Annotated in this window: 79 protein-coding genes, 1 tRNA gene and 3 pseudogenes; 38 read left to right on the plus strand and 45 right to left on the minus strand. The window is 72.4% G+C overall.

Annotated elements, in window-relative coordinates; all coding sequences use genetic code 11:
* Nucleotides 1-87 precede the first annotated feature (87 nt).
* Nucleotides 88-1122, plus strand: coding sequence for a zinc-dependent alcohol dehydrogenase family protein (locus tag HF526_RS15025; RefSeq protein WP_169382059.1), 1035 nt, complete (start codon nucleotides 88-90; stop codon nucleotides 1120-1122).
* Between the two features lie 28 nt (nucleotides 1123-1150).
* Here the strand turns inward: HF526_RS15025 and bsaP are convergent, their stop codons facing one another.
* The 12 genes from bsaP to HF526_RS15085 all read right to left on the minus strand — a co-directional run bounded on the left by bsaP (nucleotide 1151) and on the right by HF526_RS15085 (nucleotide 13979).
* Nucleotides 1151-1363, minus strand: a complete 213-nt coding sequence (bsaP, locus tag HF526_RS15030) for a biotin synthase auxiliary protein BsaP (protein ID WP_211177277.1) — start codon at nucleotides 1361-1363, stop codon at nucleotides 1151-1153.
* Entirely contained in the window at nucleotides 1360-2373 is a 1014-nt protein-coding gene (bioB, locus tag HF526_RS15035) for a biotin synthase BioB (protein ID WP_169382119.1), read from the minus strand. Before bioB ends, bsaP begins: the two co-directional genes overlap by 4 nt.
* Nucleotides 2374-2415: 42 nt before the next feature.
* Entirely contained in the window at nucleotides 2416-3147 is a 732-nt protein-coding gene (locus HF526_RS15040; RefSeq protein WP_169382060.1) for a tyrosine-protein phosphatase, read from the minus strand.
* Complete coding sequence (locus tag HF526_RS15045; protein WP_169382061.1) at nucleotides 3147-4334, minus strand: acetyl-CoA C-acyltransferase; 1188 nt, start codon at nucleotides 4332-4334, stop codon at nucleotides 3147-3149. Before HF526_RS15045 ends, HF526_RS15040 begins: the two co-directional genes overlap by 1 nt.
* Nucleotides 4331-6100 carry a pyruvate, phosphate dikinase gene (locus HF526_RS15050; RefSeq protein WP_169382062.1) on the minus strand — a complete coding sequence of 590 codons (1770 nt, stop codon included), beginning with the start codon at nucleotides 6098-6100 and terminating at the stop codon, nucleotides 4331-4333. Before HF526_RS15050 ends, HF526_RS15045 begins: the two co-directional genes overlap by 4 nt.
* A gap of 1 nt (nucleotide 6101) precedes the next feature.
* Nucleotides 6102-6704 (minus strand): hypothetical protein, encoded by a 603-nt coding sequence (locus HF526_RS15055; RefSeq protein ID WP_211177252.1) that lies wholly within the window; start codon nucleotides 6702-6704, stop codon nucleotides 6102-6104.
* 5 nt (nucleotides 6705-6709) lie between these two features.
* Complete coding sequence (locus tag HF526_RS15060) at nucleotides 6710-8200, minus strand: AMP-binding protein (RefSeq protein WP_169382064.1); 1491 nt, start codon at nucleotides 8198-8200, stop codon at nucleotides 6710-6712.
* A gap of 68 nt (nucleotides 8201-8268) precedes the next feature.
* Complete coding sequence (locus HF526_RS15065; protein WP_169382065.1) at nucleotides 8269-9819, minus strand: hypothetical protein; 1551 nt, start codon at nucleotides 9817-9819, stop codon at nucleotides 8269-8271.
* Nucleotides 9809-10531, minus strand: coding sequence for a PEP-utilizing enzyme (locus HF526_RS15070; RefSeq protein ID WP_211177253.1), 723 nt, complete (start codon nucleotides 10529-10531; stop codon nucleotides 9809-9811). Before HF526_RS15070 ends, HF526_RS15065 begins: the two co-directional genes overlap by 11 nt.
* Before the next feature lie 82 nt (nucleotides 10532-10613).
* Nucleotides 10614-12089, minus strand: coding sequence for a carboxyltransferase (locus HF526_RS15075; protein WP_169382066.1), 1476 nt, complete (start codon nucleotides 12087-12089; stop codon nucleotides 10614-10616).
* The gene (locus HF526_RS15080; RefSeq protein ID WP_169382067.1) at nucleotides 12086-13483 is read right to left on the minus strand and encodes an acetyl-CoA carboxylase biotin carboxylase subunit; all 1398 of its coding nucleotides are present in this window, start codon (nucleotides 13481-13483) and stop codon (nucleotides 12086-12088) included. Before HF526_RS15080 ends, HF526_RS15075 begins: the two co-directional genes overlap by 4 nt.
* Before the next feature lies 1 nt (nucleotide 13484).
* Nucleotides 13485-13979, minus strand: a complete 495-nt coding sequence (locus HF526_RS15085) for an acetyl-CoA carboxylase biotin carboxyl carrier protein (protein ID WP_169382068.1) — start codon at nucleotides 13977-13979, stop codon at nucleotides 13485-13487.
* 156 nt (nucleotides 13980-14135) lie between these two features.
* Here HF526_RS15085 and HF526_RS15090 point away from each other — a divergent pair, with 156 nt between their 5' ends.
* The 8 genes and pseudogenes from HF526_RS15090 (at nucleotide 14136) to HF526_RS35395 (ending at nucleotide 22476) form a co-directional block, all read left to right on the plus strand.
* Complete coding sequence (locus HF526_RS15090; RefSeq protein ID WP_169382069.1) at nucleotides 14136-14918, plus strand: glucose 1-dehydrogenase; 783 nt, start codon at nucleotides 14136-14138, stop codon at nucleotides 14916-14918.
* A 242-nt stretch (nucleotides 14919-15160) separates the two neighbouring features.
* Nucleotides 15161-15955, plus strand: a complete 795-nt coding sequence (locus HF526_RS15095) for an FCD domain-containing protein (RefSeq protein ID WP_169382070.1) — start codon at nucleotides 15161-15163, stop codon at nucleotides 15953-15955.
* A gap of 1097 nt (nucleotides 15956-17052) precedes the next feature.
* Nucleotides 17053-17829: pseudogene (locus HF526_RS15100) on the plus strand (8-oxoguanine DNA glycosylase OGG fold protein); the annotation flags it as partial.
* A 55-nt stretch (nucleotides 17830-17884) separates the two neighbouring features.
* Entirely contained in the window at nucleotides 17885-19165 is a 1281-nt protein-coding gene (locus HF526_RS15105; RefSeq protein WP_169382072.1) for an AAA family ATPase, read from the plus strand.
* The gene (locus tag HF526_RS15110; RefSeq protein WP_169382073.1) at nucleotides 19080-20321 is read left to right on the plus strand and encodes an AAA family ATPase; all 1242 of its coding nucleotides are present in this window, start codon (nucleotides 19080-19082) and stop codon (nucleotides 20319-20321) included. The genes HF526_RS15105 and HF526_RS15110 overlap by 86 nt, the downstream gene beginning before the upstream one ends.
* Nucleotides 20318-20701 carry a hypothetical protein gene (locus HF526_RS15115; RefSeq protein ID WP_169382074.1) on the plus strand — a complete coding sequence of 128 codons (384 nt, stop codon included), beginning with the start codon at nucleotides 20318-20320 and terminating at the stop codon, nucleotides 20699-20701. Before HF526_RS15110 ends, HF526_RS15115 begins: the two co-directional genes overlap by 4 nt.
* Nucleotides 20702-20802: 101 nt before the next feature.
* Nucleotides 20803-21396: pseudogene (locus tag HF526_RS35390) on the plus strand (DUF262 domain-containing protein); the annotation flags it as partial.
* A 513-nt stretch (nucleotides 21397-21909) separates the two neighbouring features.
* Entirely contained in the window at nucleotides 21910-22476 is a 567-nt protein-coding gene (locus tag HF526_RS35395) for an HNH endonuclease family protein (protein WP_239028712.1), read from the plus strand.
* Between the two features lie 455 nt (nucleotides 22477-22931).
* On the opposite strand, the gene HF526_RS15125 is transcribed toward HF526_RS35395, so the two are convergent.
* Nucleotides 22932-23004 (minus strand) — tRNA-Lys (locus tag HF526_RS15125).
* A gap of 173 nt (nucleotides 23005-23177) precedes the next feature.
* Here HF526_RS15125 and HF526_RS15130 point away from each other — a divergent pair.
* The 6 genes from HF526_RS15130 to HF526_RS15155 all read left to right on the plus strand — a co-directional run bounded on the left by HF526_RS15130 (nucleotide 23178) and on the right by HF526_RS15155 (nucleotide 29533).
* Complete coding sequence (locus HF526_RS15130; RefSeq protein WP_169382075.1) at nucleotides 23178-23759, plus strand: superoxide dismutase family protein; 582 nt, start codon at nucleotides 23178-23180, stop codon at nucleotides 23757-23759.
* Between the two features lie 77 nt (nucleotides 23760-23836).
* A complete protein-coding gene (dusB, locus tag HF526_RS15135; protein ID WP_169382121.1) occupies nucleotides 23837-24976 on the plus strand; it encodes a tRNA dihydrouridine synthase DusB in 1140 nt (379 codons plus the stop codon).
* Between the two features lie 149 nt (nucleotides 24977-25125).
* Nucleotides 25126-26019: a GGDEF domain-containing protein gene (locus HF526_RS15140; protein ID WP_338051488.1), complete on the plus strand. Its 894-nt coding sequence runs from the start codon at nucleotides 25126-25128 to the stop codon at nucleotides 26017-26019.
* 129 nt (nucleotides 26020-26148) lie between these two features.
* Complete coding sequence (locus HF526_RS36945) at nucleotides 26149-28497, plus strand: LCP family glycopolymer transferase (protein WP_169382076.1); 2349 nt, start codon at nucleotides 26149-26151, stop codon at nucleotides 28495-28497.
* A 92-nt stretch (nucleotides 28498-28589) separates the two neighbouring features.
* Entirely contained in the window at nucleotides 28590-29246 is a 657-nt protein-coding gene (gene phoU, locus HF526_RS15150; protein WP_169382077.1) for a phosphate signaling complex protein PhoU, read from the plus strand.
* 77 nt (nucleotides 29247-29323) lie between these two features.
* On the plus strand, nucleotides 29324-29533 hold the full coding sequence (locus tag HF526_RS15155) for a dodecin (RefSeq protein ID WP_169382078.1): 210 nt from the start codon (nucleotides 29324-29326) through the stop codon (nucleotides 29531-29533).
* Between the two features lie 92 nt (nucleotides 29534-29625).
* Here HF526_RS15155 and pstB read toward each other — a convergent pair whose 3' ends face one another.
* The 6 genes from pstB to HF526_RS15185 form a co-directional block, all read right to left on the minus strand.
* Nucleotides 29626-30402, minus strand: a complete 777-nt coding sequence (gene pstB / locus HF526_RS15160; RefSeq protein WP_169382079.1) for a phosphate ABC transporter ATP-binding protein PstB — start codon at nucleotides 30400-30402, stop codon at nucleotides 29626-29628.
* 7 nt (nucleotides 30403-30409) lie between these two features.
* Nucleotides 30410-31321 carry a phosphate ABC transporter permease PstA gene (pstA, locus tag HF526_RS15165; RefSeq protein WP_169382080.1) on the minus strand — a complete coding sequence of 304 codons (912 nt, stop codon included), beginning with the start codon at nucleotides 31319-31321 and terminating at the stop codon, nucleotides 30410-30412.
* A complete protein-coding gene (gene pstC, locus HF526_RS15170) occupies nucleotides 31318-32388 on the minus strand; it encodes a phosphate ABC transporter permease subunit PstC (RefSeq protein WP_169382081.1) in 1071 nt (356 codons plus the stop codon). Before pstC ends, pstA begins: the two co-directional genes overlap by 4 nt.
* Nucleotides 32389-32418: 30 nt before the next feature.
* Nucleotides 32419-33528, minus strand: a complete 1110-nt coding sequence (gene pstS, locus HF526_RS15175; RefSeq protein ID WP_169382082.1) for a phosphate ABC transporter substrate-binding protein PstS — start codon at nucleotides 33526-33528, stop codon at nucleotides 32419-32421.
* Between the two features lie 241 nt (nucleotides 33529-33769).
* Entirely contained in the window at nucleotides 33770-34672 is a 903-nt protein-coding gene (mshD, locus tag HF526_RS15180; RefSeq protein ID WP_169382083.1) for a mycothiol synthase, read from the minus strand.
* Nucleotides 34673-34706: 34 nt separating this feature from the next.
* The gene (locus HF526_RS15185; RefSeq protein ID WP_169382084.1) at nucleotides 34707-35495 is read right to left on the minus strand and encodes a winged helix-turn-helix domain-containing protein; all 789 of its coding nucleotides are present in this window, start codon (nucleotides 35493-35495) and stop codon (nucleotides 34707-34709) included.
* Nucleotides 35496-35635: 140 nt separating this feature from the next.
* On the opposite strand from HF526_RS15185, the gene HF526_RS35405 reads away from it, so the two are divergent.
* The 9 genes from HF526_RS35405 (at nucleotide 35636) to HF526_RS15225 (ending at nucleotide 40643) form a co-directional block, all read left to right on the plus strand.
* Nucleotides 35636-35806 (plus strand): hypothetical protein, encoded by a 171-nt coding sequence (locus tag HF526_RS35405; protein WP_239028710.1) that lies wholly within the window; start codon nucleotides 35636-35638, stop codon nucleotides 35804-35806.
* A complete protein-coding gene (locus HF526_RS15190) occupies nucleotides 35800-36519 on the plus strand; it encodes an alpha/beta hydrolase (protein WP_338051489.1) in 720 nt (239 codons plus the stop codon). The genes HF526_RS35405 and HF526_RS15190 overlap by 7 nt, the downstream gene beginning before the upstream one ends.
* Nucleotides 36516-37313: an LmeA family phospholipid-binding protein gene (locus HF526_RS15195; RefSeq protein WP_169382085.1), complete on the plus strand. Its 798-nt coding sequence runs from the start codon at nucleotides 36516-36518 to the stop codon at nucleotides 37311-37313. The genes HF526_RS15190 and HF526_RS15195 overlap by 4 nt, the downstream gene beginning before the upstream one ends.
* 75 nt (nucleotides 37314-37388) lie before the next feature.
* Complete coding sequence (locus HF526_RS15200; RefSeq protein WP_169382086.1) at nucleotides 37389-37823, plus strand: thioredoxin family protein; 435 nt, start codon at nucleotides 37389-37391, stop codon at nucleotides 37821-37823.
* A 259-nt stretch (nucleotides 37824-38082) separates the two neighbouring features.
* Nucleotides 38083-38595: a DUF4395 domain-containing protein gene (locus tag HF526_RS15205; RefSeq protein ID WP_169382087.1), complete on the plus strand. Its 513-nt coding sequence runs from the start codon at nucleotides 38083-38085 to the stop codon at nucleotides 38593-38595.
* Nucleotides 38592-39431: a sulfurtransferase gene (locus HF526_RS15210; protein WP_169382088.1), complete on the plus strand. Its 840-nt coding sequence runs from the start codon at nucleotides 38592-38594 to the stop codon at nucleotides 39429-39431. The genes HF526_RS15205 and HF526_RS15210 overlap by 4 nt, the downstream gene beginning before the upstream one ends.
* Entirely contained in the window at nucleotides 39431-39730 is a 300-nt protein-coding gene (locus HF526_RS15215; RefSeq protein WP_169382089.1) for a DUF1416 domain-containing protein, read from the plus strand. The genes HF526_RS15210 and HF526_RS15215 overlap by 1 nt, the downstream gene beginning before the upstream one ends.
* A gap of 137 nt (nucleotides 39731-39867) precedes the next feature.
* Nucleotides 39868-40008 (plus strand): hypothetical protein, encoded by a 141-nt coding sequence (locus tag HF526_RS15220; protein WP_169382090.1) that lies wholly within the window; start codon nucleotides 39868-39870, stop codon nucleotides 40006-40008.
* Nucleotides 40005-40643 (plus strand): heme-binding beta-barrel domain-containing protein, encoded by a 639-nt coding sequence (locus tag HF526_RS15225; RefSeq protein WP_169382091.1) that lies wholly within the window; start codon nucleotides 40005-40007, stop codon nucleotides 40641-40643. Before HF526_RS15220 ends, HF526_RS15225 begins: the two co-directional genes overlap by 4 nt.
* Before the next feature lie 35 nt (nucleotides 40644-40678).
* Here the strand turns inward: HF526_RS15225 and HF526_RS15230 are convergent, their stop codons facing one another.
* Together HF526_RS15230 and HF526_RS15235 are read right to left on the minus strand one after the other, a co-directional pair.
* Entirely contained in the window at nucleotides 40679-41665 is a 987-nt protein-coding gene (locus HF526_RS15230; protein WP_169382092.1) for a hypothetical protein, read from the minus strand.
* Nucleotides 41666-41710: 45 nt separating this feature from the next.
* The gene (locus tag HF526_RS15235; protein WP_169382093.1) at nucleotides 41711-43312 is read right to left on the minus strand and encodes a hypothetical protein; all 1602 of its coding nucleotides are present in this window, start codon (nucleotides 43310-43312) and stop codon (nucleotides 41711-41713) included.
* Between the two features lie 260 nt (nucleotides 43313-43572).
* Between HF526_RS15235 and HF526_RS15240 the strand changes: the two genes are divergently transcribed.
* From HF526_RS15240 to HF526_RS15250, 3 genes are all read left to right on the plus strand, one after another.
* Entirely contained in the window at nucleotides 43573-44016 is a 444-nt protein-coding gene (locus HF526_RS15240; protein WP_476705399.1) for a Fur family transcriptional regulator, read from the plus strand.
* On the plus strand, nucleotides 44013-45110 hold the full coding sequence (gene ygfZ / locus HF526_RS15245; protein ID WP_169382094.1) for a CAF17-like 4Fe-4S cluster assembly/insertion protein YgfZ: 1098 nt from the start codon (nucleotides 44013-44015) through the stop codon (nucleotides 45108-45110). The genes HF526_RS15240 and ygfZ overlap by 4 nt, the downstream gene beginning before the upstream one ends.
* 173 nt (nucleotides 45111-45283) lie before the next feature.
* Entirely contained in the window at nucleotides 45284-46519 is a 1236-nt protein-coding gene (locus HF526_RS15250; RefSeq protein ID WP_338051490.1) for an MFS transporter, read from the plus strand.
* Here the strand turns inward: HF526_RS15250 and HF526_RS15255 are convergent.
* Nucleotides 46462-47307 carry a DUF8083 family protein gene (locus tag HF526_RS15255; protein WP_169382095.1) on the minus strand — a complete coding sequence of 282 codons (846 nt, stop codon included), beginning with the start codon at nucleotides 47305-47307 and terminating at the stop codon, nucleotides 46462-46464. The two genes, HF526_RS15250 and HF526_RS15255, sit on opposite strands and share 58 nt — an antisense overlap.
* Before the next feature lie 175 nt (nucleotides 47308-47482).
* Here HF526_RS15255 and HF526_RS15260 point away from each other — a divergent pair, with 175 nt between their 5' ends.
* Nucleotides 47483-47680 (plus strand): DUF3073 domain-containing protein, encoded by a 198-nt coding sequence (locus HF526_RS15260; RefSeq protein WP_169382096.1) that lies wholly within the window; start codon nucleotides 47483-47485, stop codon nucleotides 47678-47680.
* Between the two features lie 43 nt (nucleotides 47681-47723).
* Here HF526_RS15260 and HF526_RS15265 read toward each other — a convergent pair whose 3' ends face one another.
* Nucleotides 47724-48485, minus strand: a complete 762-nt coding sequence (locus HF526_RS15265; RefSeq protein WP_169382097.1) for a sulfite exporter TauE/SafE family protein — start codon at nucleotides 48483-48485, stop codon at nucleotides 47724-47726.
* Nucleotides 48486-48665: 180 nt separating this feature from the next.
* Here HF526_RS15265 and HF526_RS15270 point away from each other — a divergent pair, with 180 nt between their 5' ends.
* On the plus strand, nucleotides 48666-49409 hold the full coding sequence (locus HF526_RS15270) for an NUDIX hydrolase (RefSeq protein WP_169382098.1): 744 nt from the start codon (nucleotides 48666-48668) through the stop codon (nucleotides 49407-49409).
* 5 nt (nucleotides 49410-49414) lie between these two features.
* Here HF526_RS15270 and purM read toward each other — a convergent pair whose 3' ends face one another.
* The 10 genes from purM to purS all read right to left on the minus strand — a co-directional run bounded on the left by purM (nucleotide 49415) and on the right by purS (nucleotide 61704).
* A complete protein-coding gene (gene purM, locus HF526_RS15275; protein ID WP_169382099.1) occupies nucleotides 49415-50530 on the minus strand; it encodes a phosphoribosylformylglycinamidine cyclo-ligase in 1116 nt (371 codons plus the stop codon).
* A gap of 96 nt (nucleotides 50531-50626) precedes the next feature.
* Nucleotides 50627-52204 carry an amidophosphoribosyltransferase gene (gene purF, locus HF526_RS15280; protein WP_420821623.1) on the minus strand — a complete coding sequence of 526 codons (1578 nt, stop codon included), beginning with the start codon at nucleotides 52202-52204 and terminating at the stop codon, nucleotides 50627-50629.
* Nucleotides 52205-52343: 139 nt separating this feature from the next.
* Complete coding sequence (locus HF526_RS15285) at nucleotides 52344-54518, minus strand: EAL domain-containing protein (protein WP_169382100.1); 2175 nt, start codon at nucleotides 54516-54518, stop codon at nucleotides 52344-52346.
* A 129-nt stretch (nucleotides 54519-54647) separates the two neighbouring features.
* The gene (locus tag HF526_RS15290) at nucleotides 54648-54992 is read right to left on the minus strand and encodes a sterol carrier family protein (protein WP_169382101.1); all 345 of its coding nucleotides are present in this window, start codon (nucleotides 54990-54992) and stop codon (nucleotides 54648-54650) included.
* A 43-nt stretch (nucleotides 54993-55035) separates the two neighbouring features.
* Complete coding sequence (gene purL / locus HF526_RS15295; protein WP_169382102.1) at nucleotides 55036-57321, minus strand: phosphoribosylformylglycinamidine synthase subunit PurL; 2286 nt, start codon at nucleotides 57319-57321, stop codon at nucleotides 55036-55038.
* Between the two features lie 82 nt (nucleotides 57322-57403).
* Nucleotides 57404-57856, minus strand: coding sequence for a response regulator (locus tag HF526_RS15300; protein WP_169382103.1), 453 nt, complete (start codon nucleotides 57854-57856; stop codon nucleotides 57404-57406).
* The gene (locus tag HF526_RS15305; protein ID WP_338051491.1) at nucleotides 57853-59517 is read right to left on the minus strand and encodes a sensor histidine kinase; all 1665 of its coding nucleotides are present in this window, start codon (nucleotides 59515-59517) and stop codon (nucleotides 57853-57855) included. Before HF526_RS15305 ends, HF526_RS15300 begins: the two co-directional genes overlap by 4 nt.
* Entirely contained in the window at nucleotides 59514-60707 is a 1194-nt protein-coding gene (locus HF526_RS15310) for a PP2C family protein-serine/threonine phosphatase (RefSeq protein ID WP_338051492.1), read from the minus strand. The genes HF526_RS15305 and HF526_RS15310 overlap by 4 nt, the downstream gene beginning before the upstream one ends.
* A gap of 95 nt (nucleotides 60708-60802) precedes the next feature.
* Nucleotides 60803-61474 carry a phosphoribosylformylglycinamidine synthase subunit PurQ gene (gene purQ / locus HF526_RS15315; protein ID WP_169382104.1) on the minus strand — a complete coding sequence of 224 codons (672 nt, stop codon included), beginning with the start codon at nucleotides 61472-61474 and terminating at the stop codon, nucleotides 60803-60805.
* On the minus strand, nucleotides 61471-61704 hold the full coding sequence (gene purS, locus HF526_RS15320) for a phosphoribosylformylglycinamidine synthase subunit PurS (protein ID WP_169382105.1): 234 nt from the start codon (nucleotides 61702-61704) through the stop codon (nucleotides 61471-61473). The genes purQ and purS overlap by 4 nt, the downstream gene beginning before the upstream one ends.
* A gap of 152 nt (nucleotides 61705-61856) precedes the next feature.
* Here purS and HF526_RS15325 point away from each other — a divergent pair, with 152 nt between their 5' ends.
* On the plus strand, nucleotides 61857-62489 hold the full coding sequence (locus HF526_RS15325; RefSeq protein WP_169382129.1) for an MBL fold metallo-hydrolase: 633 nt from the start codon (nucleotides 61857-61859) through the stop codon (nucleotides 62487-62489).
* Nucleotides 62490-62504: 15 nt separating this feature from the next.
* Here the strand turns inward: HF526_RS15325 and HF526_RS15330 are convergent, their stop codons facing one another.
* From HF526_RS15330 to purB, 3 genes are all read right to left on the minus strand, one after another.
* Nucleotides 62505-63275 (minus strand): DUF2334 domain-containing protein, encoded by a 771-nt coding sequence (locus HF526_RS15330; RefSeq protein WP_169382106.1) that lies wholly within the window; start codon nucleotides 63273-63275, stop codon nucleotides 62505-62507.
* 81 nt (nucleotides 63276-63356) lie between these two features.
* On the minus strand, nucleotides 63357-64196 hold the full coding sequence (locus tag HF526_RS15335; RefSeq protein WP_169382107.1) for a phosphoribosylaminoimidazolesuccinocarboxamide synthase: 840 nt from the start codon (nucleotides 64194-64196) through the stop codon (nucleotides 63357-63359).
* On the minus strand, nucleotides 64193-65611 hold the full coding sequence (gene purB / locus HF526_RS15340) for an adenylosuccinate lyase (RefSeq protein ID WP_338051493.1): 1419 nt from the start codon (nucleotides 65609-65611) through the stop codon (nucleotides 64193-64195). Before purB ends, HF526_RS15335 begins: the two co-directional genes overlap by 4 nt.
* 140 nt (nucleotides 65612-65751) lie before the next feature.
* Here purB and HF526_RS15345 point away from each other — a divergent pair, with 140 nt between their 5' ends.
* Entirely contained in the window at nucleotides 65752-66882 is a 1131-nt protein-coding gene (locus tag HF526_RS15345) for a GntG family PLP-dependent aldolase (protein ID WP_169382109.1), read from the plus strand.
* 15 nt (nucleotides 66883-66897) lie between these two features.
* On the opposite strand, the gene HF526_RS15350 is transcribed toward HF526_RS15345, so the two are convergent.
* Both HF526_RS15350 and purD read right to left on the minus strand, forming a co-directional pair.
* Nucleotides 66898-68007: a pyridoxal phosphate-dependent aminotransferase gene (locus tag HF526_RS15350; protein WP_211177272.1), complete on the minus strand. Its 1110-nt coding sequence runs from the start codon at nucleotides 68005-68007 to the stop codon at nucleotides 66898-66900.
* Nucleotides 68008-68141: 134 nt separating this feature from the next.
* A complete protein-coding gene (purD, locus tag HF526_RS15355) occupies nucleotides 68142-69407 on the minus strand; it encodes a phosphoribosylamine--glycine ligase (RefSeq protein WP_169382110.1) in 1266 nt (421 codons plus the stop codon).
* Between the two features lie 122 nt (nucleotides 69408-69529).
* Between purD and HF526_RS15360 the strand changes: the two genes are divergently transcribed.
* The gene (locus HF526_RS15360) at nucleotides 69530-70645 is read left to right on the plus strand and encodes a glycerophosphodiester phosphodiesterase (RefSeq protein WP_169382111.1); all 1116 of its coding nucleotides are present in this window, start codon (nucleotides 69530-69532) and stop codon (nucleotides 70643-70645) included.
* On the opposite strand, the gene HF526_RS15365 is transcribed toward HF526_RS15360, so the two are convergent.
* Nucleotides 70642-70818: a hypothetical protein gene (locus tag HF526_RS15365; protein WP_169382058.1), complete on the minus strand. Its 177-nt coding sequence runs from the start codon at nucleotides 70816-70818 to the stop codon at nucleotides 70642-70644. The genes HF526_RS15360 and HF526_RS15365 overlap by 4 nt on opposite strands.
* A 131-nt stretch (nucleotides 70819-70949) precedes the next feature.
* Here HF526_RS15365 and HF526_RS37435 point away from each other — a divergent pair.
* Nucleotides 70950-71303, plus strand: a pseudogene (locus tag HF526_RS37435) (cation:proton antiporter domain-containing protein); the annotation flags it as partial.
* A 125-nt stretch (nucleotides 71304-71428) separates the two neighbouring features.
* Here the strand turns inward: HF526_RS37435 and HF526_RS15370 are convergent.
* The 5 genes from HF526_RS15370 to acs all read right to left on the minus strand — a co-directional run bounded on the left by HF526_RS15370 (nucleotide 71429) and on the right by acs (nucleotide 76855).
* A complete protein-coding gene (locus HF526_RS15370) occupies nucleotides 71429-72295 on the minus strand; it encodes an alpha/beta fold hydrolase (RefSeq protein ID WP_338051494.1) in 867 nt (288 codons plus the stop codon).
* Between the two features lie 79 nt (nucleotides 72296-72374).
* Entirely contained in the window at nucleotides 72375-72884 is a 510-nt protein-coding gene (locus HF526_RS15375) for a phage holin family protein (RefSeq protein WP_338051495.1), read from the minus strand.
* A 92-nt stretch (nucleotides 72885-72976) separates the two neighbouring features.
* Nucleotides 72977-74224 (minus strand): Na+/H+ antiporter NhaA, encoded by a 1248-nt coding sequence (gene nhaA, locus HF526_RS15380; protein ID WP_211177275.1) that lies wholly within the window; start codon nucleotides 74222-74224, stop codon nucleotides 72977-72979.
* Nucleotides 74225-74412: 188 nt separating this feature from the next.
* The gene (gene arfB, locus HF526_RS15385) at nucleotides 74413-74850 is read right to left on the minus strand and encodes an alternative ribosome rescue aminoacyl-tRNA hydrolase ArfB (protein WP_420821622.1); all 438 of its coding nucleotides are present in this window, start codon (nucleotides 74848-74850) and stop codon (nucleotides 74413-74415) included.
* A gap of 28 nt (nucleotides 74851-74878) precedes the next feature.
* The gene (gene acs, locus HF526_RS15390; protein ID WP_169382114.1) at nucleotides 74879-76855 is read right to left on the minus strand and encodes an acetate--CoA ligase; all 1977 of its coding nucleotides are present in this window, start codon (nucleotides 76853-76855) and stop codon (nucleotides 74879-74881) included.
* 387 nt (nucleotides 76856-77242) lie between these two features.
* Here acs and HF526_RS15395 point away from each other — a divergent pair, with 387 nt between their 5' ends.
* Nucleotides 77243-77998 carry an oxidoreductase gene (locus HF526_RS15395; RefSeq protein WP_338051497.1) on the plus strand — a complete coding sequence of 252 codons (756 nt, stop codon included), beginning with the start codon at nucleotides 77243-77245 and terminating at the stop codon, nucleotides 77996-77998.
* A gap of 447 nt (nucleotides 77999-78445) precedes the next feature.
* Here HF526_RS15395 and HF526_RS15400 read toward each other — a convergent pair whose 3' ends face one another.
* The gene (locus HF526_RS15400) at nucleotides 78446-79261 is read right to left on the minus strand and encodes an HAD family hydrolase (RefSeq protein WP_338051498.1); all 816 of its coding nucleotides are present in this window, start codon (nucleotides 79259-79261) and stop codon (nucleotides 78446-78448) included.
* Between the two features lie 450 nt (nucleotides 79262-79711).
* On the opposite strand from HF526_RS15400, the gene ssd reads away from it, so the two are divergent.
* Genes ssd through HF526_RS34635 form a run of 4 tightly spaced genes read left to right on the plus strand, consistent with a single transcriptional unit; the run spans nucleotide 79712 to nucleotide 83512 of the window.
* Entirely contained in the window at nucleotides 79712-80812 is a 1101-nt protein-coding gene (ssd, locus tag HF526_RS15405; RefSeq protein ID WP_275404027.1) for a septum site-determining protein Ssd, read from the plus strand.
* Nucleotides 80809-81963 carry a TadA family conjugal transfer-associated ATPase gene (locus tag HF526_RS15410; RefSeq protein ID WP_169382115.1) on the plus strand — a complete coding sequence of 385 codons (1155 nt, stop codon included), beginning with the start codon at nucleotides 80809-80811 and terminating at the stop codon, nucleotides 81961-81963. The genes ssd and HF526_RS15410 overlap by 4 nt, the downstream gene beginning before the upstream one ends.
* Nucleotides 81957-82766, plus strand: a complete 810-nt coding sequence (locus HF526_RS15415; RefSeq protein ID WP_169382116.1) for a type II secretion system F family protein — start codon at nucleotides 81957-81959, stop codon at nucleotides 82764-82766. Before HF526_RS15410 ends, HF526_RS15415 begins: the two co-directional genes overlap by 7 nt.
* A 29-nt stretch (nucleotides 82767-82795) precedes the next feature.
* The gene (locus HF526_RS34635) at nucleotides 82796-83512 is read left to right on the plus strand and encodes a type II secretion system F family protein (protein ID WP_239028711.1); all 717 of its coding nucleotides are present in this window, start codon (nucleotides 82796-82798) and stop codon (nucleotides 83510-83512) included.
* Nucleotides 83513-83567 lie beyond the last annotated feature (55 nt).

Raw genomic sequence — 83567 nt, forward strand, 5'->3', positions numbered from 1 at the left:
GGTGACCGGGATCGGTTACCCACCCATGTCCGCACCCCGGGTGGGTAACCGATCCCGGTCACCCACCGTCTGCGACGAGGAGGCCCCATGCGCGCGACCGTCATGTACGGCGCCGGCGACGTGCGAGTCGAACAGGTGCCCGACCCGGTCCTGATCGAGCCGACCGATGCGATCGTGCGGATCACCCGCTCGTGCATCTGCGGCAGCGATCTGTGGCCGTACAAGCACATGAAGCCCGACCCGCACGGCCGGCGGATGGGCCACGAGTTCATCGGTGTGGTCGAGGAGACCGGCTCGGACGTGCACCGGGTGTCCCGCGGCGACGTCGTCGTCGCGCCGTTCATGTACTGCGACAACACGTGCGACTTCTGCAAGGAGGGCCTGCACACGTCCTGCCGGCGCGGCGGCGCCTGGGGGATGGACGGCGTCGACGGCGGGCAGGGCGAGGCCGTCCGCTCGCCGCTGGCCGACGGGACGCTGGTGACGCTGCCGGTCGCCGCCGACGACCCGCTGATGCCGTCCCTGCTGACCCTCTCCGACGTGCTGTGCACCGGGCACCACGCCGTGGTCACCTCCCGGGTGGAGAAGGGGTCGACCGTCGCGGTGATCGGCGACGGCGCCGTCGGCCTGTGCGGGGTGCTGGCCGCGCGCCGGGCCGGCGCCGAGCGGATCCTGCTGCTCGGCCACCACCGCGAGCGGACCGACCTGGGTCGCGCGTTCGGCGCGACCGACGTGGTGGTCGAGCGCGGTGACGAGGCCGTCGCGCACGTGCGGGAGCTCACCGGCGGCGACGGCGCGCACTCCGTGCTGGAGTGTGTCGGGCTCGTCGAGGCCTACCGGACCGCGCTCGGGATCACCCGGCCCGGCGGCGCCGTCGGGCGGGTCGGGGTGCCGCAGTACGAGACGGCCCCGCTCGGCCGGGACGTGTTCCGCAACAACATCACCGTCTCCGGCGGGGTCGCCCCGGCGCGGGCCTACATCGAGGAGCTCATGCCCGACATCCTGGAGGGCCGCATCGAGCCGGGCCGGGTGTTCGACATGACCGTCGACCTCGACGGCGTGCCGCAGGGCTACCGCGCGATGAACGAGCGCCGGGCGTTGAAGGTGCTGATCACGCCGTAACGGCCCCGCCGGCCGGCGGGTATGGCGGTCAGCGCGTCGGGGAATGCCGCTCGCCGTGCCGGCTGCAGCGCGCCGTCCACCCGACCGGTGTCACCTGCACGACCATCCGCCGCGCGCAGTCCGGGCAGTATCGCGGCGGTTCGAGCTCCCGGCGCGCGGCGCAGCGCGGGTGGCCCGGCTCGGCGGCCGGGAGCCCGCACTGGTCGCAGAAGGTGCCGGTCTCGGCCACGGGAGCGCTCACAGCGTCTCGTTGAGGGCCTTGATCGGCATCTGCAGCTCGCCGAGCAGGTCGATGTCGGACTCCGCCGGCCGCCCCAGCGTGGTCAGGTAGTTCCCCACGATCACCGCGTTGATCCCCCCCAGCAGCCCCCGGCGCGCCCCCAGATCCCCCAGCGTGAGCTCCCGGCCCCCGGCGAACCGCAGCACCGTGCGCGGCAACGCCAACCGGAACGCCGCCACCGTCCGCAACGCGTCCGGCCCCGACATCGGCTCCAACTCCCCGAACGGGGTCCCCGGCCGCGGGTTCAGGAAGTTCAGCGGCACCTCATCCGGGGTCAACGCCGCCAGCTGCCCGGCGAACTCCGCGCGCTGCTCCGGCGACTCGCCCATCCCGACGATCCCGCCGCAGCACACCTCCATCCCGGCCTCGCGCACCAGCCGCAGGGTCTCCCAGCGCTCCTCCCAGGTGTGCGTGGTGACCGCGTTGGGGAAGTGCGACCGGGCGGTCTCCAGGTTGTGGTTGTAGCGGTGCACGCCCATCGCGGCCAGCTCGCCGACCTGGTCGGGGGTGAGCATGCCCAGCGAGCAGGCGATGTTGATGTCGATCTCGTCCTTGATCGCCGCGATGCCCGCCGCGACCTGGCTCATCAGCCGCTCGTCCGGGCCGCGGACGGCCGCGACGATGCAGAACTCCGTCGCCCCGGTCTTCGCGGTCTGGCGGGCCGCCTCCACCAGCATCGGCACATCCAGCCAGGCCGAACGCACCGGCGAGGCGAACAGCCCCGATTGCGAGCAGAAGTGGCAGTCCTCCGGGCACCCGCCGGTCTTCAGCGAGACGATGCCCTCGACCTCCACCTCCGGGCCGCACCAGCGCATCCGCACCGCGTGCGCCAGCCCCAGCAGCTCGTCCAGCGCATTGTCGGGCAGGCGCAGCACCTCGAGCACCTGGGACTCGGACAGCCCGACACCCTGAGCCAGGACCTGCGAACACGCCGCCCGCAATTCGTCCGACCACGCCGCTCCGCTCGGCACCCGAACCGGCTCTGTCACACGAGTCGTCAACTCTCGATCCCCTCAGCCCTCGACCAGTCGATCTCGAAGCAGTGCGACGGACTGCCGCGGCACGCCCTTGGCCTGTGCCCACGACTCGGCCGTGCCGTAGTTCTGCTCCAACGCTTCGATCAGGCCGTCGACCGAGTGCTCCTCACACTGGTAGATCTCCGCACTGAGCGTGGCCATGTTGTGCGCGTACCGCGGCCAGCCGCGCAGCCGAGTCCTGATCGCGTCCATGTTCACGCTCGTGACGAGGAAGTCGGCCTTCGCCTCCACCGGGGTCACGCCGCACAGCAGTTCGACCAGCAGCATGGTCATCCCGGTCCGGTCCTTGCCCGCCGCGCAGTGCACGAGCGTCGGACAGCGGACGGCGTTGGCCACCGCCTCGACCGCAATCGGCAGGTTCGGGTCGTTGTGGAGGTGGTCGATGTAGAAGTCGAGCAGTACCCGCCCGGGCGGTCCCTTCGGCCCGTCGACGTCTACCAGCGGGATGTTCAGGTAGTTGACCGGCCGGAACGCCAGCGGCCCGCGGCCCTGCTGGACGGCCTCGGGACCGGTGCGTAGATCGACGACGTAGCGCAGGCCGAGCTTGTCCACGAGCAGGTCGGCCTCGGACTCGGAGATGTCCTGGACGCTGTCCGAGCGGAACAACAGGCCCGAGCGCAGCTGCCCGCCGTCTGCCGTCCGCAGGCCTCCGACGTCACGGAAGTTCCGGAACGTCGGCAGATCGGTACGGATCCCGTTCGAGATCATCAGGGAGTCTCCAGGAGGGTGGCATTCGCCATTCCGCCGCTCTCGCACATCGTCATCACGGCGCGGCGAGCTCCCAGGCGCATCAAGTTGTCCACGATCCCGGCGAGCAGCCGGCCCCCCGACGCACCCACCGGGTGGCCGTAGGCGATCGCGCCGCCGTCAACGTTGACCCGGTCGAGGGGAACCTCGAGCTCGCTCGCCCACCCGAGCACGACGCTCGCGAAGGCCTCGTTGACTTCGTAGAGGTCGATGTCGTCGGGCTTCAGGTCGTGGCGATCCAGCAGTTTGCGCGTCGCAGGGATGATCCCGGCGAGCATCAGGACGGGATCGTCGCCGACGACGGTGTAGCCGGTGACAGCCGCGAGCGGGGTCAGCCCCAGCGCGGCCGCCGTGTCCTCGTTCATGACCAGGGTCGCCGCTGCGCCGTCGGAGATCGGCGAGGAGTTGCCCGCCGTCACCCGCCAGCCGATCTCCGGGAAGCGCTGGGCCATCGCCTCGTCGTGGAACGACGGCCGCAGGCCCGCCAGCGCCTCGGCGGTGGTCGCCGGCCGGATCCCCTCGTCATCGGTGACCCGGCGGCCGTCTTCCCGGTCAACCGCGACGATGCGCCCGGCCAGCCTGCCCTCCTCCCGGGCCCGCGCGGCGAGCCGGTGTGAGCGCAGGGCGAGCTCGTCCAGCGACTCCCGGTCGAGCCGCCACTTCGCGGCCAGCAGCTCGGCGGAGATCCCCTGTCCGACCAGGCCGTCGCCGAACCGGGCCCGGAACCGTGGTCCCTCGTCGTCGCGCCCCATCCGGTTGGTCTTCATGGGGACGATGCTCATCATCTCGACGCCGCAGGCGATGGCCACGTCGTAGGCCCCGGCGACCACGCCTTGCGCGGCGAAGTGCAGGGCTTGCTGGAACGACCCGCATTTGCGGTCGATCGACACGCCCGGGACCTCGACCGGCATCCCCGCGGCCAGCAACGCGTGCCGCGCGATGTTGCCGGCCTGCTCGGCCACCGGCATCGTGCACCCGGCGATCACGTCGTCGACCCGCGCCGGGTCGAGATCGCTGCGGCGCAGGAGAGCCTCCAGGACGAGCGCGAGCATGTCGACGGGGTGTTCGCCGGCGAGCGCCCCGCCGGCCCGCCCCTTCCCGAACGGAGTGCGGACCACGTCGACGACGACGGTGCGGCGCGCGCTCACCCCGCGCTCCGCGCGCCGAGTTCGGCCAGCGGGCTCCGGGCATCCGCGGCGCGCTGCTGCGCGGCTGCCGCCAGCAGCACCGGCAGTGGCCGGTCGGTGACGATCCGGCGTACCCCGCCGCGGATCGCGGCGGCCACCCCGGCGTCGGTCTCCACCACGCCGCCGCGGACCGCCGTCGCACCGGCCACGGCGTGCTCGACGCCGGCCACCTCGACCACACCGAGCTCGTCGAGATCGCGAATGTCGCCGTCGGCGGTGCTGGTGACCACGTCGACGTGGGTGGCGGCAGCCGCCCAGGCGGTGAGCCGACGGAGCCGGTCGTCGCCTTCGGGATCGACCGAGCGAAGCGGGAGCAGACCGTCGAACACGCTCCCGAGCGCCCCGTCCACGGTGACCTCCCGACCGGAGAGCCCATCGACCACCCCCGGCCCGCAGCCGACGACCGCGGGCCGGCCGAGGCCACGGCAGACGACGGCGGCGTGGCTGGTCGAGCCCCCGGTCTCGGTGCAGACCGCGGCGGCCGCGATCATCGCGTGCACGTCCTCGGGGCTGGTCGTACGTGCCAGGAACACCACGGACTCGCCGCGGGCGGCCCGCTCCACCACCTCATCGGCGTCGGACAGGGCGAGTCCCGCGCCGGCTCCCGGCGAGGCAGCCTCCCCGGTGGCGACCGCAATCGCATCGCACCGGTCCCCCGGATCGAGCCGGGGCCGCAGGAGCTGGCGTACCTGCTCCGCCGAGACCCGGGCGACGGCCTCGTCCTCGTTGATCAGCCCCTCGTCAACAAGATCCACCGCCAGCCGCACGGCCGCTTCGGGGCTGCGCTTCGCCGCCCGCGTCTGCAACAGGTACAGCGTGCCACCCTGCACCGTGAACTCGATGTCCTGGATGTCGCGTTCCTCGGCCTCGAGCCGGCGCGCGGCCGCCAGGAGCTCCCGGTGCACATCGGGCAGTTGCTCGGCCAGGTGGGCCAGGGGCAGCGGCGTGCGCTCCCCCGAGACCACATCCTCGCCCTGCCCTCGGGGCAGGTACTCGCCGTACGGCTCGGCCGCACCGGTCATCGGGTCACGGCTGAACAGCACTCCGGTACCGGAGTCTTCGCCCATGTTGCCGAAGACCATGGCCTGGACGGTGACGGCCGTGCCGAGGTCGTCGGGGATGCCGGTGTGCAGCCGGTAGGCCTTGGCCCGCCGCGACTGCCAGGAGCCGAGGACGGCGCGGACGGCCTCCCGCAGCTGCTCCCACGGGTCGTCCGGAACGGGCCTGCCGGTCTCCGCCAGCACTGTTTGCCGCAGCTCCTGTGGGGACCGGGTGTCGTCCTCGACGTCGGCCTTGAGCACGATGCGCCCGAAGCTCGCGACGAACCGGCTGTGGGTGTCGCTCGCGTACGCCGGGTCGCCGGCCTCGGCGGCGAGCGCCCGCTCGACGCGGTCGTCGAACCCGAGGTTGAGGACCGTGTCCATCATCCCCGGCATGCTGACGGGAGCACCGGAGCGCACCGAGAGCAGCAGTGGTTGCTCACCGCCGCCGAATCGGCGGCCGGTCTCCGCTTCCAGGTAGGCGACACCGGCGCGCAGGGCGTCCTCGACGTGCGGGGGTAGCTCGGTCCCGGCGTCGTACTCGCGGCACACCCGGGTCGGGAGCACGAACGCCGGCGGGCACGGCAGCCCCAGACGGCGCATCCGCGCCAGGCTCCACGCCTTCCCGCCAATCTCTTCACGGCTGGGCAGCTCGCTGCCGTCCAGCACGACGCACCACGAACTCATCTCACTCCTGCCTCGTGCGGCCCAGGATGCGCAGCAGGTCCTCGTGCAGCTCGTGCCACACGGTGTGGTAGCTGTCGACCCGTACGCCACTGACGAAGTCGGTCTCGCCGGCGAGCGCGCGGTCGTAGGCGGCGGCCAGCCGTCCGGCATAGGCCTTCATCCGCGGTACCGCGTCGGCGAAGGCGTCGAGGATCGGTTCGGCACGCTCGTGGAGGTCACCGAGCTCGTCGAGGATCGCGTTGTCGTAGGCCGGGTCGCTGTGGTCGTTGGGCACCGTGGTCCCGGCCTGCGGCACCGACTGCCAGCGCGTGAGCAGCGCGAGCAACTTGCGGTTCACGACCTCGAACCGGTCGGCCGCACCGGTGAACGCCTCGTCCTTACGGACCGCGGCGTAGGCCTCCGGATAGGCGGCGTCCAATCGCGCACGACCCACCGGCGTGGGCATGAAGGTGCCCTTGGCGCCCGCCACGTCGCCGCTCGCCACGGCGGCCTCGAGCTCGGCGCGCACCTGCGCCTCGTCGGCCCCGAGGATCGCCGCGATCTGCTCGGCGGTACCCGCCTTCTTCACCACGAGCCCGTGCAGGACCAGCACATTCGTTTCCACTGGGGTCAGCCCTTCTTCTCTGCGCGGTCGCCACCGTCGCCGGCGGCCGGTAGCTGTTCGCGCACCGCGCGCCGCAGGATCTTGCCCGCCGAGCTCTTCGGCAGGTCGTCACGGAAGATCACCGCCCGCGGGCGCTTGTAGCCGGCGAGCCGGTCGCGCGCCCACCCCATGAGCTCCTCGGCCTCGACCGGCTCCCGGGTCGACACCACCGCCTGCACGACCTCACCCCAACGCTCGTCGGGAACGCCCACGACGGCGGCCTCTCGGACCGCGGGATGGCCGAGGAGACAGTCCTCCACCTCTCGCGGGTAGACGTTGAAGCCGCCGCTGATGATCACGTCGTTCTTCCGGTCGAGCAGGTAGAGGAAACCGTCGGCGTCGAACTGCCCGACGTCGCCGGTGTGCAGCCAGCCGTTGCGCAGCGTGTGAGCCGTCTCCTCCGGGCGCTGCCAGTACCCGCTCATGAGGATCTGTCCGCGCACCACGACCTCGCCGCTGACGCCGGCCGGGACCTCCCGGTCGTGCTCGTCGACCACCCGAACCTCCACCATGCTGTACGGCCGGCCCGCCGACCCGACCCGGTCGTGCTCGCCGGGCTTGAGCAGCGTGATCGTCATCGGCGCCTCGGACTGGCCGTAGGTCTGGGTGAGCACCTTCCCGAAGACGCCCTGGGCGCGGTCGACGAGCGAGGGCGCGATCGGTGAGGCCCCGTAGCAGAGGTTGCGCAACTGCGGGATCCGCACGTCGCCGATCGACGGGTCGTCGAGCACCATCGCGAGCATCGTCGGCACCAGGAAGGTCGTCGCGGGCTCGCGGCGCTCGAGTTCCTCCAGGTAGGCGCCCGGGGTGAAAGACGGGATCACGACGTTGTGCGCGCCCCGGACCAGGTGCGGCAGGAAGAACGACCCGCTGGCGTGCGTGACCGGGGCCGCATGCAGCATCACGTCGCCCTGCCCGATGTCGGGCACGAGGTCCAATAGGTAGTTGGTGATCTCCGAGTGCTCGGAGCGCGAGGACAACACCACGGCCTTGGCGGGTCCGGTCGTCCCGCCGGTGTACCCGAGCCGGTAGGGCGCCTCCGCGTCCCGGGGGACGTCGCACGGGGTCGCCGACCCGTCGGCGATCATCTGCTCGAGATCGCCGAGATCGATGTTCAGCTCGACGGCGGCAGACGTCGACCGGTCACTGATCAGCGCCCGGCTACCGGAGTCGCGGATGCGGAACTCGTGGTCCTCTGCGGTGTCCCGGACGTTCATCGAGACACGGACGAGACCGGACTTGGCCAAGGCGTAGTAGGCCACCAGCCCGTCGATACCGTTGGGTAGCAGCACCGCAACCCGATCCCCGGGCCGCAATCCGCGCGCCAACATGGCGTTGCCCAGCCGGTCGGTCGCCTCGTCGAACTCGACGAAGCTCATCGTCCGGGTACCGCAGGTGATCGCCGGGGAGGCTCCGTACCGAGCCGCCGCACGCCGAATCAGATCACCGATCTCCACTCACACTCTCCTTGATGGGTCGAACCGGGCCCGCGGCGCCCGCATCGGGCGCCACGGGCCCTGCACGATCAGGACCGCAGGGCTTCGACGTCGGCGTTGGTCAGGCCCGCGCCCTTGCCCGCGAGCAGCCGCGACCGCTGCTGGGTGTGGCGGTAGAGCTCGTCGGCCCGCAGGTCGCCGACGTGGTCCTTGAGCCAGCGGTCGTCGAGGAACCGGTAGCGGTCCTGCGAGGCCAGCGGGTTCAGTTCCCGGGCACGTCGGTTGACCTCGTCGAGCGGAAGCCGCCCCTGGGTGGTGGTCCAGGTCGAGGTCTTGGCCGGCAGCGAGGTGCTCCCGCTGCGGATGGGACCGACCGTGGAGCTGAACTCGTCGTCAGCGAGGACCGAGTACGGGATCGTCGACCACATGTCCCCAGGGGCGCCGGAGAACTTGCTCATCGTGTAGCCGTTGCCCTGCTGGGAGCTCAGCGAGATGTACCCGACCAACTCGGCGATGAGGTCGCGGCCGTACTCGTCGTTCATCAGCGGCTTGAACCGCTGCGCCCGCTCCTCGACCAGCATCCAGTCGTCCTGGTCGTAGACACCCGCGATGTGGGCGAGGTCCTTGGCCACCCCGTAGTAGACCAGCAGACCGGAGTCGACGAGCTGCTCACGAGTCCAGCCGGCCATCACGGCCCACAGCTCCGAGGTGGCCCGCGCGATCACATCGCGCTCGTGCTCCAGGAAGTCGGCCAGCGTCGCCGGATTGTCCATCGCGACCGGGATGTAGCCATCGGACAGGTAGTCCGATGTGTACAGGCCGATCGAGGTCACGTTGTTGTGGTCGTAGGCCGGCGTCGCCTCGAAGCTGGCCCAGTCGTCGACGATGTTGAAGTGGGTGTCTTTCAGCACCACCGGCATCGTGTAGTTGTTGTAGGAGATCTCCGAGGCCACCCCGTCGAGCCACGGGTAGTCGCCCTCGGCGAGGTCGACGAAGTCGCGCACGAGCATCTCGCTCGACTCGCCGATCCGGTACGGGCCGCTGTTGTTGATGCCCAGTCGGCACTCGCAGTGCGACAGGAACTCGTACTGCGACAGCTGGGCGAGGAAGCGCCCGGCCGCGGTGTGCAGGCGGTCGCCCGGCTTGACGGTGAACGAGTCGGCCTGGAAGACCTGGACGACGCGCTCCGGCAGGACCTGGGCACGGTGGTTCGCGTCGCTGGGCAGGATGTGCGCGTGGTTACGGTGGTAGGACTGGTTGAGCCGCTTGGTGAAGTCCAGGACGTAGGCCACGTCGTCGAGGGCGTCGGTGGGCTTCAACATCCCCATGTCGATCAGGATCTGCCGGCCACCCAGGTAGAACTGCGAGATGATGCCGTTCTGGATGATCCCCGAGGCCGAGGAGACCTCACGGGCCCGGTCACCGAGCTCCTCGGCGGTCATCGTCTGCTCGATCTTGCGGAACAGCGAGGGGTAGCGGTACCACGCGTTGAGGTAGGACATCGCAATGTACGGGTTGACCGGGAACAGCTTCGACTCCTGCACGGTGCGCGCGGTGCACTGCCAGTGGAAGGCGTCGCTGTTCTTGCGAATCCAGGCGTTCAGGTCCAGCAGGTCCGCGTAGGAGTGCTCACTGGGCAACGGACTCTCCCTCCAGCTTGACGATGCGTGCTCGGGAACCGGGGTCGTTCTCGGCGTAGACGTCCGCCGGCGGCTTGGTGTACTCGACGCGGATCCGGTCGCCGTCGCGCAGGCCGTCGAGCTGGGCGTCCATCAGACACGGGACGCTGTACTCGCGGGTGAGGATCCCCAGGTGCGACCGCACCGTCCCGCCCATGCAGACGACGCCGGTGAAGTGCTCGAGGATGGGCGCCGTGAGAGTTCCCCCGGAGTCGTCGATGATGGCGATGGTGCCGGGCGGAACACCATTGGTCAGCATGTCCACCACGATGTCGACCGTGCTCACGAGCCGTGCGGTACCGACCACGTCGGCATCCACCCGGAAAACGTTGGCCCCGGTTCCGATCACCCGGTTGCCGTCCTCGTCCTTCTCGAACCCGCCGGTGTCCTTGATGCCTTCGACGGCCCGGTACTTCTCCGGGGCCTCGACCAGCGAGATCTGCGCGGACATCTCGTAGCGGTAACCGGTGTCGAGCAGTTCCTTCTCGACCGCGGCGAAGTCCGCGGTGGTCAGCTCGAGCGACGGATCCGCGACGGCGTCCTCCCAGCTCTTCCCGGAGGCGGCGAGTCGCTCCGCGACCAGCTTCCGGATCCGCGAGTGGAAGGCCTCTACCGTGGGGGTCATGGCCTCTTTTGCCCATTTTTCCGTCGGGGCGTTCGCGACGTTGCTCATCGGCCCTCCTCAGGGATTCGAGAACTGACTGGGAAAACGCTGCATCGCCCGGCCCGGCCCCCGATGCCGGCGGCGTGGGCCCTCAACCGGTCTGGTGCCGGCGCAGGGTGAGATCGACGTCGCCGCGGCGGACGCGGACGTAGCTGGGCCTGCGCATCTGCAGTGCCTGCTCGACGAGCTGCATCGACGCGGCCGAGTCCCGGAAGGCGTAGGTGGGCTTCACCCTCCCGGCGGCCTGGGTGGCCTCGAAGTCCTCTGCCGGCACCAGGTAGCGCGAGAGCAGTTCCTCGTCGCTCATCCGCTCGTCGCCGAACTGCACCCGCAGTTCCTTCAGCGAGGGCTGCGGGGGCTGCCAGTTCAGGTACTCCTGCGCACGGGACGAAGACAGCACCCGGTCCCGGACGTCGGGATCGATCGGCGCGGGCGGCTCGCCGAGATGGCCCAGGGTGTAGATGATCACTTCGTCCGGGACCATCGAGTAGCGGTCGCCGGTCACGATGTTGAGCACCGACTGGATCCCCATCAGCTGCGAGAACGGGGTCGCCGAGATCGGATGCCCCAATTCCTCGCGGACCCGCACGACCTCCTCCAGCACCTCGGTGAGCCGGTCCTCCATCCCGTACTGCGCCAGCTGGGCCTTCAGCGTCCCGGTCATCCCACCGGGAAGTTGGTGCTTGTAGGCGAAGGTGGAGAACTCGTTCGGAGTCCCGGTCGCCCAGCCCTCCTGGGCGGCGACCCGGGCGAAGTGCGTGGCGACCGGGTCGAGCCGGGAGGTGTCCAGGCCGTGGTCGTGGCCCAGCCAGCGTAGGTTCTCCACCATGGCCTCGGTGGAGGGCAGCGACGGCCCGTTCGCCAGCGGCCGCGACGCCGTGTGCAGAATCTTGACCCCGCTGCGCAACCCGGTGAGGTAGTTGAGCGGTGCGACGCCGATCGTGTTGTGGCAATGCAGTTCGAGAGGGACGTCGCCGGCCGCCTCGACCAGCGCGGGGATCAGTGTCGCGCCCCGCTCCGGCGACAGGATCCCGGGAGCGTCCTCGACGTAGATCGACGAGGCGATGCCCCACGACACCATCTCGCGCACCCTCGCGGCGAACCACTCGTCGGTGTGCACCGGGCTGATCCCGAACATGATCGCCGGCACGACCTCGGCCCCGGCGTCATGGACGGTCTGGCACAGCCGCCGCATCTGCTCCATGTTGTACAGACAGTCGTAGATCCAGAACGACTGGATACCGTGCCGCACCAGAGTCTGCACCCACAGATCCATCAGCGAGTCCGGGGTCAGGCCGAACTTCGCGATGCAGTTGTCGCGGCTGCCGGCGCGCAACCGAGCGTTCGGCATCCACCGGCGCCACATGTCGAGGCCCTCCCAGGGGTCCTCGCGGGAGTAGCGCATCATGCACTCGAACATCGAACTGCCGGTGACGTCGACGGTCCGGAACCCGGTGCGGTCGATGTCCTCGGCGACGGCAGCGGCCATCCCGGCCCTGATCCGCATGCCCCACAGGCTCTGCTGACCGTCCCGGAGGGTCTGGTCGACGAACTCGACGTGCGTCATCCGGTCATGACCTTTCCTGCCCGGTCCTCGCGGGCATGCTCTCTGGTCCAGGTGTCGAGAAAGGCGTCCTCGATCCATCGGGTCGTGACCCGATGGCCCCGCACCTCCGGATGGCGCACGAGTGCCCGGTGCAGCGGCAGGGTGGTCTCGATCCCGGCGACGTCGAACGCATCGAGGGCTCGCGCTGCCAGGGCAAGCGCGTCGTCCCGGGTGGCCCCGCGACAGATCAACTTGGCCAGCAGGGAGTCGTAGTTCGGCGGGATCCGGTAACCGGGGAAGCAATGGCTGTCGACGCGGACCCCCGCGCCGGCCGGCGGGTTCCACACCTGCAACGTCCCCGGCGAGGGCGCGAAACCGCGGGTCGGCGACTCGGCGTTGATGCGGAACTCGAACGCGTGCCCTGTGATGTGCACGTCGTCCTGAGTGAACGACAGAGGCTCTCCGGCAGCGATCCGGAGCTGCTCACGGACGATGTCGATGCCGGTGACCATCTCGGTCACCGGGTGTTCCACCTGGACGCGGGTGTTCACCTCCAGGAAGGAGAAGATGTTCTGCTCGACGTCGACCAGGAACTCCACGGTTCCCGCGCCGACGTAGTCCAGCGCACTCATCAAAGCCACGGCCGCCTCCCCGATCCGGCGGCGCAGTTCGGCGGGCACGGCGCTGGCGGGCGCCTCCTCCACGAGCTTCTGGTAGCGGCGCTGGAACGAGCAGTCGCGGTCCCCGAGGTGCACGGTCGTGCCGAACCGGTCGGCCAGCACCTGCACCTCGACGTGCCGGGCATGCGCGACGTAGTGCTCCACATACAGCCGGCCGTCGCCGAAAGCCGCCTCGGCCTCGGAACCTGCCGCCTGCACCGCGTCGGCCAGCTCCGCAGGGGAGTCCACCCGGCGCATGCCCCGGCCGCCGCCGCCGGCTGCGGCCTTGAGCAGCACCGGGTAGCCGACCTCTGTCGCGACGACCTCCGCCTCGGCGACGGTGGACACGCTGCCCGAGCCCGCACCGACGGGGATCCCGAGGCTCCGCGCCAGCTCCCGGGCGGCGATCTTGTCGCCGCCGCGCCGGATCGCCGACGCCGAGGGGCCGACGAAGGTGATGCCGTAGCGGTCGCACAGCTCGACGAGCTCCGGGCGTTCGGACAGGAACCCGTATCCGGGGTGGATCGCATCGCAGCCAGTGAGCAGGGCCGCCGAGATCACCGCGCCCACGTTGAGATAGCTCGCCGACGCGTTCGCGGGTCCGATGCCGACGACGACGTCTGCGGCCCGGGCCGGCAAGCTGTCGGCGTCGGCCTCCGAGGTTGCCAGCACGCTCGTCACGCCCTCGTCGAAGCACGCCCGGATGACCCGCATGGCGATCTCGCCACGGTTGGCTACGAGGACCCTTTCGAGCACGTCACTGCCCTTCGGGACGGATGCGGAACAGCGGCCGACCGGTCTCGACTTGCTCGCCGTTCTGCGCGTAGACCTCGACCACCGTGCCGGAAACTGGCGCGGGCAGGGTGTTCATCAGCTTCATGACCTCGACGATGCACAGCGCCGTCCCGGGCTCCACCCACATGCCCACGTCGGTGAAGGGCGGCGCACCGGGGCTGGGCGCCCGCCAGAAGATGCCGGGGGACGGCGCCACGACCAGCTCGGTGCCGGCCTCGGGCTCCGCTGCCGCCGGGGAGATGGACGGAACGTCGGCGGCGTCCACCGCCGACGCGGGCGAGAGTGCCGCGACGTCGCGGGGCTTGATCAAGACATGGGATGTGTCGGGCACCGATGGCGACGAGCCTCGGGCGACGAGATGAACCTCGACCTCGCCGGTCACGAGGTGGATCTCATCCCATTCTCCCTCTTCAAAGGCATCGAGAACCTGCCTCAGACCATCGTGGTCGATCGGCATCCAGCGACCCTCCGTCTCGCGGGGCGAACATTGGCCGTGACTGTAGACACAGCAGAGATCCCATGTCTAGGTTAGATCTCCGTCACACCCGGCGAGCGCGGCTCAGTGTCACCGGCCGGCTCACCGCTCTTTCATCCGACCCCTGAGGAGTCCTAGGTGCGCAGACTTGAAGGCAAAGTGGCCGTCGTGACCGGCGCCAGTTCGGGTATCGGACGGGCGGTGACCGAGCTGTTCCTCGCAGAAGGAGCGCGCGTGGTGGGCGTCGGCCGCAACACCGGCAAGCTCGATGTCCTGAGCAAGGAGCTCGACGCGGGACCCGACTTCATGACCCACGCCGCCGACCTCGCCGAGGACGACCAGGCCCGCGGTGTGATCCGGGCCGCCCAGGAGGCGTTCGGCGGCCTCGACGTCCTCGTGAACAACGCCGGTGTCGGATACTCCTACAAGGACGTCCGGCCCGGCAGCATGAACACCCTCGCCGAGACCCCCGCGGCGGACTGGGACCACGTCATGGGGATCAACCTCGGCTCCGTCGTGAACTGCTCGCGGCACGCGCTACCCGCGATGCTCGAGCGCGGGGGCGGCTCCATCGTGAACGTCGCCAGCATCCTGGGGCTCGTCGGGAACCCCGACGCCCACGCCTACACCGCGGCGAAGGGCGCGATCGTCAACCTGACGCGCTCGCTGTCGACGGCGTACGCCAAGCACAACATCCGGGCCAACACCGTCTGCCCCGGCTACATCGAGACGCCCATGGTTGCCGACTTCGTGGACTACCTGAACAGCGACGAGTACCGCTACCAGTGGAACCCCACGGGCCGGATGGGCAAACCGATCGAGATCGCCAACGGCGTCCTGTTCCTGGCTTCGGACGAGGCGTCATACTGCAACGGCTCGGTCTTGACCATCGACGGGGGCGTCCTCGCCGCCGCCCCTTGACATCGGCATTCGGCCCGGCGGCGTGATCCTGCGTGGACCGCGCCGCCCGGCCGCGACGCCGATCTGGGCCCCGTCGAACCCGCTGTCACGGCGGGTCTCCTCTGGCCGTCCGCCGGGATCTGACGGCACCGCGACGGGCAGGAACAGGAAGCTCGAGCCATTAGCATCTGCCGTCAGGTACCGGATGAAAGCCGCCCGGCTACAGACCGGGGCGAGGCGCCGTTCAGCATCAGGAGGCAACCGTGTCCGCCGCCGATCGCGCCATCCAGAAGATCCGCGACCTGATCGTCGAGGGTGATCTCGGGCCAGGTCATCGTCTGCCGGCCGAAGCCGAGTTGGCCTCCCGCCTGCAGGTCTCCCGGAACTCGCTGCGCGAGGCCGTCCGCGCGCTGTGCGAGGCGCGGGTCCTCGAGATCCGCCGCGGCGACGGCACCTTCGTCTCCAACCTGCAGCCCCAAACCCTGCTCGGCGGGCTGGGCTTCGCGCTTGACCTGATGCGCGGCGGCACCCTGCTGGAAATCTTCGAGGTGCGTCGGCTCCTGGAGCCGGCCGCGACCGGGCTCGCCGCACTCCGAGCCACCGAGCAGGACGTCGCGGACCTGACCGAGAGCCTCTACCGCCTGAACGAGGCCCGCAACGACGAGGAGTTGATCAGCTTCGATCTCGAGTTCCACCGCCGGGTCGTCGTGATCACAGGAAATGCGACTCTCTGCACCCTGATGGACGCGCTCGGCACCCGCGCGATCGGGGCCCGGGTGTGGCGGGGAGTAGTACAGGAAGGGACCCGCAACTTCACCTTCGAGCAGCACAGCCGGATCGTGGAGGCCATCGCTGCCGGCGATCCCACCTTGGCGAGCGCCGCCTCGACGGTTCACGTGAGCGCCTCGGAAGCCTGGTTGCGCCAGGCTCTCACGGCGGCGGAGGACGCCGGGGACAGCGGGGGGCCTGTCGAGCTGTTCAATCGGCAACGCCGATCAGTGCTGCAGGACACCCAGGCAGTCATCCATGGTCACGAGTCACGAGCTCATCCGAGCTGATCGGATCGTGCTGGCACCGCGCCGCTGCGTTCTGTTAACCCTGGTGATTCTCAGCCGTGGCGAGTCGATCCTCACGGAATGCTGCTGACGTTCTTGGCGGGCGGACTTCGGTCCTGAACACGACGGGGAACCGGCCTGCCGGCTGGCGTGGCTGCAGTGGTGCGCGGTGTGCGCGAGTGGTGTTTTCGCCATCCTCCACGCACCGGGATGGCCAGCCGACCCAACTGCCAGCGACAGCCTCGCGGCGAGCGTCTTCGGCGAGCTGCGGTGTCGTTGATCGCCGACCTACATACCCGTCGATCGAGCGCCGGGCCAACGTCACTCTTTGCTACCAGCGTGAGCCTCCGGCTTCGATCCATCGGGCCGTGACACGATGCGTGACGCGAAATGCTGTCAATCAGCGAGGCGAGAGTGACAACGGCCTCCCGACCGAACGGCATCTCTGCAGGTCAAACGTGGGCCCCCGGGGGGATCGAACCCCGAACCCGCGGATTAAAAGGCCGCAGCTAGACCTCTCCTACGTCATCTACCAGCGACAACAGCAACGGCGTCGACTCTTCTGAGCACCCTGGCAACGCTGATCAACACGGTTTCGTGTCACGACTCGCGTCACGCCACGAGCTCGAGCAGACGCATCAGTGTCGGAGTCGCGGTGGCGGTCGCGCTCTGAGGATGGTCGGCCGGTGCGGTCGTCGTCCGAATGGTAGTCGGCCGTGCCGTCGGTGCCCTGCCTCCGGGGCACACGCGATCGCGAGTACGACGAGAAGGATGAGGAGAACGACCAGGCAACGAGCATCCGGGCGGCGGTGCCTACGGAGAAGCCCCGGATCCCCTGTGGAGCATTCGGTACCTGCCGCGCGGGATCGCCGCACGCTCCGTTCCGGCTAAACTGAACCCTCCTTGGGGCTACCGGTCGACCGCCACACCAACGAGTGAAATGCCCTGGCGCCCTGACAGTCAGTCAGCGAATCGGATTACCGTGCAGGCCGGGGGATCGAATGGTCGAACTTCAGGAAGCGGAACGCATTCCTGCTGTCCCGCGCCCACTGCACGTCGCATTCAAGCAGTGAGAGGCGGAGGAACGGCCACCGCAGCCGCCTGTGAAATGGCGAAAGCGGACCTGGGAGAGGCATCTCGACTCGCTGCTTCTTCCAACCATTCCCGAGATCGGGCGGTCGCAAGCCACCGCTGCGGCGGCTCACGCGGCCGACGGCGACGACCAGGCCGTGCGCGCTTTCGTGACCGCGATGATCTGGGGCTACGGGCCGGTCGGGTACGGCGCGTGGCGGACGCGCCGGATCCTCGATCTCAGCGGAGCCGTGGCGGGGCACCGGCTGCGAGAGGTGGCCCTTGCGGCCGCGGACGGCCCGATCGAAGCGTTCTCCGCGATGGCGAGGGCGCCGCTGCCCTACCTCGGTCCGGCCTTCGGCACCAAGTACATCTACTTCTGCACCGCGGCTGTTCGAGATCGCCATGGCGGTCGGACCGCGCCCGTTCTCGACGAGGTCGTCCGGCGCTGGTTCGCACGCCACACCGGCTCCCGCCTCTCCGGCACGTGGTCGGTTCCGCAGTACCGCTGGTACCTCTCGTGCCTGGAGTCCTGGGGCAGCACCCTCGGCATCCCCAGTGATCATGTCGAAGAGCTGATCTTCCGCTCGCGGGTCACCACCGAGGAGAACCGACTCTGGGCCGAAAGGCTCCTGGTCGGCACGGACTCACAGGGCGAGGCACTCGCCGCGCTCGACGACCTGCGGGCGGCCATCGATGTCCTCGGCGACTCGGCCGCTGAAGCATCCGATCCCCTCTTGGAGCAGCTCAGGACGGTCATCGGCACCGACCCGGACGAAGAGTTACCCGATCGTGAACCCTCGTGAGCAGCGCGTGACTGATCATCACTAACGTGACCGCACCGCGATCCCGGGGGGATGAATGGACGAGGCGGAGCAAGGCCTTCACGACCTGCTGCTGGAGCGCCTGCTCGCCGACGAGTCCGCCGACGACGACGTGTCCGCTCTCGTCCTGGCCGCGTGGGAAGGCGACGACGAACTCGCCGAGGCAGCGACCGGCATGTCGGCCGGAGGACCTGACCCGGCCAGCGGCCGGTCTCGGTCTGCCCACCCGGATGTCTACCTCGCCGCTGTGCACGTCGAGGGCTTCCGCGGCATCGGCGAGGCCGCGACACTGCCGCTGCGCCCGGGGCCGGGCCTCACCCTCGTCACCGGCCGCAACGGCTCTGGCAAGTCGAGCTTCGCCGAGGCGGCCGAGTTCGTCCTTACCGGGAGCAGCGGCCGCTGGTCGGGCCGCACCACCGTCTGGCGCGAGGGCTGGCGCAACCTCCACTGCCAGAGCTCAACGTCGATCGCCGTGGACCTCACCACCGCGGGCACGAGCGGAACCACCAGGATCCAGCGACGCTGGGAACCGGAAGACACCCTCGACGGAGGCCTCTGGACTCGCCAGCCGAGCAAGGCCAAGCGCGAAGCCTTCGACGGGTCCGCGTGGGACGAGGACATGCAGACCTACCGTCCCTTCCTGTCCTACAGCGAGCTCGGTGCGCTGATCGACGGCAAACCGAGCGAGCTCTACGACGCCCTGCACAGCCTGCTCGGCCTCGGCGCGCTCACCGCGACACAGGACAGGCTGAAGACCGCCCGCAAGGGCCTCGCCGACCACGCGAAGGCCGTTGCCGCGCAGCGCAAGTCGCTCCGAACGGAGCTGGACGGCAGCGACGACCCGCGGATCGTCAGGGCCGTCGCGCTGCTGAAACCGGCCGCACCCGACCTGGCCGCCATCGCCGAGTTGATCTCGGGCGCTGAGGAGCCGGACGACACCTCGGCCGCCCTTCGCGCCATCGTCGCGCTCCAGCTGCCAGAGCTCGCCGCGATGCGGGAGTGCACCGCGACAATCCGTGCCCGGGCGGACGAGCTCGGCGCGCTCGCCGGCGACGAGCTCCGCCGCGCCGACCGCGTGGCTGTGCTCCTGCGCCAGGCCCTCCACGAGCACGCCGAGTCGGGTGCCACGACGTGCCCGGTCTGCGAGGAAGGCACCCTGGACGACACCTGGCGCGCGTCCGCGACGACCCGGGCCGAAGAGCTGGAACGGACCGCCTCGGTCATGCAAGGCCGTGGAGGACCTCAACCGCGCGGTAGCCGACGGCCGGGCCCTGACCCGGGCCGTCCCGCCCGTCCTCGCCGGCGCTCTCCCACTTGACGCGGACGCCGCCCGTCTTGCCTGGCAGAGCTGGGCCGACGCTGGCCGGATCGACGGAGCAGCCGCGCTCGCCCAAGCTCTGGAGTCCACATACCCCGCCGTCACCTCAGCACTGATCGACCTGCGGGAACGCGCCGCAGAGATGCTCGCCCAGCGGGATGAGATCTGGGCGCCGATCGCGCGCCGGCTCGCCGCCTGGCTCGTCGAAGCAGAGCAGGCCGCCGCGCAGGCAGGGCGACTGTCCGCCTTGGACAAGGCCGTGAAGTGGCTCGCGGACATCGCAGGAGACCTGCGGCACCAGCGACTCGCCCCCTTCGCCGAGCAGTCGCAGCACGTATGGCAGACGCTGCGTCAGCAGAGCAATGTCGATCTGGGCCCGGTCCGGCTCGACGGGACGGCCACCCGCCGGCGCGTCGCGATGGACGTCCGGGTTGACGGCGTCGACGGCGGCACCGCGCTCGGCGTGATGAGCCAGGGCGAGCTGCACGCCCTCGGCCTGTCCCTGTTCCTCCCGCGCGCCACCGTCGACCAGAGCCCCTTCCGGTTCGTCCTGATCGACGACCCGGTCCAGGCCATGGACCCCGCCAAGGTCGACGGCCTCGCCCGCGTCCTCGACGAGGTCGCCGCCACCCGCCAGGTCGTCGTCTTCACCCACGACGACCGCCTCGCCGACGCCGTCCGCCGCCTCGACCTGCCGGCGACGATCTGGGAGGTCACCCGCGGCGAGCGCTCCGTCGTCGAGATGCGCCGCTGCGACGACCCGATCACCCGCTACCTCGACGACGCCCGCGCCATGGCGCTGACCGCCGACCTGCCGGCGGACATCCGCAGCGAGCTGGTCGCCTCGTGCTGCCGCAGCGCCGTCGAGGCCGCCTGCCACGCGAAGATCCGATCAGTGCGGCTGGGCAACGGCCACACCCACGCCGAGGTAGAGGCCGCCCTCGCCGATGCGGAAACCACGAACAAGAAGGCAACTCTTGCCGTCTTCGACGACCCGAAACGCGGCAGCGATCTCCTCGGCCGCATGAAAACCGCAGGTCCCGGCGTGGTCGACGCCTTCCAGAAGTGCAAGAAGGGCGCTCACAAGGGCCTGACAGGGGACCTCCGCCCGTTCGTCCGCGACGTCGAGAAGCTCGTCGGGTGGATCCAGCGGTGAGCCACGACGCCTACCGCCGGCTCGCCGTCGCCGACCGGATCCTGAAACAGCCGGAGCTCGTCGAGGACGGCGTCTGGCCGCGAACCTGCACCTGGCTCATCCGCCTCGCCCTCGAACACGGCCTCGACGACTTCTGGGCCACTCACAACCCTGACGTCGGCGCCGTCACGAGCCGCCGCGCTCAGCTCCTCGCGCTGAGCCGCACCGTCGACGCCGACGTCGGCCGCCGCGGGACCGAACTCTGGCACGCGCTCAGCCGGGCCGCCCACCACCACGCCTACGAACTGGCTCCGACCGGCGCCGAACTGAGGACCTGGCATTCCGAGGTCCTCGCCCTCACCGACGCGCTCCACCCGCACGCAAGGACGTCCGCACCGTGATCAAGTCCGCCAACCAGTACCCCGTCCACGCGCTGTTCAGCAGCGACAGCAACATCGTGTACCGGATCCCGCCCTACCAGCGGGAGTAGTCCTGGCAAAAAGCGCAGTGGGAGGACCTCTTCCAGGACCTCGTGGAGGCCGAGGGCGCGCATTTCCTCGGCACGATCATCACCCTGAACCAGACCACCGACGCCGTCGACCGCACGGTCCTGGAACTCGTCGACGGCCAGCAGCGGGCCACCACCCTCACGCTGCTCCTCGCCGCCATCTACTCCGTGCTCAAGGAGCACGCCGGCGAGCTCGACGAGGACACGATCGTCGACATGGTGAACCTCGGCCGCAGGCTGGTCAGGAAAGGCGGCGAGCTGCGAGTCTCACCCCAGACCCAGGGCAACAACCTGGACGACTACAAGGTCGTGCTCTCGTCCTCGGGCCTCCAGGTGGGGACGGTCGACAAGAGGCCGTATTTCCCGATGCGCCGGGTCGCCAAGTGCTGGCAGTACTTCCGCGCCGCGATCGCCAAGCTGGCCGAGTCGGAGGGGATCACGCCCGTCGACGCGGCGCGGCGTGTGCTCGGCTCGGTGCAGCAGGCGATCCTGGTAAAGATCGAGGTCGAGAGTCATGCGGACGCCTTCGTCCTGTTCGAGTCCCTCAACAACCGGGGCATGCCGCTCACACCGGTGGACCTGATCAAGAATCATCTCCTGGCTGTGTCCGGGCGCGAGGGCGGGCTCGACGTCGACGACGCGTTCAAGATGTGGAACGAGATGCTCACCAATCTCGGTGACAACTACGCGATCCAGGAGCGCTTCCTCCGCCACTACTACAACGCGTTCAAGGCGGAACTGCCCGAGGTGCCCAACGCACCGGTGGCCACCCGCACCAAGCTGATCCGCATCTACGAGAAGCTGCTCGGCGACGACGTCAGGAACGGGGTGGAGGCGCTCGTCGCGGCCAGCACGCTCTACGGGCGGGTGACCTGCGTCGCCGAAGTCGACGCACCGACTCCGCTCGACAAAGCCTTCCGGGAGCTGATGCGAGCGCAGGGCGCACCCTCCTACATCCTCGTGATGTGGTTGCTCTCGAAGCAGCCCGATCTCGCCCTCACCGAGCACGACCTGATCGAGATCGTCCGTCGCCTCACCAGCTTCTTCGTCCGCCGAAATCTGACCGGCTTCCCCCAGACGTACGCGTTGCCGAAGCTCTTCATGACGATCATCGAGAAGCTCGACGGGCTGACCGGGCGCCCGGTGGTCGACAGGGTGACCCAGGAGCTCATCGACGTCTCGTCGAGCGACGCCGACTTCCGCCAGCGCCTGGAAGGGCCGATCTACGACGAGAACACCGACGTCGCCCGCTTCATCCTCGCCACCCTCTCCGAGGACGCAATGACCAAGGAGACCCGGACGGACCTCTGGGTCCAGGAGAAGGGCCACTTCGTCTGGACGATCGAGCACATCCTCCCCCAGGGGACGAACCTGCCGAAGGACTGGCTGGACATGCTCGGCGGACGCGACGCCGCGGCAGCCGCCCAGGAGGAGCACGTTCACCGGCTCGGGAATCTCACGATCACCGCCTACAACAGCACCCTGAGCAACAAGTCGTTCCCCGAGAAGCGCGACCGCACCGACCCCCAAGGCCGGTCCATCGGCTACCGGAACGGACTCTCGCTCAACGCCGACCTCGCCACCAAGAACTCCTGGACCGTGGATGACATCGAGGAGCGCACGACGCGACTGGCGAGCCAGGTGATCGCCCGCTTTCCGTTGCCGTAGGACGGACCGGTCGGCCACCGCTGAAACCGGGTGCGGGCGCCAGCGTGCCGTCGGTGTCCTCCAGTAAGGTCTCCCACGGGCGCCGTCAGCTCACCTGGTCCCGTGCTCGACGGGACTGGGCCGGACTGCACCGGGAGAAGTCGGACGAGGAGATCGCGTCCGAGGACCGGCATGGGGAAGATGCCGTGGTCCTCCCCCGGGAGACCTGGGCCGCCGTGCGGCACGAAGTCGCCGATCTGTTGGACGCTGTAGAGCTGGAGGCATCCGGCCGCCGAGAGGTGGCTGACGTCCCGAGGGTTGGCGTATTCCCTGGCCTCTAGCTCAATCGCCAGAGCAGCCCCGGCGAGGACCGGCGGAGCCGACCGCAGCGGGTGTGGAGCGTCAGCGGAGCAGACGCAGAATCCGCGGGTGTAGCTTGCTATCCGCACCGAGGTCCTGGGTATCGTCGCTGGTAGTGGGCCCCCGGGGGATCGAACCCCGAACCCGCGGATTAAAAGTCCGCTGCTCTGCCGATTGAGCTAGAGGCCCTGCTGTGGCGCATGTTGGCATACGTCGCTGCTCTGACAGGGTACGACGCACGCGTCACACCCGATCGGACCCACCTGCCCATGCGGCGCCGGACACCTCCCTGACACCCGATTCGACCGGGATCACCCGGGTCCTCCCGAAGTCACCCAGTGTCACCAGAGATCCTGCACTGCATGCGTGACTACCGGCTGTGCGCCCCACTGTTGCTGTCCGCCCTCGTGCTCACCGGCTGTTCGGCGCAGGCGGACCAGGCCTCCGCCGAGACGGCGAACAGCACGATCCGAGCCACGCAGGTCCAGGCCACGTTCGCGACCGGCAGCGGAACCGCGATCACCTACGCGCCGGACCTGGTCCCCGTCGGCGCGACCGCCGAAGTCACCTCCACCTCGGGTGACGGCAAGGCGACGGTCACCCTCGAGCTCAGCGGCCTGCTGCCCGACCGGCGCTACGGCGCGCACGCCCACACCAACCGGTGCGGGGCGGCCCCCGCCGACGCCGGAGCACACTTCCAGCACGTGAAGGACCCGGCCGCCCCCAGCGTCGACCCGGCCTACGCAAACCCGCAGAACGAGATCTGGCTGGACTTCCAGACCGACGCCGAGGGCAAGGCCACCGCGACCTCCACAGTGGCCTGGGAGTTCACCGACCAGGCGCACCCGCGATCGGTGGTCGTGCACGCTGAGCGCACCGCGACCGAGCCGGGCAAGGCCGGGACTGCGGGCGACCGAGCGGCCTGCGTCAGCGTGGACTTCTGAAGCGAGGACAATGTCGTCCTGTGAGCGTGCAGGACCTCGTCGGTAAAGAAACCGGACACAGCGATGCCGCCACACCGGTGACCAGCCGGGTGGCGGCACCGCTGCGTATCGGGCCCTATCAGGTCGACACCCCGGTGGTGCTCGCCCCGATGGCCGGCATCACCAACGCCGGCTTCCGGCGGCTGTGCCGCGAGCAGGGGGCCGGCTTCTACGTCTGCGAGATGATCACGTCCCGCGGCCTGGTCGAGCGCAACCCGCTGACCTTTCGCATGATCGCGATGGATCCCGATGAGCATCCGCGGTCGATGCAGCTCTACGGCGTCGACCCGGCGACGGTCGGCGCCGCGGTGCGCATGGTCGCCGAGCTCGACCTGGCCGACCATCTCGACCTCAACTTCGGCTGCCCGGTCCCCAAGGTCACCCGGCGCGGCGGCGGTGCGGCGCTGCCGTACAAGCGGCGGCTCTTCGAGGCCATCGTCAAGGCGGCCGTGGACAACGCGGCGGACGCGGGTATCCCGGTGACCGTGAAGATGCGGATCGGCATCGACGACGAGCACCACACGTACCTCGACGCGGGCCGCATCGCAGCCGACGCCGGGGTCGCGGCCGTCGCACTGCACGCGCGCACCGCGGCCCAGCGCTACTCCGGCACCGCCGACTGGTCGGCCATCGCCCGGCTCCGTGACCACCTGCCCGCCGAACTGCCCGTCCTCGGCAACGGTGACATCTTCAGCGCCGCCGACGCGCTCGCGATGGTCGCCGCGACCGGCTGCGACGGCGTCGTCGTCGGCCGTGGGTGCCTGGGCAGGCCATGGCTGTTCGGCGACCTCGAGGCCGCTTTCGCCGGCCGGCCGCTACCGGCCCCGCCGACGCTGGGTGAGGTCGCCGCCACGCTGCGCCGGCACGCCGTCCTGCTCTGCGAGCACATGGGCGACCACAAGGGCATCCGTGACGTCCGCAAGCACATCGCCTGGTACCTCAAGGGCTTTCCGGTCGGGCCGGAGGTCCGGCAGCGCCTCGGCCTCGTCAGCAGCATCGACGAGCTCGACGAACTGCTCGCGATGCTCGACCCCGGCCAGGAGTTCCCCGCCGATGCCGAGGGCCCGCGCGGCCGGCAGGGCTCACCCGGCCGCGTGGTGCTGCCCGAGCACTGGCTCGACGACCCGGAAGACGCGTCGGTCCCCCTCGGCGCCGAGCTGGACCACTCCGGCGGGTGACCGTGGCCGCCGAGCCGCCCTCGACGAACCGTGCAGACCCGCTCGCCCGGTCGGGTGGCAGCGCGCGCAAACGGGTGCCGCCGTCCCAGAGGTCTCAAGAGTCACACCAGTCACGTCGACATCACCAGCAGTGGGGAGGTGATCCGGTGGTGGACGGGGCTCGATCGGTCGGCACGCTGGCGCACGGCACGAACAGCACCCTGCCGTCCGACGACGTGCACGCGGCGCTCGGCATCGGCGCCTCCATCCCGCGCACCGGATCCGCCGGCGCGCAGGCCGCCCAGCACACCGCCGCCGCCGAGAAGCTCGCCGAGCAGGGCCTGTGGGAGCAGGCCTACCGTCACCTGCACGCGGCCGTCCGGCTCCTGCACGGGCAGCGTGATGCCGCGGAGACGTCCTACGCCCCCGACGAGCTCGACCGGCTGCGCCGCGAGCACGCCGAGGCCCGCGAGCAGAGCCGCCGCGACAGCCTCACCGCCAGCTACAACCGGCGCTACCTCGACGAGCGGCTGGCCGCGCTGCTCGACGACCTCGACGACCTCGACGACCCCGCCGTCCGAACCACCGGGATCTGCGTGGCGTTGGTCGACATCGACCACTTCAAGCAGGTCAACGACACGTACGGGCACCTGTTCGGCGACCGGGTGCTGCAGCGGATGGTGGCCGAACTCGACGCCGGGCTGCCGGAGGGCGCCTTCTGCGCCCGCTACGGCGGCGAGGAGTTCGCGCTGGTCCTGCCCGGCCGCGATCTCACCGAGGCGGTCGAGATCTGCGAGGAGGCGCGGCACCGCATCGACCGGTACCCGTGGCTGGAGATGCACAGCGCCCTGCGGGTCACGGTCAGCATCGGCGTCGCCCACTCGGCGGGCCGCCTCGCCGAGGTCGAGCGGCTCATCGGCGAGGCCGACGAGCTGCTCTACACGGCCAAGCAGGCGGGCCGCAACGCCGTGGCGTTCCGCGCCGAGCGCTCCGGGCGCGTGTGCCTGGCCGGGCCGGCCGCCGGACGCCGGGCCATCCCGCAGCCGGCACGCACGACCGGCTGACCCCGCCGACCCGGGAGCGCCACTGTCCGCCGCGCTACGTAAGCTCGGTTTCCGACAAGAGGAGGGCGGATTTGTGGGCCGGCGACGGGCCTGGTCCGCCCTCCTCCGTGTGCGGGCCGGGGAGGTGGCGTGCAGAGCGGCTCCGACCGTGCTCGACGCGCTTCCGGCCGATCGCCCGGCCGCCCGTCCCTCGACGAGGACATAGCGGCCGACGCTGACACCCGGACGGCCGGTGCCCACGGCCGGCACCGCGCACCGGCCGACGAGCCGGTCGACGACGTGCTCGAGCGGTACGGCCTGCGCACCCCGCCGCCAGGGATCGTGGAGCAACGGCGGCCGGTCCCACCCACCGTCGACACGCGCGACGGCGCCGCGCACCGGTTCACCTCGCCGCCTGCCCCCCGGGCGGGCGGCACGCCGCCGCCCGGGCGACTCGGGCCACCTGTCCCCGGCCCGGGTACCGCCCCGCCCGCTTCCGGCTCACCGGCGGGCAACGGCGGCGCGCCCCGGCACGCTTCCCCCACCCGCCCGGACAGCACGCCACCGCCCGGACGGCTCGGACCGTCCGTCGCAGGCGCCGACAGCGCCGCGCCGCCGCCCTCCGGGCGGCGCGCGGCCAGGCAGGCCGACGCCGAGGTCGGCCCGGGCACGGCACCTCCCCGGCCGCCCCGCGGCACAGCGGCCGCGCCGGGGCGACGCCGCCGGGCCGACACCGGCGACCCGCCGCCGGCGCGGCACACCGCGGGCCCCGAGGCCACCGCGGTCGGCCGGCTGGACCTGCCCGGCTCCGTTCCGGAACCGGCCCCAGGCGCCGCGACGACCACCCGGGGCCCCGCCGCCCCGGCGACCGCCGACGTTCCGGAACCCGAGGACGACGCCGACAGCGCCGCCGAGGACCGCCGGCGCCGTATCGACGAGAGCCTCACCCGGCTGACCGCGGCGCACGCCGGCCTGCTGCTGGCCCGCGACGACGAACCCGACGACGAGGACGGCGCCGACGACGGCGGAGACGACGACGGAGACGACGACGGAGACGACGACGGAGACGACGGCCCACCCGGCAAGCGCCCTGCCGGGTCTCGCACACCGGACAGCCCCGGGCGGCGACGCGCCAGGCTGGGGGTGCGGCTGCTGACCGCCGCGGTTGCCCTGCTCGTGTTCGCGACGACCGCGCTGGGCTGGGCGGCGAAGACCTGGTTGGACTCCACGATCCGCTCGGTCGCCGCGCTCGACCCGGGGTCGGGTTCGATCGTCGACGCGAAGTCGCAGGTCGGCGACGAGAACGTGCTGCTGCTCGGCCTGGACGACGGCCCGAGCGGGACGACGTTCGTCCCGGGCGCCGGGTCCGACACGATCATGCTGGCGCACGTGCCGGCAGGCGGCACCGGGATCGTGACCGTGGCCTTCCCACGCGATCTGGAGATCAACCGCCCGCCCTGCCAGCGCTGGGACCCGGCCGCCGCGACCTATACCGACCAGACCGTGCCCGCCGAAACCCTCACCAAGCTCGACACGGCGTTCGAGGTCGGCGGGCCGCGTTGCGCGGTGAAGGTGATCCAGCAGCTGACCGGCATGGCGATCACCCGGTTCGTCGCACTGGACGTCACCGGGGTCGGCGCGATGGTCGACGCGGTGCACGGGGTGTCGGTCTGCCTCGAGCGGCCGGTGGTCGACAGCGTGCTCGGTCCGGTCGTCCCCACCGCCGGGACCAGCACGCTGGACGGCGGACACGCGCTGGACCTGGTCCGGGCCCGGCACGTGCAGGGTGACCCGCCATCGGACCAGGGCCTCATCCAGCGCCAGCAGCGGGTTCTCGCCGCGTTGCTGCGCAAGGCGCTGTCCAACCAGGTGCTGCTCAACCCGGGCACGCTGCGCGCGTTCGCCGGGGCGTTCGGGCGCAACACGCTGTCGGACGGCGCCGGGCTCGACGAGCTGGTGGCCCTCGCCCGCTCGCTGCAGCATCTCGACGGCAGCGGGGTCACCTTCGTGACCGTTCCGACGACCGGTACGGCCAACACCCGTGGCAACTCGGTGCTGCGCGACCGCGACGCCTCGGCCCTGTTCGCCGCGCTGCGCAAGAACACCCCACTGCCCGCCGGGGCCACCACGGCGCCGGCGACCACCGCCGCGGCCCCGGCACCGTCGACGATCACCCTCGACGTGCTCAACGCGTCCGGCCGGACCGGCCTCGCCGGGCAGATCGGCGGCACGCTGCGCGAACTCGGCTTCACCGTCGGCACCGTGGGTAACGCCCCGCAGGCGGCGGCCGAGACGGTGATCCGATTCTCCCCGGACCGGTCGGCTGCCGCGCAGGTGCTGGCCGGCACGGTGCCGTCGGCCCGCCCGGTCCCCGACACCGGTTCGAGCGGGCGCCTGGAGCTGGTCCTGGGCACGTCGTTCGACGGCACGGTGCGGGCGCCCTCGCAGGCCGGTACCGTGGCCGCCGCACCCGCTCCGGCCCAGGTGACCTGCAGCTGACCGGGGAATCTTCTGCGGCTCGACCACGACCGTTCACCGGTGGTTCATCCGGTGGGGCTGCCCGATGCAGAGGCGCCCCTTAGGCTGCCCCCATGCGCGACCACTACCAGGAAGAGCTCGACGGACTCGCCGACGGGCTGGCCGACATGTGCGGCGAGGTGGCGGCCGCACTGGAGAAGGCCACCCGCGCGCTGCTCGAGTGCGATCTGCAACTGGCCGAGGAGGTCATCTCCGAGGACATCAAGGTCGACGAGATCCGGGCCGCCGCCGAGGAGAAGGCGTTCGCGCTGCTCGCCCTGCAGGCCCCGGTGGCCACTGATCTGCGGATCGTGGTGTCCGCCATCCACGGCGCGGGCGACATCGAGCGCATGGGCGACCTGGCGCTGCACGTCGCCCAGGCGGCCCGGCGCCGGCACCCGCAGCCGGTGCTGCCCGAGGAGATCAAGCCGTACTTCGCCGAGATGGGCCGGGTCGGTGTAGCCCTCGCACTGAAGGCGGCCGACGTCATCCGCAGCCGCGATCTGAGCGCGGCCGCCGAGCTCGAGGCCGACGACGACGCGATGGACGACCTGCACCGGCACATGTTCACCGTGCTGATGGATCGCAACTGGACGCACGGCGTCGCCGCCGCCGTGGACGTCACGCTGCTCGCCCGGTTCTACGAGCGCTACGCCGACCACGCCGTGGCCGTCGCCCGGCGGATCGTGTACGTGGTGACCGGACAGATGCCGGGCCCGCTGACCGTCTGAGCGCCACCGGCGGGCCCGTCGGGGAAATCTCGCGCACGGAGGTTTGGCCCGGCACCGTGATCGGGGACATACCGATCATGTCGAGCAACGTGTACCGCGTCACGGAGATCGTCGGCACCTCGCCCGAAGGGGTCGAGCAGGCCATCAAGAACGGCGTCGCCCGGGCCGCCAGCACCCTGCGCGAACTGGACTGGTTCGAGGTGACCGAGATCCGCGGACACCTGGTCGACGGCGATGTGGAGTACTTCCAGGTCGGCCTCAAGGTCGGCTTCAAGTTGGAGAACTGACCCGGGGCGGCGCGACGACGACGGCCCGGGCCTGCTCGGCCGCTCGGCGGCGAACGGGCCCGGGCCGGCGTTCCGCCCGGGAACGGGACCGATCAGCCGAAGCGACCGGAGATGTAGTCCTCAGTGGCCTGCTGGGTCGGGTTGGAAAACATCTTCGGGGTGTCGTCGATCTCCACCAGCCGGCCCGGCTCACCGGTCGCGCGGAGGTTGAAGAACGCCGTCTGGTCGCTCACCCGCGCCGCCTGCTGCATGTTGTGGGTGACGATGACGATCGTGTAGTCCTTCTTCAGCTCCGAGATCAGATCCTCGATCGCGAGCGTGGAGATCGGGTCCAGCGCCGAACACGGCTCGTCCATCAACAGCACGTCGGGCTGCACCGCGACCGCACGGGCGATGCACAACCGCTGCTGCTGCCCACCGGACAACCCGCCACCCGGCTTGTTCAACCGGTCCTTGACCTCGGTCCACAGGTTCGCCGCCCGCAGCGCTCGCTCCGCGGTCTCGTCGAGTTCCTTCTTGCCCTTGCGGCCCTGCAGCTTCAGCCCGGCCACCACGTTGTCCCGAATGGACATCGTCGGGAACGGGTTGGGCCGCTGGAACACCATGCCGATCGTGCGGCGCACCCCGACCGGGTCGACCGAGGGACCGTAGATGTCCTCGCCGTCGAGCAGCACCTCGCCCTCGACCCGGGCCCCGGGGATCACCTCGTGCATCCGGTTGAGCGTGCGCAGCACCGTCGACTTGCCACAGCCGGACGGGCCGATGAACGCCGTCACGCTGCGCGGCGGCACCGACAGGCTCACGCTGTCCACGGCGTGGAACTTGCCGTAGAAGATGTCGACATCCTTCATGTCGAGACGCTTGGCCACCAGGCCCTCACTTCGTCTTCGGGGCGGTCAGCTTCGACAGGAAGGCCGCCAGCAACTGGAAGATCGTGATGATCAGGATCAGGGTGATGGCTGCGCCCCAGATGCGGTCCACGCCGGCATCGGTGGGGTTGCTGCGCTCAACCGTCATCATCAGCGGCAGCGAGGCCATGTTGCCGCTGAAGATGTTGAAGTTGATGTACGGCGCATAGGCCACCAGGATCAGCACCGGGGCGGTCTCGCCCATCACCCGGGCGAGCGCGAGCATGACGCCGGTGAGCATGCCCGACAGCGCGGTCGGGATGACGATACGGGTGATCGTCTTCCACTTCGGCACGCCGAGCGCGTACGAGGCCTCCCGCAGGTCGTCGGGGACGATCCGCAGCATCTCCTCCGTCGAGCGGACGACGACCGGCACCATCAGCAGCACGAGGGCCAGCGACACCGCGAACGCGCTGCGCGGCAGGCCGAAGATCGAGATCCAGACCGCGTAGATGAACAGCGCGGCGACGATCGACGGCACGCCCGTCAGGATGTCGACCATGAAGGTGGTGGTCCGGGCCAGCCGGGACCGGGCCCCGTACTCCACCAGGTAGATCGCGACCATCACGCCGATCGGGGTGGCGACCACGGCGCACACCAAACCTTGGAACAAGGTTCCGATGATCGCGTGATAGGCACCGCCGCCCCGCTGCCGGGCGAGCAGGCCGTTGAGCGACTCGCTCCACCAGTTCGAGTGGAGCACCACACCGAGGCCCTTGGACATCACGGTGTAGACGACCCAGATCAGCGGGATCAGGGCGATCAGGAACGCGAGCCCGAACAGGGTGGTGGCGACCATGTTGCGGGCGCGACGGCCCGCGCTGATCCCGACGAACGTCGGCCCCTTGGCCGGAGCGTGCAGGTCGACCGGCGTACTCATGCCTTGGCCCCCGATCGTGCGATGACCGCGCGGGCCGCCGCGTTGACCACGAAGGTCAGCACGAACAGCACCAGGCCGGCGGCGATGAAGGCGCCGGCGGAGAGCTTGTTGTTCAGCTCGGCGAAGGACAGCGCGATCTTCGAGGCGAACGTCGCGCCGCCGTCGAACAGGCTGCCGGTGAAGGCGAACGGCGTGCCCGCAAGGATGATCGTCAGCGCGATGGTCTCGCCGAGTGCGCGGCCGAGGCCGAGCATCGACGCGCTGATGTAACCCGCCTTGCCGAAGGGCAGTACGGTCATGCGCACGACCTCCCACTTGGTCGCGCCCAGTGCCAGCGCCGCCTCGATCTGCGCGCGGGGGGTCCGCTCGAACACCTCGCGGGAGATCGCCGTGATGATCGGCAGCAGCATCGCCGCAAGCACGATCCCCGCGGTGAACAGGGTGGCCCCTGGGATCTGCACGTTGCCCGGGCTGAACAGGAAGACGAACCCGAGGTGGTTCTCCAGCCACGAGGCCAGCGGCTGCAGGACCGGCGCCAGCACCAGCAGGCCCCACAGGCCGAAGATGATCGACGGCACCGCCGCCAGCAGGTCGACCAGGTAGGCGAACGGCCGGGCGACCCGCCGCGGCGCGTACTGCGTGAGGAACAACGCGATCCCCAGTCCGACCGGCATCGCGAGGATCAGCGCGAACAGCGAGACCTCGACGGTGACCAGCAGCAGGTCGAGGATGCCGAAGCTGAGGTTGCTCGGGTCGCTGACGTCGAACTGCCTGCTGGTCAGGAAGTTCGCCTGGTTGTCCAGCAGCGGCGGAACCGCCTGGATCAGCAGGAACAGGCCGATGGCACCGATGAGGGCGACGATGAACGCCCCCGAACCGGTTGCCAGACCGCGGAAGATCCGGTCGCCCCGCTGGACGAACGTGCCGCCACTGCCCGCGTCCTTGGGCGGTTCGGGTTCGCGGGGAGTCATTCCGGCCTCCGGGACGACGGCGGGGACGGGAGCGCCCCGCCAGCCACCGGAGTCACCGGTGGTGGCGGGGCTACCCGTCACGGTCTGTTCGCTCATCGAGCCTCCGTGATTGTGCCAGCGCTGTGATCAGGCGATGGCCTGGACGGCGGTGAGCAGCTTCTGCTGGAACTCCGCCGGCAGCGGGGCGTACCCGTACTGGGACAGGTTGGCCTGGCCGTCGGTGGCGGCCGTCGTCAGGAACGCCTTGACCGCCTTGGCGGTGTCGGCGTCGTAGCCCTTCGAGCAGACGATCTCGTAGGTGGCCAGGATCAGCGGGTAGGCGCCGGCCTCGGTGGTGCCGTAGACCGAGTTGAGGTCGAGCGCGAGGTCGTTGCCCTGGCCCTTGACCTTCGCGGCCTCGATGGCCTTGCCGACGGTCTGGTCGTTGAGCTCGACCGCACCCGAACCATTGTCGATCTTCGCCATGCTCAGCTTGTTGTCCTGGGCGAAGGACAGCTCGACGTACCCGATCGACCCTTCGGTCGCACCGATGGCCTGGCCGACGCCGGCCGAGCCCTGCGCGCCGGAGCCCACGCCGCCGACGAACTTCTTGCCCGCGCCCTTGGTCCACGCACCCTTGGAGGCCGCGGTCAGGTACTGCTGGAAGTTGTCGGTGGTGCCGGAGTCGTCGGAGCGGAACACCACGTTGATCGGGGTCGCCGGCAGCGTCTTGCCGGGGTTCAATGCAGCGACCGCCGGGTCGTTCCAGGACTTGATCTGGCCGCTGAAGATCTTCGCGGTGGTCTCGCCGTTCAGCGTCAGGTCGGTGATGCCGTTGAGCTTGTAGCCGACGGCGATCGGGCCGAAGACCATCGGCAGGTTCCATGCCGGGTTGTTCTGGCAACGAGCCGCCGCGGCGGCGGTCTCGCTCTCCTTGAGCGCGGAGTCCGAGCCCCCGAAGTCCACGAGGCCGGCGGTGAACTGCTTCACGCCCGCGCCGGAACCGGTCGGGTTGTAGGCGATGTTGCTGCCCGCGCACTTCGCCTGGTAGGCCTGCGCGAACACGTCCATGGCGTTCTTCTGCGCCGACGAACCCTCGGCGTTCAGGTTCTTCTTGCCACTGCAGTCGACCGCGGGGGAGTTCGCGGACGACGCCCCGGCACTGCCGGCCGTGGTCGGATCGCTGCCACAGGCCGACAGCAGGAGCGCGCCTGCGGCCGCGATGGCCAACACGACACCGTGCCGCTGGAGTTTCACGAAGTTCCTCCGCTGAGTCGCTACACATCAGGTTCGACGGCTCGGGGCGGCCGTTCGTGGAGGACGGTAGGCAGGCCCGGTGGACGGACACCCCCGACGAGGTAAACGAAAGATGAACTCATTACCTGGAGTGAGCCAAGACACCCCTAAGAGTCAATTGTGATCATCTCGTGACCTGCGAACGAGTGATCGCACCATGGAGGGTGGCGGTTACTCCGGGGTTAACGACTCCGGGACGAGATCAGCGACGGTATGCGACGTCCGTGTTCCGAAGGGTGAATCCAAGGTTCCGGTAGACCCGCACAGCGGCGTCGTTGTCGGCCTCGACGTACAGCATGACCTGCTGCAATCCGCGATCACGCAGATGGTGCAAACCGGCCAGGGTGAGCCCCGAGCCGAGCCTGCGGCCGCGCGCGGCGGGGTCGACGCCGAGCACGTAGACCTCGCCCATCGGAGCCTCGGAGCCCGCCCCCGGGTGCACCTTCGTCCAGTGGAAGCCGAGCAGCCGGCCGTCCGGGCCGACCGCGAGCAGGAACCCCGCGGGGTCGAACCAGGACTCGGCCTCGCGCCGGGCGACCTGGTCCGTGTCCCAGCCGCCCTGCTCCGGGTGCCAGTCGAACGCGGCGTTGTTGACCCGCAGGAACTCCGCCTCGTCCTGGCCGGGTACGAACGCGCGCAGCCGCACGCCGTCGGGCAGTTCGACGGGCGGCAGCGGCTCGGTCAGGCTGCGGTGCAGCTGCCACAGCACCCGGGCCCGGGAGAACCCGAACCGCTCGGCGAGCCGGGTCGCGCCGGGGTGCTCGCCGTGTGCCCACAGCCACAGCGGCCGGCCCCCGGCACGCTGCAGCAGCGCCTCGACGAGGGCGGCCCCGATCCCACTCCGCCGGTGCGCCGGGTGCACGGCGAGCTCGGCGACCGCGCCGTCGGAGCCGGAGAGGTCCAGCTGGGCGTAACCGGTGGGCGCGGCCGCGGAGCCGGCCAGCACGTGCAACACGCTGCCGTCGACGGTGCCGTGGCGCAGGTTGAGCAGGATCTGCTCGGACAGCGGGGCGGTGCCGTCCTCCTCGGTGGCCGCATCGGCCAGCGCTGTCACGGCGGTGGTCTCGGCCTGGTCGAGCCCGGTGCGGAAGGACAGCTGGGTCATGTCACGGACCCTACGCGCGGACGATCACCCGGCGTCAGGACAGCTCGGCGTGCATCGCTTTCGGACGCTCGCCGATGCGGTCGTCGTCCCGATCCGGGTCGTCGTCCTCGTCGGCCTGGTCGTCGGCGACACCGCCCGCCGGCACCCCCAGCCCGGCGCGGCTGGGCCGGACGAACTTGTAGCCGACGTTGCGCACCGTGCCGATCATCTGCTCGTGCTCGGTGCCGAGCTTCGCGCGCAGTCGCCGCACGTGCACGTCGACGGTGCGGGTGCCGCCGAAGAAGTCGTAGCCCCAGACCTCCTGTAGCAGCTGGGCCCGGGTGAACACCCGCCCGGCGTGTTGTGCGAGGTACTTGAGCAGCTCGAACTCCTTGTAGGTGAGCTCGAGCAGCCGGCCGCGCAGGCGCGCCGCGTAGGTCGCCTCGTCGATCACCAGTTCGCCGAGCACCAACGCGCCCCCGGTCGACGCGGCATCGGCACCGGGGCGGGACGTGAGCAGCCGCAACCGGGCGTCGACCTCGGCCGGGCCTGCGGTGGGCAGCAGGATCTCGTCGACCACCCATTCCCCGGACACCGCGACCAGCCCACCCTCGGTGAGAATGGCGATCACGGGCACGTCGGTACCGGTGCTGCCCAGCAGCCGGCACAGGCTGCGGGCCGCGACCAGGTCGGAGCGGGCGTCGACCAGCACGGCGTCGTGCGGCCCGGCGTCGAGCAGCGCGGCCACCTCGGGGGCGGCGGTGCGCACACCGTGCGGCAGCAGGGTCAGAGCCGGCAACACGGATCCAGGGTCCGGATCCGCGGTCAGCAGTAGGAGTTCCACCGCTTCCTCCTCTCCCACCGGGGATCGGACGGAGCGCCACGTCCGGCGCGCACTGGTCCGACCACGGCGGGCGACGCTGGCGCACCGTTCCCGCGCGACCCGGTCGGAGTTCCCACGCGGATCGGTCAAGAATAACGGGGGTGACGACCGATCACACGTCCGGCGCGGCACAGCTCACGCCGATGACCAGCCGAGACGGCGTCCCGCTGGCCGCCGTCCAGCTGCGCCACGACCCCGGCGGACCGCCGACCGGGCTGGTGTTCACGGCTTCACCCACCACACCGGACGCCGGGACACCCGGCGGGTGCTGAGCCTGCTCGCCCGGCACGCCGACGTCGTCGCCGTCGACCTGCGCGGCCACGGCCGCTCCGGTGGACGGTCCACAGTGGGCGATGCCGAGGTGCTGGACCTGGCGGCCGCGGTCGAGTGGGCCCGCCGGCAGGGGTACCGGGAGGTCGTCACGATCGGCTTCTCGCTGAGCGCGGCCGTCGCCGTCTGCCACGCCGCCGGCGTGCGCGGTACCGGGGACACCGCGCCCGATGCGGTGATCGCGGTGAGCGGGCCGGCCCGGTGGTTCTCCCGGGAGACCGCGCCGATGCGTCGGGTGCACTGGCTGCTCGAGCAGCCCCACGGCCGGCTCACGGCCCGGCTGCTCGGGGTGCGCCTGGACGGGCCCTGGGGCAGGGTGCCGCTCTCACCGGTCGAAGTCGTCGGCACGGTCGCCCCGATCCCCCTGCTGCTCGTGCACGGCGACGCCGACCCCTACTTCGCCCCCGCACACGCGCACGCCCTGCACCGGGCCACCGGCGGACACGCGGAGCTGTGGCTCGAAGCCGGGATGGGGCACGGTGAGTCCGGTACCGGCGCCGACCTCACCGACCGGCTGGCACGCTGGGCGATCGGTACCGTCGGCGGTGGCCCGCGGACCGGCGCGGCGGACCCCCACACGGTCCCGCCCGCAGGTGCCCCCGGCGGCGCCTCTACGGTCGTGTCCTCCCGTTCGCCAGGCTCGGAGGTTGCGTGAAGCGTCTGGTCATCGCACTGCTCGTGCTCGTCGGCGTGCTGCTGGCCGTCGACTACGGCGCCGCCGCGGCCGCGGAATCCGCCGTCTCCAAGCAGATGCGCCAGCAACTCGGCCTGGCCGACGATCCGTCGGTACGGATCAACGGGTTCCCGTTCCTCACCCAGGCGATCTCCGGCGACTACAGCAGCGTGGACATCACCGCCGACCGGATCCGGATCGGTCAGCTGCAGGACGTCCAGGTGCGCAGCCAGCTGCGCGACGTGCAGGCCCCGCTCAGCGAGCTGCTCGGCTCCGGGCCGCGGACGCTGCGCGTCCAGAACGCCGAGGGCACGCTCCGGATCAGCGCCGACGACCTGGCGCGGCTGTCCGGGGTGGACAAGCTGCAGATCCAGAACATCGACGAGCAGGCCCTGCAGCAGGCCGTCAAGGACGGCGGCGACACGTCGCTGGCCTCGATCGACCCCGACTCCGCGGCCCGGCTGGTCGGCACCACGCGGGTGCTCGGCCAGGACATGCAGGTCTCGGTCATCGCCGTGCTGCAGCTGTCCGGCCGGCAGATCCAGGTGGTGCCGCGCGACATCCGGGTCGGGCAACCCGGCAGCGCCACCCCGCAGGCATTGCCCCCGCCGGTGCAGACCGCGCTGCGCGCCATGTTCACCGTGCAGCTCGACCCGGGGAAGCTCCCGCTGAACGTGACCGCGACCCGGCTGCGTGCCCGCGACGGCACGCTGGAGATAAGCGGCTTCGCCACCGGCCTCGTGCTCGGGACGGACGCCACGACCCCCGCCCGGTGAACCCCGTGGGACCACCGGGACTAATCGGCCGGGCACGGAGGTTGGCGACGGCGTGATGATTCAGGTACCCGCTCGATGAGCACGACCGGACTTCTCGTGGTCGTCGGCACGCTGCTCGCGGCCACCGTGGTCGGCCTCGTCCTGAAGGCTCGCAACGGCCGGGTGCGTGCAGCCCGTTCCGGTCCCGGCGGCGCCGGCGGCTGGGCGCTGGCCGGGCGCTCCCCCGCCGAGCAGGACCGGGTGCTGCTGCTGCAGGTCTCCTCGCCGGTCTGCGCACCCTGCCGGCAGACCGCGACGCTGCTCACCGAGCTGGCTGCCGGCATCCCCGAGCTGGTGCACGTGGAGGTGGACGCCGCCGAGCGCCCGGAGGTGGCCGGCGACCTCGGGATCATGCGCACGCCCACGGTCGTCGCGTTCGACCGGTCCGGCGCCGAACTGCTCCGGGTGTCGGGCGTGCCCCGGCTGCGTGACCTCGAAACCGCTCTGGCCCCCGCCCTCGGCAGGGCCTGACCAGCGGTCCGCGGCCGCGATGATCACTCGAACGGGTGTCCGGTGGCTGGGAGCACGTTCCCGTCGGCCGAGCTCCTCGGTTACCCTTGCGTCCGTGTTCTGGCCGCTGACCCGACGACGCGCCGTGGATCTGTGCCGCGTCGGCAGCTGCCTGTGTCGGGATCGCTGACTCCGGCACCGCCCGTTCTCCCGGTCGACATCCGGGCCCCGGCCGCTGTCGGAGCCGGGCCACGTTCGTACCTCTTCCAGGAGATCACCCATGTCCGCACAGGACATCACACCGGCACCGCGACGCGGGCCGGCCGGCCGGGCGAGCGAACCGCCCGTGGACCCGCGCGGCGTCCGCTTCAACGCCACCGTGACCACGGTCGTCCTCGCGCTGGTCCTGATCAGTGGCAGCGGCTGGCTGGCCGCCGCACAGGCCGCGGTGTTCGCGCTCGGCGCGTTCGCCGGGCTGCGGTTCTCGCCCTACGGCGTGCTGTTCCGAACGCTTGTGGCGCCGCGGCTGGGCCCGCCGACCGAGAAGGAGGAGGCCGCCCCGGTGCGGTTCTCCCAGACCGTCGGCTTCGTGTTCGCGACGGTCGCCGCGGTCGGTTACCTGACCGGCCTCACCACGCTCGGCCTGATCGCCACGGCGTTCGCGTTGGCCGCCGCGTTCCTCAACGCCGCCTTCGGCTTCTGCCTGGGCTGCGAGATGTACGCGCTGATCGCTCGATTCCGGGCTCGCTTCGGGCCCGGCCACCCGCACAACGAACAGGGAGCCACCGCATGAGCCGCCAGGACGTCCTGGTCTCGGTCGACTGGGCCGAGAAGAACCTCGGCACCGATGGGATCGTCTTCGTCGAGGTCGACGAGGACACCGCTGCCTACGACGGCGGCCACCTTGCCGGCGCAGTCAAGATGAACTGGACCACCGAGCTGCGCGACCCGGTCCGCCGCGACATCCTCACGAAGGAGGGTTTCGAGGCGCTGCTGTCGGCCAAGGGCATCAGCAACGACGACACCGTCGTGCTCTACGGCGGCAACAACAACTGGTTCGCCGCCTACGCGTACTGGCAGTTCAAGCTCTACGGCCACGAGAACCTGCGACTGCTCGACGGTGGTCGCAAGAAGTGGGAGCTCGACGGCCGCCCGCTGACCACCGATGTCGTCGAGCGCCCGGCCGCGACCTACACCGCCAAGGACGCCGACCTCTCGATCCGCGCCCACCGCGACGAGGTCGTCGAGGCGATCAACACCAAGAACCTGGTCGACGTGCGCTCCCCCGACGAGTTCTCCGGCAAGATCCTCGCGCCGGCGCACCTGCCGCAGGAGCAGTCGCAGCGGCCCGGCCACGTGCCGTCGGCGATCAACATCCCGTGGAGCAAGGCGGCCAACGAGGACGGCACGTTCAAGTCCGACGAGGAGCTCGAGGCGCTCTACGGCGAGGCGGGGCTCAACGACTCGAAGGCCACGATCGCGTACTGCCGCATCGGCGAGCGCAGCTCGCACACCTGGGTGGTGCTGCGCGAGCTGCTGGGCCACAGCGACGTCAAGAACTACGACGGCAGCTGGGTCGAGTACGGCTCGCTCGTCGGCGTGCCGATCGAGCTGGGGGACGGTCGCTGATGTGCGGTGCACCTGACCAGGCCACCCTGCTGCCGGCCGGCACCGACCTGACCAAGGAGACGGTGCTCACCGGCAAGGTGCTGGCCGGCGGCCTGCCCGTCGGCGGCGCGTTCGTCCGGCTGCTCGACAGCTCCGGCGAGTTCACCGCGGAGGTCGTCTCGTCGGCCTCGGGTGACTTCCGGTTCTTCGCCCGCCCGGGCAGCTGGACGGTGCGTGCGCTGTCCCGCGCCGGCAACGGCGAGGCCGTGCTGACCGCCGACGGACCGGGCCTGCACGAGGCCGAGGTCACCGTCGGCTGACGCCTGCCCGATCCACGATCGCCGCTCCGGCACCGCCGGGGCGGCGATCGTCGTCCTGGCGGGTCGAACACGACGACCGAGCCCGCGCCCCGCAGTACATCGGCGGGGAGCAGGCCACACCGCTATGCTGCGCGGCCGTGCACTGGTTGTTCACCGGATTGTTGATCGCCGCCAGCGGGGCCGTTGTGGCCTTCACCGGCCACTTGCTCCATCGGCTCTTCACAACCGAGCCCGCCGCCCTCGCGCCCGCCGACATCCCCGCGGAGCAGGCCCGATGAGCGGGCCCGACCACGGCGGCGAGCCGACGCCGCACGGCACCGTCACCGGCCCCACGAACGCGGCCCCGGACTCGCCGCGGCGCAACCGGCCCCGTTGGGACGACCTGCCGATCCCCGACGACACCGCGAACCTGCGCGAGGGCCCCGAGCTGCACGAGGACCTCCTCGGGCTGTTGCCGCTCGTCGGCGTCTGGCGCGGCACCGGCGTGGTCGACTATCCGACCATCGACGGCCCCTACGAGTTCGGCCAGCAGATCGTGTTCGCCCACGACGGCCGCCCGTTCCTGTCCTACGAGTCCCGCGCCTGGCTGCTCGGCCCGGACGGTGAGGTGCTGCGCCCGGCGGCCCGGGAGACCGGTTTCTGGCGGCCGCAGCCGGGCGGCGAACTCGAGGTGCTCATCACGCACGCGACCGGCATCGTCGACGTCTTCTACGGCCGGGCCCGGAACCTGACCTCCTGGGAGATCGAGACCGACGCCGTCGTGCGTACCGCGTCGGCCAAGGAGGTCACCCGGTCCAAGCGGCTCTACGGCCTGGTCGAGGGCGGGGACCTCGCCTACGCCGACGACCGGGAGATGATGGGCCAGCCCCTGCAGCCGCACATGTCGGCGAGGCTGCAGCGCATCGCGGGCTGATTCCGCCGGGACCGGCGCGGCAACGGTGCGGATTCTCAGTTCCGGCGCGTCGACGGGCCCAGCAGCGCGCGCACCTCGTCGACGGGAAGGTCCGCCAGCCGGGCGATCTGCTCGATCTGCAGGCCCGCCTCGGCGAGTCGGTGCAGCACCCCGGCCAGCACACCCCGCTCGTGGCGTACCGCGTCGGTGAGCCGCTCCAGCTGGTCGCGACAGCGATCCAGGTCCGCCGCGGCGCTGACCGCGCGCACCGGGTCGTCGAGCAGCACGGCGAGCAGCCGGTCGCGGGCGTCGACCCGGGGCGGGACGGGCTTCGCCCGGTCGCCGGGCAACGCGGCGGCGGCCTCGGCCCGTTCGGCCGCGGCCGCGCGGGCCGCGAGGGCCTGCGCCACCGCTTCCGCCACCGTCTGGCTCGACCCCGCGGACAGCGGGCGCACGACGGGTGGCGCGGCCCAGTTCGCCGGCTCGGGTTCGGCGGGTTCGACCGCAGGGGGCTCCTCGACGGCCCCTGGCTCGTCGGCGGGCGCCGGGTGCCCGGCAGGCACTTCGGCGGCGACCGACGGCGCGGACTGCTCCGTGGGGGCGGCGGGCTCGGCCGCGGTGGGCGCGGCAGGGGTGTCGGCCCCCGCGTCGCCGTCCGGTGCGCCCTCGGCTGTGCTCTGGCGCGTGTGGCGGCCGAACCGGATCGGCAGCGGCGCGGTATCGGCTTCGCCGGCGGTGCGCGCGAGGTGAGCCTCGCGCGCACCGCCGGCCTCGCGCGCCGCGACGGCGTCGGCCACCGTGGCCGGCTGCGCGGTCGTCAGGGGCGCCGCGGCCGCCTGCCGGGCCCGCGGCGGGTCCGAGGGGCCGCTGGCCGCCTCACCTGTCCAGTCGGCGGCCGTGGGTTCGGCCACTGCCGCGGCCGGGGCGTCGTCCGCCGGCCGTTTCCGCCGGCGACGGCTGAGCACGACGAACAGCGCGATGATCAACGCCACCGCCCCCGCACCCAGCAGGACCAGGACGTCCGGCGAGATGGCCCACTGCATGGCTGCGCACCGTACGCCGATCTACGTCACAGTGCGCAGTCGACCTCAACCGGAGCGTGATCCCGAAGCAGACCGGTTCGAGCGGGCCCTCGAGCCGCCGGAGTTCGCCTTCGCGTCCAGATCCCTGTCGTCGTCCTCCGCGCCGCCGGCGCCCTTCGGCGTGTGGTCGCTCTTCTCCGGCCCCCCACCCGACGTGCTGTTCTTCGACGTCGGAGGGGTCTTCGGACCGGGCGAACCGGGGCGGGCGGGGCCGGCCTTGAGGGCGTGGTCGGCGCTCGCGGCGGTGGATCCGCCCGCCGGACGCACGTCCGCAGAATCCTTCTCGTCGGCGCCCGAGGACGTTGTGTCCTTCTTGTCGGACTCCCCGGATTCACCGGATCCGGTGGTGGCGCCACCATGCCGGACGGCCTGCACCGCGACGGTCTTCTCCACGTCGGCCGACGCCGGGCCGGCATCGCCGGCGAGCCCGGGCTCGGCAGTGGACGGGGTGGACCCGGATCCCGGCAAGGACACCGGGGACTGCATCGGGACCGCGGTCGTCACCGGCTCATCCGGCTCCTCCGCGTCGGTCCCGGCCCCGCGCTCCTCCGAGACGGGCCGGAACAGGTCACCGGGCAGGGGCGCCGGCTCGCTGCGCGGACGCATCGAGGTCGTCGCCTCGACGTCGGCCAGGTCCTCTGCGGCGGGCTTCGCGGGCCGGTTGCCCGGCGGCGGGGTCGCACCGCGGGCACCGGCCGGGGCCGGAGGTGCAGGGGAGGTCGTGCCGGGTAGCGGCTGACCGGCGGACGCCGCTGCCGACGACGGGGCGGCGCTCGCCTCGCGCCCTCGGCCGGCCGCGGGCTGAACCGGAACGGCCTGCGTCGCCGTGTCGGGCTCCGCCGGGCCGCTCTGCGCCGGGTCACTCGGATTCGATCCGCTCGGCGCCGGACCGCTCGGGGCCGATCCACTCTGCGCCGGGCCGCTCTGTCCGGCGCCGGGCGCGGCCGGGCTGTCAGGACCCGGTGCCGGCTGGCCCGTACCGGGCGGGGTGGAGCCGCCCCGAGCCGGGCCGGCCTGCGGGGCACCCGCTTGCGCAGGGGCCGCCGGAAAGCCGCCCCGGGCCGGACCGACCGCAGCCGCGTCGCGCGGTGGGACGGCGATGCGCGCCGTCGGCCCGGACAGCAGCCCTTCGAGCTGGCCGCGCAGCCGGGTCAGATCGGCGAGCACGGCGTCGCGCTGACGGGTCAGCTCGGCCAGCTCCGCACGGGCCGCCTCCTGGTCCGCCTTGACCGCGGACCGGGCCTGGTTGCGGATCTCCTCGGCCTCCTCCTCGGCGGCCTGCAGGATGCTCTGCATGCGGTCGGTGAAGGAGCCGATCATGTCCGGCGATTCGGCGGGCGGGGGCGCCATCCCGGGCCGGGGCCGCGGGGTCGGGCGGGGCCGGGCGCCACCGGGCGGCGTCGGCTGCCCGGCGACCGGGAACCCACCCGACGGCGGCGGCACCACCGGGAACGGCTGGCTCCGCGCCACGTCGAGGTCGGCACGCATCCGCGCCAGCACCCGCTGCAGCCGAGCCACGTGTTCGTCGACCTGTCGCCGGTCGTATCCCCGAAGCACGACGTCGAAGCGCGGGGCCCCGAGCGACCGATCGCCTCCGTCAGTCGTCATCGAAGACCCCTCCAGCGCATACCCACCCCGACCATTTCGCCGAGGGTAGGGAGATCGTTGGTCCCAACCAGCCTCGTTCACTCTAACGGAGCAGATTGGTCAAGGACCAACCCACCGTGCGCAGCATGTGGTTCGCCTGCTCGTTCCGTGGCGGAGCAGCGGACGGCGGTATCGTCCGCCGGCGGGCGGCTCGGGCCGCGCTCGAGCGCCGTGACCTGGGGACCGGACGCCGGGCAGCGGACCGGCCTACCATCGGCGCCGTGGACACCTCGCTGCGACACACGCTGCACCAGCGCGGCCTCCGGATGACGCCGCAGCGGCAACTCGTGATCGACGCGGTCCGCGATCTGGGCCACGCGACGCCCGAACAGATCTGCGCCCGGGTCCAGCGTGCCGCACCGGCCGTCAACATCACGACCGTCTACCGGACGCTCGACCTGCTCGAACGGCTCGGCATGGTGCGGCACACCCACCTCGGCCACGGCGCCCCGACCTACTCCGAGCAGGAACACCAGCACGTCCACCTGGTGTGCCACTCCTGCGGTTCGGTGTCCGAGGCCCCCACCGACCTGATGGACGACCTTGCGGAGCGGCTCCTGCGGGAATCGAGCTTCGAGCTGGACGTCACCCACGTCGCGCTGTCCGGCCGCTGCGCCGACTGCCCTGACGATCACCGCACCGCTGACGACGAGGAGATCCGGTGAGCACGCCCGAGTCCGCAACGGAGCTCCCGGAGCCCCCCGACCCCGACGGCGGCGTCCCGGCCCACCGCGGTGACCCGCTCGCCGAACAGCGGGCGATGGCCCGGTCCGCCGCCGTGGTCGACCGCAGCCACCGCGGTGTCATCGCGGTCCCCGGCGAGGACCGGTTGAGCTGGCTGCACCTGCTGCTCACCCAGCACGTCAGCGAGCTGCCGGCCGACTCCGGCACCGAGGCGCTGGTGCTGGACGCCAACGGCCGGGTGCTGCACCACATGGTGGTCTCGCACACCGACGACACGGTCTGGCTGGACACCGAGCCCGGCGAGGTGCCGCCGCTGCTCGACTACCTGCAGAAGATGACGTTCTGGTCCAAGGTCCAGCCGCGCGACGCGACCGATGAGCTGGCCGTACTCAGCGTCGTCGGGCCGCAGACGCCCGCGGTGCTGCAGGCCGCCGGGGTCATCCCGCCGGAGGGGCCCTACGCGTCCGCGGCGCTGCCCGGCGGCGGCGTGGTCCGGCGGATGCCGTGGCCGGGGGTGGACGCCGCCGACCTGCTTGTCCCGCGCGGCGAGCGCGACGCCTGGTGGCAGCGGCTGACCGCGGCCGGGGCGCGCGGCGCCGGCACGATGGCGTTCGAGGCGCTGCGGGTGGAGTCCGTGCGGCCGCGGCTGGCCCTCGACACCGACGACCGGACCATCCCGCACGAGGTGGGCTGGATCGGGTCGGCGGTGCATCTGACGAAGGGCTGCTACCGCGGCCAGGAGACGGTCGCACGAGTCGCGAACCTCGGCCGCCCGCCGCGCCGACTGGTGCTGCTGCACCTCGACGCGGGCGACGAGGAGCTCCCCCGTCCCGGGGATCCGGTGCTGCGCGACGGCCGCGCGGTCGGCCGCGTCGGCACGGTGACGCTGCACCACGAGCTGGGCCCGGTGGCGCTCGCTCTGCTGAAGCGCTCGGTGCCGGTCGACGCGGAGCTGGTGGCCGGCACCGGGGACCGGGCCGCGCCGGCCGCGATCGATCCCGACTCCGTCCCGGCCGAGGACACCGCGCCGCCGCCCGGGCGCGCCGCCCAGATGCGCGGGGGTCTGCGGGGCTGACCGGGCCGTACCGCCGTCCGCGCGGTCGCCTCCACGCCCCGCGGTGATCGCTGTTTCGCCGTGAGGAACCGCGCCGTGCACGGCAGCATCCTCCCGAGCAGCGACGACGCGCCGCCGTCTTGCATGGTGAGACAAATTGCCCGAATACCGGGAACTCGGCCTACCCTCGGGGCGTGGTCGAGACGAGCCGGTACCGATGGGTGGTGCTGGCGGTGGGCACGCTGGCCCAGGCCGCGACCGCGGCGTACTTCCTCGGACTCGCCGCCGTCACCCCGGCCCTGCGCGAGCACTTCGGACTGAGCCTGGCCCAGGTCGGCGTGCTCCTCGGGGTCATCTCGGCGGGGATCGTCACCACCTTGTTCGCCTGGGGCAGCGCGGCGGACCGGTTCGGCGAGCGCGGCGTGATGGCGATCGGCCTGATCGGGGCCGCGGCCGCGCTCGGGACCACCGCACTCGTCGCCAGCCCGGTCGCGGCCGGTGCGCTCCTGATCGTGGCCGGCGCGTTCGGCGCGAGCGTGAACGCCGCCAGCGGCCGCGCGGTCCTCACCTGGTTCCCGGCCCGCCGCCGCGGACTCGCCATGGCGGTGCGGCAGACCTCGGTGCCCGTCGGCGCGGCCGTCGCGGCCGTGGCGCTGCCGGCGATCGCCGACGGGGAGGGCGGCGTTCCCGGGGTGTTCGCCGCGCTGGCCGCGGGCTGTCTGCTCGCCGCCGTCGCCGTCGCGGTGTGGGTGCGCGAGCCCCCGAACGCCCCGGACCGAGGCTCCCGGCCCGCCGCGAAGGCGCGGACCGTGCTGGCCGACCGCCGGCTGCAGCGGCTCAGCCTGGGCGGGGCGCTGCTCGTCGTCCCGCAGTTCCTCGGCTCGGTGTTCCTGGTCGAGGTGCTGCACACCGGGCACGGGATGTCGACGGCCGCCGCAGGCGCTCTGCTCGCCGCCATGCAGGTGCTGAGCGCCATGGGCCGACTCGGCAGCGGCGTGTGGTCGGACCGGGTGGACAGCAGACTGGGCCCGCTGCGGATCGTCGCGGTCGCGGTGACGATCGGGTTCGCGCTGTCGGCCGCCGCGTACGCCGGCCCGACCGGGCTCCTCGCGGCCGTGCTCGTGCCCGCGGCCGCGCTGGCCGTCAGCTGGAACGGGCTGGTGTTCACCGCGGCCGGGGAGCTCGCCCCGCCCGGGCGCGCCGCCACCGCCATGGCGGTGTCGAACACTGCCAACTACGTGGGTGCCGCGGTCACCCCGGCCCTGGGTGGCGTGATCGCCGACGCCGCGGGCTGGCCGGCGATGCTCGCCACCGGGGCCGTCGCCGCCGCGCTGGCCGTCCTGACCCTGCGAGGACTGCGCGACGGGGCGGATCAGCCTGCGCGCTGCTTGCCCGCGACCGCGCCCCAGAACACCCGCAACCGGTCGTAGCAGGCCCCGGCCGTCTTCTCGTCGCCGTCGCGCAATGCCCGCAGGGCCCGCTGCACCTCGGCCGCCGAGGTGTCGGCACGCAGCGCGTCGTCGTCGAGCAGGTCGACCAGGCCGCCGTAGTCGAGCTCGACCACCGAGTCCCGATCGAAGCGGTCGAGCCAGCGGGCGGTCTCGGCGAGCACCTCGGTGGGACCGACGTCGCCCAGCGCCTCACGCACGATCCGCTCGGCGGCCGCAGCCCGGCTCCGGGCCACCCTCATCGGCACCCGCCACGAGACCCGGCGGGGACGGCCGAGGTGCAACTGCCGCCCCTCGGGGTCGACGAGGGCGAACCACGGCAACGGAACCGTCCAGCTCGCCGTGACGACGTGTGCGGCGGCGTCGCCCAGCTCCACCATCGCCGCCTCGGCCCGCCGCCGCGCCGCAGCCTCCGGGACCGGCAGGGCACTCGAGCGCAGCAGCGGTTCCTCCTCGGCCAGGAAACCCAGAACCGCCGCCGCCGCGCGCGGGCGGGTGTCGAGCGGACAGATCAGCGGCTCGCCGTCCACCCCGTCCAGGACGAGCACGTCGACGGGCGGTGCGCCGGCCGGTCCACCGTCCGCCGGGTCACCCGGCAGCAACCGCTCGGCGATGTGTGCGCGCAGACACAGCTCGCGTTCCAGGCGGCCCGCCCGCTCCGGCGGGACCGCGCCGCGGGCGAGTCCGGCCCGGACGGGCCCACCGGACGGCCCGGCGAAGACCCGCGACGGCTCGTACACCCGCAGGTAGGACAGGAACGGGGCCGGCATGGACAGGAATGATTCCAGCCCACAGGGCCGGCGTGACCGAATGAACGTCACACCATCGATGCCACGTCGCACGCCTGGTGGTTCGCAAGGTACGGTGGACACCAGGACATTGATGAGATGAATGGGGCCGCCGAATCATCCGGCCGCCCCTTCCCTGTTGTAAGGGGGACCAGCCATGGGGCGCGGACGAGCCAAGGCCAAGCAGACCAAGGTGGCCCGAGAGCTCAAGTACAGCTCCCCCACGATGGATCTCGACGCGCTGCAGCGCGAGATCGGGAGTGGGAAGGCTGCTTCCGACGACGAGCAGGAGTACGACGACTACGCGGACTCGTACTCCTCCTACACCGACGACGAGGACGCGCGCCGGCGGTGAACCGGTAGCGGGTCCTCCGGTCGGCCGATGGCGTTCCGCCGGGTCACCGCAGCAGCAGGTTGGCCATCGCAGCCACCCCTACCGCGGCGATCAACAGGCGGAACGCCATCGGCGGCAGCCGACGACTCAGCGCGGCGCCCACCCGTCCACCGACGGTCGCGCCCGCTGCGATGAGCAACGCCGCCGTCCAGGCGATCTGGTCGGCGAGCAGCGCGAAGACGATCCCGGCGGCGAGGTTGACGGTCAGCGCCATCGCGTTCTTCAGCGCGTTGATCCGCTGCAGGTCCTCGGGTAATGCCACTCCCATGAGGCCCAGCAGGATGACGCCCTGCGCTGCGCCGAAGTAGCCGCCGTAGACACCGGACGCGGTGACCCCGGCGGTGAGCCACGGGCTGTCGCCGCCGCGTGGGGTCTCGGCCCGGCGGGCGGCCAGTCGGCGGGCGAGCAGCGGTTGCACCAGTACCAGCAGCACGGCGACGCCGATCAGCACCGGCACCACCGCGGCGAAGGTCTGCGCGGGCAGCAGCAGGAGCACGCCCGCCCCCACCAGGCCGCCGACCGCCGAAGCAGCGCACAGCCGCAGCACCCGTGCGCGTTGGCCGCGCAGTTCACGGCGGTAGCCGAACACCCCGGCGACCGAACCGGGTACCAGACCGATGTTGTTGGACACGTTGGCCAGCAGCGGCGGGTAGCCCACCGCGAGCAGCACCGGGAACGTGATCAACGTGCCCGAGCCGACCGCGGCGTTGACGGCGCCGGCCGCCATCCCCGCCAGCGCCACCAGTAGCGCCTGCCACGGCGTCATTGCCGTCCTCCTGCCACGTTCGCCGACGCTAGCCGCCGAGGGCGCCGCGGTGGCGCCGGAGACGCCGACGTCACGTTCCCGCCCGCGCCCGGCCGACCCGCCCCGGTGATCAACAACGGCGGAGGTTGGGTATCGTCAAGCTGACGAAAACATGCTCCCGACCTCGTCAGGATGATCTTCATGCGCGGGAACCTGTTCGCCGTGGCCGTCGACCTCGTGATCCTCACGGTCCGCCGGGCGGAGTTGTGCGTCCTCCTGGGACAGCGCAACGTGACCCCACACGCGGGGAGCTGGGCGCTGCCCGGCGGCTTCGTGCTCCCCCACGAGGACCTCGTGGACACCGCCGCCCGCCTGCTCACCGAACAGACCGGCGCCGAGGGCGGCACCGACCCCACAACGGCGGACGACGGGCACCTCGAGCAGCTCGCAAGCTACGCCGCCCCCGACCGGGACCCGCGCGGCCGGGTGCTCAGCGTCGGCTACCTCGCGCTGCTGCCCGACCTCCCGGAGCCGGCCGCCGGGCCCGACGCCGAACGCCGGGCGTGGCACCCGGTGCAGCCACTGCTGCACCCCGGCTCGGGAGACCCGGCCCTTGCCTTCGACCACAACCGGATCCTCGCCGACGGCGTCGACCGGGCCCGCGCGAAGCTCGAGTACTCGACGCTGGCGGCGTCGTTCTGCCCGCCGCAGTTCACCGTGACCGACCTGCGACGGGTCTACGAGGCGGTGTGGCGCACCGAGATCGACCCGCGGAACTTCCAGCGCAAGGTGACCTCGGTCGACGGGTTCCTGCTGCCCACCGCCACGATGGTCACCGGCGGCCGGGGACGGCCGGCGCAACTGTTCCGGCGCGGGCCGGCCACGACCCTGCATCCGCCGATGCTCCGCGAGACCAGCGGCTCGACCAGAGCTGCGGACAGGTAGCGAGGTCAGAAGCGGGGGTGCTCGCCGCGCAGCTGCACCCGCGACCCGGCCTCGTCGCCCTCGCCGCCGGTCGCGCGCCGAACCTCACCGAGTACCCAGGACGGCACGTGCCGTGCGGTGAGCACGGCGAGCGCGCGGTCGACGTCGTCGGGTGGCAGCACCGCGACCATCCCGACGCCCATGTTGAACGTCTTCTCCATCTCGGCGCGATCGACCCGGCCGCGGGAGGCGATCAGCTTGAACACCGGCTCCGGGGTCCAGGTGCCGCGTTCGGCCACCGCGACCAGCCCGTCGGGCAGCACCCGCTCCAGGTTGCGGGCCAGCCCGCCGCCGGTGATGTGCGCGAACGTGCGGACCCCGGTCTCCGCGGCCAGCGCCAGGCAGTCCCGGGCGTAGATGCGGGTCGGGGCGAGCAGTTCCTCGCCGAGGGTGCGGCCGAACTCCTCGACGTGGCCCTCCAGCGGCATCCGGGCGATGTCCAGCAGCACGTGCCGGGCCAGCGAATAGCCGTTGGAGTGCAGCCCGGAGGCGCCCATGGCCACCAGCACGTCGCCGGGGCGGACCCGCTCCGGGCGCAGCATGGCCTCGGCGTCGACGATCCCGACGCCGGTGGCCGACAGGTCGTACCCGCCGGCGTCCATCAGCCCGGGGTGCTCCGCGGTCTCCCCGCCCAGCAGCGCGCAGCCGGCCTGCTGGCAACCCTCCGCGATGCCCTTGACGATGGTCGCGACCTGCTCGGGGATCAGCCGGCCGACAGCGATGTAGTCCTGCAGGAACAGCGGCTCGGCGCCGCAGACCACGAGGTCGTCGACGACCATCGCGACCAGGTCCAGGCCGATCGTGTCGTGCTTGTCCATGGCCTGCGCGATGGCCACCTTGGTGCCGACCCCGTCGGTGGACGCCGCGAGCACCGGCTCGGTGTAGCGGCCCAGCTTCGGGGCGAAGAGCCCGGCGAACCCGCCGATGCCGCCGAGGACCTCGGGGCGGCTCGCCTTCTCCGCGTACGGCCGCAACGCCTCGACAGCCTGCTCACCCGCCTCGATGTCCACGCCCGCGGACGCGTAGCTCGCCCGCGGACTGTCAAGGCTGTTCGCCGTGCTGTTCTCGGTGGTCGGCGGCATGGTGGGTCTCGCTCCCAGCTGGACGACGCGTCGCGGTGCGACGCCGGGCAGGTACTCGGGGGTCACGGGGCCTGGCACGCCCCACAGGAGGGCGGCTCAGGGACGACGCAGGGCGTCCGCGGCACCGTAGCCGACCGAGAGCGGCCCGGCATCGCCGGAAGCCGCGCCCGATACGTCCGGCACCGGCTCCTCGGCAGCGGGCCGCGCGGGAAGGGCGTCGCCGGACAGCTCCTCGAGCAGGTGCTTGCCCAGCCGCGCCTCCTCCGGCAACGGGATGGGGTACTCGCCGTCGAAGCACGCCGCGCACAACCGGCTGCGCGGCTGCTCGCTGGCGGCGACGAGCCCGCCGAGGGACACGTATCCCAGCGAGTCGGCGCCGATCGAACGGCGCACCCCCTCGCTGTCCAGCGAACCGGCGACGAGCTCGGCACGGGTGGCGAAGTCGATCCCGTAGAAGCAGGGCCAGCGCACCGGCGGCGAGGCGATCCGCACGTGCACCTCGAGGGCGCCCGCCTCGCGCAGCATGCGGACCAGGGCGCGCTGGGTGTTGCCGCGGACGATCGAGTCGTCGACGACCACCAGCCGCTTGCCGCGGATGACGTCGCGCAGCGGGTTCAGCTTGAGCCGGATACCGAGCTGGCGGATGGTCTGGGACGGCTGGATGAAGGTCCGCCCGACGTAGGCGTTCTTGACCAGACCCTGGCCGTAGGGGATCCCGGAGCCCTGCGCGTAACCGATCGCGGCCGGGGTGCCGGACTCGGGAACCGGGATGACCAGGTCGGCCTCGACCGGGTGCTCCTGCGCCAGCCGGCGGCCGATCTCCACCCGCGTGGCATGCACCGAGCGGCCGGAGATCGTGGTGTCGGGCCGGGCCAGGTAGACGTACTCGAACACGCAGCCCTTGGGATCGGGGGCCGCGAACCGGGAGCTGCGCAGCCCGTCGGCGTCGATGGCCAGCAGCTCGCCGGGCTCGACCTCGCGGACGACCGACGCGCCGACGATGTCCAGCGCCGCGGTCTCGCTGGCGACGACCCAGCCGCGATCCAGCCGGCCCAGCACCAGCGGCCGGACGCCCTTCGGGTCGCGCGCGGCGTACAGCGTCTCCTCGTCGGCGAAGACGAGCGAGAACGCGCCGCGCACCCGGGGCAGCAGCCGCATCGCGGCCTCCTCGACCCCGGTGTCGGCGGCGTTGGCCGCGAGCAGCTCGCAGATCAGGTCGGAGTCGGTGGTGGCCTGGGCGCGGGCGCCGGCCCGGGTGCCGTTGCCGTTGCCGTTGCCGTTCGCGGCCCGGGCGTTGACCTCGTCGCGCAGCTCGGCGGTGTTCACCAGGTTGCCGTTGTGGCCGAGCGCGATGCCGCTGCCGGTGGCCGTGGTCCGGAACGTCGGCTGGGCGTTCTCCCAGGTCGTCGAGCCGGTGGTGGAGTATCGGGTGTGCCCGACGGCCAGGTGCCCACGCAGCGACGACAGCGTCTGCTCGTCGAAGACCTGGCTGACGAGTCCGAGGTCCTTGAACACGACCATGCGGCGGCCGTCGGACACCGCGATCCCGGCGGCCTCCTGGCCCCGATGCTGCAGGGCGTACAGGCCGTAGTAGGTCAGCTTGGCGACGTCCTCACCGGGCGCCCAGACACCGAAGACGCCACACTCCTCGCGCGGGGCCTCCTCCAGCGGAATCGGCTGGACGGACGGCGGTACGACGGGTGGTGCAGCGGGTTCGGTGAAGCCGCTCGATGCGGGGGTGCGGTCGGTCGGGTGCTCGTTCCGGGCGGAACTCAACGCACACACGCTCCTCAACAGACGGCGGCGCTTTTCGTTACTCGATGGTACGCCGCCAGAGCTCCGGGACCCACTCAGCGGGACCGGCATCACCGAACCACCGGCCCTGTCCGAGGTCGCAGCCGAGCCGGGCGAGCCGGTCCGCCTGGACGACGGTCTCCACCCATTCGGCCGTCACCTCCAGGCCGAGAGCGTGTGCCATCTCGACGAGGGCACGCACGATGCTCTCGTCCATCGGATCGGCGGCCGGATGCCGTAGCCCGTCGATGAACGAGCCGTCGATCTTCAGCGCGTGCACCGGCAGCCGGCGCAGCCAGGCCAGGCTGGAGTAGCCGGTGCCGAAGTCGTCGAGGGCGAGCCGCACCCCGGCGGCGCGCAGCGCGCTCAGCGCGTCGAGCGCGGCCGGCTCGTCGCGGAGCACGGCCTGCTCGGTGATCTCCAGCTGCAGCCGGTCCGGGGGGAGCCCGGTCTCCCCGAGAACCCCGATCACCCGGCGCACCCACCCCGGCTCGATGAGCTGCACCGGGGAGACGTTGACGCTCACGTACGGCGTGTCCGAGCCGAGCTCGGACCACCAGGCCGCGGCGTACCGGCAGGCCTCGGCGAGCACCCAGTGCCCGAGCTGGACGATCGCCCCGCTGTGTTCGGCGAGCTCGATGAACCGTCCCGGGCCCAGCAGCCCCTGCTGCGGGTGCTGCCAGCGGACCAGCGCCTCCACCCCACGGATGCGCCCGTCGCAGAGCCCGACCAGCGGCTGGAACGCGAGCCGGAACTCCCCACGGTCGACACCGCCGCGCATGCCCGCGAGCAGCGCGAATCGGGCCGCCTCCCCGGCGTCGCGCTCGGGATCGAACACCACCCGGCGCCCACCGCCGTGCGCCTTGGCCCAGGACAGCGCGACGTCGGCGGCCCGCATCAGCTCCTCGGGGCAGGCCCCGTCGATCGCGGTCTCGGTGACACCGATGCTGGCCGACACGCTCAGCCCGTGCCCGGCGACGAGGAACGGCGAGGCGAGGGCGGCGAGCAGCCGGTCGGCCAGCCGGCACATCTCGTCGAGCCCCTCGGGATCGACGACGAGCACCGCGAACTCGTCGCCGCCGGTCCGGGTGACCAGGTGCGGGCCGGCGGCCATCTGCAGCCGGCCCGCCACCGCGAGCAGCAGCTGGTCGCCGACCTGGTGGCCGAGACTGTCGTTGATGGCCTTGAAGCCGTCCACGTCGAGCGCGCAGAGCCCGACCCGCTCAGCCATGTCCGGGGCGAACGCCTGGCGCAGCCGCTGCTCGGTGAGCACCCGGTTCGGCAGCTTGGTGAGCCGGTCCTGGGAGGAGGCCTGTTCGAGCCGGGAGCGCAGCCGGTGGCGCTCGGAGACGTCCTGCACCACGGCGATGATGTGGCTGGGCCTGCCGTCGTCGTCGCGGACGAGCGAGCCGGTGACGTGCGTCCACACGACCAGTTCGTCGGGCCGGACGAGGCGCACGTCGACGCTGAGGGTGTCCGGGTCGCCCGCGCGCAGCCGGTGGTAGCTGTCGATGAACGCGGCGGCGTCGTCCGGGTGCACGAAGTCGGTGATCGGCCGTGGCAGGTCGGGGCGCTCGAGCAGGCCGAACAGCCGGCACAGCGCCGGGTTGAGGTCGAGCACCTCACCCTCGAGGCCGCCGATGGCGATGCCGACCGGCCCCTGCATGTAGAGCGTCCGGTAGTGGATCTCGCCGTTGGCCAGGGCGCGCGAGACGTGCTCCTCCGGGCAGGGTCCGGCGCGGAGCAGATCCTGCTGCTCACGGTGCGCCCGCTCGCGGACCGCGCCGGCGAAGCCGGCGGCGAGCTCGTCGAGCGCGGCGGTGAGCCGGCGGATGCCCTCCGACCCGGCCGGACCGCCGAGGGCCACCGGCCCCTCCCGGCGCAACAGGCCCAGGGTGGCCGGCAGCACGTCCTCGGGCGTCGGCCCCGGGCCACCGAGCACGTCGCCGTTGTACCCGGAACCGAGCAGCGCCGCCCCGATCGGACGCGCCGCGATGGGCCAGAACGGTTCCGCCCGCAGCGCGGCCGACAACCGCCGCAGCAGCGGCCGAAGCCGCGCCCGCACGGCCGGGTCGTCCGGCCAGAGCTGGTCCGCCCACCGCCCGGCCAGCACGTCGATCGGATCGCCGCCGGCGGCTGCGTGCGGTGCGGTCATCGAGCCCAGCGGGTCCGGGAGGCTGCGTGCTGCGACCACGCTGCCACCTCCCATCGCCCGTTCGGTCCGCCCGGTTCCCGATCGGCGTAATTTTCGACCCCCTGTTGCCATTACGCCACTACCAGGTGCCCCGGATCATCCGATCGGTGACCACAGGAAAGCTGATTGTCAACGCAATGGCAGGAATGGGGCGATATCCGCAGCGCGCGTTCCCGACGCCGCGAGCACCCCGTCGCGGACCGCATCATCCCAGGTCAAGGTGCCCATGGCGAGGCCGAGCCAGGTGCGCGGATCGGCCTCGACGACATTCGGCGGCGTGCCCCGGCCGTGCCGCGGGCCCTCGATGCACTGAATCGCCCCGTATGGCGGAACTCGCACCTCGACGCTGCGGCCGGGCGCGGCGGTCGCCAGCGCCGTCAGACTCTCCTTCACCGCGGCACGCAGCAGCGCCCGGTCCGGTTCGGGGCCGCCGGCCAGCCAGGCGGCCACCGCGGCCACCGGGTCCTCGGTCATGCCGGCGACGGTAGCCGGGACAGCCGGGGCGATGGCGGCGGGCTCAGGCACCGGCCCCGAACAGCGCCGGCAGCGTGCCCTCCCACGCCGCGCGCAGCTCGTCGAGCGGCATCGTGGGCAGCCCGGCGATGTCGAGCGCGCCCCCGCCGACCGTCCCGAGCCGCGTGCCCGCCACCCCGGCCTCGGCGGCCCGGGCGAGGAACGCGTCGGCGTCGGCCGCGGCCACGCTGACCAGGACACGCCCGGACGACTCGGAGAACAGCGCGACGAACGGGTCGAGGTCCGCGGGCAGCTCCAGAGCGGCACCGTGCCCGCCGACGAGCGACGCCTCGACGAGCGCCTGCGCCAAGCCGCCGTCGGACAGGTCGTGGGCGCCGCTCAGCAGGCCGTCGCCGGCGGCCGCCGCCAGCAGCGTGGCGAGGCGCTGCTCGGCGGCCAGGTCGACGACCGGCGGGCGGCCACCGAGGTGGCCGTGCACCACGTTCGCCCACTCACTGCCGCCGAGCTCGTCGGCCGTCGTGCCGAGCAGCACCACGACGTCTCCGTCGCGGGTGAACCCCGAGCGCACCCGCTTCGCCACGTCCTCGATCACGCCGAGGACACCGATGACCGGGGTGGGCAGGATCGCGCGGTCGCCGGTCTGGTTGTAGAAGCTGACGTTGCCGCCGGTCACCGGGATGCCCAGAGCCGCGCAGCCGTCGGCCAGCCCACGCACCGCCTCGGAGAACTGCCACATCACGTGCGGGTCCTCCGGCGAGCCGAAGTTCAGGCAGTTCGTCACCGCGGCCGGCACAGCGCCGGCGACGGCCACGTTGCGGTAGGCCTCGGCGAGCGCGAGCTGGGCGCCGGTGTACGGGTCGAGCGCGACGAACCGGGCGTTGCAGTCGGTGGCCACCGCGACGCCACGGCCGGTGCTCTCGTCGATGCGGACCACGCCGGAGTCGGCGGGCTGGGCGGCCGCGGTGTTACCACGCACGTAGCGGTCGTACTGGTCGGTGACCCAGGCCCGGCTGCACAGGTTCGGCGAGGCGGCCATCCGCAGGATCTCGTCCCTCAGCTCGGACGGCGCGGCGGGCCGCGGCAGCCGGTGGGCCGAGTCGGCGATCAGCGCGTCCTGCGTGGCCGAGCGCTCGACGGGGCGGTGGTAGACCGGTCCGTCGTGGGCGACGGTGCGCGGCGGCACGTCGACGACGGTCTCGCCGTGCCAGGTGATCACCAGCCGGTCGCCGTCGGTGACCTCGCCGATCACGGTGGCCAGGACGTCCCACTTGCGGCACACGGCCATGAACGCGTCGACATCCGCGGGGCGCACCACCGCACACATGCGCTCCTGGGACTCGCTCGACAGGATCTCCGCGGGGGTCATCCCGGTGGCGCGCAGCGGCACCGCGTCGAGGTCGATGTGCATGCCGCCGTCACCGGCACTGGCCAGCTCGGAGGTCGCGCAGGACAGGCCGGCGCCGCCGAGGTCCTGGATGCCGACGACGAGCCCGGCGTGGAACAGCTCGAGGCAGCACTCGATGAGGACCTTCTCGGTGAACGGGTCGCCCACCTGCACGCTGGGCAGCTTCTTCTGCCCGGTCCCCGAACCGTCGAAGGTCTCCGAGGCCAGCACCGACACGCCGCCGATGCCGTCGAGCCCGGTCCGCGCCCCGAACAGAACGATCTTGTTGCCGGTCCCGGACGCGAACGCCAGGTGCAGGTCCTCGACCCGCATGGAGCCCACGCACAGCGCGTTGACCAGCGGGTTGCCGGCATAGCCCTCGTCGAAGACGACCTCGCCCCCGACGTTGGGCAGGCCCAGGCAGTTGCCGTAGCCGCCCACCCCCGCGACGACGCCGGGCAGCACCCGCGCGGTGTCGGGGGCGTCGGCCGGGCCGAAGCGCAGCGGGTCGGCCACCGCGATCGGGCGGGCCCCCATGGCCATGATGTCGCGGACGATGCCGCCGACACCGGTCGCCGCACCCTGGTACGGCTCCACATAGGACGGGTGGTTGTGCGACTCGACCTTGAACGTGACCGCCCAGCCGTCACCGACGTCGACGACACCGGCGTTCTCGCCGATCCCGGCGAGCATCTTCTCCCGCATCGCGTCGGTGGTGGTCTCGCCGAAGTACTTCAGGTGCACCTTGGAGGACTTGTAGGAGCAGTGCTCGCTCCACATGACCGAGTACATGGCCAGCTCCGCGTCGGTGGGCCGGCGGCCGAGGATCTCCCGGATGCGCTCGTACTCGTCGTCCTTGAGACCCAGCTCACGGTAGGGCTGGGGCTGGTCGGGGGTGGTGAATGCCTGGTCGACGCTGTCCACATGCGGGGCGATACCGGTCACGATGACCAGCCTAAACGGGCCGAGCCGGCCGGGGCCGGGGCCCGAGACCCGGGTCACCGGATGGACTGGTCACCCCGGCGTCTCAGCTGATCGCGGATCCGCCCGGCAACTGCACGACGCTGACGAAGAAGTGGTCGATCTGCTTGATCGCCTCGATGAACCCCTCGAAGTCGACCGGCTTGGTGACGTAGGCGTTAGCGTGCAACTGGTAGCTGCGCAGTACGTCCTCCTCGGCCTGCGAGGTGGTCAGCACGATCACCGGGATGTACGCGAGGTCCGGGTCGGCCTTGACCTCGGCGAGCACCTCGCGGCCGTCGCGGCGCGGCAGGTTCAGGTCGAGCAGGATGAGGTCGGGACGCGGCGCGTCGGCGTACGGCGGCTCGTTGCGCAGGTAGGAGAGCGCGGCGGCGCCGTCGGTCACCACGTCGAGCCGGTTGTGCAGGTACTCGTCGAAGGCCTCCCGGGTCATCAGCACGTCGCCCGGGTCGTCCTCGACGAGCAACACGTTGATCACCCGTACCTGGTCGTCTGTCACGAGACACTCTCCTTGTCGGAAGCGACGTCGGCGGCAGCCGGGGAACCGTCCGCCGACGGGGGCCCGGCCGGCGCGGCAGCGGGCAGGGTGAACGTGATGGTGGTGCCGGGCTCCGGGCGCGGATCGGTGTCCACCCAGATCCGGCCGCCGTGGAACTCGACGATCTTCTTGGCCAGCGCGAGGCCGATCCCGGTCCCGGCGTAGACGTCCCGGGCGTGCAGTCGCTGGAAGATCACGAAGACCTTCTCGGCGTACTCGGGTTCGATGCCGATCCCGTTGTCGCGCACGGTGATCTCCCAGCCGGGCTCCGGGGCATCCACCGGGCGGGCCGTCACGTGGACCTGCGGGGACACCCCCTCCCGGTGGAACTTCAACGCGTTGCCGATGAGATTGGCGAACAACTGGCGCAGCAGCCCGGGGTCGCCGGAGACCTCCGGCAACTCACCGACGACGACCTCGCCGTCGATCTCGGACCGCAGGGTCTCCTGCTGACCGGCCGCGGCATCGGCCAGCGGGCCCAGCGCCACCGGGACGAACCCCGACGTCGTGCGGCCGACCCGGGAGAACGCCAGCAGATCGTTGATCAGCCGCTGCATGCGCTGCGCGCCGTCGACGGCGAAATCGATGTACTGGTCGGCACGCTCGTCGAGCTTGTCGCCGTAGCGGCGTTGCAGCAACTGGCAGAAGCTGGAGACCTTGCGCAGCGGCTCCTGCAGGTCGTGGCTGGCCACGTAGGCGAACTGCTCCAGATCGTGGTTCGACCGCTCCAGATCCCGGGTCTGCTCGTCGAGGCGCCGGTTGGTCTCCTGCAGCAGGTCCAGCTCACGCAGGATGTGCATCCGCATCGCGTCGACGTCCCCGCCGAGCTCGACGATCTCGCGGGGGCCGCTGCCCTCGACCGTCTGCTGGACGTCGCCGGAGACCACCCCGCGGACCTGGCCGGCCAACCGGGAGATCGGTCGCAGCACCGCGGACCGCAGCCCGATGCTCGCCGCGATCAGGAAGGCGGCCATCACCACCGCGACCGCGATGCCCACGCCGGTCACGAACGCGGCCGCCCGGTCCAGCCGAGCACGCGCGGCGACGCGCTGCTGCTCGAGGTCGGTCGACAGTTTCACACTGGCGGCTCGCACGTCGTCGAACAGCGTCTTGCCGTTGTCCGCCGCCGCGACGGGCGTACCGGCGCCGCCCCGGGTGGCTGCGATCGCCGGCTCGGCGTATCCGGTGCGCCAGGCGGCCGCGGCCGCCTCGACGGCGTCCACATCGGAGGCCAGACCGGGGATCCCGCCCTGCGCCTCCAGCCTGCGCAGGGCGGCGACGGTCTGCTCCTCGGCGGCGCGACCGCTGGTGTACGGGGTGAGGAACTCCTCGCTGCCGGTCAGGCTGAACCCGCGCACCCCGGTCTCCTGGTCGAGGAGTGCGGCCGACAACTGCTGGCTGGTCCGGACCGCGGGCCCGATCTGGTCCAGCAGATTCGTCCGCGCCTGACCCAGCCTGGTCAGCGCGAGCGTGCCGAGCAGCACCGCGACCAGCCCGAACAGCGCCGCCGCCCCGGCGACGATGCCGAACACCCGGCGTATCGGCCAGTGCCGGCCGGTGTCCCCGGAGCCGTCGCCGCGCAGCCGCACCAGCCGCCGGCCGCCGGCCTCGGATTCGCTCACGGCGTTCCGCCCGGCCGGGTCCGGGCCGCGGAGAGCAGCAGGATCGCCACGTCATCCACCAACGGGCCGCCGTTGATCTCCTGCACGCGTTCGACCAGCCGCCCGGGAAGGTCCTCGAGAGCCGTGTCGCGCTCCTCGCCCAGCAGGGTCAACAGCCCTTCCTCCCACAGCGGTTCCTCGGGGTCGGTGCCGCGGCCCTCGATCAGGCCGTCGGTGTAGAGCAGCAGCGCCCAGTCGGGGTCGAGCCGCAGCCGGGTCGGCTCCCACTCGGCCTGCGCCGCGATACCCAGCGGCAGCCCGACCTGCGGGCGCCGGGTGCACGGTTGCGGGCGCAGCGACACCGGCGCCGGATGCCCGGCCAGCCGGACCAGCGCCTCATCAGGGCCGTCGGGGCCCGGCCCGATCGCGACCGTGCAGACCGTGGTGAACAGCATGCGGTCGTGCCGCTCGCTGACGAAGACCTCCTGCAGCTTGGGCAGCAGCTGGGGCTCGTCCACCCCGGCGAGCACCAGCGCTCGCCACGACACCCGCAGCAGCGCGCCCAGCGCGGCCTCGTCCGGGCCGTGCCCGCAGACGTCGCCGACGATCGCGTGCACCGTGCCCGACGGACCGAGCACCGCGTCGAAGAAGTCGCCGCCGATCACCGAGCGGGTCCGCCCCGACCGATAGAAGGACCGGGCCGCGACACCGCTGCCGGCCAGCAGCGGCGAGGGCAGCAGCCCGCGTTCCAGGCGCACCGACTCGGCGGCGGCCAACTGCTCCTCACGCAGCCGGACCAGGCTGGCCTCGGCGCGACGGCGCTCGACGGCGTAGCGGATGGCCCGGATCAGCACCGCGCCGTCGGCCTTGCCCTTGACCAGGTAGTCCTGCGCGCCGACGGCGACCGCGGCGATCCCGAGGTGCTCGTCGTCGAGGCCGGTGAGCACGCAGACCGCGGCGACCGGGTCGACGTGCAGGATGTCGCGCAGCCCGTCCAGTCCGCTGCTGCCGGGGACGTTCAGGTCCAGCAGGACGCAGTCGGCCTGGGGCAGCAGGCCCTGCTCGAGGACCTCCGCGACGGAACCGGCGACGGTCAGCCGGATCTCCGGATCCACCTCGGCGAGCAGTTCCTGCACCAGGAAGACGTCACCTGGATCGTCCTCGACCAGCAGCACCCGATGGCTCGCCTCTGCGGGCAGGGGTCGAGTCACGGTCGGCCGTCCTCCTCCCGGGCAGCGGCATGCGGACGCGTCAGCCTAGAGCGACTGATACACCGATTGCCGGATGAGGCCGGGGCCGGGATGAGTCAGACCTTCGCGACGGCCGTCAGCACCGAGCGGAAGAGACCGAGACCGTCGGCGGACGGGCCGGTCAGCGGGTCGATGGCGTGCTCGGGGTGCGGCATCAGGCCGACGACGCGGCCGTCGGCCGAGGCGATCCCGGCGATGTCGGACATCGCGCCGTTCGGGTTGGCGCCGGCGTAGCGGAACACCACCCGGCCCTGCGCCTCCAGCTCGGCCAGCGTCGCCGCGTCGGCGACGTAGCGGCCCTCACCGGACTTCAGCGGCACCACGATCTCGTCGCCCGCGGTGTAGCCGCTGGTCCATGCGGTGGCCGCGGACTCCACCCGCAGCCGCTGGTCACGACACACGAAGTGCAGCCCGGCGTTGCGGACCAGCGCGCCCGGCAGCAGCCCGGCCTCGCAGAGGATCTGGAAGCCGTTGCAGATGCCCAGCACAGGCATCCCGCGCCGGGCCGCGTCGACGACCTCGGTCATGATCGGCGCAAGGCTCGCGATGGCCCCGGCGCGCAGATAGTCGCCGTAGGAGAACCCTCCGGGCACGACCACCGCGTCGACTTCACGCAGGTCGTGGTCGGCGTGCCAGAGCGCGACCGGGTCGGCACCGGCGTGGCGGACCGCGCGGGCCGCGTCGACGTCGTCGAGGGTGCCGGGGAAAGTGATGACCCCGATCTTCATACCCGGGTCACCGTCCAGTCCTCGATCACCGGGTTCGCCAGCAGGCTGCCGGCGATGCGGTGCAGGGTCTCGTCGTCGACGGAGTCGTCGACGACGAGTTCGAAGTGCTTGCCCTGCCGGACGTCGGCCACCCCGGCCACACCGATCCGGGAGAGCGCGCGGGAAACCGCCTGACCCTGCGGGTCCAGGATCTCCGGCTTGGGCATCACGTCCACCACGACTCTGGCCACGCCTTGCAGCCTACGGTGAACCCGGGTGCCGCCGCGGCGACCGGGCCGTGAGGCTCCTGACAACCCGACCACCCCCGCGAGTCGCCCTTTTCGGGAGGGCGAGTCGACACATCCGGGTGACGCGGGCGCCGCAGCGGAGGACAGTATGCGTGGTGCAGATCACACACTACGGCCACTCCTGCGTGCTGCTCGACACCGGCTCGACGCGGCTGTTGCTCGACCCGGGGACCTTGTCCGAGGGGTTCGAGGGCGTGACCGGGCTGGACGCCGTCCTGATCACCCATCAGCACTTCGACCACCTCGACACCGAGCGGCTTCCCGCGCTGATGCGCGGCAACCCGGGCGCGCGGCTGATCGTCGACTCCGGCAGCGCGGCGCAGCTGGGCGGCCTCGACCACGAGGTGGCCACCCCCGGGCAGACGCTGGACGTGGCCGGGACGCGCGTCGAGGTGCTGGGCGGGGACCACGCGGTGCTGCACCCGGACATCCCGATGATCCCGAACAACGCCTACCTGGTCGACGGCACGCACCTGCACCCCGGCGACGCGTTCACCCCGGCGTCCGGGCCGGTGGAGGTGCTGTTCGTACCGGCCGGGGCACCGTGGCTCAAGGTCGGCGAGGCCATCGACTACCTCCGCGCGGTCGCCCCGCGCACCGCGGTGCCGATCCATCAGGCGGTGCTGTCCGCACCGGGGCAGCAGTTCCACTTCCAGCTGTTGGAGAACCTGGGTCCGAAGCAGACGACGATGCGGGTGCTGACCCCCGGTGAGGCCACCACGCTCTGACCCCGCCGAAGAGCCTCAGGCGGCGCGGGTCGCGCCAGCGGGCGCGTAGGTGGCCGGGACGGCGCCCAGCGCGAGCACCGCGTCGACCGCGGCCAGCGCGGCGCGCACCCGGGCCGGCCGCTTCAGGTCCTTCGCGCGCAGCGCGATGCGGACCAGCCCGCCGCGGCGCGCCGTGCGCAGCGCCTCGCCCCCCAGCACCCGGCACCGCCACGCCTCGGCGGCCCGCTGGTCCTCCGCGACCGGCCGCTTCTCCCCCGACGCCCGGAAACCGAGCACCCGGGCGCGCACCGCCGTGCCGGCCTGCGGGCCGTGCAGCAGCCGGACGGCCGATTCGTCGGCGCACACCACGAACCCCTGCTCGCGCAGCGCCTCCAGCGTGCCGGGTGAGGCGAGCCAGCGCGGCGGCACGAACAGATCGGTGACCAGCCCGGCGCCGGTCAGCGCGCGCCGGGCCGCCATGAGGCGCAACGCGGCCTCGTGCCGGGGCAGCGCGGCGAACTCCGCACGCCGGCCGAGCTGCGGCACCGACCGCCAGGAGCCGATCGGCGCGGCGGTGTGGTCGTAGCCGTGCAGCACGATCGCGTCCCCAGCCGCGCGGCGCTCGTGCAACCAGCGCACCAGCGGGGAGCCGGGACCCACCACACCGTCCCGGCCCCGGGGCCGGAACAGCTGCGAGAGCGGGACCCCGCGGGCGTCCAGCTCAGCGGTCAGCTCGCTCCCCCGGGCGAGCGCTTCGGGGGCTTCGTCGGACAGACCGGACAATGAGACGACCAGTCGTGCAGCCATGTCCCCATGGAGCCACAGTCGGGTGAACTCCCGCACCCTCATGGGGTGGTCCACGGCGAACGGGCGCCGAAACTCCGAGGATCAGCCCCAGGTCCGGCCGGTGATCCGCTCGTAGACCTCGATGTAGCGGTCCCGAGTGGCGGCCACGATGTCGTCGGGCACCTCGGGACCGGGCGCGGTGCGGTCCCAGTCGAGGGTGGCCGACCAGTCACGGACGAACTGCTTGTCGAAGGAGAACTGCGGACGCCCGGGTTCCCACCGGTCCGCCGGCCAGAACCGTGACGAGTCCGGGGTGAGCACCTCGTCGGCCAGCACGAGCTCACCCTTCGCATCGCGGCCGAACTCCAGCTTGGTGTCCGCGACGATGATCCCGTTGGCCGCGGCGGTCTCGGCGCCACGCCGGTAGACGTCCAGGGTCAGCGACCGCAGCCGCTCTGCGGTGTCCGCGCCGACCGCGGCCACCACCTCGTCGAAGGTCATGAACTCGTCGTGCTGGCCGACCGGCGCCTTGGTCGTCGGCGTGAAGATCGGCTCGGGCAGTTCGGAGCCCTCGACCAGCCCCTCCGGCAGCGCGACCCCGGAGACGGTGCCGTGCTTCTGGTACTCCTTCAGCCCCAGCCCGGTCAGGTAGCCACGCGCGATGGCCTCGACCGGCAGCATGTCCAACCGCCGGCACCGGATCGCCCGACCGGCGAACTCGGCGGGCACGTCGGTCGCGGAGATCACGTGGTGGGGCACCAGATCGGCGAGCCGGTCGAACCACCACAGCGACAGCGCCGTGAGGATCGCGCCCTTGTCCGGGACCGGGGTCGGCAGCACCACGTCGTAGACCGAGAGCCGGTCGGAGGCGACGAGCAGCAGGTCGTCCCCGTCGAGGTAGATGTCACGGACCTTGCCCGAGTGCAGCAGCTTCGGTGTCACAGGATCGCTCCGGGGGTGTAGGCGGCGGCCTCGGGATGGGCGTCGACGATCTCCTGGACCCGCGCCACGACGGCCGCGACCTGCGCGGTGGCCGCGCCGGTGAACGACAGCGGATCGGCGAGCAGGCCGTCGAGCACGCCCTCGCCGAGCCCGAGCCGTTCGTCGCCGGTGAGGCGGGCGATCAGATCGTTGTCGGTCTGGCCCTTCTCCCGCATGGCCAGCGCGACGCCGACGGCGTGCTCCTTGATGACCTCGTGCGCGGTCTCCCGGCCGACGCCCGCGCGCACCGCGGCCATCAGCACAGCGGTGGTGGCGAGGAACGGCAGGTAGCGGTCGAGCTCGCGGGCGATCACCGCGGGGTAGGCACCGAACTCGTCGAGCACGGTCAGCGTGGTCTCGAACAGCCCGTCGAGGGCGAAGAACGCATCCGGCAGCGCGACCCGGCGCACCACCGAGCAGAACACGTCGCCCTCGTTCCACTGCGCGCCGGCCAGCTCCGACGCCATCCCGGCGTAGCCGCGCAGCAGCACCATCATGCCGTTGATCCGCTCGGCGGAGCGGGTGTTCATCTTGTGCGGCATCGCCGACGAGCCGACCTGCCCGGGCTTGAAGCCCTCGGTGGCGAGCTCGGCGCCGGCCATCAGCCGGATCGTGGTCGCCAGCGACGACGGGGCGGCGGCGAGCTGCAGCAGCGCCGAGAGCACGTCGTGGTCGAGCGAGCGCGGGTAGACCTGCCCGACGCTGGTCAGCACGCCCGAGAAGCCCAGGTGCTCGGCGACCCGGCCCTCCAGGTCCGCGAGCTTGGCCGCGTCCCCGCCCAGCAGGTCGAGCATGTCCTGCGCGGTGCCGACCGGGCCCTTGATCCCGCGCAGCGGGTAGCGGGCGCGCAGCTCCTCCAGCCGCTGGTAGGCGACGAGCAGCTCGTCGGCGGCGCTGGCGAACCGCTTGCCCAGGGTGGTGGCCTGCGCGGCGACGTTGTGGCTGCGCCCGGCCATCACCAGCTCGGCGTGCTCGGCCGCCCGGCGGGCCAGCCGGGCGAGGATCGCGACGGTGCGGTCGCGGACGTGTTCGAGGGAGAGCCGGATCTGCAGCTGCTCGACATTCTCGGTGAGGTCGCGGCTGGTCAGGCCCTTGTGCACGTGCTCGTGGCCGGCGAGGGCGTTGAACTCCTCGATCCGGGCCTTGACGTCGTGGCGGGTGACGCGTTCGCGGGCGGCGATGGAGTCCAGGTCGACCTGCTCGACGACCCGCTCGTAGTCGGCGATGGCCTGCTCGGGGACGTCGACGCCGAGGGCACGCTGCGCGCGGAGCACCGCGATCCAGAGCCGGCGTTCCAGGACGATCTTGTACTCGGGCGACCAGAGCCGGACCAGCTCCGGGCTCGCGTAGCGGGCGGCCAGCACATTGGGGATCACGTGCATAAAGCCTACGGGCCGTGCGCGGTGAGTGGTGCTCCAGCACCACTCACCGCGCACCGTGCTGCGCAGCAGCCCCGTCGTGACCTTTCCGTGACCCAGGCGCGACCTCCCCGTCGCCGGCTGATTGAATCCGCAGCGTGAGGCCCACCACGCGAACGCGCCGCGCCAAGGCCGGTGCCGGTCCGATCGACCTTCGGTCGGACACCGTCACCGTCCCGACCAAGCAGATGCGCGCGGCGATGGCCGCCGCCGAGGTGGGCGACGACGTCCTCGACCGCGATCCCACGATGCGCGAGCTCGAGGTCCGGGTGGCCGGGCTGCTCGGCGCGGCCGACGCGATGTGGACGCCCAGCGGTTCGATGGGCAACCTGATCGCGCTGATGGCGCACCTGTCCCGCGGGGACACCTTCCTCGCCCCGGCCGGCGCGCACGTCCTCGAGGCCGAGCTCGGCACCGCCGCGTGGCTCGCCGGCGGGATGCCGCGGGCGCTGGAGCACGACGCCGGGCCCGGGAAGGTCTCCCCCGACGCGGTGCGCCGCGCCGCCGGCACGACCGGCCCGTACTACACACTGCGCACCACGCTGCTGTGCCTGGAGAACACACACAATGCGGCGGGCGGCACCGTCACCGCGCCCGAGGAGCACGCCGCCGTCGCGGCCGCGGCCCGGGCCGCAGGGCTCGCCGTGCACCTCGACGGCGCCCGGCTCTGGCACGCCGCGGTGGCCCTCGGGGTGCCGCCCGCGGCGCTGACCGTGGGGGCCGACACCGTCCAGGTGTGCCTGAGCAAGGGCCTCGGCGCGCCCGTGGGGTCGGTCGTGGCGGGCTCCGCGGAGTTCACCGAGCAGGCCCGGCGGCTGCGCAAGATGCTCGGCGGCGGCGTCCGCCAGGGCGGGGTGCTGGCCGCGGCCGGGCTCGTCGCACTGGACCGGATCGACCGGCTCGCCGAGGACCACGAGCGGGCCACCCGGCTCGCCGACGGGTTGCGCGAGCGCGGCTGGCAACTGCAGGCCCCGCAGACCAACATCGTGCTCGTCGAGGTGGCCGACCTCGCCGGCACGCTGCGTCAGTTCGAGGAGTCCGGGGTCCGCGCCTCGGCGATGGCCGGCAAGGTGCGGCTGATGACCCACGCCGACCTGACCGACGCCGACATCACCGCGGCGCTTGACCGGATCGGCCCGGTCGAGCCGGCCCGCAGCACCCCGCCGGCCGGGCCGCGGGCCATCAGGAGGGGCGCCGGTCGCGCCCCGGCGCGCCCCGGCGGGCGGTGACCCCCGCCGGCGCCCTCAGAGCCAGGCCTCCAGGCGCTTGAGGGCCTCCGCGATGTCCTCCGTCGCCCCGGCGCAGGAGAACCGGATGAACCGGCCACCGTCGACGGGGTCGAAGTCGATCCCGGGGGCCACCGCGATACCGGTCTCGGCGAGCAGCCGGTAGGTCAGCTCCATCGAGTCGCCGGTCAGGTGCGAGACGTCGGCGTAGACGTAGAACGCGCCGTCGGCGGGGGCGAGCCGGTCGATGCCCAGTCGCGGCAGCCCGTCCAGCAGCAGCGCCCGGTTGACGCCGTAGCGGACGACGTGGCCATCGGCCTCGGTGTAGCTGTCCGGGGTGAACGCCCCGAGCGCGGCGTGCTGGGGCAGCGCGGGCGGGCACACGGTGAAGTTGCCGGCCAGGCGGTCGACCGCGCGCAGCAGCCGCGGCGGCACCAGCAGCCAGCCCAGCCGCCAGCCGGTCATCGAGAAGTACTTGGAGAACGAGTTGACGACGATCGCCTCCCGGGAGGTCTCCCACGCGCACGAGGTCGCGGGCGAACCCGGGTAGGAGATCCCGTGGTAGATCTCGTCACTGATCAGCTGGATGCCGCCCTGCTCGCAGTAGGTCGCGAGCGCGGCCAGCTCGGCGGCGTCGAGCACGGTGCCGGTCGGGTTGGCCGGACTGGCCACGACCAGGCCCTTCACCGGCTCGTCGAGGGCCTCCAGCATCGCCACCGTGGGCTGGAACCGGGTCTCCGGGCCGCACGGCAGCTCCACCACCTCGCAGCCCAGCGCGGACAGGATGTTGCGGTAGCAGGGGTAGCCGGGCCGGGCCATCGCCACCCGGTCGCCGGCGTCGAAGGAGGCGAGGAACGCGAGCAGGAACCCGCCGGAGGAGCCGGTGGTGACCACGACCTCGTCGGGGCTGGCCTCGACCCCGTAGGTGCGCGCGTAGTGCTCGGCGATCCCGGCGCGCAGCGGCGGGATGCCCATCGCGACGGTGTAGCCCAGCACCTCACCCTCGAGCGCAGCAGCGGCCGCGGCGCGGACGCCGGCCGGCGCCGGGGTGGACGGCTGCCCGGCGGACAGGTTGATCAGGTCGCCGTGGGTGCGCTGGCGCTCCCCCGCGGCCGCCCAGACATCCATCACATGGAAGGGAGGGATGGCCGCGCGCCGGGCGACGCCCAGCCGCGCGGTCGGCAGTGCAGGTCCGGTCACGGGGTCGAGACTAAGCACTCGCTCGGGAGAGGCGGTGGGAGCGGGTCCGGCCGGCTCCCGGCTCAGTGCCGTTCCGGCACCGCCACCTCGCCCCGGGAGGCCTTCAGCGCGATGTCGGTGCGGTGGTGCGAGCCCGCCAGGCGCACCCCGGCCAGCCGCCGGTACGCGTCCACCCGGGCCGCCTCGAGGTCGGGCCCGGTGCCCACCACGGACAGCACCCGCCCGCCCGCCGACACCACGGCCCCGTCGTCGCGGCGCCGGGTGCCCGCGTGCAGCACACCCTCGGCCTCCGCGCCGGTGATCACGTCACCGAGCCGGGGCGTGCCCGGGTACCCCTCGGCCGCCACGACGACGGTCACCGCGGCGCCGTCCGCCCACTCCAGCGGGGGCACGTCGCCGAGGGTGCCGGTGGCGGCCGCATGCAGCAGCCCGGCCAGCGGGGTGCGCAGCAACGCCAGCACCGCCTGGGTCTCGGGGTCACCGAACCGGCAGTTGAACTCGATCACCGCCGGGCCGCTCGACGTCAGCGCGAGCCCGGCGTAGAGCAGCCCGGAGAACGGGGTGCCGCGGCGGGCCATCTCGTCCACCACCGGCTGCACGACGTCCGCCACGAGCTCGTCGACCAGGCCCGGGTCGGCCCACGGCAGCGGCGCGTAGGCGCCCATCCCGCCGGTGTTGGGCCCGGAGTCGTCGTCACCGACGCGCTTGAAGTCCTGCGCGGGCAGCAGCGGAACCACGTTGTGGCCGTCGACCAGGCAGAACAGCGACGCCTCCGGGCCGTCCAGGAACGACTCCAGCAGCACCGGGTGCCCGCCGTCGAGCAGGGTGAGCGCGTGCGCCCTGGCCACCTCGAGGTCCGGGCTGACGACGACGCCCTTGCCGGCGGCCAGCCCGTCGTCCTTCACCACGTAGGGCGGGGTGAACCGGTCCAGCGCGGCGTCCAGGTGCGCCGGGTTGTCGACGACCTCGGCGGTGGCCGTGCGCACCCCGGCGGCGGCCATCACGTCCTTGGCGAAGCTCTTGGAGCCCTCGATCCGGGCCGCCTGCGCGCTCGGGCCGAAGCAGGCGATCCCGGCGGCCCGCACCGCGTCGGCGACACCGGCGACGAGCGGTACCTCCGGGCCGATCACCACGAGATCGGCCTTCCACTCGGTGGCCCGGGCCGCCACCGCCTTCGGGTCCCGCATGTCGAGGCCGCGTTGTTCCGCGACCGCGGCGGTTCCCGCGTTTCCGGGCGCGCACGACAGCGCGGTCACCCCGGGGTCCTGCGCCAGGGCGAGGACGATGGCGTGCTCACGAGCACCGGATCCGACGACCAGGACGCGCACGGTCGGCCAGCGTAGATCCTCGCCCCGCGGCCCTCTCCACCGCATCATGCGTTCACCCGGATGACACCGGTCGGCCGCCCCCCGGTGGAGCCCCCGACGAGATCGCCCGTCAGAGTGACGGCATGCCGTCTCCGCTGAAGGGACTATTCGTCGGCGCCCTGACCACGATGGCCCAGACCGCCGTGACGGCGTACCCCGAGTCGGACGCCGCGCCGACGTCCCGGGTCGCGCAGCCGGTCGTGATCGGGCACCGCGGGGCCTCCGGTTACCGGCCCGAGCACACCCTCGCCTCCTACGAGCTGGCCGCCCGGATGGGCGCCGACTTCATCGAACCCGACCTGGTGAGCACCGCCGACGGGGTCCTCGTGGCGCGGCACGAGCCGGAGATCGGGGGCACCACGGACGTGGCCGAGCACCCGGAGTTCGCCGACCGCCGGACCACGAAGACCATCGACGGCATCGTCTGCGAGGGCTGGTTCACCGAGGACTTCACCCTCGCCGAGCTGCGCACACTGCGCGCACGGGAGCGGATCGCGGACGTCCGGCAGGAGAACACGATCTACGACGGCCGGTACGCCGTCCCGACCTTCGACGAGATCCTCGCGCTGCGCGCGGCGCTGTCCGCCGAGCTGGGCCGTGAGATCGGGGTCTACCCGGAGACCAAGCACCCCGGCTACTTCACCTCGATCGGCCGGCCGCTGGAGCCCGGGCTCGTGGCGGCGCTCGACCGGGCCGGGCTGAACGAGCCCGGCGCGCCGGTGTTCGTGCAGTCGTTCGAGACGGCCAACCTGCGCGCGCTGCGCGGACAGCTGCACGTGGGACTGATCCAGCTGCTCGACGCGGTCTGCGGGCCGGCCGACCTGGCCTCCGCCGGGGACCCGCGCCGGGGTGTCGACCTCATCACACCGGAGGGCCTCGCCGACATCGCGACGTACGCCGACGGCATCGGGCCGGACAAGGACATGGTCATCACCCGCGACACGGACGGCGTGCTGAGCGCCCCCACCGCGCTGGTGGCCGACGCACACGCGGCGGGCCTTCTCGTGCACCCCTATACGTTCCGCAACGAGAACCGCTTCCTGCCCGCCCAGTTCCGCTCCGCCGGTGGGGACGCCGAGTACGGCGACGCGTTCGCCGAGTACGAGGCCTTCCTGCGGGCCGGGATCGACGGCTTGTTCGCGGACAACCCGGACACCGCGGTCGCGGCGCGCGCCGCGCTGTTCGAACCCGTGCGCTAGACGATCCGCTCGTCGACGTAGCACCACCGCCAGGACTCCCCGGGCTCGTCGGACCGGATCACCGGGTGCTCGGTGCGGTGGAAGTGCGCGGTGGCGCGGCGGTACGGGCTGCAGTCGCAGCGGCTGGTGCCGGTGGTCGTCGGCCTGGCGGCGTCGTTCCTGCCCGGCGTCACGCAGATCGAGAACAACCCCGGGCGGCCCCGCTGCTGGGGCTCACGCCGCTGCTGTACTCGGCCGCGCTGCAGCCGTCCTGCCTCGGCATCGGCGGCAACATCCGGCCGATCGCGCTGCTCGCTGTGGGCTGGTGGCCTCCACAGCGGTGGCGGTCGGTCTCGTCGCCTGGTGGGTGATCCCCGGGTTGTCGTTGCCGGCGCCGCTCGTGCTCGGCGCGGTGGTCGCGTCACCGGACGCGGTCTCCGCGCTCGGGATCGGCCGCCGGCCGGGGCTGCCCGAGCGGATCATGACGATCCTCGGCGGTGAGAGCCTGCTCGACGACGCGACCGCGCTGACCCTGTTCCGGGTGTTCGTCGCGGGCGCCGGCAGCGCCGGGGTGACCGTGTTCGGCGCGCTCGGGATGCTGCTGTGGTCCACGGTCGGCGGTGTCGCGATCGTCCTGGCCATCGGCCGGCTGGTGTACAGGCTCCGGCTGCGGTTGAACGATCCGCGGCTGGCGAGCGCGGCCGTGCGGGCCGGATCGACGACGAGATGCTCCGCCGGGTGTTGCGCCGGCTGGACTTCGAGGAGGCGACGCTGCTCGCGGGCGAGGACGGGTGCCCCTGGGCCTCAGCCGGCCAGGAAGTCGGCGATCAGCCCCGTGACCGTCGCCGGGCACTCCTGGTGCGGGAAGTGCCCGATCCCGGGCAGTACCCGCATGTCCGGATCGTCGCCGACCCAGCGGGTCGATGCGCGCGCCGTGCGCTCGAGTAGGCACGGATCCGCCGAGCCGTGCACCTGCAGCACCGGCATGGCGGTGGGCCGGGCCACCGCGGCGGCGAACCGGCGCCCTTCGGCCCGCAGTTGCGAGCGCAGCGCCCACCGGTAGTACTCCATCGCGCAGTGCGCCACGGCCGGGATCTGAATGGCCTGCCGGTTGCGCGCCGCGGCCTCGGCGAAGTCGTCCGACGCGGACCATGCCGGACCCGCCCAGCTGCGCATGATCCGCTCCACCCTGGCGCCGTCGTCGGCTCGCAGCGAGCGCTCCGGCCACCGTGGCAACTGGAAGCCCAGGGCGTAGCCCAGGGTGGCGCGGCCCTGTCCACCCGGATCGCGCACCACCGCGTTGCGCACGGCCAGGGGGTGCGGTGCGGCGACAACGGCCAGCGAGTGCACCAGCCGCGGATGCAGCGCCGCGGCCGTCCAGCCGATGAGCCCACCCCAGTCGTGCCCGATGATGCGGGCCTCGGACTCGCCGAGCGCCCGGATCAGCCCGGCGACGTCACCGGCGAGCGTCCACAGGTCGTAGCCGCGGGGTGGCTTGTCGGAGTCGCCGTAACCGCGCAGGTCGACCGCGACGGCCCGGTACCCGGCCTCGGCCAGACCGGCCAGCTGGTGGCGCCAGGACCACCAGAACTCGGGGAACCCGTGGAGCATGACGACCAGCGGGCCCTGGCCGCTCTCCACGACGTGCAGCCGGATGCCGTTGGCCGACACCTCACGGTGCGTCCACGGACCCGGCAGCCGGACCGATGACGGGTCGGGTCCGCCCCGTTTCGCCACCTCCCGGCCCGGCTCAGCCGGTGGTGCTGGCGCGACGCCCGTTCAGCTCGGCGGGCTCCTGGCCGTCGTGGCGACCGCGGCTGCTCAGGACCTCCGCCGTCTCCTTCAGGCTGCTGATCGTGCGCTCCGGCTTCTGGATCTTGCGCACCCGCCGGTAGCCGAGGAGACCGAACACCGCGGCGACGACCACCATCAGACCGAACACGATGCCGAAGGCGGCGGCCCGGTTCAGCCACAGCGACAACAGCTCCCCGATCGCGAAGAACAGGAAGAACAGGCTGAACAGCAGGACCGTCAGCGCGACGACGAAGAAGATGCTGCCCTGCAGCCCCTTCTTCACCTCCGAGGTGACCTCGGCCTTCGCCAGCTCGACCTCGGAACGGACGAGCGAGGAGACGTGCGTGGTCACGTCCTTGACGAGCGCGCCGATCGACTGGTCGGCAGGTGCCGGTTCGGGTGAGAGCGGGATCGAGGGCAGCACGGGTGGAACATCCGTGCCGCTGGAGCTGGTCGGGCTGGCCACCGCGGTCCCTCCTGTGTGCCATCGAGCTCTGGACATGATCGGGGCGCCATCGTGCCACGCCACCCGGACCGGTGCCCGGTCAGGAGCGAGCGTCATCCGGACGTGGGCGTGTCCGGGACGGTCTCGGCACGGGCGGCGTGCACCCGGCCGCGCCGGACCAGCATGGCCGCGGCGATGAGGGCCGCCGCCGCCGAGGCCAGCAGCACCGCCGCCTTGGCCGTCTGCACCAGTTGCGGGCTCTGGTCGGCGAGCGCGAGCTCGGCGATGAGCAGGCTGACCGTGAACCCGACGCCACCCAGCATGGACACCGCGGCCATGTCGCGCCAGCCCAGCCCGCGCGGACGGCACGCCGGGGTGATGCGAATGGCCAGCCAGGACGCGCCCAGGATGCCGAGTAGTTTGCCCAGCAGCAGGCCGACGACGACCCCCAGCGACAGCGGCTCGGTGACGACCTCACGCAGCGCCTCGGCGCCCACCGGCACCCCGGCCGCGAACAGCGCGAACACCGGCACGCAGAGCCCGGCCGACCACGGCTGCAGCCGGTGCTCCAGCCGCACGGCAGGGGCCTCGTCCTCGTCCGGGTCGGGCTTCACCCGGGTCAGCAGGCCGAGCAGCACCCCGGCGATGGTGGCGTGCACCCCGGCCTCGTGGATCGCGGTCCAGGTGACCAGCGCGATCGGGACGTACAGCCACCACGCGCGGACCCGGCGGCGCTGCAGCCACCAGTAGAGCCCGGCCGCGGCGGCGGCCACCGCGAGCGCGCCGACCTGCAAGCCCGAGCTGAACAGCACGGCGATGACGACGATCGCGCCGAGGTCGTCGGCGACGGCGAGCCCGAGCAGGAACACCCGGGCGGCCGCGGGCAGCGCGGAACCGGCCAGCGCGAGCACCCCGAGGGCGAACGCGATGTCGGTGGCCACCGGGATCGCCCACGCCTGGTCCATCCCCGGCGCGCCGCGCCCGACCAGCAGCGCGAGTCCGGCCGGGACGATCATCCCGCCGAGTGCCGCGGCCACCGGCAGCAGCGCCTGGCGCACCGTCGACAGCTCACCGACCACCAGCTCGCGCTTGAGCTCCAGCCCCACGACGAAGAAGAAGATCGCCAGCAACCCGTCGGCGGCCCACTGGGCGAGGGTGAGGTCGAGATGCAGCGCGGCGGGCCCGACCCGGATCTCCCGCATCGCCTCGTACACGCCGGCCCACGGCGAGTTCGCCCAGATCAGGGCGACCGCGGTGGCGATGAGGAGGACGACGCCACCCACGGTCTCGGTGCGCAGGTAGCGGGCGAACTCGGAAGCAGGGGCGACGAGGCGGCGTGCAGAGATCACGGGCGACTCCAGGGTCGGCGACGAAGCTGCCGACCAGACTTCCCGGCTCACCTTGACGCGATCTTAACGGCCCTGGAGGGACGGCGTAACCGGAACGTGACCCCCCACACCCCGCGAGTCGTCACATTTCGGCGCGCGAGTCGGCGTTCTTCGGCGCGCGAGTCGGCGTTCTTCGGCGCGCGAGTCGCGGTGTCTGCGCGCTAATCCTCCGGCCGCCCGCGCAGCCTCTTGATCGCCCCCCGGCGGTTCTTGGCGTCCAGCCGCCGCCGCTGCGACCCCGCCGTCGGCCGGGTCGGGCACCGCTTCGGTGGATCCGGCGCCATCGCGGACCGCAGGGTCGTCGCCAGCCGATCACGCGCGGCGTCGCGGTTGCGCAACTGGCTGCGGTGCTCCGAGGCGACGACCGTCAGCACGCCGTCGACGAGCCGATTCGCCAGCCGTCCGAGCGCTCGCTCGCGCAACGCTTCCGGCACCGACGGCGAGCCGGCGAGGTCGAACGAGAGCTCGACCCGCGAGTCGGTGGTGTTGACCCCCTGGCCGCCCGGGCCCGAGGCACGCGAAAACCGCCAGTGCAGCTCCCGTTCGGGCAGCACCAGCGATCCGCGTACGGGCAGTCCCTCCTCGGGCATCGCAGCCATGTGGCCAGGATGCCCGAGGGGGCATGCCTCAGTCCTCCGACCTACCCTCCTGCAGCCCCGACGAGATCATGTCCATGACCGTCGAGTCGGCCAGCGTCGTGACGTCGCCGATCTCGCGGTTCTCCGCGACATCGCGCAGCAGCCGGCGCATGATCTTCCCGGAGCGGGTCTTGGGCAGCTCGTCGACGACCATGATCTGGCGCGGCTTGGCGATCGGCCCGATCTCCTTGGACACGTGGTCGCGCAGCGCCTTGATCGCCTCTTCGCCCTTGGCCTCGTCCTGGGCCACGTTGCCGCGCAGGATGACGAACGCGACGATGCCCTGCCCGGTGGTCGGGTCCGAGGCGCCGACGACCGCCGCCTCGGCCACCGTCGGGTGGCTGACCAGCGCCGACTCGACCTCGGTCGTCGAGATCCGGTGCCCGGAGACGTTCATGACGTCGTCGACGCGGCCGAGCAGCCAGACCGCGCCGTCGTCGTCGTACTTGGCGCCGTCACCGGCGAAGTAGTAGCCCTGGTCGGCGAACCGGGACCAGTAGGTGTCGCGGTAGCGCTCCTCGTCACCCCAGATGCCGCGCAGCATCGCCGGCCACGGCTGGTCGAGCACCAGGTATCCGCCCTCGCCGTTGCCGACCGGGGTGCCGGACTCGTCGACCACAGTCGCCGCGATGCCCGGCAGTGGCCGCATCGCCGATCCGGGCTTGGTCGCCGTCACGCCGGGCAACGGGGAGATCATGATCGCGCCGGTCTCGGTTTGCCACCAGGTGTCGACGATCGGGCAGTTGTCGTGGCCGACGTGTTCCCGATACCACATCCAGGCCTCGGGGTTGATCGGCTCACCCACCGTGCCCAGCACCCGTAGCGAGGAAAGGTCGTACTTGTCGGGGATCTCCTTGCCCCACTTCATGAACGTGCGGATCAGTGTGGGAGCGGTGTAGTAGATCGAGACGCCGTACTTCTGGATGATCTCCCAGTGCCGGCCCTCGTGCGGGGTGTTCGGGGTGCCCTCGTACATCACCGACGTGGCGCGGTTGGCCAGCGGCCCGTACACGATGTAGCTGTGCCCGGTGACCCAGCCGATGTCGGCCGTGCACCAGAAGACGCTCTCCCCCGGCTTGTGGTCGAACACCACGTTGTGCGTGTACGCGGCCTGGGTGAGGTAGCCGCCGGAGGTGTGCAGGATGCCCTTCGGCTTACCCGTGGTGCCCGAGGTGTAGAGGATGTAGAGCGGGTGCTCGGAGTCGAACGCCTCGGGGGTGTGCTGGTCGGACTGGCGGTCGACCAGGTCGTGCCACCAGATGTCACGACCCTCGGTCCACGGCACGTCGGTCTCGGTCCGCTTGACCACGAGCACGTGCTCGATGGACGGGGTGTGCTTGACCGCCTCGTCGGTGTTCTCCTTCATCGGCGCCGGCTTGCCGCGCCGGTACTGCCCGTCGGAGGTGATCAGCAGCTTGGCCTCGGCGTCCTCGATGCGGGAGCGCAGCGCGCCCGGGGAGAACCCGCCGAACACGACGCTGTGCAGCGCACCCAGCCGGGCGCAGGCCAGCATCGAGAACACGGCCTCGGGGATCATCGGCAGCTGGATGGCGACCCGGTCGCCCTTGCCCACCCCGAGCTCGATGAGCGCGTTGGCGGTTTTGGAGACCTCGCGCTGCAGGTCGGCGTAGGTGATGGTGCGGGTGTCGCCCGGCTCGCCCTCCCAGTGGTACGCGACCTGATCGCCGTGCCCGGCCTCGACGTGCCGGTCGACGCAGTTGTAGGCGACGTTGAGCTTGCCGCCGACGAACCACTTGGCGAACGGGGCGTCCCACTCCAGGACCTCGTCCCACTTCTGGGCCCAGCTCAGCCGGTCTGCCTGCTCCGCCCAGAACGCCTCACGGTCGTCGTCGGCGCGGGCGTACCAGCCCTCCGTGGCATTGGCCTGCGCCGCGAACTCCTCGGCGGGTGGGAAGCTCCGGCTCTCGGTGGACAGGTTGCTCAGCGTGGCTCCGGACTCGGCCATTTCCTCGTGCCCTCCTCGTCCTGCGCGGGTGAGCCGGACAGCGGTGGCCGGGCTCACGCTCATCGGGGTCAGACGCTAGTGTTCCTAAACCGCGCGCGCACCGTCAGTACGGACAGGCGCGACGGCCCATCAGGCCATCGAACACCCTGCGTAAAGCTGTGAATGCTCAGGTCGGCAGTTATCGGACACCGAGAGCGAAGGTCGGCAGGATCGTCCGTCGTCACGTCGCGTTGAGCACCCCGGCCAAGGGGCATACCCGGCCAGTACGGCGGTGATGCTCATTTCGTGACGTTCCGGGCTTTCCTCCGAAACCGGGTCGCCCCGGATCGCCCTGACTCACCGATGGTCGCCGCACGGCAGCGGCCGCGCCAGTGACAGCATGGCGTCGTGCCTGCGTCACGCGTGTCCGATCCGCTCGCCCCCCTCGTCGACCTTCCGGGCGTGGCGGACGCCGTCGCGCGCGCCCGCGACGCGGTGGTCGCCGTGCACAACCACCCCGTCAACCGGCGCGGCTGGCCGGCGAGCGCTGCCGAGGCGGGCCTGCGCGCGGCCCGCGCGTCCGCGGCCCTCGACGGGGCCCCACTCACCCCGACCAACGAGGAACTGGTGACCGACCCGGTGCTGGCCGGGGCCGTACGCGCCGCCGACGAAGCGAGCCGGCTGCTCGGCGTGTGGCGCGCGGCTCCGCTGCAGGCACTGGCCCGGCTGCACATGGTGGCCGCCGCCGACCTCGTGCCTGCCGACCGGCACGGCGAGGAGCTCGGCCGGCCGCGGACCGACGAGGGCGTTGCCGCCCGGCTGTCCCTGCTGGCCGATCTGGCCACCGGGGGGACGTCCGTGCCCGCCCCGGTGCTGGTCGCGGTCGTCCACGGGGAGCTGCTGACGCTGGCGCCGTTCCCGACCGCGAACGGCGTCGTGGCGCGAGCCGCCGCACGGCTCGCCGCGGTCGCCTCCGGACTGGACCCGAAGGGCCTCGCCGTGCCCGAGGTCGGGCACCTGCGCCGGGCGGGCGAGTACCGCGCGGCCGCTGAGGGCTTCGCCGGTGGCAGCGTCGAGGGCATCACGGCATGGCTGCTGCACTGCTGCGCGCAATGGGAGACCGGGGCCCGGGAAGGGACGTCCATCGCGGAGGCGCGGACCTGAGCTTCGGGGCGCCACATGAGACGGGCGGAACCCCTCATCGAGGGGTGCCGCCCGTCTGCGTGTGAACTCCGGGATCCAGGCGTGCACTACGTGTCGTGCTCCGGCCTCGGCGTCCGGCGTCCCGGTACGCAGGCCCACGACGACATGCCTCCCGCGGCGTGCTGTGCGTGGAGGGCCCGGCGGCCACACACGGAGCCCTCATCGGGGGAGACGGGCACTTCTCTGCCGTACCGCCCCTGGCCGACCAGGAGTCCGCAACCCCATTTCTAGTAGGTGACCGGCGCCACAGCAAGAGTTTGACGCGGGTGCACCGGTTCAGTCACCGCGGGTAGCCGTCGATGCCCCACAGTCGACCCGACCGGCCGCTGTTCCGACGGTGAGGTCATCCCGTAGAAGGGACGGGCGCCGACGCGAAAGCCCTGCTCAGGGAACCAGCGCCGGAATGGGTCAGCCTCGTTGCCGGCGCTGTCGGAAACGGTGTCCGCACCAACCCGCCCCGGCCAGCGCGACAGCTCCCAGACCGGCCGCCGCGAGCATCGCCGCGGGCGGCGTGCGGAACCGCGACCGCAACGCGACCGGGTCCGCGAACGTGAGGATCGGCCACCCGCGCTGCTCGGCCTCGCGGCGCAGGGCGCGGTCCGGATTCACCGCCGTCGGATGGCCGACGGCCTCCAGCAGCGGCAGGTCCGTGATCGAGTCCGAGTAGGCCCGGCAGTCCGCCAGCCGGTAGCCGCGCTCGGCGGCGATCTCCCGGGCGGCCTGCGCCTTGTGCTCGCCGTAGCAGTAGAAGTCGATGTCTCCGGTGTACCGCCCGGCCCGGACGGCCATCCGGGTCGCCAGGCAGCGGTCGGCACCGACCAGCGCCGCGATCGGCTCCACGACCTCAAGGCCGGAGGCCGACAGCACCACGACCTCCTCGCCGGCCGCCTGGTGCGCGGCGATGAGCGCGGTGGCCTCGGCGTAGACGAGCGGCTCCACGACCTCATGCAGCGTCTCGGCGACGATCGCGTGGATCTGCGCCACCTCCCACCCCGTGCACAGCGCGGTGATGCGGCGGCGCAGCAGGTCCATCATGTCGGCGTCCGCACCCGACAGCATGAGCAGCAACTGCGCGTAGCCGCTACGCAGCGCGGCCCGCCGGCTGATCAGCCCCTGCCGGCGGAACGGACGGCTGAAGGCCAGCGCGCTCGACCCGGCGATGATGGTCTTGTCGAGATCGAAGAAGGCCGCCGCCGTGGGCAGCTGCAGGGACGGACCGGACACGCCGCGGGAGCTTGCCAGATGTGGCGCCGGCAGTGCCTCGGGTGGGTCGTCGAGCCGGCTGCCGGACGGCCTGAACGGGCCGGTCGGCGCAGGAGAAACATGCGTCGGCGCAGGGACGGGCGTTGAGGCCCGGTTCCGGCTACAGTTGAGTCGGCCCGGATGCGTCCGGGCATGGTTCAGCTCGACCCCCCGGGGCTGAACCGACGACGACCCCCGCCAATCCCCCCTGGCGGGGGTCGTCCACTTCTCCAGGCCCACAGGGCCCCCGCCCAGCATGCCGGGTGACCCCGACAAGCCGGTTCAGCCCACCGCTGCTGCGATGCGAATCGTCCACATCGGCGGTCGGCCATCCACAGCCACGGACCGATTTCCGCCGCCTCGGCCCGACCCACCCCACGCTGGAACCCGGTGAGTCCGCACCGGGCGGACCGGCGAGGAGGGCTCCGGGTGATGGACGAGCGGCGCGCACTGGTGATGGTCGAGGACCCGGAACTGTTGGACGCCGTGCTGCGGCTCGCGGCCGCGGCCGGCTGCGAGGTACACCGCGCACTGGATTCGGCCGACGCCCGCCGGCACTGGGCGGGAGCTCCGCTGGTACTGCTGGACCCGCCGGCAGCGCTGCGTTGTGCCCGCAGCCGGCTACCCCGCCGCGACGCGGTCGTCGTCGCGGTGCCGGGTGAGCCACCGCCTCCGGTCTGGGAACAGGCGGTGGCGGTGGGTGCCGAGCACGTCGTCTCGCTCCCCGACGCCGAGCCCTGGCTCGTCGCGGCGTTGGCCGAGGCGGCGGAGGGCAGCCGCGGCAACGGTCCGGTCCTGGCCGTCGTCGGCGGCCGTGGCGGAGCCGGGGCGTCCGTGCTGGCGGCCGCGGTGGCGGTCGGCGCCGTGCAGGACGGCCGCCGGGCGCTCCTGGTCGACTGCGACCCGCTGGGCGGTGGGCTCGACCTGGTACTCGGCGCCGAGGATGTCCAGGGCCTGCGCTGGCCCGATCTCACCGTCGCCGGCGGCCGGGTACCGGCCACGGCCCTGCACGCGGCGCTGCCCGCGCCGGGTGTCGGGCAGCGGACCGGTGGCGAGCTGGGCGTGCTCTCGTGCGACCGGTCGGAGCAGGGGCCGTCCCCGGCCGCGGTGGAGGCCGTCATCGAGGCGGGTCGCCGGGCCGGGGAGACCGTCGTGTGCGACCTGCCCCGTTACCCGACCGACACCGCGCTCGTCGCCCTTGCCGCGGCCGACCTCGCGGTGCTGGTGGTACCGGCCGACGTGCGGTCCTGCGCGGCGGCCGCCCGGGTGGCGGCGGTGCTCGCCGAGCAGGCCGGGCCGGTGCAGGTCGTGGTGCGCGGCCCGGCGCCGGGCGGGGTCTCCGCGGAGGACGTCGCCCGGGCGCTCGGGCTGCCGCTGCTCGTCGGGATGCGCCCCGAGCCCGGGCTGGCCCGCGCCCTGGAGCGCGGGGTGCCCCCGGGCCGGGGCCGGGGACCGCTGGCCGGAGCGGCCCGCGCGGTGCTCGATGAACTCGACGCAGCGATCGGCCTCGCGCGCTCCGGGAGCCAGGCATGACGGCGCTGGTCGACCGGGTGCGGTCCCGGCTGGCCGAGTCCGGCGGTGAGCCCACCCCGGCCGCGGTCGCCGCGGCCGTGCGCGCCGAAGCCGGTGGGGTGGCCTCGGACCTCGACGTGCTGGCCGCGCTACGCACGCTGCGTCAGGAGTTCGTCGGCGCCGGCCCGCTCGACGAACTGCTGCGCGACCCCCGCACCACCGACGTCCTCGTCAGCGGGCCGGACGCGGTGTGGGTCGACCGGGGCGCCGGCCTGCAGCCCGCCGACGTCCGCTTCCCCGACGAGGCGTCGGTGCGCCGGCTGGCGCAGCGGCTCGCCCTCGCCGCCGGCCGCCGGCTCGACGACGCCAGCCCCTACGTCGACGGCTGGCTGTCGGAGTCCGGAGTCCGGTTGCACGCGGTGCTCCCCCCGGTCGCGGCCGACGGAACGTGCCTGTCCCTGCGGGTGTTGCGCCCGGCCGCGCACGACCTGACCACGCTGCGTCGGCTCGGCACCGTCGACGCCGTCGGGGAGGCGCTGCTGCGGGCCGTCGTCGCCGCCCGGCTGGCCCTGCTGGTCTGCGGTGGAACCGGGACCGGCAAGACGACCATCCTCAACGCCCTGCTGAGCAGCGTCGATCCGCGGGAACGGATCGTCTGCGTCGAGGACGCCGAGGAGTTGCGGCCGCGGCACCCGCACGTCGTCCGGCTGGTGTCCCGGCCGGCCAACATCGAGGGCGCCGGCGCTGTCGCGCTGCGCGACCTCGTCCGGCAGGCGCTGCGCATGCGCCCCGACCGGCTCGTGGTCGGCGAGGTTCGCGGCGCCGAGGTCTGCGACCTGCTGGCCGCCCTCAACACCGGGCACGACGGCGGGGCGGGCACGGTGCACGCCAACTCGGCCCGCGAGGTCCCGGCCCGGTTGGAGGCGCTGGCCGGCGCCGGCGGGATGAGCCGGGCCGCGCTGCACAGCCAACTCGCGGCGGCCGTGCAGGTGGTGCTGCACATGCGGCGGCGCCGTTCCGGTGGCCGGGTGCTCGACGGCGTCGGTGTACTGATCCGTGACGGTGCCGACGTCGCCGTGCGGGCGGCCTGGACCCGGTCCGACGGTTGGGCAGCGGGCCGAGCGGCGCTCGGTGAGCTGCTGGCCGAACGTGGGGTGCGGGCGCCGTGGTGAGCGCGGCCGCCGCGGCGGCGCTGGCCGCCGCCCTGCTGTGCGCGCCGGGGGCTCCGGCGTGCGCGCGGCTCGACGCCGTCGCCTGCGAGCCCGCGCAGGCCCGGCGTGGGCTGCTGCGCTCCCCCGGCACGGCCTGGCTCATCGGCCTCGGGTCGGTGCTCGGTCTGCTACTGGGCGGCCCCGGGGGCGCGGTGGCCGGCGCCCTCGTCATCGGGGTCTGGCGGCACCGGCGCACCCGCCGCCGCGCGGAGCAGGCCGGGGCTGCCGCCGGTGCCGAACTGGCCGACGCGCTCGCCCGGATGACCGACGAGCTGCGGGCCGGCGCCCATCCGTCCGCGGCGCTCGCCGGGATCGACGGCGACGGGCCGCTGGCCCGGGCCGCGCTCGGACCGGCGGCGGCGGCCGCCCGGCTCGGCGACCAGATCCCGGCCGCCCTGGGCCGGTCCGGGACGCACCCGGCGCTCGCCGCCGACCTCGCCCGGGTCGCCGGCGCGTGGGCGCTGGCCGATCGGCACGGCGCCCCGCTGGCCGACCTGCTCGCCGGCGCGCACAGCGACATCCGGTGGCGCGTCGCCTACGGCAAGCAGGTCCGCGCCCAGCTGGCCGGTCCGCGGGCCACCGCAACGGTGCTCACCGCGCTGCCGATGCTCGGCCTCGGCCTCGGTCACCTGCTCGGCGCGGACCCGCTGGCGGTGCTGCGCGCCGGCGTCCTGGGCCAACTGCTGCTGATCACCGGGGTCGGCCTGGCCGCGGCCGGGGTGCTGTGGACCGAACACATCCTGCGTTCGGCGGTGCCCCGATGATCCCCGACCGGTCCGCACCGTTCACGGCGATGGCAGCGGTCCTGCTGGCCGGGGCCCTGCTGGCGTGCGGTGGCCGCGCCGGATCCGGCCGGCTGCGCACGCTCACCGCGGGCGCAGCGCCCGCGCCGACCGGGGAGGCAGCGCCGTTGCGTGCCTCCTGGACCGTCACGGCCGGCCTCGCGGTGGCGGTGCTGGTCTGGGCCGCGGTGGGCGGCACGGGTGGCGCGCTGCTGGGTGCCACCGCGGGCTCCGGTGCCGGGATCGCGGCCCGCCGGATGGTCGCCCGCTCCCGCGGCCACGACGGCGACGGTGCCGGGCTGGCCGGGGGCTGGGAGCTCCTCGCCGTGTGCCTCGAGGCCGGGCTCCCGGTGCCGGTGGCCGTGCAGGCCGCGGCCGAGCGACTCGCCGGGCGGGCGGGGGTCGAGCTGCGGCGGGTCGCGGGACTGCTCGAGCTGGGCGCCGACCCGGCAGAGGCATGGCGGGGGGTCGACAGCCTTCCCGCGCTGCGCCCGTTCGGCCGTGCGGCCCGCCGGTCGGCCGTGACCGGCGCCGCGCTCGCGCAGGTCGCCCGGTCCGAGGCCGTGCGGCTGCGGGCCGAGCTGGTCGACACCGCCCAGGCCCGGGCTCAGCGGGCTGCCGTTCAGATCACCGGTCCGCTCGGGCTCTGCTTCCTGCCCGCATTCCTCGCCCTCGGCATCGCCCCCGTCGTGATCGGCCTGGCCGGCGACGCCGTCGCGCAGTGGTGACACCTGCCGCATTCCGATGCAGCACCCGATGAAGAGAAGGAGAACCACGATGTCC

The organism is Pseudonocardia acidicola (assembly GCF_012911935.1).
Taxonomy (GTDB): Bacteria; Actinomycetota; Actinomycetes; order Mycobacteriales; family Pseudonocardiaceae; genus Pseudonocardia; species Pseudonocardia acidicola.

Excerpts from the sequence above, each read along its gene's own strand:
- HF526_RS15215 (WP_169382089.1), top strand. The coding sequence starts at position 39,431 with ATGTGCGGTGCACCTGACCAGGCCACCCTGCTGCCGGCCGGCACCGAC.
- HF526_RS15360 (WP_169382111.1), top strand. The coding sequence starts at position 69,530 with ATGCCGTCTCCGCTGAAGGGACTATTCGTCGGCGCCCTGACCACGATG.
- HF526_RS15040 (WP_169382060.1), bottom strand. The coding sequence starts at position 3,147 with ATGATCTCGAACGGGATCCGTACCGATCTGCCGACGTTCCGGAACTTC.
- HF526_RS15050 (WP_169382062.1), bottom strand. The coding sequence starts at position 6,100 with ATGAGTTCGTGGTGCGTCGTGCTGGACGGCAGCGAGCTGCCCAGCCGT.
- HF526_RS15235 (WP_169382093.1), bottom strand. The coding sequence starts at position 43,312 with ATGACGACTGACGGAGGCGATCGGTCGCTCGGGGCCCCGCGCTTCGAC.
- purM (WP_169382099.1), bottom strand. The coding sequence starts at position 50,530 with ATGCCGCCGACCACCGAGAACAGCACGGCGAACAGCCTTGACAGTCCG.
- arfB (WP_420821622.1), bottom strand. The coding sequence starts at position 74,850 with ATGGCTGCGATGCCCGAGGAGGGACTGCCCGTACGCGGATCGCTGGTG.
- ssd (WP_275404027.1), top strand. The coding sequence starts at position 79,712 with ATGGACGAGCGGCGCGCACTGGTGATGGTCGAGGACCCGGAACTGTTG.
- HF526_RS15205 (WP_169382087.1), top strand. The coding sequence starts at position 38,083 with ATGTCCGCACAGGACATCACACCGGCACCGCGACGCGGGCCGGCCGGC.
- HF526_RS15210 (WP_169382088.1), top strand. The coding sequence starts at position 38,592 with ATGAGCCGCCAGGACGTCCTGGTCTCGGTCGACTGGGCCGAGAAGAAC.
- HF526_RS15130 (WP_169382075.1), top strand. The coding sequence starts at position 23,178 with ATGCGTGACTACCGGCTGTGCGCCCCACTGTTGCTGTCCGCCCTCGTG.
- HF526_RS15260 (WP_169382096.1), top strand. The coding sequence starts at position 47,483 with ATGGGGCGCGGACGAGCCAAGGCCAAGCAGACCAAGGTGGCCCGAGAG.
- HF526_RS15200 (WP_169382086.1), top strand. The coding sequence starts at position 37,389 with ATGAGCACGACCGGACTTCTCGTGGTCGTCGGCACGCTGCTCGCGGCC.
- HF526_RS15075 (WP_169382066.1), bottom strand. The coding sequence starts at position 12,089 with ATGACGCACGTCGAGTTCGTCGACCAGACCCTCCGGGACGGTCAGCAG.
- HF526_RS15410 (WP_169382115.1), top strand. The coding sequence starts at position 80,809 with ATGACGGCGCTGGTCGACCGGGTGCGGTCCCGGCTGGCCGAGTCCGGC.
- HF526_RS34635 (WP_239028711.1), top strand. The coding sequence starts at position 82,796 with ATGGCAGCGGTCCTGCTGGCCGGGGCCCTGCTGGCGTGCGGTGGCCGC.
- HF526_RS15025 (WP_169382059.1), top strand. The coding sequence starts at position 88 with ATGCGCGCGACCGTCATGTACGGCGCCGGCGACGTGCGAGTCGAACAG.
- HF526_RS15105 (WP_169382072.1), top strand. The coding sequence starts at position 17,885 with ATGGACGAGGCGGAGCAAGGCCTTCACGACCTGCTGCTGGAGCGCCTG.
- acs (WP_169382114.1), bottom strand. The coding sequence starts at position 76,855 with ATGGCCGAGTCCGGAGCCACGCTGAGCAACCTGTCCACCGAGAGCCGG.
- HF526_RS35395 (WP_239028712.1), top strand. The coding sequence starts at position 21,910 with ATGACGATCATCGAGAAGCTCGACGGGCTGACCGGGCGCCCGGTGGTC.
- phoU (WP_169382077.1), top strand. The coding sequence starts at position 28,590 with ATGCGCGACCACTACCAGGAAGAGCTCGACGGACTCGCCGACGGGCTG.
- HF526_RS15330 (WP_169382106.1), bottom strand. The coding sequence starts at position 63,275 with ATGGCTGCACGACTGGTCGTCTCATTGTCCGGTCTGTCCGACGAAGCC.
- HF526_RS15225 (WP_169382091.1), top strand. The coding sequence starts at position 40,005 with ATGAGCGGGCCCGACCACGGCGGCGAGCCGACGCCGCACGGCACCGTC.
- HF526_RS15070 (WP_211177253.1), bottom strand. The coding sequence starts at position 10,531 with ATGAGCAACGTCGCGAACGCCCCGACGGAAAAATGGGCAAAAGAGGCC.
- pstA (WP_169382080.1), bottom strand. The coding sequence starts at position 31,321 with ATGAGTACGCCGGTCGACCTGCACGCTCCGGCCAAGGGGCCGACGTTC.
- HF526_RS15350 (WP_211177272.1), bottom strand. The coding sequence starts at position 68,007 with ATGGATGTCTGGGCGGCCGCGGGGGAGCGCCAGCGCACCCACGGCGAC.
- purQ (WP_169382104.1), bottom strand. The coding sequence starts at position 61,474 with ATGAAGATCGGGGTCATCACTTTCCCCGGCACCCTCGACGACGTCGAC.
- HF526_RS15265 (WP_169382097.1), bottom strand. The coding sequence starts at position 48,485 with ATGACGCCGTGGCAGGCGCTACTGGTGGCGCTGGCGGGGATGGCGGCC.
- HF526_RS15155 (WP_169382078.1), top strand. The coding sequence starts at position 29,324 with ATGTCGAGCAACGTGTACCGCGTCACGGAGATCGTCGGCACCTCGCCC.
- mshD (WP_169382083.1), bottom strand. The coding sequence starts at position 34,672 with ATGACCCAGCTGTCCTTCCGCACCGGGCTCGACCAGGCCGAGACCACC.
- HF526_RS15290 (WP_169382101.1), bottom strand. The coding sequence starts at position 54,992 with ATGACCGAGGACCCGGTGGCCGCGGTGGCCGCCTGGCTGGCCGGCGGC.
- HF526_RS15270 (WP_169382098.1), top strand. The coding sequence starts at position 48,666 with ATGCGCGGGAACCTGTTCGCCGTGGCCGTCGACCTCGTGATCCTCACG.
- HF526_RS15255 (WP_169382095.1), bottom strand. The coding sequence starts at position 47,307 with ATGCCGGCCCCGTTCCTGTCCTACCTGCGGGTGTACGAGCCGTCGCGG.
- pstC (WP_169382081.1), bottom strand. The coding sequence starts at position 32,388 with ATGAGCGAACAGACCGTGACGGGTAGCCCCGCCACCACCGGTGACTCC.
- HF526_RS15230 (WP_169382092.1), bottom strand. The coding sequence starts at position 41,665 with ATGCAGTGGGCCATCTCGCCGGACGTCCTGGTCCTGCTGGGTGCGGGG.
- HF526_RS15085 (WP_169382068.1), bottom strand. The coding sequence starts at position 13,979 with ATGCCGATCGACCACGATGGTCTGAGGCAGGTTCTCGATGCCTTTGAA.